This is a genomic window from Ralstonia nicotianae (assembly GCF_018243235.1).
GTDB lineage: Bacteria > Pseudomonadota > Gammaproteobacteria > Burkholderiales > Burkholderiaceae > Ralstonia > Ralstonia nicotianae.
This window is the reverse complement of sequence record NZ_CP046674.1, coordinates 2,786,653-2,898,219: the sequence shown is the minus strand read 5'-3', so window position 1 is coordinate 2,898,219 and position 111,567 is coordinate 2,786,653. Positions and strand designations below refer to the sequence as shown.

General features: G+C 67.1%; 108 protein-coding genes, 2 tRNA genes, 2 pseudogenes and 1 riboswitch (2 of these 113 cut by a window edge). Of the genes and pseudogenes, 57 read left to right on the top strand and 55 right to left on the bottom strand.

Features of this window, described 5'->3' with window-relative positions:
* Positions 1-762, top strand: partial view of a methyl-accepting chemotaxis protein gene (locus tag GO999_RS13230; protein ID WP_011000626.1) — the final stretch only. The gene continues 1,470 nt to the left of window position 1, outside the view; 762 of the gene's 2,232 nt are visible here — the last part of the coding sequence; its start codon lies beyond the left edge, outside the window; its stop codon occupies positions 760-762.
* Between the two features lie 79 nt (positions 763-841).
* The gene (locus GO999_RS13225) at positions 842-6,988 is read left to right on the top strand and encodes a hybrid sensor histidine kinase/response regulator (protein ID WP_211906299.1); all 6,147 of its coding nucleotides are present in this window, start codon (positions 842-844) and stop codon (positions 6,986-6,988) included.
* A gap of 50 nt (positions 6,989-7,038) precedes the next feature.
* Here GO999_RS13225 and GO999_RS13220 read toward each other — a convergent pair whose 3' ends face one another.
* Complete coding sequence (locus GO999_RS13220; RefSeq protein ID WP_043876547.1) at positions 7,039-7,323, bottom strand: hypothetical protein; 285 nt, start codon at positions 7,321-7,323, stop codon at positions 7,039-7,041.
* Positions 7,324-7,395: 72 nt separating this feature from the next.
* Here GO999_RS13220 and GO999_RS13215 point away from each other — a divergent pair, with 72 nt between their 5' ends.
* The 7 genes from GO999_RS13215 (at position 7,396) to GO999_RS13185 (ending at position 12,879) form a co-directional block, all read left to right on the top strand.
* Positions 7,396-8,154 carry a pseudouridine synthase gene (locus GO999_RS13215; RefSeq protein ID WP_211906298.1) on the top strand — a complete coding sequence of 253 codons (759 nt, stop codon included), beginning with the start codon at positions 7,396-7,398 and terminating at the stop codon, positions 8,152-8,154.
* Between the two features lie 83 nt (positions 8,155-8,237).
* Positions 8,238-8,810 (top strand): YqgE/AlgH family protein, encoded by a 573-nt coding sequence (locus tag GO999_RS13210; protein ID WP_011000630.1) that lies wholly within the window; start codon positions 8,238-8,240, stop codon positions 8,808-8,810.
* Positions 8,803-9,237, top strand: coding sequence for a Holliday junction resolvase RuvX (gene ruvX / locus GO999_RS13205; RefSeq protein ID WP_011000631.1), 435 nt, complete (start codon positions 8,803-8,805; stop codon positions 9,235-9,237). The genes GO999_RS13210 and ruvX overlap by 8 nt, the downstream gene beginning before the upstream one ends.
* The gene (gene pyrR / locus GO999_RS13200) at positions 9,234-9,758 is read left to right on the top strand and encodes a bifunctional pyr operon transcriptional regulator/uracil phosphoribosyltransferase PyrR (protein ID WP_019717636.1); all 525 of its coding nucleotides are present in this window, start codon (positions 9,234-9,236) and stop codon (positions 9,756-9,758) included. Before ruvX ends, pyrR begins: the two co-directional genes overlap by 4 nt.
* 76 nt (positions 9,759-9,834) lie before the next feature.
* A complete protein-coding gene (locus tag GO999_RS13195; RefSeq protein WP_011000633.1) occupies positions 9,835-10,806 on the top strand; it encodes an aspartate carbamoyltransferase catalytic subunit in 972 nt (323 codons plus the stop codon).
* 8 nt (positions 10,807-10,814) lie between these two features.
* On the top strand, positions 10,815-12,092 hold the full coding sequence (locus GO999_RS13190; protein ID WP_011000634.1) for a dihydroorotase: 1,278 nt from the start codon (positions 10,815-10,817) through the stop codon (positions 12,090-12,092).
* Complete coding sequence (locus tag GO999_RS13185; protein ID WP_211906297.1) at positions 12,079-12,879, top strand: lysophospholipid acyltransferase family protein; 801 nt, start codon at positions 12,079-12,081, stop codon at positions 12,877-12,879. Before GO999_RS13190 ends, GO999_RS13185 begins: the two co-directional genes overlap by 14 nt.
* Before the next feature lie 16 nt (positions 12,880-12,895).
* Here GO999_RS13185 and GO999_RS13180 read toward each other — a convergent pair whose 3' ends face one another.
* On the bottom strand, positions 12,896-13,747 hold the full coding sequence (locus GO999_RS13180; protein WP_028860261.1) for a symmetrical bis(5'-nucleosyl)-tetraphosphatase: 852 nt from the start codon (positions 13,745-13,747) through the stop codon (positions 12,896-12,898).
* 211 nt (positions 13,748-13,958) lie between these two features.
* Between GO999_RS13180 and rfbB the strand changes: the two genes are divergently transcribed.
* From rfbB to GO999_RS13115, 13 genes are all read left to right on the top strand, one after another.
* Positions 13,959-15,023: a dTDP-glucose 4,6-dehydratase gene (rfbB, locus tag GO999_RS13175; protein ID WP_016723438.1), complete on the top strand. Its 1,065-nt coding sequence runs from the start codon at positions 13,959-13,961 to the stop codon at positions 15,021-15,023.
* Positions 15,013-15,930, top strand: coding sequence for a dTDP-4-dehydrorhamnose reductase (gene rfbD, locus GO999_RS13170; protein ID WP_016727105.1), 918 nt, complete (start codon positions 15,013-15,015; stop codon positions 15,928-15,930). The genes rfbB and rfbD overlap by 11 nt, the downstream gene beginning before the upstream one ends.
* Positions 15,931-15,940: 10 nt before the next feature.
* Positions 15,941-16,819: a glucose-1-phosphate thymidylyltransferase RfbA gene (gene rfbA / locus GO999_RS13165; protein WP_011000639.1), complete on the top strand. Its 879-nt coding sequence runs from the start codon at positions 15,941-15,943 to the stop codon at positions 16,817-16,819.
* Entirely contained in the window at positions 16,816-17,367 is a 552-nt protein-coding gene (gene rfbC / locus GO999_RS13160; protein WP_011000640.1) for a dTDP-4-dehydrorhamnose 3,5-epimerase, read from the top strand. The genes rfbA and rfbC overlap by 4 nt, the downstream gene beginning before the upstream one ends.
* A 160-nt stretch (positions 17,368-17,527) precedes the next feature.
* Positions 17,528-18,796 (top strand): lipopolysaccharide biosynthesis protein, encoded by a 1,269-nt coding sequence (locus GO999_RS13155; protein WP_165591579.1) that lies wholly within the window; start codon positions 17,528-17,530, stop codon positions 18,794-18,796.
* Positions 18,797-18,834: 38 nt separating this feature from the next.
* Positions 18,835-19,764 carry a glycosyltransferase family 2 protein gene (locus GO999_RS13150; protein WP_197360571.1) on the top strand — a complete coding sequence of 310 codons (930 nt, stop codon included), beginning with the start codon at positions 18,835-18,837 and terminating at the stop codon, positions 19,762-19,764.
* A gap of 294 nt (positions 19,765-20,058) precedes the next feature.
* Complete coding sequence (locus GO999_RS13145; protein ID WP_016723434.1) at positions 20,059-20,886, top strand: glycosyltransferase family 2 protein; 828 nt, start codon at positions 20,059-20,061, stop codon at positions 20,884-20,886.
* Positions 20,887-20,908: 22 nt separating this feature from the next.
* On the top strand, positions 20,909-22,030 hold the full coding sequence (locus tag GO999_RS13140; RefSeq protein ID WP_011000644.1) for an MraY family glycosyltransferase: 1,122 nt from the start codon (positions 20,909-20,911) through the stop codon (positions 22,028-22,030).
* Positions 22,023-22,925, top strand: a complete 903-nt coding sequence (locus GO999_RS13135) for a chain-length determining protein (protein ID WP_016723433.1) — start codon at positions 22,023-22,025, stop codon at positions 22,923-22,925. Before GO999_RS13140 ends, GO999_RS13135 begins: the two co-directional genes overlap by 8 nt.
* 80 nt (positions 22,926-23,005) lie before the next feature.
* Positions 23,006-24,391, top strand: a complete 1,386-nt coding sequence (locus tag GO999_RS13130; RefSeq protein WP_019717643.1) for a phosphomannomutase/phosphoglucomutase — start codon at positions 23,006-23,008, stop codon at positions 24,389-24,391.
* Between the two features lie 41 nt (positions 24,392-24,432).
* Positions 24,433-25,431, top strand: coding sequence for a lipopolysaccharide heptosyltransferase I (gene waaC, locus GO999_RS13125; protein ID WP_016723431.1), 999 nt, complete (start codon positions 24,433-24,435; stop codon positions 25,429-25,431).
* Positions 25,431-26,747 (top strand): lipid IV(A) 3-deoxy-D-manno-octulosonic acid transferase, encoded by a 1,317-nt coding sequence (gene waaA / locus GO999_RS13120; protein ID WP_023470314.1) that lies wholly within the window; start codon positions 25,431-25,433, stop codon positions 26,745-26,747. Before waaC ends, waaA begins: the two co-directional genes overlap by 1 nt.
* A 126-nt stretch (positions 26,748-26,873) precedes the next feature.
* A complete protein-coding gene (locus GO999_RS13115; protein WP_011000649.1) occupies positions 26,874-27,614 on the top strand; it encodes an META domain-containing protein in 741 nt (246 codons plus the stop codon).
* 8 nt (positions 27,615-27,622) lie between these two features.
* On the opposite strand, the gene GO999_RS13110 is transcribed toward GO999_RS13115, so the two are convergent.
* From GO999_RS13110 to GO999_RS13095, 4 genes are all read right to left on the bottom strand, one after another.
* On the bottom strand, positions 27,623-29,077 hold the full coding sequence (locus GO999_RS13110) for a TolC family outer membrane protein (RefSeq protein ID WP_211906296.1): 1,455 nt from the start codon (positions 29,075-29,077) through the stop codon (positions 27,623-27,625).
* A 69-nt stretch (positions 29,078-29,146) separates the two neighbouring features.
* Entirely contained in the window at positions 29,147-29,479 is a 333-nt protein-coding gene (locus GO999_RS13105; protein ID WP_011000651.1) for a rhodanese-like domain-containing protein, read from the bottom strand.
* Positions 29,480-29,503: 24 nt separating this feature from the next.
* Entirely contained in the window at positions 29,504-30,154 is a 651-nt protein-coding gene (locus tag GO999_RS13100; RefSeq protein ID WP_197368199.1) for a protein-L-isoaspartate O-methyltransferase family protein, read from the bottom strand.
* Between the two features lie 86 nt (positions 30,155-30,240).
* Complete coding sequence (locus GO999_RS13095) at positions 30,241-31,035, bottom strand: TetR/AcrR family transcriptional regulator (protein WP_211906295.1); 795 nt, start codon at positions 31,033-31,035, stop codon at positions 30,241-30,243.
* A 141-nt stretch (positions 31,036-31,176) separates the two neighbouring features.
* Here GO999_RS13095 and GO999_RS13090 point away from each other — a divergent pair, with 141 nt between their 5' ends.
* From GO999_RS13090 to GO999_RS13075, 4 genes are all read left to right on the top strand, one after another.
* Positions 31,177-31,434 (top strand): YkgJ family cysteine cluster protein, encoded by a 258-nt coding sequence (locus GO999_RS13090; RefSeq protein WP_043876712.1) that lies wholly within the window; start codon positions 31,177-31,179, stop codon positions 31,432-31,434.
* Positions 31,435-31,448: 14 nt separating this feature from the next.
* On the top strand, positions 31,449-32,045 hold the full coding sequence (locus GO999_RS13085; RefSeq protein WP_118872504.1) for a DUF1439 domain-containing protein: 597 nt from the start codon (positions 31,449-31,451) through the stop codon (positions 32,043-32,045).
* A 58-nt stretch (positions 32,046-32,103) separates the two neighbouring features.
* Complete coding sequence (locus tag GO999_RS13080; RefSeq protein ID WP_016723423.1) at positions 32,104-32,985, top strand: undecaprenyl-diphosphate phosphatase; 882 nt, start codon at positions 32,104-32,106, stop codon at positions 32,983-32,985.
* A 111-nt stretch (positions 32,986-33,096) separates the two neighbouring features.
* A complete protein-coding gene (locus GO999_RS13075) occupies positions 33,097-34,209 on the top strand; it encodes an NADH:flavin oxidoreductase/NADH oxidase (RefSeq protein WP_020831403.1) in 1,113 nt (370 codons plus the stop codon).
* Positions 34,210-34,224: 15 nt separating this feature from the next.
* Here the strand turns inward: GO999_RS13075 and trmB are convergent, their stop codons facing one another.
* The 7 genes from trmB to ubiD form a co-directional block, all read right to left on the bottom strand.
* Positions 34,225-34,980: a tRNA (guanosine(46)-N7)-methyltransferase TrmB gene (gene trmB, locus GO999_RS13070; RefSeq protein WP_020371491.1), complete on the bottom strand. Its 756-nt coding sequence runs from the start codon at positions 34,978-34,980 to the stop codon at positions 34,225-34,227.
* A 77-nt stretch (positions 34,981-35,057) separates the two neighbouring features.
* Positions 35,058-35,131 (bottom strand) — tRNA-Gly (locus tag GO999_RS13065).
* A 356-nt stretch (positions 35,132-35,487) separates the two neighbouring features.
* Complete coding sequence (locus tag GO999_RS13060; protein WP_011000659.1) at positions 35,488-36,237, bottom strand: carbon-nitrogen hydrolase family protein; 750 nt, start codon at positions 36,235-36,237, stop codon at positions 35,488-35,490.
* Positions 36,238-36,295: 58 nt separating this feature from the next.
* Positions 36,296-36,868 carry a DUF4337 domain-containing protein gene (locus GO999_RS13055; RefSeq protein WP_011000660.1) on the bottom strand — a complete coding sequence of 191 codons (573 nt, stop codon included), beginning with the start codon at positions 36,866-36,868 and terminating at the stop codon, positions 36,296-36,298.
* Between the two features lie 42 nt (positions 36,869-36,910).
* Positions 36,911-37,507, bottom strand: coding sequence for a ParB-like protein (locus GO999_RS13050; RefSeq protein WP_016723420.1), 597 nt, complete (start codon positions 37,505-37,507; stop codon positions 36,911-36,913).
* 121 nt (positions 37,508-37,628) lie between these two features.
* Positions 37,629-38,453 (bottom strand): hypothetical protein, encoded by an 825-nt coding sequence (locus tag GO999_RS13045; RefSeq protein ID WP_211906294.1) that lies wholly within the window; start codon positions 38,451-38,453, stop codon positions 37,629-37,631.
* Between the two features lie 225 nt (positions 38,454-38,678).
* On the bottom strand, positions 38,679-40,190 hold the full coding sequence (gene ubiD / locus GO999_RS13040) for a 4-hydroxy-3-polyprenylbenzoate decarboxylase (protein ID WP_011000663.1): 1,512 nt from the start codon (positions 40,188-40,190) through the stop codon (positions 38,679-38,681).
* A gap of 536 nt (positions 40,191-40,726) precedes the next feature.
* On the opposite strand from ubiD, the gene GO999_RS13035 reads away from it, so the two are divergent.
* Together GO999_RS13035 and GO999_RS13030 are read left to right on the top strand one after the other, a co-directional pair.
* A complete protein-coding gene (locus GO999_RS13035; protein WP_028852697.1) occupies positions 40,727-41,935 on the top strand; it encodes a lytic transglycosylase domain-containing protein in 1,209 nt (402 codons plus the stop codon).
* Positions 41,936-42,026: 91 nt separating this feature from the next.
* A protein-coding gene (locus GO999_RS13030) for an IS3 family transposase (protein WP_089190850.1) occupies positions 42,027-43,393 on the top strand; the annotation gives its coding sequence in 2 pieces (ribosomal slippage) (positions 42,027-42,501 and positions 42,501-43,393; 1,368 coding nt in all).
* A 76-nt stretch (positions 43,394-43,469) separates the two neighbouring features.
* On the opposite strand, the gene GO999_RS13025 is transcribed toward GO999_RS13030, so the two are convergent.
* From GO999_RS13025 to glyA, 20 genes are all read right to left on the bottom strand, one after another.
* On the bottom strand, positions 43,470-44,654 hold the full coding sequence (locus tag GO999_RS13025; protein WP_019717656.1) for a pyridoxal phosphate-dependent aminotransferase: 1,185 nt from the start codon (positions 44,652-44,654) through the stop codon (positions 43,470-43,472).
* Between the two features lie 47 nt (positions 44,655-44,701).
* A complete protein-coding gene (nusB, locus tag GO999_RS13020; RefSeq protein WP_016727115.1) occupies positions 44,702-45,169 on the bottom strand; it encodes a transcription antitermination factor NusB in 468 nt (155 codons plus the stop codon).
* A gap of 24 nt (positions 45,170-45,193) precedes the next feature.
* On the bottom strand, positions 45,194-45,688 hold the full coding sequence (gene ribH / locus GO999_RS13015) for a 6,7-dimethyl-8-ribityllumazine synthase (protein ID WP_011000667.1): 495 nt from the start codon (positions 45,686-45,688) through the stop codon (positions 45,194-45,196).
* An 85-nt stretch (positions 45,689-45,773) separates the two neighbouring features.
* A complete protein-coding gene (ribBA, locus tag GO999_RS13010; RefSeq protein WP_011000668.1) occupies positions 45,774-46,904 on the bottom strand; it encodes a bifunctional 3,4-dihydroxy-2-butanone-4-phosphate synthase/GTP cyclohydrolase II in 1,131 nt (376 codons plus the stop codon).
* A 103-nt stretch (positions 46,905-47,007) separates the two neighbouring features.
* Positions 47,008-47,661, bottom strand: coding sequence for a riboflavin synthase (locus GO999_RS13005; protein WP_020371890.1), 654 nt, complete (start codon positions 47,659-47,661; stop codon positions 47,008-47,010).
* A gap of 8 nt (positions 47,662-47,669) precedes the next feature.
* Positions 47,670-48,782: a bifunctional diaminohydroxyphosphoribosylaminopyrimidine deaminase/5-amino-6-(5-phosphoribosylamino)uracil reductase RibD gene (gene ribD, locus GO999_RS13000; protein WP_011000670.1), complete on the bottom strand. Its 1,113-nt coding sequence runs from the start codon at positions 48,780-48,782 to the stop codon at positions 47,670-47,672.
* 28 nt (positions 48,783-48,810) lie between these two features.
* Positions 48,811-49,371 carry a GspH/FimT family pseudopilin gene (locus GO999_RS12995; protein ID WP_165591766.1) on the bottom strand — a complete coding sequence of 187 codons (561 nt, stop codon included), beginning with the start codon at positions 49,369-49,371 and terminating at the stop codon, positions 48,811-48,813.
* Complete coding sequence (locus tag GO999_RS12990; RefSeq protein WP_028852699.1) at positions 49,368-49,799, bottom strand: type IV pilin protein; 432 nt, start codon at positions 49,797-49,799, stop codon at positions 49,368-49,370. The genes GO999_RS12995 and GO999_RS12990 overlap by 4 nt, the downstream gene beginning before the upstream one ends.
* On the bottom strand, positions 49,799-51,640 hold the full coding sequence (locus GO999_RS12985; RefSeq protein ID WP_016723413.1) for a pilus assembly protein: 1,842 nt from the start codon (positions 51,638-51,640) through the stop codon (positions 49,799-49,801). The genes GO999_RS12990 and GO999_RS12985 overlap by 1 nt, the downstream gene beginning before the upstream one ends.
* Entirely contained in the window at positions 51,637-52,257 is a 621-nt protein-coding gene (locus GO999_RS12980) for a pilus assembly PilX family protein (RefSeq protein WP_211906293.1), read from the bottom strand. The genes GO999_RS12985 and GO999_RS12980 overlap by 4 nt, the downstream gene beginning before the upstream one ends.
* A complete protein-coding gene (locus GO999_RS12975) occupies positions 52,251-53,192 on the bottom strand; it encodes a PilW family protein (protein ID WP_019717663.1) in 942 nt (313 codons plus the stop codon). The genes GO999_RS12980 and GO999_RS12975 overlap by 7 nt, the downstream gene beginning before the upstream one ends.
* A gap of 1 nt (position 53,193) precedes the next feature.
* Positions 53,194-53,421 carry a hypothetical protein gene (locus tag GO999_RS12970; protein WP_016727117.1) on the bottom strand — a complete coding sequence of 76 codons (228 nt, stop codon included), beginning with the start codon at positions 53,419-53,421 and terminating at the stop codon, positions 53,194-53,196.
* Positions 53,422-53,544: 123 nt separating this feature from the next.
* Positions 53,545-54,156, bottom strand: coding sequence for a GspH/FimT family pseudopilin (locus GO999_RS12965; protein WP_011000677.1), 612 nt, complete (start codon positions 54,154-54,156; stop codon positions 53,545-53,547).
* Positions 54,157-54,161: 5 nt separating this feature from the next.
* Positions 54,162-54,647, bottom strand: a complete 486-nt coding sequence (locus GO999_RS12960; RefSeq protein ID WP_118872378.1) for a type IV pilin protein — start codon at positions 54,645-54,647, stop codon at positions 54,162-54,164.
* 13 nt (positions 54,648-54,660) lie between these two features.
* Positions 54,661-58,632: a pilus assembly protein gene (locus GO999_RS12955; RefSeq protein ID WP_016723408.1), complete on the bottom strand. Its 3,972-nt coding sequence runs from the start codon at positions 58,630-58,632 to the stop codon at positions 54,661-54,663.
* An 81-nt stretch (positions 58,633-58,713) separates the two neighbouring features.
* On the bottom strand, positions 58,714-59,376 hold the full coding sequence (locus GO999_RS12950) for a pilus assembly PilX family protein (RefSeq protein ID WP_011000680.1): 663 nt from the start codon (positions 59,374-59,376) through the stop codon (positions 58,714-58,716).
* A complete protein-coding gene (locus GO999_RS12945) occupies positions 59,367-60,353 on the bottom strand; it encodes a PilW family protein (RefSeq protein ID WP_011000681.1) in 987 nt (328 codons plus the stop codon). Before GO999_RS12945 ends, GO999_RS12950 begins: the two co-directional genes overlap by 10 nt.
* Complete coding sequence (pilV, locus tag GO999_RS12940; protein ID WP_011000682.1) at positions 60,353-60,970, bottom strand: type IV pilus modification protein PilV; 618 nt, start codon at positions 60,968-60,970, stop codon at positions 60,353-60,355. The genes GO999_RS12945 and pilV overlap by 1 nt, the downstream gene beginning before the upstream one ends.
* A gap of 169 nt (positions 60,971-61,139) precedes the next feature.
* A complete protein-coding gene (nrdR, locus tag GO999_RS12935) occupies positions 61,140-61,589 on the bottom strand; it encodes a transcriptional regulator NrdR (RefSeq protein WP_011000683.1) in 450 nt (149 codons plus the stop codon).
* Positions 61,590-61,707: 118 nt separating this feature from the next.
* Entirely contained in the window at positions 61,708-62,955 is a 1,248-nt protein-coding gene (glyA, locus tag GO999_RS12930; RefSeq protein WP_016723407.1) for a serine hydroxymethyltransferase, read from the bottom strand.
* Positions 62,956-63,080: 125 nt separating this feature from the next.
* A riboswitch (ZMP/ZTP riboswitch) is annotated at positions 63,081-63,210 on the bottom strand.
* A 140-nt stretch (positions 63,211-63,350) separates the two neighbouring features.
* On the opposite strand from glyA, the gene GO999_RS12925 reads away from it, so the two are divergent.
* From GO999_RS12925 to GO999_RS12870, 12 genes are all read left to right on the top strand, one after another.
* Positions 63,351-64,103 (top strand): SDR family NAD(P)-dependent oxidoreductase, encoded by a 753-nt coding sequence (locus GO999_RS12925; RefSeq protein WP_016723406.1) that lies wholly within the window; start codon positions 63,351-63,353, stop codon positions 64,101-64,103.
* Between the two features lie 68 nt (positions 64,104-64,171).
* Positions 64,172-64,576, top strand: a complete 405-nt coding sequence (gene ybgC / locus GO999_RS12920) for a tol-pal system-associated acyl-CoA thioesterase (RefSeq protein ID WP_011000686.1) — start codon at positions 64,172-64,174, stop codon at positions 64,574-64,576.
* Positions 64,573-65,265: a protein TolQ gene (gene tolQ / locus GO999_RS12915; RefSeq protein ID WP_011000687.1), complete on the top strand. Its 693-nt coding sequence runs from the start codon at positions 64,573-64,575 to the stop codon at positions 65,263-65,265. Before ybgC ends, tolQ begins: the two co-directional genes overlap by 4 nt.
* A gap of 12 nt (positions 65,266-65,277) precedes the next feature.
* Entirely contained in the window at positions 65,278-65,712 is a 435-nt protein-coding gene (gene tolR, locus GO999_RS12910; RefSeq protein ID WP_011000688.1) for a protein TolR, read from the top strand.
* 37 nt (positions 65,713-65,749) lie between these two features.
* Entirely contained in the window at positions 65,750-66,757 is a 1,008-nt protein-coding gene (gene tolA, locus GO999_RS12905; RefSeq protein WP_211906292.1) for a cell envelope integrity protein TolA, read from the top strand.
* Between the two features lie 44 nt (positions 66,758-66,801).
* The gene (gene tolB, locus GO999_RS12900; protein WP_020831416.1) at positions 66,802-68,103 is read left to right on the top strand and encodes a Tol-Pal system beta propeller repeat protein TolB; all 1,302 of its coding nucleotides are present in this window, start codon (positions 66,802-66,804) and stop codon (positions 68,101-68,103) included.
* A gap of 24 nt (positions 68,104-68,127) precedes the next feature.
* Entirely contained in the window at positions 68,128-68,646 is a 519-nt protein-coding gene (pal, locus tag GO999_RS12895; RefSeq protein WP_011000691.1) for a peptidoglycan-associated lipoprotein Pal, read from the top strand.
* Between the two features lie 69 nt (positions 68,647-68,715).
* Positions 68,716-69,489, top strand: coding sequence for a tol-pal system protein YbgF (gene ybgF, locus GO999_RS12890; RefSeq protein WP_016723403.1), 774 nt, complete (start codon positions 68,716-68,718; stop codon positions 69,487-69,489).
* A gap of 162 nt (positions 69,490-69,651) precedes the next feature.
* Positions 69,652-70,326 carry a 7-cyano-7-deazaguanine synthase QueC gene (gene queC, locus GO999_RS12885; RefSeq protein WP_071011569.1) on the top strand — a complete coding sequence of 225 codons (675 nt, stop codon included), beginning with the start codon at positions 69,652-69,654 and terminating at the stop codon, positions 70,324-70,326.
* An 18-nt stretch (positions 70,327-70,344) separates the two neighbouring features.
* Positions 70,345-71,460, top strand: coding sequence for a YeeE/YedE family protein (locus tag GO999_RS12880; RefSeq protein ID WP_011000694.1), 1,116 nt, complete (start codon positions 70,345-70,347; stop codon positions 71,458-71,460).
* 62 nt (positions 71,461-71,522) lie between these two features.
* Positions 71,523-71,598 (top strand) — tRNA-Lys (locus GO999_RS12875).
* A 284-nt stretch (positions 71,599-71,882) separates the two neighbouring features.
* Positions 71,883-73,249, top strand: a protein-coding gene (locus GO999_RS12870) for an IS3 family transposase (RefSeq protein ID WP_089190850.1) whose coding sequence is annotated in 2 segments (ribosomal slippage) — positions 71,883-72,357 and positions 72,357-73,249 — 1,368 coding nt in all. Because the reading frame shifts where the segments join, the coding sequence is not laid out codon by codon here.
* Between the two features lie 123 nt (positions 73,250-73,372).
* Here the strand turns inward: GO999_RS12870 and GO999_RS12865 are convergent.
* Positions 73,373-73,729, bottom strand: a complete 357-nt coding sequence (locus GO999_RS12865) for a hypothetical protein (protein ID WP_028852706.1) — start codon at positions 73,727-73,729, stop codon at positions 73,373-73,375.
* Between the two features lie 534 nt (positions 73,730-74,263).
* Between GO999_RS12865 and cheY the strand changes: the two genes are divergently transcribed.
* The 3 genes from cheY to GO999_RS12850 all read left to right on the top strand — a co-directional run bounded on the left by cheY (position 74,264) and on the right by GO999_RS12850 (position 76,617).
* Positions 74,264-74,668, top strand: a complete 405-nt coding sequence (gene cheY / locus GO999_RS12860) for a chemotaxis response regulator CheY (protein ID WP_011000696.1) — start codon at positions 74,264-74,266, stop codon at positions 74,666-74,668.
* Positions 74,668-75,330: a protein phosphatase CheZ gene (cheZ, locus tag GO999_RS12855; protein WP_011000697.1), complete on the top strand. Its 663-nt coding sequence runs from the start codon at positions 74,668-74,670 to the stop codon at positions 75,328-75,330. Before cheY ends, cheZ begins: the two co-directional genes overlap by 1 nt.
* A gap of 168 nt (positions 75,331-75,498) precedes the next feature.
* Positions 75,499-76,617, top strand: a complete 1,119-nt coding sequence (locus GO999_RS12850; protein ID WP_019717671.1) for a 3-deoxy-7-phosphoheptulonate synthase — start codon at positions 75,499-75,501, stop codon at positions 76,615-76,617.
* 173 nt (positions 76,618-76,790) lie between these two features.
* Here the strand turns inward: GO999_RS12850 and GO999_RS12845 are convergent, their stop codons facing one another.
* Positions 76,791-77,618 carry a DNA/RNA non-specific endonuclease gene (locus tag GO999_RS12845; RefSeq protein WP_016723399.1) on the bottom strand — a complete coding sequence of 276 codons (828 nt, stop codon included), beginning with the start codon at positions 77,616-77,618 and terminating at the stop codon, positions 76,791-76,793.
* 53 nt (positions 77,619-77,671) lie between these two features.
* On the opposite strand from GO999_RS12845, the gene GO999_RS12840 reads away from it, so the two are divergent.
* Together GO999_RS12840 and GO999_RS12835 are read left to right on the top strand one after the other, a co-directional pair.
* Positions 77,672-78,157 (top strand): nucleoside 2-deoxyribosyltransferase, encoded by a 486-nt coding sequence (locus GO999_RS12840; protein ID WP_011000700.1) that lies wholly within the window; start codon positions 77,672-77,674, stop codon positions 78,155-78,157.
* Positions 78,158-78,415: 258 nt separating this feature from the next.
* A pseudogene (locus tag GO999_RS12835) lies at positions 78,416-79,320 on the top strand (TauD/TfdA dioxygenase family protein).
* 3 nt (positions 79,321-79,323) lie between these two features.
* Here the strand turns inward: GO999_RS12835 and GO999_RS12830 are convergent.
* The 3 genes from GO999_RS12830 to GO999_RS12820 are packed head-to-tail and all read right to left on the bottom strand — an operon-like array spanning position 79,324 to position 81,309.
* Entirely contained in the window at positions 79,324-79,785 is a 462-nt protein-coding gene (locus tag GO999_RS12830) for an NUDIX domain-containing protein (protein ID WP_071012799.1), read from the bottom strand.
* Positions 79,786-79,787: 2 nt separating this feature from the next.
* A complete protein-coding gene (locus GO999_RS12825; protein ID WP_028860277.1) occupies positions 79,788-80,606 on the bottom strand; it encodes an ABC transporter permease in 819 nt (272 codons plus the stop codon).
* A gap of 10 nt (positions 80,607-80,616) precedes the next feature.
* A complete protein-coding gene (locus GO999_RS12820) occupies positions 80,617-81,309 on the bottom strand; it encodes an ABC transporter ATP-binding protein (protein WP_011000704.1) in 693 nt (230 codons plus the stop codon).
* Positions 81,310-81,623: 314 nt separating this feature from the next.
* Between GO999_RS12820 and GO999_RS12815 the strand changes: the two genes are divergently transcribed.
* On the top strand, positions 81,624-82,001 hold the full coding sequence (locus GO999_RS12815; RefSeq protein WP_058908230.1) for a hypothetical protein: 378 nt from the start codon (positions 81,624-81,626) through the stop codon (positions 81,999-82,001).
* 59 nt (positions 82,002-82,060) lie between these two features.
* Here GO999_RS12815 and GO999_RS12810 read toward each other — a convergent pair whose 3' ends face one another.
* From GO999_RS12810 to GO999_RS12800, 3 genes are all read right to left on the bottom strand, one after another.
* The gene (locus tag GO999_RS12810; protein WP_011000706.1) at positions 82,061-82,591 is read right to left on the bottom strand and encodes a DUF3318 domain-containing protein; all 531 of its coding nucleotides are present in this window, start codon (positions 82,589-82,591) and stop codon (positions 82,061-82,063) included.
* Entirely contained in the window at positions 82,588-82,965 is a 378-nt protein-coding gene (locus tag GO999_RS12805; protein ID WP_011000707.1) for a phage holin family protein, read from the bottom strand. Before GO999_RS12805 ends, GO999_RS12810 begins: the two co-directional genes overlap by 4 nt.
* A gap of 210 nt (positions 82,966-83,175) precedes the next feature.
* Positions 83,176-83,502 (bottom strand): ElaB/YgaM/YqjD family protein, encoded by a 327-nt coding sequence (locus GO999_RS12800; RefSeq protein WP_003265120.1) that lies wholly within the window; start codon positions 83,500-83,502, stop codon positions 83,176-83,178.
* Between the two features lie 271 nt (positions 83,503-83,773).
* Between GO999_RS12800 and GO999_RS12795 the strand changes: the two genes are divergently transcribed.
* A complete protein-coding gene (locus tag GO999_RS12795; protein ID WP_003265121.1) occupies positions 83,774-84,412 on the top strand; it encodes a peroxiredoxin in 639 nt (212 codons plus the stop codon).
* 151 nt (positions 84,413-84,563) lie between these two features.
* Here GO999_RS12795 and GO999_RS12790 read toward each other — a convergent pair.
* Together GO999_RS12790 and GO999_RS12785 are read right to left on the bottom strand one after the other, a co-directional pair.
* Positions 84,564-85,883, bottom strand: a pseudogene (locus GO999_RS12790) (NCS2 family permease); the annotation flags it as partial.
* Positions 85,884-86,364: 481 nt separating this feature from the next.
* Positions 86,365-87,558, bottom strand: coding sequence for an acyl-CoA dehydrogenase (locus GO999_RS12785; RefSeq protein ID WP_016723391.1), 1,194 nt, complete (start codon positions 87,556-87,558; stop codon positions 86,365-86,367).
* Between the two features lie 112 nt (positions 87,559-87,670).
* Here GO999_RS12785 and GO999_RS12780 point away from each other — a divergent pair, with 112 nt between their 5' ends.
* A complete protein-coding gene (locus GO999_RS12780; RefSeq protein WP_011000711.1) occupies positions 87,671-88,492 on the top strand; it encodes an IclR family transcriptional regulator in 822 nt (273 codons plus the stop codon).
* Positions 88,493-88,502: 10 nt separating this feature from the next.
* Here GO999_RS12780 and kynA read toward each other — a convergent pair whose 3' ends face one another.
* The 3 genes from kynA to kynB are packed head-to-tail and all read right to left on the bottom strand — an operon-like array spanning position 88,503 to position 91,306.
* Positions 88,503-89,387 carry a tryptophan 2,3-dioxygenase gene (gene kynA, locus GO999_RS12775; RefSeq protein WP_011000712.1) on the bottom strand — a complete coding sequence of 295 codons (885 nt, stop codon included), beginning with the start codon at positions 89,385-89,387 and terminating at the stop codon, positions 88,503-88,505.
* Between the two features lies 1 nt (position 89,388).
* Positions 89,389-90,642: a kynureninase gene (gene kynU / locus GO999_RS12770; protein WP_020831429.1), complete on the bottom strand. Its 1,254-nt coding sequence runs from the start codon at positions 90,640-90,642 to the stop codon at positions 89,389-89,391.
* Positions 90,643-90,676: 34 nt separating this feature from the next.
* On the bottom strand, positions 90,677-91,306 hold the full coding sequence (gene kynB / locus GO999_RS12765) for an arylformamidase (RefSeq protein ID WP_011000714.1): 630 nt from the start codon (positions 91,304-91,306) through the stop codon (positions 90,677-90,679).
* 159 nt (positions 91,307-91,465) lie between these two features.
* Here kynB and GO999_RS12760 point away from each other — a divergent pair, with 159 nt between their 5' ends.
* Together GO999_RS12760 and GO999_RS12755 are read left to right on the top strand one after the other, a co-directional pair.
* Positions 91,466-91,996: an Lrp/AsnC family transcriptional regulator gene (locus GO999_RS12760; RefSeq protein WP_011000715.1), complete on the top strand. Its 531-nt coding sequence runs from the start codon at positions 91,466-91,468 to the stop codon at positions 91,994-91,996.
* 67 nt (positions 91,997-92,063) lie between these two features.
* Positions 92,064-92,270: a DUF3079 domain-containing protein gene (locus GO999_RS12755; protein WP_011000716.1), complete on the top strand. Its 207-nt coding sequence runs from the start codon at positions 92,064-92,066 to the stop codon at positions 92,268-92,270.
* 16 nt (positions 92,271-92,286) lie between these two features.
* Here the strand turns inward: GO999_RS12755 and GO999_RS12750 are convergent, their stop codons facing one another.
* Positions 92,287-92,862 (bottom strand): flavin reductase family protein, encoded by a 576-nt coding sequence (locus GO999_RS12750; RefSeq protein WP_011000717.1) that lies wholly within the window; start codon positions 92,860-92,862, stop codon positions 92,287-92,289.
* Between the two features lie 219 nt (positions 92,863-93,081).
* Between GO999_RS12750 and msrA the strand changes: the two genes are divergently transcribed.
* Positions 93,082-93,642 carry a peptide-methionine (S)-S-oxide reductase MsrA gene (gene msrA, locus GO999_RS12745; protein ID WP_016723387.1) on the top strand — a complete coding sequence of 187 codons (561 nt, stop codon included), beginning with the start codon at positions 93,082-93,084 and terminating at the stop codon, positions 93,640-93,642.
* Between the two features lie 28 nt (positions 93,643-93,670).
* Here msrA and GO999_RS12740 read toward each other — a convergent pair whose 3' ends face one another.
* The 3 genes from GO999_RS12740 to pdxH form a co-directional block, all read right to left on the bottom strand.
* Complete coding sequence (locus GO999_RS12740; RefSeq protein WP_211906291.1) at positions 93,671-94,738, bottom strand: DUF72 domain-containing protein; 1,068 nt, start codon at positions 94,736-94,738, stop codon at positions 93,671-93,673.
* Between the two features lie 4 nt (positions 94,739-94,742).
* On the bottom strand, positions 94,743-95,963 hold the full coding sequence (locus GO999_RS12735) for a class I SAM-dependent methyltransferase (RefSeq protein ID WP_019717684.1): 1,221 nt from the start codon (positions 95,961-95,963) through the stop codon (positions 94,743-94,745).
* Positions 95,964-96,156: 193 nt separating this feature from the next.
* Entirely contained in the window at positions 96,157-96,795 is a 639-nt protein-coding gene (pdxH, locus tag GO999_RS12730) for a pyridoxamine 5'-phosphate oxidase (protein ID WP_011000721.1), read from the bottom strand.
* A gap of 583 nt (positions 96,796-97,378) precedes the next feature.
* Between pdxH and GO999_RS12725 the strand changes: the two genes are divergently transcribed.
* The 4 genes from GO999_RS12725 (at position 97,379) to GO999_RS12710 (ending at position 103,269) form a co-directional block, all read left to right on the top strand.
* A complete protein-coding gene (locus GO999_RS12725; RefSeq protein ID WP_249215070.1) occupies positions 97,379-99,442 on the top strand; it encodes a glycoside hydrolase family 3 protein in 2,064 nt (687 codons plus the stop codon).
* Positions 99,443-99,867: 425 nt separating this feature from the next.
* Positions 99,868-100,359 (top strand): sugar dehydrogenase complex small subunit, encoded by a 492-nt coding sequence (locus GO999_RS12720; RefSeq protein ID WP_011000724.1) that lies wholly within the window; start codon positions 99,868-99,870, stop codon positions 100,357-100,359.
* Entirely contained in the window at positions 100,359-101,978 is a 1,620-nt protein-coding gene (locus tag GO999_RS12715; protein WP_211906289.1) for a GMC family oxidoreductase, read from the top strand. Before GO999_RS12720 ends, GO999_RS12715 begins: the two co-directional genes overlap by 1 nt.
* 1 nt (position 101,979) lies before the next feature.
* Positions 101,980-103,269, top strand: coding sequence for a c-type cytochrome (locus GO999_RS12710; RefSeq protein WP_165591565.1), 1,290 nt, complete (start codon positions 101,980-101,982; stop codon positions 103,267-103,269).
* Positions 103,270-103,275: 6 nt separating this feature from the next.
* Here GO999_RS12710 and GO999_RS12705 read toward each other — a convergent pair whose 3' ends face one another.
* Positions 103,276-105,498, bottom strand: a complete 2,223-nt coding sequence (locus tag GO999_RS12705; protein ID WP_019717690.1) for an AsmA family protein — start codon at positions 105,496-105,498, stop codon at positions 103,276-103,278.
* 101 nt (positions 105,499-105,599) lie between these two features.
* Here GO999_RS12705 and tcdA point away from each other — a divergent pair, with 101 nt between their 5' ends.
* Complete coding sequence (gene tcdA, locus GO999_RS12700) at positions 105,600-106,502, top strand: tRNA cyclic N6-threonylcarbamoyladenosine(37) synthase TcdA (RefSeq protein ID WP_165591564.1); 903 nt, start codon at positions 105,600-105,602, stop codon at positions 106,500-106,502.
* A 104-nt stretch (positions 106,503-106,606) separates the two neighbouring features.
* Here tcdA and katG read toward each other — a convergent pair whose 3' ends face one another.
* The 4 genes from katG to trxA form a co-directional block, all read right to left on the bottom strand.
* The gene (gene katG / locus GO999_RS12695; protein ID WP_165591563.1) at positions 106,607-108,781 is read right to left on the bottom strand and encodes a catalase/peroxidase HPI; all 2,175 of its coding nucleotides are present in this window, start codon (positions 108,779-108,781) and stop codon (positions 106,607-106,609) included.
* A 253-nt stretch (positions 108,782-109,034) separates the two neighbouring features.
* The gene (locus GO999_RS12690) at positions 109,035-109,448 is read right to left on the bottom strand and encodes a bacteriohemerythrin (RefSeq protein ID WP_016723380.1); all 414 of its coding nucleotides are present in this window, start codon (positions 109,446-109,448) and stop codon (positions 109,035-109,037) included.
* 84 nt (positions 109,449-109,532) lie between these two features.
* Positions 109,533-110,198 (bottom strand): DsbA family protein, encoded by a 666-nt coding sequence (locus tag GO999_RS12685; protein ID WP_165591562.1) that lies wholly within the window; start codon positions 110,196-110,198, stop codon positions 109,533-109,535.
* An 8-nt stretch (positions 110,199-110,206) separates the two neighbouring features.
* On the bottom strand, positions 110,207-111,049 hold the full coding sequence (gene trxA, locus GO999_RS12680) for a thioredoxin (protein ID WP_020831441.1): 843 nt from the start codon (positions 111,047-111,049) through the stop codon (positions 110,207-110,209).
* A 186-nt stretch (positions 111,050-111,235) separates the two neighbouring features.
* Here trxA and GO999_RS12675 point away from each other — a divergent pair, with 186 nt between their 5' ends.
* On the top strand, positions 111,236-111,567 hold the beginning of the coding sequence (locus GO999_RS12675; RefSeq protein ID WP_016727141.1) for a long-chain fatty acid--CoA ligase. 1,375 nt of this gene lie beyond the right edge of the window; only the first 332 of its 1,707 coding nucleotides appear in the window; the start codon lies at positions 111,236-111,238; the stop codon falls past the right edge of the window.

Here is a 111,567-nt window from a genome sequence, read left to right as displayed (position 1 = left end):
GCCTCCGAAGAACAGTCCCGCCAGATCCGCCAGACCGGCCAGTCGGTGGTGGAGATGGCCGACCGCATTACGCAGGTCTCGCGCGGCGCCGCCGAATCCGCGAACGTGGCGCGCGCCTCGCTGGCTGCTGCCGAGCAGGGTCAGGTGGCCGTGCAGAACGCGATCACGGGCATGAACGACATCCGCGACCAGATTCAGGACACCTCCAAGCGGATCAAGCGCCTGGGCGAATCGTCGCAGGAGATCGGTGAAATCGTGGAACTGATCTCGGACATTACCGAGCAGACCAACGTGCTGGCACTGAACGCAGCCATCCAGGCCGCCTCCGCAGGTGAAGCCGGCCGCGGCTTCTCCGTGGTGGCCGAGGAAGTGCAGCGTCTGGCAGAACGTTCCGCCGAGGCAGCCAAGCAGATCGGTGCGCTGATCCGCACGATTCAGACCGACACCCAGGACGCGGTGCACGCAATGGAGCGCAGCACGGCCGGTGTGGTGGAAGGGGCCAAGCTGTCGGACAACGCTGGTACCGCTCTGGTGGAGATCGGCCGCGTGTCGCGCCAGCTCGCCGAACTGATTGAAAGCATCTCGCAAACGACTTCGCACGAAGCGACGCTGGCTTCCGACGTGGCGCAGAACATCGAGCAGATCCTGCAGATGACGGAGCAGACGTCGACGGGGTCCCGTCAGACCGCGCAATCGGTGCGCCAGCTCACGCAGCTTGCAGAAGAGCTGCGCGATTCGGTGGCCCGTTTCCGCATCGCCTGACGGGCGTCGCCCCCGGATTTCGGGCGGGCGCGGCGCGCAAGCGCCGCACGCAACCGCCACACGCTTTTTGGAAGCCCTCATGCATCATCCATCTTCCGCCCAGCCCGAATCCGCCTCCCTCGAGGCGGCCGGGGCCGTCGCTGCGGCGCGTCCTGTTCCTTCCGCGCCGGCGCGCGATCTGTCCGCGCTGGCCTGGGTTGCGCCCAACATGCGCGCCGCGCTGGACGACGCGGTCCGCGAATTCCGTGAATACGTTGCCGATGTGGTGGCCAACCCCGAGGTGCTCGGGGCACGCGACACCACCTCGCTGCGCCTGGCCGGCCAATATCTGCACCAGGCCGCCGGCGCGCTGCTGATCGTCGGCCTGCGCGGCATCGATGTGTACTGCCAGGCCGCCAAGCGCCTGCTGGAAGCCGTCGATGCGGGTACGCTGGTCGCCGATGCGCAGACCCTGGACATCTTCTCGCGCGCCGTGCAGGCGCTGCAGGAGTATGTCGCCGACCTGATGGCCGGCATGGCCGAAGAGCCGCTGCGCCTGTTCCAGCCCTATCAGGCCGTGCTCGCTCGCCTGGGCGAAGAGCGCATCCATCCCGCCGACCTGTGGGCCGACGAGCTGCGCCACCTGCCGGCGCTGCTGCTGCCTTCGCGCGATCTGGTGGGCCTGTCGCGCCTGCGCCGCAAATTCGAAATGGCGCTGCTGGCCGCGCTGCGCCTGCCGAACACGGCCGGCCCCGAACACGATCCCGCCGTCGCCGCTGCCGCCTATGCGCCGATGGAAAAGCTGCTGCACGGTATCCGCGCGCTCGAGCGCGAGCCGCGCCGCACCGGCGACGACCTGCTGCGCGACTTGTGGCTGGTGCTCGCGCTGACCTTCGGCGCGCTGCGCGCCGGACTGGTTCCGGCCGACATCACCGGCAAGCGCCTGGCCGCGCGCGTCAACCTGCTGCTGCGCCAGTATTCGCACAACAACGTTCACCTGCCGCAAGGGCTGCTGACCGACGCGCTCTACCTGCTGGCCGGCATGGCCTACGGCAACGCCCTCGGCGCGCCGGCCGGGGACGACACGCTGGGTTCGGACATCATCGCCTGCGTGCAGGCCTTCTCGATTCCCGCCACGCATGCGCCGGCCAACGCGCTGCACACCCATCACTATTACGCGCTGTTGTCGGCCGAGATGACCGACACGCTGCAGCGGATCGGCCGCACGCTCGAAACGCTGAGCCAGCAGCCCGCTCCCGTCGCCGACGAGCTCGATACCGCGCTGCGGACGCTGGCGCTGCACGCCGATGCGCTCGGCCAGCCGGCGCTGTCCGCTCTGACCCATCGCCTGGGCGAGCCGGCCGACGTGCCCAGCCAAGACGCGGCGCCGACGCTGCTGTTCCTCTCGCGCATGCTGGCGCGTCCCTGGGCGCTGCACGGCGAATCGGGCGATCTGCGCAGCGCCTGGTTTGCCGCCCGCTGCAACGAGCTGGCCGAACACGTGCGCGCGCAGCGCGCCGGCGAGCAGGCGCCGGCACCGGTCTGGCTGTCACGGCTGACCGATGAGATCACGCAGCGCCGCACGCGCGGCGAGCAGGTTCGCGCATTGCAGACGCGGCTCGCCTCTGCCGAGACGCACCTGGATGCGTTCGAGCGCGAAGGCGATGCAAGCGGCGGCCTGAAAGAAGCCAGCCGCCTGTTCGCCGAGATGCAGGCCACGTTCACCTCGCTGGGCGCTGGCGAAGCGGTGCGCGCCACCGAAGCCGCGCAAGCGACCATCGCCACGCTGGAGGCCCCCGGGCAGGCCGCCGCCGCCGACCGCGAGCACTACCTGGCCGCGCTGGCCGGCAACGTCAGCGGCCTGCAGGGCTTCCTCGACGCACTGTCGGCCGGTACCGAGCTGACCGGCGCGCAGATCGACCAGATCGTGGTCGAGGGCGCGCTGACGTCCGTGGAGCGCGAATCCGCCTGGCGCGACTTCGCGTTCGATGCCGAGACCGGCATGCTGGTCCGCCGCGAACCCCAGGTCGACCTCAACGCCGATGCCGCCGCCGCACAGGCGGATGCCGACGGCGAGCATCTGCAATCCCTGCTGGATCGCCTGCTTGCCAAGCAGCCGGTCGACCAGGCCGATCCGCTTGCCGCCGAACTGCGTACCGCCCTGCACGAAGCGCGCGATGCCGCCGCCATCGATGACGATCCGGCCCGCCGCCGCCGTCTGGAAGAGGCCCTGGCGCAGTTCGACGCCTGGCAGGCCGGCAGCCAGGCCGCGCTGGAGCGCATGCAGGCCGCACTGGCGGCGCCCGCGGCCGAAGCGGCCGTGGCGGCAGTCGCCGCGCCGGCCGCGAGCGATGCGCAGTCCATCGATGCAGAACTGCTGGAAATCTTCCTGTTCGAAGCCGACGAGGTGCTCACCGGCGTGCGGACCGACCTGCAGGCGCTGCACGTCACCGCGCAGGCGGGCTCGGGCGGTGCCGCCACCGGTAGCGATCTGGACCTGCTGACGCAGCTGCGCCGCGCCTTCCATACGCTCAAGGGCTCGGGCCGCATGGTGGGCCTGACGCGCTATGGCGAGGCCGCCTGGGCCATCGAACAGGTGATGAACGTGTGGCTGGCCGAAAGCCGCGTGCCCACGCCCGACCTGGCCGCGCTGCTGGCGCGAGCCGAGGCGGACCTGTCGGCGTGGACGGCCGCCATTGCGCAAGCGCCGCACGCCGATCATGCGATCGAGCCGCTGGTGGCGGCCGCCGACCGCGTGCGCCACGGCGGGCCATTCGTGTGGCTGGAGGCCGTGGCCGATGCGCCCGCGCCGCAATCGCTGGAGGCACCGGCCGAGCCGGCGGTTTCGCCCGAACCCGCCGCACCGGCACCGGAACCGTGGCTGCATGTCGTGGAGCCGGTGGACACGCCTGCCGATGCCCCTGTCGCGCCGGAAGCGCCGTTCGCGCCTGTCGAGCCTGTGCTCCAGGCCAACGACGCAGCTTCGCTGTCGTGGGACGATGTTCCCGTCCTCCCCGCGTCCGATGCGCTGGCAGCCGAGGCACCTGTCCTGGAGCCGGTTTCCGAGCCGGTCGCCGAAGCCGTGACCGGGCCCGAGCCGATCAGCGAGCCGATGGTGGAGCCGATTGCCGAGCCGGTCGTCGAGCCTGCTGCCATCGAGCCCGTGGCGGACGTCTTCGCCGCCGAGCCCACGCCGGCCGAAGCCGACGCCAAGGTGATCCCGTTCCCGTTCGAGCAGACCGGCACGCCGGAAGAGGCATCGCACGACGACGGCATCAAGATCATCGGCCCCGTGTACATCAGCGTGGCGCTGTACAACGTCTACCTCCAGGAAGCCGACGCGCTGATCCGCCGCCTGGGCGTGGATTTCTCCGAATGGCGGCACGAAGGCCGCGCCCAGCCGAGCGAGCTGGCGCTGCGCGCCGCGCATACGCTGCAGGGCAGCTCCGCCGTGGTGGAGCTCGAGCCGGTGCGCCTGATCGCCGATGGGCTGGAGCAGGTGCTGCTGAACCTGGACAGCCGTCCGGTGGCGATGCATCCGGGCGACTTCCGCCTGCTCGACCAGTCGGTCGAGCGCATGCGCGGCATGCTGCACCAGTTTGCCGCCAGCGTCTGGCCCGAGGCCGATGACGCGCTGTGCCGCGGCCTGGCCGAGCTGTGCGAGCGTGTGTTGGTGCGCCCGCGCCTGCAGTCCGAAATGGCTCCGCAGGCGCTTGCCGATGCGGAGACGGTCGAGAACGAGAACCCGGTCATCGGCGAAGACGACGTGCCGGCGATCGCGGCGCCGGAAAGCATCGCGCCGCTTGCGCCGGTCTACGAGTCGCCGGTGGCGGCCGGCCCGGCGGTTGCCGAGCTGGTGCGCCAGGCGCCGTCCGATGCGCTGGATTCGGCCCTGCTGGAAATCTTCCTGGAAGAGGCGCACGTCGCGCTGCCCGAACTGGGCCAGCAGCTGCGCGCGTGGGAAGCCGCGCCGCAGGACCGCACCGTCTCGGGCCTGCTGCTGCGTAACCTGCACACCGTCAAGGGCAGTGCGCGGATGGCCGGCGCGATGACGCTGGGCCAGGCCGCGCACGAAATGGAAAGCGCCGTCGACAACGGCCTGCGCCACAACCGCGTCGACGAGGCGCTGTTCCGCAAGCTGTACGTCTGGCTCGACCGCATCCAGGCCCACGTCGACGCGCTGGGCGCCGGCAAGCTGCTGCCGCTGGATGCCGGCTTGCGCGACGCGCCGGAAGCGCCGTCCGCGGCCGCCGGCGACCCGGCGTCCGCGGGTGCGATGCTGCCCGCTGTCGCCGGCGCCACGAGCGTCGACCAGACCGGCGCCCGCAGCCCCGAGGCCGAGGCGCTGGAAGTCGCCGAGCGCCAGCGCGCCATGGTGCGCGTGCAGGCACGCGCGCTCGATGCGCTGATCAACGACGCCGGCGAAGTCGGCGCGGCGCGTGCGCGTCTCGAGGCCGAGGTCCAGGCGCTCAAGAGCTATCTGGCCGAACTGAACGACAACGTGGCGCGTCTGCGCGCCCAGGTGCGCGAGATCGAAATCCAGGCCGAATCGCAGATGGAGTCGCGCATCGCGGATGCCGCCGCGCACTCCGAATCCTTCGACCCGCTGGAGTTCGACCGCTTCACCCGCCTGCAGGAACTGACGCGGATGATGGCCGAGTCCGTCAACGACGTGGCGACGGTGCAGCAGAACTTGTTCCGCGGCTTCGATCAGGCTTCGCTGGATCTGGAAACGCAGGCACGCCTGACGCGCGGTCTGCAGCGCAGCCTGATGCGCGCCCGCATGGTGCAGTTCGATACCGTCGCCGACCGTCTGTATCGGGTGGCGCGCCAGGCCGCCGCGGAAACCGGCAAGGAAGTCCGCCTGTTCATCAAGGGCGGTACGGTGGAACTGGACCGCAGCGTGCTGGACCGCATGGGCGGCCCGCTCGAGCACATGATCCGTAACGCCGTCGCGCACGGCATCGAGCTTGCAGAGGAGCGCCGCACCAAGGGAAAGTCTCCCGCTGGCGAGCTTACGCTAGAAGTGCAGCAGGAAGGCAACGAGGTCGTACTTCACTTCGTCGATGACGGCGCCGGCCTGAACCTCGAACGCATCCGCGCCCGCGCGCTGGAGCGCCAGCTGCTGGCACCCGACGAGGAAGCCAGCGAGGCGCGGCTGACCGAGATGATCTTCTCGCCCGGCTTCTCCACCGCCCAGCAGGTGTCGGAACTGGCCGGCCGCGGCGTTGGCATGGACGTGGTGCGCGCCGAGACGGTGGCGCTGGGTGGCCGCATCTCGCTGCAGACCACGCCGAATGTGGGCACGCGCTTCACCATCCACCTGCCGCTGACCACCGCCATCACGCAGGTGCTGCTGGTGCGTGTGGGCGAGCGCGTGTACGCGATCCCCTCGGGCATGATCGACCACGTGCAGCAGTTGCGCCCGCAGTTGCTGGCCGAGGCCTACAACGCCGGCGCGCTGGAATTGCCGGGCGGTCCGGTGCCATTCCACTACTTCGGTGCGCTGCTGGAAGAAGCCCGGCCCGTGATGGGCGGCCGCAAGTACTCGCCGGCGGTGGTGGTGCGCAGCGGCAACGATCGCGCGGCCGTGCACGTGGACGAAGTGATCGGCAACCGCGAAGTGGTGGTCAAGCACATCGGTCCGCACCTCGCGCGTCTGGAAGGCATCGCCGGGGCGACCACGCTGGGCGATGGCGAAATCGTGCTGATCTACAACCCGGTGGTGCTCACGCAGCGCTTCGAACGCGAGGCCGCCGCGCTGGGCCTGCTGCAGGCCGAGCAGGGAACCAAGGGCGCCGTGGCCGAGCTGTCGCGCAACGGCAGCACCGATGCCGTGCCCGGCCTGGCCACGCAGCCGATCGTGATGGTCGTCGACGACTCGCTCACGGTGCGCAAGGTCACGCAGCGCCTGCTGACGCGTTCCGGCTACCAGGCCGTGCTCGCGCGCGACGGCGTGGATGCCCTGCGGCAACTGCAGGAAGTCACGCCGGACGCCATGCTGGTCGACATCGAAATGCCGCACATGGATGGCTTCGACCTGACCCGCAACGTGCGCGCCGACGAGCGCATCGGCGCCATGCCGATCATCATGATCACCTCGCGTTCGGCGGACAAGCACCGCCGCTATGCCGCGGAGATCGGCGTCAACGTTTACCTGGGCAAGCCCTACAACGAAGACGAGCTGCTGCGCCACCTGCGCAACCTGATCGGTTCGCGGGCACCCGCCGCCGCCAACGCGGGCTGAACGGGCGACGCGCAGCAATGACAACGGGCCGGTTTGATACCGGCCCGTTGTCATTTGCGCGGACGTTCAATCCTCAGGGCGCGGGGCGTCCGCCCGATCCCGGCGGGCGCGTCGCGCGGCGGCTCACGTACCGGCAGCGGATCGATGAACTCACGTTCGAATATGAACGCATAGCGGACCTCGCGGCAATGACGCAAGGCATAATGCAGCGCTGCGTGGTCGATGTGCCGCAGATCGCGCCGGAACCCGACCCGCCCGCGCCGGAAATGCGCGCCGATGCGATCGGCGCGCGTTTGCGTGGCAGGTGAGGGCTTGGCGAGCGATGGACGCGGCATGACCGAACGCCTGGTGGCCGGCCGAGCGTATTGCACAATCCGCGCCGCATCCTATCTCCATCCGTTGTTGCCATGACCGCTTCTTCCGCCCGCCTGCCGCTCTACCGCATCTTGCAATCCCAGGGGTTCGGCACGCGCCGCTACTGCAAGGACCTGGTGTTCGCCGGCCTGGTCCACGTCAACGGCGTCGAGGCCGAGGACCCCGATGCCCAGGTCGACACCGCGGGCCTCGTGCTGGACGTCGACGGCGAACGCTGGGCCTACCACGCGCGTGCCTACCTGATGCTCCACAAGCCCACGGGTTTCGAGTGCTCGCAGAAGCCGCGCCACCATCCCAGCGTCTACACGCTGCTGCCGGTGCCTTTGCGCGAACGCGGCGTGCAGTGCGTCGGCCGTCTCGACCAGGACACCACGGGCCTGCTGCTGCTGACCGACGATGGCCAGTTCGTCCACACGCTGACCAGCCCTCGCCACCAGGTACCGAAGGTGTACGAGATCACCACCGCCGAGCCCGTGACGGACGCGCAGGTCACCCAACTGTGCCAGGGTGTGCTGCTGGAAGACGAAGATGTGCCGGTGGCGGCCGCCTGGGCCGAGCGGGCGGATGCCTGCCACCTGCGCATGGCGCTCACGCAGGGAAAATACCATCAGGTCAAGCGGATGGTGGCGGCCGCCGGCAACCATGTCGCCGCGCTGCATCGCAGTGCCATCGGCGGCCTGACGCTAGGTGCCGACCTGGCGCCGGGCCAATGGCGCTGGCTGGAGAGCGACGACCTGGTGGCCCTGGATAGCACGCCGGTTCATCCCGCCGGGGCGGCCATGGGTGCGTGAGCCTTCACAAAAAATTACATCCGGGGGCCGACTTCCACCAAATGAAAAGGCCACCCGCCGGGGGCTTTTGGTAAACTAGCCTCATGGCCTCGCCGGACGCACCCATCAATCTCACGAATCAGTTCCTGATCGCTATGCCCGGCATGGCGGATCCCACGTTTTCGGGTACGGTCGTGTACCTGTGCGAGCACAATGAGCGGGGTGCGCTCGGTCTCGTCATCAATCGGCCCATCGATATCGATCTGGCGACCCTGTTCGACAAGATCGACCTCAAGCTGGAAATCCATCCCCTTGCCGAACAGCCTGTCTACTACGGCGGCCCGGTGCAGACCGAGCGTGGCTTTGTGCTGCACGACGCCATGGGCTCGTATTCGTCGTCGCTGACGGTGCCGGGCGGGCTGGAGATGACCACCTCCAAGGATGTGCTGGAGGCCGTCGCCCGGGGTGGCGGACCACAACGCTTCATCCTGACCCTCGGCTATGCGGGCTGGAGCGCCGGCCAGCTGGAAGAGGAGATCGGCCGCAATGGCTGGCTGACCGTCCAGGCCGATCCCGAGATCATCTTCAATGTACCGGCCGAGGAGCGCTTTGCCGCCGCGCTGAGACTGCTCGGCATCAATCCCGCCATGCTCTCCGGTGAGGCCGGGCATGCCTGAGCCGGCGCGACCGGCCCCCGCCCCCGTGCCCGTTCACGGCACCCTGTTGGCATTCGATTACGGCGAAAAGCGCATCGGCGTGGCGCTGGGCAACTCCATCACGCGTTCGGCGCGGGCGCTGGAAGTCATCCCCAACCGTTCGGTCGAGTACCGTTTCACGCAGATCACGCGGCTGGTCAATGCATGGCAGCCGGTCGGCTTCGTGGTCGGCATGCCGGTTCATCCGGAAGGCGAGGACCAGCCGATGATCAAGCTGGCCAAGCGTTTCGGCAATCAGTTGCATGGTCGCTATGGCCTGCCGGTCACCTGGGTGGATGAACGCTACTCGTCGATTGCCGCACAGGATGCCGGCGCCACCGACGACGTGCTCGATGCCGAGGCCGCGCGCATCATCCTCCAACAATTCTTCGACGAATCACACGCATGACATCGCAACAGATCGATGCCGAGGCGCTCTACCAGAGCCTCGTCGCGCAGCTTCGTACGCGGATGGCCGGCACGCCCGCCGGCGATTGGTCGGTGGCCGGCATTGTCAGCGGGGGCGCCTGGATCGCGGCGCGCCTGGCGCTCGATCTGGGCCTGCGGGAGTATGGCATCGTCAATGTCGCCCTGCATCGCGATGACTACGCCAAGAAGGGCCTGCACGCCCAGGCCCAGCCGACCACGCTGCCGTTCGAGGTGGAAGAGCGCCGCATTCTGCTGGTGGACGATGTGCTCGCCACCGGCCGCACCATCCGTGCCGCCATCAACGAATTGTTCGACTACGGCCGTCCGGCCGCGGTGGAGCTGGCCGTGCTGGTCGACCGCGGCGAGCGTCAGTTGCCCATCGCGCCCGACTATATCGGCGAGCGCATCGCGTTGGCGGCCGACGAGTCGCTGGTGCTGCGCCAGGAGGGCGAGGGCGCATCGGCACGCTTCACCTTCACGCGCGAGCCCAAGGCCGCCTGATGCCGGGCATCGCGTACCGCTTCTGCTCTGACCGCTTTCGTTTGTCTTCGCCTTCCGTCCGCCTTTGTCCCCTGTCATGACCAAGACTTTCGCCAACCCGCAGCTCACAAAGAACGGCGAGCTCAAGCACCTGCTGTCGATCGAGGGGCTCTCGCGTGACATCCTCACGCACATCCTCGATACGGCCAAGCAGTTCGTCTCCGTGTCGGATGCCGACCGCGAGGTGAAGAAGGTGCCGCTGCTGCGCGGCAAGAGCGTGTTCAACCTGTTCTTCGAGAACTCCACGCGCACGCGCACCACGTTCGAGATCGCGGCCAAGCGGCTGTCGGCGGATGTGATCAACCTGAACATCAACGCCTCCTCCACCAGCAAGGGCGAGTCGCTGCTCGATACCATCAACAACCTGTCGGCAATGCAGGCCGACATGTTTGTCGTGCGCCACGCCAGCTCGGGCGCGCCGTACCTGATCGCCGAGCACGTCGCGCCGCATGTGCACGTGATCAACGCGGGCGACGGCCGCCACGCGCACCCCACGCAGGGGCTGCTCGACATGTTCACCATCCGCCACTACAAGAAGGATTTCTCCAACCTGACGGTGGCGATCGTCGGCGACATCCTGCACTCGCGGGTGGCGCGCTCCGACATCCATGCGCTGACCACGCTGGGCTGCGCCGAGGTGCGCGCCATCGGCCCGCGCACGCTGCTGCCCAGCGGTCTGGAGCACATGGGCGTGCGCGTCTTCCACAGCATGGAAGAGGGGCTCAAGGGCGTTGACGCGGTCATCATGCTGCGCCTGCAGAACGAACGGATGAGCGGCGCGCTGCTGCCGTCCGCGCAGGAGTATTTCAAGGCGTATGGCCTCACGCAGGAGCGGCTGGCGCTGGCCAAGCCGGATGCCATCGTGATGCACCCGGGCCCGATGAACCGTGGCGTGGAGATCGATTCCGCCGTGGCCGACGGCGTGCAATCGGTGATCTTGAACCAGGTGACGTTCGGCATTGCCGTGCGGATGGCGGTGATGGGCATCGTGGCGGGCAACAACGACTAAGAAGACCGATGAAACTGCATATCAAGGGCGGCCGCCTGATCGACCCGGCCAACGGCATCGACGCGCAACAGGATCTGTACCTCGCCGCGGGCAAGGTGGTCGGCGTCGGCCGCGCGCCAGCGGATTTCCACGCCAACAAGACCATCGACGCCACCGGGCTGGTCGTCTGTCCGGGGCTCATCGACCTGTCCGCCCGCCTGCGCGAGCCGGGCTACGAATACAAGGCGACGCTCGAATCGGAGATGGCCGCCGCCATGGCCGGTGGCGTGACCTCGCTGGTGTGTCCGCCGGATACCGACCCCGTGCTTGACGAGCCCGGCCTGGTCGAAATGCTCAAGTTCCGCGCCCGCAACCTGAACCAGGCGCATGTCTATCCGCTGGGCGCGCTGACGGTCGGCCTCAAGGGCCTGGTGCTGACCGAGATGGCCGAGCTGACCGAAGCCGGCTGCGTGGGCTTCTCGCAAGCCGATGCGCCGATGACCGACACGCTGGTGCTGATGCGTGCGCTGCAATACGCGCAGACCTTCGGCTTCACCGTCTGGCTGCGCCCGGAGGACCCGTTCCTGGGCAAGGGCGGCGTGGCGGCGAGCGGCCCGCTGGCCTCGCGCCTGGGCCTGGCCGGCGTGCCGGTGATGGCCGAGACCGTGCGCCTGCACACCATCTTCGAACTGATACGCAGCACCGGCGCGCGCGTGCACCTGTGCCGCCTGTCGTCGGCTGCCGGGCTGGAGCTGGTGCGCCGTGCCAAGGCCGAGGGCCTGCCGGTCACCTGCGACGTCAATGTCCACCATATCTCGCTCACCGATGTCGACATCGGCTACTTCAACTCGCAGATGCGCTTCATGCCGCCGCTGCGGGCCGGCCGCGATCGCGACGGCATCGTGCGCGCGCTGGCCGACGGCACCATCGACGCCATCTGCTCCGACCACACGCCGGTGGATGACGATGAAAAGCTGCTGCCCTTCGCCGAGGCCTCGCCCGGTGCGACCGGCCTCGAAACCCTGCTGCCGCTGACGCTGCGCTGGGCGGCGGAGCACAAGGTCGACCTGCCGCGCGCGCTGGCGCGCATCACCAGCGAACCGGCGCGCGTGCTGGGCCTGCAGGCCGGCTCGCTGGAAGAGGGGGCGATGGCCGACGTGTGCGTGTTCGATCCGGACGCCACCTGGAAGGTCGAGCCGCGCAGTCTGCGCAGCCAGGGCAAGAACTCGCCGTATCTCGGCTTTGAGCTGGCCGGCCGCGTGCGGGCCACGCTGGTTGCCGGTCATCTGGCCTATGACGGGCATTGATCAGCGCGCCGACGCGGCGCCCGCAGAGGCGGCCGCACCGGCGCAGCGCAGGCATGTGCTGCGCAAGCTGCGCCTGGCCATCCATCTGATCGAGGGCATTGCGACCTGCGCGCTGCTGTTCTGGTGGGTCGGTCCGGTGCGCAAGCGCGCGCTGATCCAGCGCTGGTCGCGCAGGCTGCTGGCGCTGTTCCGCGTGACGCTGGCCGTGGATGGCGAGGCGGTGGGGCAGGCCGATCTGGCGGGGGCCATGTTGGTGTCCAACCACGTGTCGTGGCTCGACGTCTACGCCATCAATGCCTGGCATTCGCCGCGCTTCGTCGCCAAATCGGAAATCCGCAGCTGGCCGGTGATCGGCTGGCTGTGCGCGCAGACCGGCGTGCTGTTCGTCGAGCGTGCCCGCAAGCGCGACGCGCACCGCATCATGCACGCCATCGCCGATGCGCTGCGTGGCGGCGAGAGCATCTGTGTGTTTCCCGAAGGCACGACGTCCAACGGGATGCAACTGCTGCCTTTCCACGCCAATCTGTTCCAGGCGCCGGTGACGGCCGCCGCGCCGATCCGTCCGGTGGCGCTGCGCTACCGCATCGCCGCGACCGGCGAACTGACGACGATTCCCGCCTATATCGGCGACATGTCGCTGCTGGATTCGGTCAATGCGATCCTGAACGGGCCGCCGCTGGTGGCAGAGGTGTTCGTCGGGTCCGCCGTGTCCCCGGAAATGGATCGCCGTGCGCTGGCCGAGCACAGCCGCCAGGCTGTCGCCATGCTGATGGAGCGGGCCGGGTAGCCCGCCGGATTCCGCCCTACTTCTTGTGGGCGAGCGGGTCCTGGGCCTGCTCGCAGGCGACCTGGATCACCTCGCGGCCGGCCGGGGCCAGCGTCATGCGCGCGGCGGTCAGCTTGCCGCCCCATACACAGCCGGTGTCCAGGCCCAGCAGGTCATCCCGCATCACTAGTCCGCGCGTCGACCAGTGGCCGAAGGCGATCGGCGTGCCGCGCGTGCGGCGGCCGGGGACGTCGAACCACGGCACGTGGCCGTCCGGCGCGCCGTCGGCATCGGTGGTCTCGAACTCCATGGCGCCGTCCGGCGTGCAGAAGCGCAGGCGGGTCAGGGCGTTGATCGTCAGTCGCAGGCGGTCGATGCCGATAAGATCGCTGCTCCACTTGGCGGGCTGATTGCCGAAGGCATCGGTCAGGAACGTCTTCCAGTGCGGGCTGCGCAGTTCGCGCTCGACCGCGCCGGCCAGCTCCAGCACATCGCCCGTCGTCCACTGAGGCAGCACGCCGGCATGGACCATCAGGAAACCGTTCTCGAAGATCGCCAGCGGCTGGTGCCGCAGCCAGTGGATCAGCGCATCGCAGTCGGGGGCGCCGAGGATGTCGTCGAGGGTGTCCCGCTTGCCCGGCTTGCGCACGCCGGCGGCGACCGCCAGCAGGTGGATGTCGTGGTTGCCCAACACCGCGCGGGCCCGTCCGCCCTCGCACAGCATGATGACCCGTCGCAGCGTGCCGAGCGAATCCGGCCCGCGGTTGACCAGGTCGCCGACGAAGCGCAGCGGGGCGTTGGCCGGCAGTGCGGTCAGCAGGGTCTGGAGGGGAGAGCAGCAGCCTTGGAGATCGCCGATGGCGTGAGGAGGGATCGACGCGACTGTCATGTGTGTTGTGGATCACTCATTGCAACGGGTTGGGACGGTGGCGTCTCAACTGTTACAACGCGCTACAAAAAGATCGACCGTATTGGCAGGGCTTACCCTGGGGTCGGATAGAATACGCCACTTCTCAACATACTCAACGATTCCGCCGCCCTCGCGGGCGTACCGAGCGGACCAGGCGCGTGCCAACGGCGCGCGACAAGGAGCAGAGCGTTTGTCCCATATCCTCGTAACCGGTGGCGCCGGCTTCATCGGCGGCAACTTTGTCCTGAACTGGCTGGCCAATCCTGGCGCGGACGGCGTTGTCAACGTCGATAAGCTGACCTACGCCGGCAATCGCAAGACGCTGGCCGCCATCGAGCATGACCCGCGCCACATCTTCTCCCAGACGGATATCTGCGACCGTGCGGCGCTCGACAGCCTGTTCGCCCAGCACAAGCCGCGCGCGGTGGTCCACTTCGCCGCGGAGAGCCACGTGGATCGCTCCATCCACGGCCCGGCCGAATTCATCCAGACCAACATCGTCGGCACCTTCACGCTGCTGGAAGCCGCGCGCGCCTACTGGGGCGGGCTCGATGCCGACGCCAAGGCCGCGTTCCGCTTCCTGCACGTCTCGACCGACGAGGTTTTCGGCTCGCTCAGCGCCACCGATCCGCAATTTTCGGAAACCACGCCGTACGCGCCCAACAGCCCGTACTCGGCATCCAAGGCCGCCTCGGATCACCTGGTGCGCGCTTATCACCACACCTACGGGCTGCCGGTCCTGACGACCAACTGCTCCAACAACTACGGCCCCTACCATTTCCCGGAAAAGCTGATTCCGCTGATGATCACCAATGCACTCAGCGGCAAGCCGCTGCCGGTGTACGGTGATGGGCAGAACGTGCGCGACTGGCTCTACGTGGGCGACCACTGCGCCGCCATCCGCGAGGTGCTTGCGCGTGGCCGTCTGGGCGAGACCTACAACGTCGGCGGCTGGAACGAGAAGACCAACCTCGAGGTCGTGTACACGCTGTGCGACCTGCTCGACGAACTGAAGCCGAAGGCAACGGGCTCCTACCGCGACCAGATCGCGTTCGTGAAAGACCGGCCGGGCCACGACCGCCGCTACGCCATCGACGCCCGCAAGCTCGAGCGCGAACTCGGCTGGAAGCCCGCCGAGACCTTCGAGACCGGCCTGCGCAAGACCGTCCAGTGGTACCTGGACAATCAGGTGTGGGTGCAGGACGTGGTCTCGGGCGAATACCGGAACTGGGTCGCGAAGCAGTATGCAGCATAAGGCGCACCCTGTTCCGAAGCTGCTGGTCACGGGAAGCAACGGCCAGGTCGGCTTTGAGCTGCGCCGCAGCCTGGCGCCCCTGGGCGAGGTGATCGCGCTGGACCGGGCCGCCTGCGACCTGACCCGGCCCGATGCGCTGCGCCGGCTGGTGCGCGAGCATCGCCCCGACGTGATCGTCAACCCGGCGGCCTACACTGCTGTCGACAAGGCCGAGACCGATGCCGAAACGGCATTCGCCGTCAACGGCATGGCGGCCGGTGTCCTGGCCGAGGAAGCCCGCGCGCTGGGCAGCCTGCTGGTGCACTACAGCACCGATTACGTTTTCGACGGCAGCAAGGCCGCCGCCTACGTCGAGACCGATGCGGTCAACCCGCAGTCCGTCTACGGCAAGAGCAAGCTCGCGGGCGAGCAGGCGATCGCTGCCTCGGGCGCGGCGGCGCTGGTGCTGCGTACCTGCTGGGTGGCCGGCGCGCACGGCGGCAATTTCGCCAAGACGATGCTCAAGCTGGGCCGCGAGCGGGACAGCCTGCGCGTGATCGCCGACCAGTTCGGCGCGCCCACCACGGCCGCGCTGATCGCCGACGTGACCGCGCAGATCGTCGCGCGCTTCTGGCTGTCGGGCGATCGCGCCGCCTTTCCGGGCGGCCTGTATCACCTGGCCGCGGCGGGCGAGACGACCTGGCACGGCTATGCCACGGCCGTGCTGCGCTATGCCAAGGCGCGCGGACTGGAGCTGAAGGTCGACCCCGAGCGCATCGAAGCCATTCCGGCGACGGCGTATCCGCTGCCCGCGCCGCGGCCCGCCAACTCCCGCATGGACACCGGCAAGCTCACTGAAACGTTCGGCATCCACCTGCCGGACTGGCAGCAGGGTGTCCATCTCCTGCTGGACCAGATCTTTTCCTGAACGAATCGCCATGCGTAAAGGCATTATCCTGGCCGGAGGCTCCGGCACGCGACTCTATCCGATCACCCGCTCGGTTTCGAAGCAGCTGCTGCCGGTGTACGACAAGCCGATGATCTACTATCCGCTGTCCACGCTGATGCTGGCGGGGATTCGCGACATCCTGATCATCTCCACGCCGGAAGACACGCCGCGCTTCACCGACATGCTCGGCGACGGCAGCAAGTGGGGGATCAACCTGCAGTACGCGGTGCAGCCTTCGCCGGATGGGCTGGCGCAGGCGTTCATCATCGGGCGTGACTTCGTCGGCAACGATCCGTCGACGCTGATCCTCGGCGACAACATCTTCCACGGCCACGACCTCGTGGCCCAGCTGACGCGTTCGGCCGAGCAGCAGGCGGGCGCCACCGTCTTCGCCTATCACGTCCACGATCCGGAGCGCTACGGCGTGGTCGAGTTCGACCAGAACTTCCGTGCGCTCTCCCTGGAGGAGAAGCCGGCCAAGCCGCGTTCGCACTACGCCGTCACCGGGCTGTACTTCTACGACAACCAGGTGTGCGACATCGCCGCCGACATCAAGCCGTCGGCTCGCGGCGAGCTCGAGATCACGGACGTCAACAAGCACTACCTGGCGCAGGGCCAGCTCGACGTCGAGATCATGGGCCGCGGCTATGCCTGGCTCGACACCGGCACGCACGATTCGCTGCTGGAAGCGGCGATGTTCATCGCGACACTGCAGAACCGGCAGGGGCTGATGGTGGCCTGCCCCGAAGAGATCGCGTACCGCAATCGCTGGATCAGCGCCGAGCAGGTTGCCGCGCTGGCCAAGCCGCTGAGCAAGAATGGCTACGGCCAGTATCTGCAGCACATCATTTCGGAAACCGTCAAATGAACCTGAACGTCGTTCCCACCGCCATTCCGGAGGTCCTGATCCTCGAGCCGAAAGTGTTTGGCGACGACCGGGGCTTCTTCTTCGAGAGCTTCAACGCGCGTGCCTTCGAGCAGGTCACGGGCGTCAAGCGGACCTTCGTTCAGGACAACCATTCGCGCTCGGCCCGCAATGTGCTGCGCGGCTTGCACTACCAGATCCAGCATCCGCAGGGAAAGCTGGTGCGCGTGACGGTCGGTGAAGTCTTCGATGTCGCGGTCGATCTGCGCAAGCGCTCGCCGACCTTCGGCAAGTGGGTCGGCGTGACGCTGTCGGCGGAGAACAAGCGCCAGCTGTGGGTGCCGGAAGGGTTTGCGCATGGCTTTGTCGTGACCTCCGACCACGCCGAGTTTCTGTACAAGACCACCGACTACTGGTACGCCGAACACGAGCGCAGCATCGTCTGGAACGACCCGGATCTCGGCATCGAGTGGCCGGTCCAGGGCACGCCGGTCCTGGCGGCGAAAGATGCCGCCGGCGCGCGGTTTGCCAGCGCGGACTTGTTCGACTGAGGAACGTCCGTCCGTCCCGGTCTCGAGCCGCTGCCTGCCTGCCGGCATGGCGCCGGATGGCGCGCGGGCTAAACATCGCGGGCGGTGTTTCCGGGAAGACCGGACCGGATCCGGGAACCGTCGTACAGGTGGGGGTTGCCTTGCCGTTGACACAGTGCACATGACAGGAACGCCCATTCAACGTACCGGTGTCGTCAGGACGCTCACCAATTCGAGCGTCGTCGTGCTCGAGCGGATCGCCCAGATCGGGGTGACGCTGGTCGCGACCCTGGTGATCGCGCGCACCTTCGGGCCGCAGACGTATGGCGTCTGGCAGGCCGCGCAGTCGATCTTCGCGGTGACGTCCGCGCTGTGCCTGATCGTGCCGGGCGAGGTCCTGCTGCCTCGCCTGAAGGCGACGAGCGATTGGGAGCGGCTGTCCGTCACGCTGTCGTCGGCGCTGGTCGCGCGCATCGCTTTCGGCGTGCTGATCCTGGTGGGCTACGGCGTCGCCCTGGTCGTCGCGCCGGCCGCGCTGCATGGCACGCTGGTCGTCGCGCTGATCCTGCAGGGCTCGATCGCCGTCACCGAGCCCGTGAACGGGCTGAGTTCGTGGTACCAGGCGCAGTTGAACAATGTGCCCGTGTCGCTGCGCCGCCTGGTGGGCCTGGCGCTGCGGCTCGGCATTTTTGTGCTGTGCATCGTGATGCTGGGCAGGCCGCCGCTGCCGCTGCTGGCGGCGGCCTGGCCGATCGAAGCGCTGGTCGCCGGCGTGCTCGTGACGGCGATGTTCCTGGCGTCCCACGGGGCATTCCGGTTCCGGTGGACCGCCACGGAGTTGTCGTCGCTGGTGCGCGCGGGGCTGCCGGTCTGGTGGGGGCTGCTGTTCTACGCCTTGTTCCTGAAGGCGGACCGGCTGCTGCTGCCCCATCGCATGGATCCGCAGGGTTTCGGTGTCTACGGGGCCGCGGCCCAACTGGTCGAAACCGCGGTCGGCATGGTGATTCTCGTCACCAACACGCTGATGCCGAGGCTGATCTATCACCGCGAGGACGGCCGGCTGGACCGCACGACCGCGGCGGGCCTGCTGGGCGCGATCGCGATCGCATGCGCGGTGACGTCGCTGCTGGCGCCGTTCATCATCCGCGTGCTGTTCGGTGCGGGTTTCACCGGCGCGGCGCCGATCCTGGCCATCGGCATCTGGCTGGCTGCCCTGGCAGCGATCGATACGCTGCTGACGGGTATCTTGATCCGGGAGCGGGCGTTCCGGGTGGTGCTGATCAAGTGGACGCTTGCCGCGGCCCTGCAGTACGCGATCATTGCCGAGCTGTTTCCGCATCTGGGGCTGGGCGCGGTGCTCATCGCCTATCTGTCGGGATATGGCGTGGCGCTGGGGCTCTCAGGGTATAGCCTGAATAGGTTGCACTCGCGTGCCGAGGCACGGGCGTAGCCGTGCGGGCCGCGGGCCAAAAGGAAGATGGATTTGAAATGCTGAAATCAGGTGCAATTTTCGTCACGTTCCGTCCGACGAACGAGCAGGTCGCTGCGATCGCCGCCACGGCGCGGCTGTTCGATGCCGTGATCGTGGTCGACAACTCGCCGGCGCCGGACGCGGCCCTGCGTCACCGCTTCAGTCTGCCGAACGTCCAGTTTCTGGAGAACGCAAACCGTGGCGGGATCGCGGGGGCGTTCAATCGCGGTGTCGAGGCGCTGCTGGCGAGCGGGATCGACCGGGTCTACTTCTTCGACCAGGATTCGGCGGTTCCGGCCGACTATCGCCAGCTCATGGACGAGGCGCTGGACGGCGCGCCCGAGGCCTGCATGATCGGGCCCAAGATCTATGACATCAACCTGCGCGCATTCTCGCCGCGCTACCTGGTGTCACGCTGGACGTATCGCGCGGATCCCATCCCCGAGTCGGCCAACGCGCTGATACCGTGCTCGTTCCTGATTTCGAGCGGCTCGGTGGCCACCAGGGCGGCGTTGACGGTGTGCGGTCCGTTCCGGGAAGACTATTTCATCGACGATGTCGATACGGAGTACTGCCTGCGCGCGGCCCAGCTGGGCGTCGGCGTGTTCATCAACCCGCGCGCCGTGCTGAACCACGCGATCGGCGAGCGCGAAGAGCACCGGTTCCTGGGCGTGCGGATCCGGCCGAGCCATCATGGCGCATTGCGCAGGTACTACCGTTGCCGGAACGGCATCAGCCTCAGCCTGCGGCATGCGCGGCATTCGCCCGCGTTTCTGATACATAACCAGAAGCGGCTGGCGCACGAGATCATCGGTGTGTTGCTCTATGAGCGGCGGAAGTGGAAGAAATTGACGGCGATCGGGGTCGGCATCATCCACGGCGTGATGAGCCGGCTGGGCGATCTCCGGGAAATCGCCCCGCGGTTCCATCAGTGGCTGGTGGGCTGAACGGGGCGGTTGGATTGGCGCGCCGCGCAGGCGGGTTGACGGGCGCCGCATTGCCGATCTCGCGTCGTATAGGGTGGTTTAGGCTTCGGTTGCGGGCCGGATCGGATGATCGGCCGCGGTGCATGGCATTTCGTCCTGCAGCCGATGTGCGTATTTCCTGTCTCTAAATGGATTTCCGTCTGGCGCCATCATTGATGTGAGTGCTTATTTATGACGTTTTCCGTGCGGACCGCCGGCGTGTGGCCTGGTGCCATTGCGGAGGCGAATGATGGTGGATCAGGCGGTTGGTAACTCATGACGAATATCACGGCATCGATTGTTCTGTATAACAATCCGATCGATCAGATCCGGCAGTGCATCGAGTCGATGCAGGCGGATACGCGCGTTCACGTGCTGCTGGTCGACAACTCCGAGAAAAAGGGCGGTTACGCCGGCCTGGCGGCAGACAACGTCGAAATCCTCGATGCGCCGGGCAATGTCGGCTTCGGCCGGGGGCACAATCTTGTCCTGGGCCGGCTGGCGGCGCTGCGCTCCGAGGTCCACCTGGTGGTGAACCCCGATATCGTGGTCAGTGCGGGTTGCGTGCGGGCGGTGGCGGACGTGCTGCTCCAGCGCAAGGACGTCACGCTGGTCGGGCCGCGCGTGGTGTCGCCGGACGGCGCGCTGTACCGGTCGTGCAAGCTCTTGCCGACGCCGTGGAACCTGTTTGCCAGGCGGTTCGCTCCGAGGCAGCTGTACGCCGCGGCCGATGCGCGCTATGAACTGGAGGCGTTCGGCTATGACCGCGAGTTGCGGCTCCATAACCTCTCGGGGGCCTTCCTGGCATTCCGGTCGGAGGCCTTCACCGCGTTGGGCGGGTTCGATCCCAGGTATTTCATGTATCTGGAGGATGTCGATATCTGTCGTCGGGCTGCGGGCCTGGGCGCGGTGATCTTCCTGCCGCAGGCCGAAGTCGTGCATGAGCATGGAAAGGGTTCCTACCGTTCGTGGCGACTGCTGCGCGAGCACATGCGCTCCGCGATTCTGTATTTCAACCGCTTCGGGTGGTTTGTCGATGCGGAGCGAAGGCTGTTGAACAGGGAAACTCTGGCGCGTGTGAACGATATGCGCTCGGTTGTTTGACGATAAAACTGCGCGCACTCCTATGCTTACATTGTCGGTGGCTTTTCTCGTATCGTTTGTCGTGACCCTGATGGTTATCCGGTATTCGAGCCTGCACGCCCACATTACAGCCGATTGGGATCTGCACGGCGTGCAGAAGTTCCATGCACGGCCCGTGCCCCGTATCGGCGGGCTCGGCATTGTGCTGGCGATGACCGCTGCCGCCGTGGCAGCCTGGGTACGCGATCCGCAGGTCGTGGGCCATCCGTTCCTGCTGCTGGTGGTCTGCGTCATGCCCGCCTTCATCGCCGGCTTCATCGAGGACATGACCAAGCGCGTCAGCCCCCGGGAGCGGCTGCTGGCGACCATGGCCGCCGCCCTGGTGGCGGTCTATCTGCTCAACGCCAAGATCGTGCGGATCGACATCCACCTGATCGACATGGCGTTGGCGATTCCCTTGATCTCCATTGCGATCACCACGGTTGCGGTGGCGGGCCTGGCCAATTCCATCAATATCATCGACGGCTTCAACGGGCTCGCTTCGATGGTGGCGATGATGATGTTCGTCTCGCTCGCCTATGTCGCGTTCCGCGTGGGCGATACCTTGATCCTGACGATCGCGTTCGCGATGATCGGGGCCATCCTCGGGTTCTTCATCTGGAATTTCCCGGCCGGGCACATTTTTCTCGGCGACGGCGGTGCCTATATGATCGGGTTCGTGCTGGCCGAGTGCAGCATTCTGCTGGTGCTGCGCAACGGCAGCGTTTCGGCGTGGTACCCGGTCCTGATGGTGATCTACCCGATTTTCGAGACGTTGTTCTCGATCTATCGGCGGCGCGTCCTGAAAGGGGTGCCGGCCGGATACCCGGATGGCGTGCATCTCCATACCCTGATCTACCAGCGTGTCATGCGCTGGGCCGTGGGCAGCAAGGACGAGCGGCATCGGCTGCGGCGCAATTCGATGACGTCACCGTACCTCTGGCTGCTGAGCCTGCTGGCGGTGCTGCCGGCGACGCTGTTTTGGAACAGCAAGATCGTCCTGCTGGTCTTTGTCGCGATTTTCATCTTCTTGTACGTGTGGCTGTACTGGCGCATCGTCCGGTTCCAGTCGCCGCGCTGGCTGATCATAAAAAAACACCATCACGTAAAGAAACACCATGAATAGTGATCCACGATTTGACGACGATCGTCCGGGCGATGCGGCGATTGTGATGCTGGCGCAGGGGGCGCAATTTGCCCAGCGCCATGCGAAGAAGCTGGTTGCGGGCGGGATGGCGGGAGCGGCGCTTGCCATTGGCTTGGCGCTTGTTTTGCCCAAGCAGTGGGAGGCCAGTGTTGTCATTCAGGTCGGGCAGATCACGAACGAGGCGATGCCCGGGACGCCGCTGCCCGCTCCCACTCCAGTGGAAACGGTGGGACGCGCCGTGGAGCGGTTGCAGCTGCCGCAATTCGAGGATCTCGTGCTGCGGAAATTGGGCCTGCCTCTCGAGGTCAACGAAAATGCCTCGACGGACCTGATCCGGCGCTCGCTCAAGGCGGTACAGCTGAAGAATGCCGACCTGATCGAAGTGACCGTGCGCGGGTTTTCCCAGGCAGATGCGCAACGCTATACGCAGGCGTTTTCCGACGCGCTGATCGGCGCGCACGCCGTGATCGCCAAGCCGTCGCTGGACAAGATCAACGCGAACATGGCTGAAGTGCGCCAGCAGATCTCGGCGGAGGAAGCCCGGAAGGGCGAGCTGTCGGCATTGATGCGTGCCCGTGACCAGGCGAAGAGCGAGGTGAAATTCTCGGAGAGCGTGCTGCTGGCGAGCATGGTCGCCGAGAACGACAAGCAACTCCAGGGGCTGCGGCAGCGCGAGATCAATATCCGGGAACAGCTCAATCCTGAGCGGACCTTCAATACGCGGCTGTTCGACGCCGTGCATGTCAGCCGGCGCCATGTGTTTCCGAGCGGCCTGCTGTTCGCGGCGGGCGGCCTGGTGCTGGGCTTGCTCGTGGCAATCGGCTGGGGCCTGACCGGGGACTTCCGCCGGGGCCGCCTCGGCAGCCGCAAGTGATGTGATGCGCCGTGCCCGACCCATGGTGGACGGGCACGCCTGCATTTTGATGATCGATGATTGAAACAGGGTGTGTGCCCATGCAAATTGACCCCTCCATCTTCAAGGCCTATGACATTCGCGGCATCGTCGGCAAGAACGTCGACCGTGAAACCGCGCGGCTGATCGGCCGGGCCTTCGGTTCGGCGGCCCGCGCCAAGGGCGAGGCCGCGGTGGTGATCGGCCGCGACGGCCGCCTGTCCGGTCCGGATCTCGTGGGCGGCCTGGCCGAAGGCCTGCGCCAGAGCGGCGTGGACGTGATCGACCTCGGGCTGGTGGCCACGCCGATGGTCTACTTCGGCACCAACATCGAGCTGGCCGGCCGTCGCGCCACGTCCGGCGTGATGGTCACCGGCAGCCACAACCCGCCCGACTACAACGGCTTCAAGATGGTGCTGGCAGGCCAGGCCATCTACGGCGAGCAGATCCAGGCGCTGCGCCAGCGCATCGAGCAGGGTGACTTCACCGAGGGCGCCGGTGCATATGTCCAGGTGGATGTGCGGCAGCAGTACATCGACCGCATCGTCTCCGACGTCAAGATGGCGCGGCCGATGAAGATCGCGGTGGACTGCGGCAACGGCGTGGCGGGCGCTTTCGCGCCGGCGCTGTTCCGCGCCATGGGCTGCGAGGTGACGGAGCTGTTCTGCGAGGTGGACGGCCATTTCCCGAACCACCACCCGGATCCGGCCCACGTCGAGAACCTGCAGGATCTCGTGCGCACGCTGCAGACGACCGACTGCGAGCTCGGCCTCGCCTTCGACGGCGACGGTGATCGCCTGGGCGTGGTCACCAAGGATGGCCAGGTGATCTTCCCGGACCGCCAACTGATGCTGTTCGCGCAGGAGGTGCTGTCGCGCAACCCGGGCGGCGAGATCATCTTCGACGTAAAGTGCACCGGCAAGCTGGCGCCGTTCATCCGCGAACATGGCGGCAAGGCCACGATGTGGAAGACGGGACACTCGCTGGTCAAGGCCAAGCTGAAGGAAACCGGCGCGCCGCTGGCCGGCGAGATGAGCGGCCATATCTTCTTCAAGGACCGCTGGTACGGCTTCGACGACGGTCTCTACACCGGCGCGCGCCTGCTGGAGATCGTGTCGCGCCACGCCGATCCGAGCGCCGTGCTGAACGCGCTGCCGAATTCGCACTGCACGCCCGAGCTGCAGCTCAAGTGCGCCGAGGGCGAGCCGTTCGCGCTGCTCGACAGGATCAAGGCGAACGCGACCTTCGATGGCGCGAAGGAAGTGAACCGCATCGACGGCGTGCGCGTGGAGTATGCCGATGGCTTCGGCCTGGCGCGTCCGTCCAACACCACGCCGGTGGTGGTGATGCGCTTCGAGGCTGACAACGATGCCGCCATGGCGCGCATCCAGGGCGAATTTCGCCGCGTGATCCTGGCCGAGAAGCCGGACGCGAAGCTGCCGTTCTGATCCGCATTGCCGATGCAGATTCGCGGGAAAGGGATGGCGGCATGCGGGTGCTGATCGTCAAGGTGTCGTCGCTTGGCGATGTGGTGCACTGCACGCCGGTGGTGGCGGACATCCTGCGCGCGCATCCTGGCGCCGAGATCGACTGGGTTGTCGAGGAAGGGTTCGCGGGCATCGTGCGCATCGTGCGCGGGGTGCAGGACGTGATCCCGTTTGCGCTGCGGCGCTGGCGCAAGTCGCTGGCGTCCGGCGCGACTTGGGGCGAGATGGCGGCATTCCGCCGGGCCCTGCGCGCCAAGCCGTACGACGTGGTGCTCGACACGCAGGGCCTGATCAAGACCGCGCTGGTCGCCGCGCAGGCCCGCCTGGCGCCGAACGGGTTTGTCGCCGGGCTGGGCAATCGCACCGACGGCGCAGGCTACGAGCCGCTGGCTCGGCTGTTCTACCAGCGCGAGGTCCACATGGAGCCGCGCGTGCACGTGGTCGAGCGCTCGCGCCGCATGGTGGCGGAGGCCCTCGGTTACGCCGTCCCCGAGACGATCGACTTCGGCCTGCAGCCGCCGGCCAGCCTGCCGTTCGCGCTGCCGCGCCCATATGTGGCGCTGGTGCATGCCACCTCGCGCGCCGACAAGGGCTGGCCGCAGGATGCCTGGGTCGATGTCGCCCGCGCGCTGCTGGCCCGCGATTACGCCCTGGCGCTGCCCTGGGGCAGCGAAACCGAGCGCCGCACCAGCGAGGCCATCCGCGAAGCCATCGTGGCCGCGGTACCGGGCACACTCGGGCGGATCGTGATCCCGCCGCGCATGTCGCTGCCCGACGTGACCGCCTTCCTCGACCAGTCGACCGCGGTGGTCGGGGTCGACACCGGCCTGGTGCACATCGCCGCGGCGATGTGCAAGCCGACCGTGGCGCTCTACAACTTTTCCACGTCGTGGCGCACCGGCGGCTACTGGACGCCCAAGGTCCACGACCTCGGCAGCGCCGAGGCCCATCCGACCAGCGCGCAGGCGCTCGAAGCGCTGCGCGCGCTGGGTGTGCTCTGATGCTGCGCATTGCCTATCGCCTGCTGTGGCGTGCGCTGCTGCCGTTTGCGCTGCTGCGCCTGTGGTGGCGCGGCCGCAAGGAACCCGGCTATCGCCAGCACGTGGGCGAGCGGCTGGGCTTCTATCGGCCGCGCGCCAATCCCGATCACCCGCTGCTGTGGGTGCACGCGGTGTCGGTCGGCGAGACGCGCGCGGCGCAGCCGCTGATCGATGCGCTGCTGGCGCGCTTCCCGCAGCACGACGTGCTGCTGACCCACATGACACCGACCGGCCGCCGCACGGGTGCCGAATTCGCGGCACAGCGCAACGGCCGCGTGATCCAGGCCTATCTGCCCTACGATCTGGCGGGTGCCGTCGACCGCTTCCTCCGTCATTTCCAGCCGCGCCTCGGCCTGCTGATGGAGACCGAGATCTGGCCGGTGCTGATCGAACGTGCCCACCATGCCGGCGTGCCGATGGTGCTGGTCAATGGGCGGCTGTCCGAGCGCAGTCATCGGCGCACCGCACGGCTGGGCCAGGCCGCGCGCGAGACCTATGCGCAGCTCGCCGCGGTGCTCGCCCAGACCCCGGACGACGCCGACCGCTATCGTTCGCTCGGCGTGCCGCGCGTGCGCGTGACCGGCAACCTGAAGTTCGATATCACGCCGCATGTCGACCAGATCATGATGGGCCGTGCGTTGCGCGATGCGCTGTGCGGGCGCGCCGTCTGGGTGGCCGCCAGCACGCGCGAAGGCGAGGAGCCCCTGCTGCTCGATGCGTGGCATGCGCATCGCGCGCAGCATGCGGGCCGCCGGCATCCGCTGCTGATCCTGGTGCCGCGCCATCCCCAGCGCTTTGACGAAGTGGCGCAGCTCGCGGGGCTCAAGGGCTTGCGCGTCGCGCGTCGCAGTGCCCTGTCGCTGTCGGCGGCCGAAGCGCCCGATGCGGCCGGTGTGCTGGATGCGGACATCCTGCTGGGCGATTCGATGGGCGAAATGGCGCTGTACTACGCCGCCGCGCAGGCCGCATTCATCGGCGGCAGCCTGCTGCCGATGGGCGGACAGAACCTGATCGAGGCCTGTGCGGTCGGGACCCCCGTCGTGATCGGTCCGCATACCTTCAATTTCGCGCAGGCCACGCGCGATGCCGTGGCGGCGGGCGCATGCGTGCAGGTGGAGGATGCCGCCTGCGCCGTGCGCGTGATCGACCAGTGGCTGTCCGATGCCGATGCGCGCGAGGCCGCATCGCGTGCCGCGCTGGCATTCGCCGCGACCCACGGCGGCGCCACGGCACGCACGGTGGAGGCGGTGGCGTCGCTGGTGCTGCCGTCGCTCTAGGCGGCGGGCGCAGGCGCGCGTGCCGCCGCGTGGCACGCGCGCCTGCGAACTCAACGCGCGCGCGGCAGACTAACCGGGTTTCGCGCAGTCCGCTTTCTGCTTTCCGCCTCTGTTTCCGACACGTTCATGTCTCGCCCCGATCGTTCCAAGCCCAGTCTGCTGCAGACGCCGCGCCGCGTGGTGCTGGCCGCGGCAGCCCTGGCCGCGCTGACGGCCGCCACCATCATCGGCGCCGGCTGCATGACGACACCCAAGGCAACCACGCCGGTTGCACCGGTCGCACGCAGCGATGCGGCATCGGTCCCCGTCGCCGTTGTCGCTGCTTCTGCTGTTTCTGGTGTTTCCGGTGCGGTCGTGCCGGCCTCGACGCCAACCCCGGCCCCGGCATCGGCCGCTCCCAATCCCGGACAGGCTTCGCTGACGCAGGCGCAGGGCGAGGGACGTTCGCGCTTCGTCCTGGTGCGCTGGCAGGAGCCCGGTGCCGCGCCGAAAGAGCTGCCTCCGGCCGAAGGCGATGGCGAGGATCCGTCGAACCCGCCCATCTCGATCGAATTCAGTGCCGGCCTGGAAGCCGCCAGCGGCGTGGCCTCGGGCTATTCCGGCTGCAACCGCTTCACCGGGCCGTACGAGAAACTCGTGTCGGGCATGCGCTTTGGCGCGCTGGTGTCGACGCGCGTGGCCTGCGATCCGGCGCGCATGCAGCTGGAGAACGATTTCCTGGAGGCGTTGAAGTCGCCGCTGGCGACGGTGGGCATGCAGCCTTCGTCCGCCGGCGCACAGGGCCGCCAGGTGATCTGGAAGACCGCCGGCGGTGCACTGCTGCAATTCGCCGAGCACCCGCTGCCGCCGCGCGGGCAGCCGCACTGACGCGCGGGTCAGCGCTTGGCGTTGGCGGCCGGGGCGGCGGGCTTGGCCCGTGCCGCCGGCCGGGGCAGGGCGGTCAGATCTTCCGAGGCGTTGGCGGTCAGCAGCGTGTTGACCTGCACCATGTCCGCCTCGCTCAGCGAGCCGGCGGCGGACTTCAGGCGCAGGCCATTGACGATGGTGTCGTAGCGCGCGCGTGCCAGATCGCGCCGGGCCGAGAACAGCTGTGCCTGCGCGTTGAGCACGTCGGTGCCGATGCGCACCCCCACGCCGTAGGCGAGCTGGTTCGAATCATAGGCCGTGCGCGCCGATACCTCGGCCGCTTCCAGCGCTTTCACCTGCGCGAGCCCCGCGATCACGCCGATATAGGCTTGCCGCGCGCCCTGCTCGACGGTACGGCGGGCGTACTCGAGGTCGCTCGCGGCCTTGGTTTCCAGCGCGATGCTCTCGCGCACGCGTGACTGGATCGCACCGCCCGCATAGAGGGGAATCGAGACCTGCACGCCGATCTGCGAGCTGTCGAAGCGTGCGCCGCCCGGCAGGGACGGCAGGTACTGGTTGCCGCTGGCGTTGGTGTGGCCGGTCTGCGCGACCAGGTCGACGGAGGGCAGGTGCCCGGCCGAGGCCTTCTTCACGTCGTGCTCGGCGTTCTGCAGGTTGTACTGGGCCAGCGCCACCTGCGGGTTGCTGCCGCGGGCCTGTTCCACCCAGCGTTCCGGCGCCGCGGGCTCGGGCTGCGGCAACGCGACCCCCGTGCGCACGCCCGCCAGCTTGCCGACCGGCTCGCCGGTGATCTGCCTGAGCGCGGACTGCTTGACCTCGAAGTCGCTGCGGGCGGCGATGACGGTGGCGTCGATCGCATCGCGCCGGGCCTGGGCATCGTTGGCGTCGGTGATGTTGGCGTTGCCGACATCGAAGTTGCGGCGTGCCTGCTCGTACTGCTGCTGGATGGCATCGCGCTGCGCAAGGACCAGTTGCAGCGTGTCCTGGGCGTTGAGCGCGTCGAAGTAAGTCTGCGCCGTGCGCGTGATCAGGTCCTGCTGCGCCTGCGCCAGGTTGGCTTCCGAGGCGGCGGCGGCGATCTCGCCCTGCTTGTAGGTTTCCCAGCGGTCCCAGCGGAACAGCGGCTGCGACAGCGATAGCGTCCAGCCTGTCGACGAGAAGGTCTTGTTGAATTCGGCAGGCGCGGTCTGATCGAAGATGATGCGCGTCGAACTCCAGGCGGCGCCGATCTGCGGCAGCAGGCCGGAGCGGCCCTGTGTCAGCTTCTCGTGCTGCGCGACGGATTGCGCGCGCGCGGCGGCAAATTGCGGATCATTGGCGAGCGCGGCGCGGTAGGCCGACAGCAGGTCGGTCGTCGGCGCATCGGCCTGGGCCCAGGCCAGCATCGGCGCCATCGACCAGCACAACACAATAAGCGAACCGCGCGCGGCCATCCGCGCACGGCTACTGCGAGCAACAGTCATAAAGCCCCCGGACGAGGAAACGTCGGAAGGCAGCGCAGGCAGAGCGGGCCGCCCGCGCGGCTTCCCCTGTCAGTACGTCGCCATCTGCGGATCGACCTGGCGAGCCCAGGCGTCGACGCCGCCTTGCAGGTTGTACACACGCGCCGGATCGAAGCCGGCACGCATGATCAGGAACTGCGCCACCTGCATGCTGCGGCCACCGTGGTGGCAGATACAGACGATGTCCTGCTCGGCATCCAGCTCGGCTGCGCGATGCGGAATCTCGCCCATCGGGATGTGCGTGATGCCGGGCAGGGCGCAAATCTGCACCTCGCCTGTCTCGCGTACGTCGAGCAGGACGGGCTGCGCGCGCGAGGCGTCGGCGAGCCATTGGGCGAGGGCGGTCGGAACGAGCTGTTGCATGATTGGGGAAGGCGCGATGGCGCGTTAGAAGCGGAACTGCGACGGCGCGGGCACACCCGTCAGCGGCGTCACATAGGTTTCGAACAGGTTGCGGGTCTGGAACTCGGTCTCGGATACGCGCGTGATCAGCTGCGCCTCCATGACCGGCGCGCTGCCCACGAAGATCGACAGGCGGCCGCCGACCTTCAGTTGCGCGAGCAGGGATTCCGGTACCGCCGGCACCGAACCCGACACGCAGATGACGTCGTACAGGCTGTTGCCCCAGCCCTGGCCGGCATCGCCCTGGACCACGTCGACGTTGGTCACGCCGTTGCGGGCGAGGTTGTCGCGCGCGAAGGCAACCAGCTCGGGTGCGATGTCCACGGTGGTGACGTGGCGGCCGCGGTGGGCCAGCAGCGCGGCCATGTAGCCCGAGCCCACGCCCACTTCGAGCACGTCTTCGTGCTTGCGCACGGCCAGTTCCTGCAGCACGCGGGCTTCCACGCGCGGGGGCAGCATGTTCTGGCCGCCGGGCAGCGGAATCTCCATGTCGACGAAGGCCAGCGTGCGGTAGGCCTCGGGCACGTACTGCTCGCGCTTGACGATGGCCAGCAGGTCGAGCACGTCGAGATCGAGCACATCCCATGGGCGGATCTGCTGCTCGATCATGTTGAACCGGGATTTTTCGATGTCCATGGGCATGCCTTCCAGGCGAAGCGAATGAGGGTTTGTCGACAAACCCGGCATTTTAGCAAGTCCGGAGGACATTCCGGCGCGGATCGTCATGGCGCGTTGCCTTCGCCGGTGCCCGTGCCGTCCGCGGGCGCCGGCCGCCATGGCTGGCAGGTCAGCGGCGGGGGCGGCGGGACCGTCGTGCCCGGCACCGGGTTGCGCAGCAGGCCGTGCAGCATCAGCGCGACCAAGTGCGCGACGAACGCCTTCGGATCCAGTTCCCGGTGCGAGCACGGGCCGAAGGAGTGCTTCCACATCGTCAGGAACAGCATCGGGGCGACCAGGGCCAGCGTGGTCATGTCGATATCGGTCTCGCGGAACTCGCCGCGAGCCATGCCGCGCTCCAGGATGCGCATGAACAGCCGGTCGCAGCGCTGGATGACCGCTTCGTGGTAGTACTGCGCGAGATCGGGAAAGTTGCCCGCTTCGGCCATCAGCAGCTTGGTCAGGCCCGAGACCGGTGACTCGCCGATCATCTCCCACCAGCCCATCAGGATCTCGTGCAGCAGCGCTTCGCTGCTGCCTTCGAAGGTATCGATCAGAGCCTCGCCCTCGGCCAGCACGGGCAGCAGGTTTTCCTGTACGACGGCCTTGAACAGCTCGACCTTGTTGGCGAAGTACAGATAGACCGTGCCCTTGGACACGCCGGCCGCGGCCGCCACATCTTCCAGCCGCGTGGCCGCGAAGCCGCGCGCCACGAACAGGGACATCGCTGCCGCCACCAGTTCCTGCGGGCGGGCTTCCTTGCGGCGGGTCCAGCGTTTGGTGGAGGACTCGGGATCTCGATCGGTCACGGCGGCAACTGCGGCAACGGAGCCGGTGGGCAGGCTTCGCCACTGACTCACGGATAACTTACTTTTCGGTCATTAATGTACGCACGCTGTGGGGGACGGGTCAAGCGGCATGCGACCCGCTCCGCAGCATGCGTCTCGAATGTGGTGGTGCACAATGGCGGCTTCGCCCCCAACCTCACCGAGCAGACGGTCATGGATTGCCGACCTCGATGCGGCGCCTGTTGCATCGCACCCTCCATCTCCAGCCCGATTCCCGGCATGCCGGGCGGCAAGCCGGCAGGCGCGCGCTGCGTGCAGCTCGATGCCGATGACCGGTGCCGCATCTTCGGCCGGCCGGAGCGGCCGGCGGTCTGCGCGAGCCTCCGGCCCGAACCCGACATGTGCGGAGCCTCGACCGCGCACGCGATGCAGTTCCTGACCCGTCTCGAAATCGCCACCGCGGCGCCATGATCCCGGATTCCGCCATGACCGATCGTTCCGTCCCGTCCACCGTCCGTTCGCCGCGCCTGCGCCGGTGGGCGGGCGCGGCCGCCGTTGCCTTGGCGCTTGCCGCCGTGCTGGCCGCCTGCATGCCCGCCGGCTGGACCGGCGACGGCTACACCTTCTCGCGCGGCCAACTGCAGGACGCGTTGGCGCGCAAGTTTCCGTTCCAGCGCCGCTATCTCGGCGTCTTCGACGTGACGCTCGCCAACCCGCAGCTCACGCTGGACGCCGCCCGCAACCGCATCGCGATCCAGGCCGATGCGCGCGTGGAGAGCGGCCTGTTCCGCCATCCCCTGACCGGTCCGCTCGCGGTGTCCAGCAGCGTGCACTACGATGCGCCGACGCGTTCCATCCGGCTGGACCAGCCCAGTGTCGACCGCTTCGACCTGCAGAACGTGCCGGGTGGTCTGGGGCCCCAGATCAGTGCGCTCGGCTCGCTCATGGCGGGCCAGTTGCTGGCCGACTACGCTGTCTATACCTTCAAGCCGGAGCAGCTGAAAGTGGCCGGCGTTGCCGTCGAGCCCGGTACAATCACGGTTTTGCCCGAGGGGGTGCATGTCCAGGCTAGGCGGCCGTGAGACATGCCGTCCGGCGCGATTCCGTTTCTCTCCATTCTTCCTGTTTCCTCCTGACCGCATGGACATCGCACTCGCCATCAAAGCGCTGATTCTCGGCATCGTCGAAGGGCTGACCGAGTTCCTGCCCATCTCCAGCACCGGCCACCTGATCCTGGCCGGGCAACTGCTCGACTTCAACGACGAGAAGGGCAAGATCTTCGAGATCGTGATCCAGTTCGGCGCCATCCTGGCGGTGTGCTGGGAGTTCCGCCACAAGATCATCGACGTGATCAAGGGCCTGCCCAACGACCCGCGCCAGCAGCGCTTCGCCCTCAACGTGATCGTGGCGACGATTCCGGCCATCACGCTTGCGCTGATCTTCGGCAAGGCGATCAAGGCGCATCTGTTCAATCCGATCGTGGTGGCGTCGGCCTTCATCATCGGCGGTCTGGTGATCCTGTGGGCGGAATGGCGCGAGCGCCATCGCGGCCAGACGCACGATCCGCGCGGCAACGCGCTGCTGGAGGCCGCCAAGGCCGGCGCGCCGCGCGTCGAGACGCTGGATGACCTGCGCATTTCCGATGCCTTCAAGGTGGGCCTCGCGCAGTGCTTCGCGCTGATTCCCGGCACCTCGCGCTCGGGCTCGACCATCATCGGCGGCCTGCTGTTCGGCCTGTCGCGCAAGGTGGCGACGGAGTTCTCGTTCTTCCTGGCGATTCCCGTGATCTTCGGCGCGACGGTCTACGAGCTGTACAAGGAGCGCGCGCTGCTGTCGACGGATGATCTGTCGATCTTCGGCATCGGTTTCGTGGCGGCATTCATTTCGGCGTTCTTCTGCGTGCGCTGGCTGCTGCGCTTCATCGCCTCGCACGATTTCCGCGGCTTTGCGTGGTACCGGATCGTGTTCGGCGTCATCGTGCTGGTGACGGCCTACACGCATCTCATCGCCTGGCAGGCCTAAGCCCCGCATCTCCCCACCGGGCGCGGGCGTTCCGCGCCGTCTGCACGATCGGGCGGATTCGGCCACACTGGCGTTCCCGTTCGCCAGCGACCGCCAGCCGGTCCCCCGATCATGAGCGCGCTCTTCCAGCCTTTTTCCCTGCGCGGGCTTCGGCTCGACAACCGCATCGTCATTTCGCCGATGTGCCAGTACTCGGCCGACCATGGCCAGGCCACGGCATGGCACCAGACGCATCTGGGCGCGCTGTCGCTGTCGGGGGCGGCGCTGCTGATGATCGAGGCGACGGCCGTGTCGCCGGAGGGGCGCATCACGCCCGGCTGTCTCGGGTTGTGGGACGACGCCACCGAAGCGGCGCTGGCTGGGGCGCTGGCCGCCATCCGCCCGCATGCGCAGACACCGATCGGCATCCAGATCGCGCACGCGGGGCGCAAGGCGTCGAGCGCGCGGCCGTGGGAGGGTGGGGCACTGCTGCCGCCGGAGTCGGGCGGCTGGGAGACCATCGGCCCTTCCGCGTTGCCGCAGCGCCCGGAGGAGCGGCCGCCGCGCACCATGACCGAGGCTGATCTCGCGCGCGTGCGCGAGGCCTTCGCCGCCACCGCGCGGCGAGCCGTCGGCCTGGGGCTGGCCGCGATCGAACTGCACGCCGCGCACGGCTATCTGCTGCACGAATTCCTGTCGCCCCTGGCCAACCAGCGCACCGACGCCTACGGCGGCTCGCGCGAGAACCGCATGCGCTATCCGCTGGAAGTGTTCGAGGCGGTGCGCGCGGCGGTGCCGGATGACATTCCGGTCGGCGTGCGCGTGTCGTGCACCGACTGGGTCGAGGGCGGCTGGACGCTGGAGGATTCCGTCGCCTTCGCGCAGGTGCTGCGCGCGCGTGGCTGCGATTGGGTGGATGCGTCGTCGGGCGGTGTGTCGCCGCTGCAGCAGATTCCGCTGTCCAGCGGGTACCAGGTGCCGTTTGCCGACACCATCCGGCACCAGGCCGGCATTCCCACTATCGCGGTCGGGCTGATCAGCGAGCCGCACGAGGCCGAGGCCATCCTTGCCGAAGGTCGCGCCGACCTCGTGGCGATGGGCCGCGCCTTCCTCTACAACCCGCACTGGGCCTGGACGGCCGCAGCCGACCTGGGTGCGACGATCAAGGCGCCGCCGCAGTACTGGCGCGCGTTTCCGCGCCACGCCAAGAACCTGTTCGGCGAGACGCATTTCGGCGCCCGATAGGGCGGGGCCGTCGGGTCAGGCGGCGCGCTTGCGGAACACCACGTCCCACACGCCGTGGCCCAGGCGCAGGCCGCGCTTCTCGAACTTGGTGACGGGGCGGTAGTCGGGGCGTGGGGCGAAGCCGTCGGCGGTATTCTCCAGCAGCGGCTCGGCGGACAGCACTTCCAGCATCTGGTGGGCGTATTCCTCCCAGTCCGTCGCGCAATGCAGATAGCCGCCCGGCCTGAGGTGTGCCGCCAGCCGGGCCACGAACGGTCCCTGGATCAGGCGCCGCTTGTTGTGGCGCTTCTTGTGCCACGGGTCGGGAAAGAACACGTGGATGCCATCCAGCGTGCCTTCGGGAATCATCTGCGCCAGCACCTCCACCGCATCGTGCGAGACGATGCGGACGTTGCCGATGCCGCGCTCGCCGATCAGCTTGAGCAGCGCGCCCACGCCCGGTTCGTGCACCTCCACGCCCAGGAAGTCGTCATCGGGGCGCAGCTGCGCGATGTGCGCGGAGGTCTCGCCCATGCCGAAGCCGATCTCGAAGATGCGCCGGGCGCCGGTGCGGCCGAAGGCCGCTTCCCAGTCGAGCGGCGCGGCGGCATAGGGCAGCAGGAAGCGTGGCCCGAGTTCATCGATGGCACGCTGCTGGCCGGTCGAGGTCCGCCCCGCGCGGCGCACGAAGGAGCGGATGCGGCGCGGATGGCCGACTTCGGCGGCGGCCGTGTCTTGCTGTTCCGGCGTGGTGTCGGCGGGGCCGGTGCCCGGCTGTTCGTTGGGCTGCATGAGGATGTTCGTGCCGCATGCCGCGCGACGGCGGCGGACAACAAAAAAGCCGCCGAGGGCGGCTTCAGACTGTTCGGTGGAGCGGGCGATGGGAATCGAACCCACGGCTCTAGCTTGGGAAGCTAGGGTATTACCATTATACGACGCCCGCGTAGTCCGCCATTCTATGCGGGGTTGTGCCGATTGAGCAAGCGAGAGGGGGCGACGACGGCGCAATAAGTGATACATAAGCCACTTGTATTGCTATGTCTGCTGACGTCGCTGCTCGTCGGTGGGGAGCGGACATTGTCGCGGCGTGCCAGGTTCCTATTGGCTAACAGGTTGTCCCCGGTGTTTCGGGTCTGCCAGTCTGGCACACGCGCCGTGCCGTAGTGCACACCAGAACGATGTCGCCGAGACAACTGCCCGGCGGCCAGTCGCTTCGACCTGAGTTTGCGAACTTGGGTCAGGGGCAGCGCGGATGGGGCGACCAGTTTGGCTCTCAGGCTTGGAGACCCCACGCCCGCATCACCCCAACAAAACAACCTCACCCCGCCAACCGACGCCAGTCCTGTTCGCGATCACCAGCGCCGGGCCGAGCCCATCGGCGGCAATGACACAGCGGCCGTTCTCGTCCCAAAACGCACTCCTGCCGATCGGCGACCAGCCGCCGGTGTTCGCGCCGTGGTTCGCCATCAGAACGCCGAAGCGGTGCTGCATCGCATATCGCTGCAGCAAGGCGGTATCCGTGGCGTAGCCCTTTGCTGTGATCAACGCGCTCGCCGTGTACAAGACCGCTCCGATACCGGACGCCTGTTCAGCGTGCTCGGGATGGGTGGTGTCCGCGCAGATCGCGAGAGCGATGGTTTGGCCGTCGACCGAAATGGGCGGCCCGCCTGCTCCGGCTGTGAAGACAGCGCCTTCTCCCGGATGCAGGTGCCGTTTCGTGTAGGTCACCACCTTGCCGTCCGGCATCAGCGTCAGTGCGCCGATCCGCACGCCATCGTCAAAGCGCAATGGCGCGCCGACGACGGCGGCCAGCCCGTTTCGGACGCATGCATCCTGCAGGGGAGCGAGGCGAGCATCGTTGGCGTGCATTGCGACTTCGTGTGCGATCGCGCTTTCGTATCCGGTGAGCGAGAGCTCGGGAAAGACGACAAGGCGCACATGCCTGGCCGCGGCTTCGTGCAAGAAGGCCAGATGCCGGCCGACGTTTCCTCGCACATCGCCGGCGGCGGAAACGGATTGGGCGGCGGCTATGGTGAAAGGCTGTGACATCGTGGTTCCGACTGGCAGCAGGCAGACGGTACATCCGCCTCCGCCGATGCCATGCCGTTCAGAGATGCAGCAACGCCATCACCGCCAGCATCCCACCCAGCGCACCGATCCCGTAGGAGAACCCCAGCAGCCACCGACGCCGCGTCAGCAGCGTGATAGCCGCCAGCGCGATGGAGACCTGGATGGCCACCAGGGCCTGCGCCCAGCGGTGGTGGTGGTGCACCGCCACCTCGCTCGCCTTGTCGGCCTCGCCGGCGGCGCGCTCGTGGGTTTCCGCGGTCTGGCGGATCTGTTCTTTCTCGGTGCCGTAGCGTTGCGCTTCGCGCTTGGCCGCCTCGTGATCGACGCCCGGCAATTGCCCGGCCAGCTCGGCGATCGCCTGCTTCTGCGACTTGGCCTGGTAGTAGGCCCACTGGTTGGAGGCCTCGGTCTTGTGGATGGCCGCCTCGTTCTTCAGCAGCAGCGCTTCGTTCTGGGTCGCGCCGCCCTGGTAGCCGAAGATGGCGCCGGCGGTGGACAGGATGGCCGTCATCACGGCGATGCGGCCGGCGAAGCTGTCGGGGCCTCCGTGTTCGGCGGCATGGTCCAGCACGTGTTCGTGGACGCCGCGCACTTCAAACTCTTCTGCCATGTTTCGGCTTGCTCCCTCTGTCGTGTCAGTCGTGTGTTGTCGTTACTTGCCGTTGTACCCCGGCAGGGCTTTGGCGAATTTGCTTTTTGCCAGCGGCAGCGCGGCGTGGACGGCTGCCTGGAAATCGGCCAGCAGGTCCTCGATGGGGATCGAGCGGCGGAAGAAATCGGCCCACACGAACTCCGCAAAGGCGGTCGGCGTCTTGTCGTAGCCGCCGGCGTCGCGCACATAGCCGGCCAGCGACCGGTAAGGATCGTCGACCAGCTTTTCCAGGTGCTTGGGGATGCTGGCGTAGTAGTGCCGCACGCCGTGCTCGTCGAGCGGATGGACCCACAGGTTCTGGTCCATCGCTTTCCAGAAGTCGTCCTGGCTGTGCTGCGACAGGTCGGCTTCGACCATGAAGTAGCCGGTGGTCACGCCGGCATCCAGCGCCGCGCGCCCGAGATGGTGGTGGTCCGTGATGTACAGCTGTCCGCCCGGGCCGAGCACCGCCGGGATCGGATGCGCCTGCATGAAGGCCTGCTGGTCGGCCGGTGCCATGGCGGCCAGATGCGTCTTCTTGGCCTGCACCTCGATCATGCCCACAGTCAGCTGGGTCGGGCGCAGATCGTGGATGCGGGATTCGTGGAGCTTGGGCATGGCGTTCCTCCGCCGGTTGTTGTGCTGCCCGCGCCGGCGCGGGTCCGGGCAGCATAGCAACTTCCGCCGGCACGCGCACCCGAGGGATGGGCTGCACCGCGGCGGGGCACGCCGGGCACCGCTAGCTTCGGCGGCGTGTCAGCGCCAGCATGGCGGCATCGACGAAGCGGGCGGCGGTATGCTCGCCGACCTTCGGCGTGGCGACTTGGCCGCTGGCGGCAATCGCCCGGCACAGCGACGTGGTGTCTTCCCGGCAGGCCCGCAGCAGCGGCATGACGGTGCCGGCCGCGTGGCCGAAATGCGCAATCGCCAGCCGCATCAATTCCACCTTGATGACGCTGGGCAGCACGTCGGCAAGCTCGGGAGGGATGGACGCTGCCCGATCGGCTGCGGGCGTCGGATCGGCCTCGGGCGGGCAGGCCAGCGGCTCGTTGGCGGCTTCGATGTTGCCGACCGGCGCGGCCAGGGTCTGCAGGCCGAGCGTCATGCCCTCCAGCGGCGGGACCGTGGGAACCTCCGTGTCGGCCGTGTCGGCCGTGTCGGCCGTGTCAGCCGGGTCAGCAGGATCGGCCGGATCGGCCGGATCGGCAGGATCGGCGGCCGGCGCCTCGGCCTCGGGCAGGTCGTTGAACAGCGGCTGCTCGAAATAGGCGACCGGATCGAATGACGCGTCCGGCCCGGTGTGCGCAGTCAGCGGATCGGCGGCGGCCTTCTCCGGTTCGCCGGCACCGCCGAGCACGTCGATCATGCCGGCGCGCTGCAATTCCACCAGCAGGGTGTCCAGGTCGGGCCAGTCGCTCAACATCTGTTGCAGTTGCTCGATCGTGCGGGCGCCGTTGATCAGGATCAGCAGATGGCGCTGGCGTACCTGCAGCGCATGGCTGCGCGCGGACAAGGCTTCGCGGCCGTCATCCGTCTTGATCAGGACGGTCGTCTTGGCAAGCATTGTGGCTCCCCGGTGGTTTTGCGGTATGCCCGGCGTCTCGGTGCGCACCGGTGCATGCAGTACGTTAGTCAGCCCGTCTGTGCGGCGCCATCCTACGATCGGTCGAGCGCCGGACGCAAGCAGGTGAACGATCGGTCCAGCTTCGCCGGGCCTTGGGCGCCGGCGCTATCCCGTTCGCGATCCGGCTGGCTGTTTGCCCGCAGGTCGGCGCGCCAGGTCGCGCCATTATTGAAAGAGGGTTTCCCACATGGCATCCACCCTGGATTTGACGGCAGCATCCATCACGATCGGCTGGCCCCATTCGCGGGTGGTCTCGCCGGGCCATTTGTTGGTGGCATCGATGCCCATTTTCGAGCCGAGGCCCGATACCGGCGAGGCGAAGTCCAGGTAGTCGATCGGCGTGTTCTCGACCATCACCGTGTCACGCGCCGGATCGACACGGGTGGTGATGGCCCAGATGACTTCCTTCCAGTCGCGCAGGTCCACGTCGTCGTCCACCACCACGATGAACTTCGTATACATGAACTGCCGCAGGAAGCTCCACACGCCGAACATCACGCGCTTGGCATGGCCGGCGTACTGCTTCTTCATGCTGACCAGCGCCATGCGGTAGCTGCAACCCTCGGGCGGCAGGTAGAAGTCGGCGATTTCCGGAAACTGCTTCTGCAGCAGCGGCACGAACACCTCGTTGAGCGCCACGCCCAGCACGGCGGGCTCGTCGGGCGGCTTGCCGGTGTAGGTGGAGTGGTAGATCGGGTCGCGCCGCATGGTGATGCGCTCGACCGTGAAGACGGGGAACCAGTCCTGCTCGTTGTAGTAGCCGGTGTGGTCGCCGAAGGGGCCCTCGAGCGCATGCTGGTAGCCGCTCGGATGTGCCGGGTCGGGCTGAATGTGGCCTTCGAGCACGATCTCGGCCCCCGCCGGCACCTGTAGTTGCGCCTGCGCGAGCGAGGGCGTCAGGCACTGCGCGAGTTCGGTCCGGCTGCCGCGCAGCAGGCCGGCGAACTGGTATTCGGACAGCGTGTCCGGCACCGGCGTCACCGCGCCCAGGATGGTGGCGGGATCCGCGCCCAGCGCCACCGCGATGGGGAAGGGCTGGCCGGGGTGCGCGATGGCGTGCTCGCGGAAATCCAGCGCGCCGCCGCGGTGCGCCAGCCAGCGCATGATGACCTGGTTGCGGTTGATCACCTGCTGGCGATAGATGCCCAGGTTCTGCCGTTTCTTGTGGGGGCCGCGCGTGACCACCAGGCCCCAGGTGACCAGTGGCGCCGCATCGCCCGGCCAGCAGGTCTGCACGGGAATGCGCGACAGGTCGACATCATCCCCCTCCAGCACGATCTCCTGGCACGCCGGCGACGACACCTTGCGCGGCGCCATGTCCCACACGGCCTTGGCCATCGTCCACAGCTTGCCGGCCTCGCGCAGGCCGCGTGGCGGTTCGGGCTCCTTGAGCGCCGAGAGCAGGCGGCCCACGTCGCGCAGCTCGTCGAGCGACTCCGCCCCCATGCCCAGCGCCACGCGGCGCGGCGTGCCGAACAGGTTGGCGAGCACGGGCATGTCGTATGTCTGCGCGCCGTCCGCGGGGCGCTCGAATACGACGGCCGGGCCTTCCGCGCGCAGCAGGCGGTCGCAGACTTCGGTCATTTCCAGCCGCGGCGACACTGGAACACGTATCCGGCGCAACTCGCCGATGCGTTCCAGCTGGGCGAGAAAATCACGTAAGTCCCTGTATTGCATGGAAGTTTTGTAACGAGAGGTAAGGAGGACGGACGATGTCGCGCCCGTTCGCGATCCCGCAAACAGGCGTCCGTACGCGAATTTTTTGGCGTAGGCCGGGTGGGCGGGATTGTACGGCCAAAAGTGCGCGGCACCCTGATGACAGAACGAACGGCAGGTCACCGGGTCACCGCCAGGCGGGTCTCTTCATAACTTTCTTGTATAGAAAAGTGTTCTTTTATGATTGACTTGGAATAACGCGCTTCCTACAATCCAATCCGATCTGGCAATTGTTGCAACGCAACACGTTTTCCGTTTATCGCTTTCGCCCATCTCTCATCCATATCGGGGCGACGCCAGAGCACTTCAGCATCGCTGCGGTCCGTGTCCTCCCCAGGGTACGCGCCGCTTTTGTCTGGGCACCAGGGGAGTGCCCCCAACAGATGCCGGCTGACTGCAACAGCGCGGCATCCTTACTAAAAACCGTTGCGATCGAAACGTACGGCGCTGAGCGAAGCAAAAGCGCCATCGGATCTGTGCAGCGGACGGAGGTAAGTATGAACGGTTGGAAAACCCTTCATTCTTCCGGGATCGGACTGGCGCTGCAACGCCGGCTCGTTGCCCCGGTAGGCCGCCGCCTAGCGCGTGCCGGTCAGTATGCGCTGCCGCGTAGGCTGCGCATGGAGTTGAACGCAGGGGGCGCGGTTGCGCCCCGTCATGAGTGGCATCCTGGCATCCAGCTGTTGTTCCGCGGCGGGCACGTCGCGCTCAACAGCATCGGCGTGGTGGCGGTGGCGGCCGCGGTCGCACTGTCGCTCAACAGCGAGTGGCGAGCGATGGTCGCGCAGCGCGTCTTGCATTTCACGCCCGGCATGGAGGTCAGCCTGGCCGCCAATACGCCATCGCCAGCCGTCGCGGCTAACGTGGAGCGGGTCGCCTTTGCACCCGCGGCACCGTCCGCCGATACCGGTGCGGCGCAGGCCGCCGCGCCCGCAGCCGAGGTGGCGCAGGCCGGTCCGGCTGCGGCTGCCGGCTGGGACACGTTGTCGCACGTGCCGTCCGTGGCCGATCTCGCGGCGCAGATCCCGAACACACAGGTCGTACGCGACGCGCGGGATTCGGCGACCGCCGGTACACCGCGCGAGCAGGCTGCCGTGGCGGAATACATTGCCCGCAAGTACCGTGTGGCGGCCACCGCCACCGGTCAGCTGGTGAAGGCGGCCTATCAGACCGGCAAGGAAGTCGGCCTGGATCCGCTGCTGATCCTCGGCGTGATGGCCATCGAGTCCAGCTTCAATCCGTTCGCGGAAAGCGGCATGGGCGCGCAGGGCCTGATGCAGGTGATGACCAAGGTCCACCAGGACAAATACGAAGTGATGGGCGGCGTCGGTGCCGCGCTCAACCCGTATGCCAACATCAAGGTCGGTGCGCTGGTGCTCAAGGATTGCATCGCCCGCGCCGGCTCGATCGAGGGTGGCCTCAAGCTGTATGTCGGCGCCGTCACGCAAGGTGACGGCGGCTACGGCGGCAAGGTGCTGCAGGAGCGTTCGCGTCTGCGTCTGGTGGCCACTGGCCGCAAGTCGCCGGTGACGATGGCGTCCGAACGCGAGTCCGCCAAGCCGGCCGCGGTGGCGACGCCGGTGGCACCGGCATCGCAGACGCAGGCTGCCAAGCCTGTCGCGAAGCAGCCCATGGCCGGCCAGCAGGAAGAAGCCAGCCTGGTCGACGACAAGGCGCACAGTCCGGAACGTCAGGGCCAGGCTTGATTCCGAGCCCCGGCGCCATGGAAAAAGAAAGGCCGTCGCTTGAACTGCACCCCAAAAGTTGGACATCTGTTCAACCTTTGGGGTGTTTTTCATGGCGAAGTATGAAGAGGCGTTCAAGCGCCAAGTAGTTCAGGAGTATTTGAGGGGGGCCGTTGGGACCGCAGGGCTGAGCCAGAAGTACGGGATAGGCCGTTCTGTGATCCGGCGCTGGATCAACGCGTGGCAGCGCCATGGGAAATCCGGACTACGCAAGAAGCATGAAGCGTATAGCGCCGAGTTCAAGCTGACGGTGCTGCAGCGCATGTGGCGCGACGAGTTGTCCTATCAGCAAGTCAGCGCTGTGTTCGATTTGCGTGAGGCTGGCGGCGTCAGCCGCTGGGACCGCCAGTATCATGAGGGCGGTTTCGACGCCCTACAGCCGCGCCGCAAAGGCGGGGCACCCATCATGTCCCAGTCCAAGCAAGATCCCCAACCCGCTGCGCAGCCGGCTCAAGACGAGCGCTCGCGCGAGGATTTGCTCAAAGAGAACGAGTGTTTGCGCGCGGAGGTGGCGTACCTAAAAAAGTTAGATGCCCTGCTGCGTGCCAAACAGCAGCAGGCACCAAAGAAAAAGCGCAAGTCGTGAGTGCGCTGCGTGAGCGGCATTCATTGTCGAGCTTGCTCAAGGCCGCGAATCTCGCACGCAGCACGTACTACTACCAGATGGCGACAAGCCAGGCAGAGGATCGTCACGGCGCGCTCAAGGAGCGCATTCAGCACATCTATGCCCAGCACAAGGGCCGATATGGCTACCGCCGGATCACGGCGACGCTCCGTCGGGCAGGGACGTTGGTGAATCACAAGACCGTACAGCGATTGATGTCGGCGCTACAGTTGAAGTCACTCGTGCGGCCGAAGAAATACCGCTCTTACCGCGGGCAAGTCGGGCGGGTTGCTCCCAATCTGCTACAGCGCGAGTTTGAGGCGAGCAAGCCGAACGAGAAGTGGGTAACGGACGTGACGGAGTTCAACGTCGGCGGCAAAAAGCTGTACCTGTCGCCCGTCCTGGACCTGTACAACGGAGAGATCGTCGCCTGGCAAACCAGTGAACGACCTGATTACACGCTGATCCGGGAGATGCTCGACAAGGCGTTGCGCAAGCTGCGCCCGTGCGAGACGCCGATGCTGCATTCGGATCAAGGCTGGCCGTATCAAATGGCAGCGTATCGTCGCAAACTGGCCGCGCGAGGCCTGCGCCAGAGCATGTCCCGCAAAGGCAACTGCCTAGACAATGCGGCAATGGAAAGCTTCTTCGGCACACTCAAGTCAGAGTGCTTCCGGTTAGAGCGCTTCGCGGACATCGACCAACTGCGACGCGCCATTGCCGAATACATCCGGTACTACAATCACGAGCGCATCAAGATCAAGCTAAAAGGGCTGAGCCCTGTGCAATACAGGACTCAGCCCTTGGCCGCCTAAATTACCCGTCCAACTTTACGGGGTCAGTTCAGCTACGACGGCCTTTTTCTTTGGGAGAAAGGGCGAGGGCGGAGGCTCAGCGGCTGAACAGCCTGGCGAGCCGCGCCACGGCTTCTTCCAGGTGATCCATCGCCGTGGCGTACGACAGGCGGATGTAGTGGTGCGCCGTGTACGGCCCGAAATCCAGCCCGGGCACCAGCACCACGCCGGCATCATTGAGCATCGATTGGGTCAACGCGTCGGCGTCGCCGGCGTGCGGGTGGTTGACGCCGCGGCAGTCGGCATAGACATAGAAGGCGCCGTCCGGTTTGACCGGCACCTGGAAGCCGAGCGACTCCAGCGCCGGCACGATGAAATCCCGCCGGCGGTGGAACTCCGCCTTGCGGCCTTCATAGATGGCCAGCGCCTCCGGCTCGAAGCAGGCGAGCGCCGCATGCTGTGCCACGGCCGAGGCACAGATGAACAGGTTCTGCGCGACCTTCTCGAATTGCGGCACCAGCTCGGTGGGGGCCACCAGCCAGCCGAGGCGCCAGCCGGTCATGTTGAAATACTTGGAAAAGCTGTTGATCGTGACGACATCGTCGCCGAACGACAGTGCCGAGACCGGTGCCTGGTCGTACGACAACCCCTGGTAGATCTCGTCCACGATGGAGAATCCGCCACGCCCACGCACCGTCTCGACGATGCGCCGCAACTCGTCCGGCAGGATCGACGTGCCGGTCGGGTTGGATGGCGAGGCCAGCAACACGCCCTGCGTGCGGTCGGTCCAGTTGGCCTCCACCTGTTCGGCGCTCAGCTGGAAGCGCGTCTGCGGGCCGGACGGCACCAGCCGCGCCACGCCGTCGAAGGCCGCCACAAAATGGCGGTTGCACGGATAGCTCGGATCGGGCATCAGCACCTCACCGCCGATCTCCACCAGCACCGCGCACGCCAGCAGTAGCGCCGCCGACGCTCCGGCCGTGACGATGATGCGCTCGGGCGCGATGTCGAGCCCGTAGACGGTGTGGTAATAGCGGGCGATGGCCTCGCGCAGCGGGCGGATGCCGAGTGCGCCCGTGTATTGGGTCACGCCGCGCCGCATCGCTGCCTCGGCGGCGCGCACGACCGGCTCGGCGGCGGTGAAGTCCGGTTCGCCGATGCCCATGTGGATGATGCTGCGGCCCGCCAGCTCCAGCTCACGGGCCTGCTTGGCCAGCTCCATCACGTGAAAGGCGCGGATATTGGCCAGCCGGGCGGCCGTGTGCAGGCGGTGGGCGTCCATCGGGAAGCGGAATGGGGCGGGTTGGAACGGGCAGCGGAGCGCCGGGCTTACCTGCGGGCAGCGACTTCCACGGCGCGGACCTGGGCGGCCAGCTTGTCCAGCACGCCGTTGACGTACTTGTAGCCTTCCACGCCACCGAAGGTCTTGGCCAGCTCAACGGCCTCGTTGATGACGACCTTGTACGGGATGTCGACGCAGTGCACCAGTTCGTACGCGCCCACCAGCAGGGCAGCGCGCTCGACCGGCGACAGCTCGGCGACCGGGCGGTCCAGGAACGGCGTGAAGCTCTCGGTCAGCGTCGCCTCTTCGCGGATGGCGCCGTGCAGCAGCGCATCGAAGTGGGCGCGGTCGGCCTTGTTGAAGCCCTGCGCGTCATGCAGGTGCGCCTCGACCACGCCCGGGTCGTTGCGGTTGAGCAGCCATTGGTACAGGCCTTGCAGCGCCAGTTCGCGGGCACGGCGGCGCGCGCTCTTGGGCGGCGCCTTGGGCTTGGCCGGGGAATTGTCTTGCGTCATGGTGATGCCTTTGCGCAAACGCGCTTATTCGTTCTCGTCGTCCTGGCCGTGGTCTTGCAGGCCGTCCAGGGCGGCGGTCAGGTTGGCCATTTCGATGGCGGTGCGGGCGCAGTCGCGGCCCTTCTCGCGCGTGCGGGCGTGGGCCTGCGCGTCGGTGTCGGTGGTCAGGATGCCGTTGGCGATGGCGATGTTGAAGTCCAGGCAGACGCGCGTGATGCCGGCGCCGGACTCGTTGGACACCAGCTCGAAATGATAGGTCTCGCCGCGGATCACGGCACCCAGCGCGATCAGCGCGTCGAACTGGCCCGATTCGGCCATCTTCTGCAGGGCGAGCGGCACTTCCAGCGCGCCCGGCACGGTAACCAGCAGCACGTCCTCGCCCGCCACGCCCAACTGCTCGAGCTCGGCGACGCACGCTTCGCGCAGCGCTTCGCACACGGGCTCGTTGAAACGCGCCTGAACGATGCCGATGCGCAGGCCTTCGCCTTCGAGGTTGGTCGGGTAGAAACCGTGATCCATGGTGTAGTCCGGTTGGTGTCGCCGTCAGGGCAACGTCAGGGAAGAAGAAAGACAGCAGCGGCGGCGCGCGGCCACCGCCGGAGCCTCAATGCGTGGCGGCCGTTGTTGCCTGCGGCGTATCGGCCATCGACTGGTAGGCCGTGACCTCCAGGTCATAGCCGGCCATGCTTGGCAGCTTGAGTGGTGAGGCAAGCACACGCATCTTGCCCACGCCCACGTCCTTGAGGATCTGCGCGCCGATGCCGTAGATGCGCGGATCGGGCTTGCTGCGCGGACGTTCCTGCGGAGCATCCAGGGCGCTGAACTGGGTGAACAGCCGCTCGGGCGAGTCGCCGCAGTTGAGCAGCACGACCACGCCGGTCGGTGCCGCTTGCACCGCGCGCAGGGCGGCGGGCACGCTCCACGAGTGTGTGGTGCGCTGACATTCCAGCAGGTCCAGCACCGACAGCGGCTCGTGCACGCGCACCAGCGTCTCGGTGGCGGGCGTCGGCGTGCCCTTGACCAGCGCCAGGTGCGCGCGGCCGGCGGCATGGTCACGGAAGGCCACGGCGCGGAAGGTGCCGAACTGGGTTTCCATGTTGCGCTCGCCGATGCGCTCGACGATGCTCTCGGTGCGGCTGCGGTATTGGATCAGGTCGGCGATGGTGCCGATCTTCAGGCCGTGCTCGCGGGCGAATTCCACCAGGTCCGGCAGGCGGGCCATGGTGCCATCGTCCTTCATGATCTCGCAGATGACCGAGGCGGGCGTCAGGCCGGCCAGCGAGGCCAGGTCGCAGCCGGCTTCGGTATGGCCTGCGCGCATCAGCACGCCGCCGGGCTGCGCCATCAGCGGGAAGATGTGGCCGGGCTGGACCAGATCGTCGGGGCTGGCACTGCGGGCCACGGCGACTTGCACGGTGCGCGCACGGTCGGCGGCCGAGATGCCGGTGGTGACGCCCTCGGCGGCCTCGATGGAAACGGTGAAATTGGTGCCGTGCGGCGTGCCGTTGCGGGTGACCATCAGCGGCAGGTCGAGCTGGCGGCAGCGCTCGGCGGTCAGCGTCAGGCAGATCAGGCCACGGCCGAACCTGGCCATGAAGTTGATGGCCTCGGGCGTGACGAAATCGGCTGCCAGGATCAGGTCACCTTCGTTTTCGCGGTCTTCCTCATCGACCAGGATGACCATCCGGCCGGCGCGGATTTCGGCAATGATTTCTTCGACTGTGGCGATGGACATGGCGGGTAACTGGAGCGGGCCGCCGGCCAGCGCGTTGGCGGCCGCGCGACGGCAAAAATGGGAACCCATTATTGTACGCGAAGGCGGCCCGGGGGCCGGGATGTCAAACGGCGGCCAGCGGACGGGCCGCGGCAGGCAGGCCGGTCGCCGTATGGGTCAGCATCCGCTCGACGTAGCGGGCGATCAGGTCGATTTCCAGATTGACCTGGCTGCCCACCGCCAGATGCTTGAGCGTGGTGACGGCCAGCGTGTGCGGGATCAGGTTGATCGAGAACTCGCAGCCGGTGGCATCGTCGCGCACGCTGTTGACCGTCAGCGACACGCCGTTGACCACCACCGAGCCCTTGTAGGCGAAGTAGCGGCCGAGTTCCGGCGAGGTGCGCACCCGCAGTTCGTATGACTCGCCCACCGGCGCGAAATGGCTGACGGTGCCCAGGCCGTCCACGTGGCCCGAGACCAGGTGCCCGCCGATGTGGTCGGCCAGGCGCAATGCCTTTTCCAGGTTGACTTCGCCCGGGCGGTCCAGGCCGACCGTCTTGGACAGCGATTCGCGCGAGACGTCCACGTCGAAGTGGGTGTCGTTCTTGGCGACGACCGTCATGCAGGCGCCCTGGATGGCGATCGAGTCGCCGAGCGCCACATCGGCCAGCGGCAGGCCGCCCGCATGGATGCCCAGGCGCACGCCGGCCTGTGCGTCGGCGGCGAGCGGCTCGACGGTTTCAATGCGGCCGATGGCGGCGACGATTCCGGTAAACATGCGTGCGATCAATCCGTCGGGTTGCGGCGCGCCAGGATGCGGAGATCGCCGCCGACGCGCGTGATGTCGTGAAAGAAGAATGCCGCCGCGCCTTCCAGCGATTGCAGCGGCCCCAGGTTGAACATGCCCTGGCCCGACCCCAGCACCTTGGGCGCCAGATAGACCAGGATCTCGTCGACCAGCCCTTCGCGCAGCAGCGAGCCGTTGAGCTTGTAGCCGGCCTCGACGTGCAGTTCGTTGATCTCGCGGCGGCCGAGCTCGCGCAGCATGGCGGGCAGGTCGACCTTGCCGTCGGCATTGGGCAGCAGGATCACCTCGGCGCCATGCTCGGCCAGCGCGCGCATGCGGCCGGCTTCGGGGCGGGCGGCGAAGATCAGCGTTGGCTCATGGTGGCCGTCGGCGGTCAGGATGTGCGCGTCGAGCGGCACGTCGAGTCCCGAATCGATCAGGATGCGGCGCGGCTGGCGCGGCGTGGGAATGGCGCGTACGGTCAGGCGCGGGTTGTCCTCGCGCACGGTGCCGATGCCGGTGAGGATGGCGCAGGCGCGCGCGCGCCAGCGATGGCCATCGGCGCGCGCCTCGGCCTCCGTGATCCACTGGCTGATGCCGTTGTCCAGCGCCGTGCGGCCGTCCAGCGACGCCCCCACCTTGACACGGACCCACGGCGTGCCGCGCGTCATGCGCGAGACGAAGCCGATGTTCAGTTCGCGCGCCTCGCGCTCCAGCAGGCCGCACCGGACGTCGATGCCGGCTTCGCGCAGTCTCTGCAGGCCGCGTCCCGAGACGGTCGGGTTCGGGTCCTCCATGGCCGCCACCACGCGCGCGATGCCGGCTTCGACCAGGCGATCCGCGCAGGGGGGGGTGCGACCGAAATGGCTGCACGGCTCCAGCGTCACATAGGCCGTGGCGCCGCGCACGTCGTGGCCGCGGGCCTGGGCATCCTTGATGGCCTGGATCTCGGCGTGGTCCTGGCCGGCCGGCTGGGTGAAGCCTTCGCCGATGACGGTGTCGTCCCGGACCAGTACGCAGCCGACGCGGGGATTGGGCGTGGTGGTGAAGAGCCCGTTTTCCGCCAGCGCCAGGGCGCGCTGCATCATGGCGTGATCGAAGTCGGAAAACATGGGTGCAACGCGGACAGGAAGAAGGGGTTCAGGAATCGTCGCCGGTACCGCAGCTGCGGTCGGTGGCCGGGTTGCACACGCGTACCCGGCCGGCGAAGTTGATGCGCACGCGGCGCACATGCGCTCCGGATGCGATGGTCAGCGTGCCGGACAGCGGCGCGCCGTTGCTTGTCCGTGAGTATCCCACAGGTGCGTAGGAAATGGTGTCGACGCCCTTTTGCGAGGAGATGAACGCAAAATCGACCGATGGCACAACGGGCGGGGACACGGCGATCAGCACGTCGTCCGTGTCCGGTGCGGTGCGCGCGGCCCACGTCCGAGGCGAGGCGGTCGTGTATAGCGCCCATCCGGCTGACCAGCCCGACGCGGCCTCGCGCGGCCCCAGATGAACCCAGATGCGCCGGTTGCGCGCCGTGGCTCGTGCCAGCGATGCCGCGCTGGCGAAGCGATCGGCCAATACGATCACTGTTTCGCGTCGCCACCAGTCCAGCCCGGCCGGCATGGCAAATACCGCGAGGATTGCCAGGATCGCGAGCACCATCGTCAGTTCCGCCAGCGTCACGCCGGCTCGCCAGGCAACGCGTGTCATGGCCAGCAGGATGCAGGGGCCCATCGCCGTGCGCCTGCGATCTCGGCGAAGCGTTCCCCGGTGCTGCGCAGGATCAGCGTGCCGCAATCCGCGTCGGGCCGGACGGGACTGGCCGCCATCTCCACGCAGTGGATCAGCGCGTGGCCCGCGCACCGGCGGGCGGACAACCGGTAGCCACGCGGGTGTTCCAGCGTGTGCGGCCAGCGGTCCAAGGGCGAAGTGTCGTCGCCGGGCAAGGCGTAGCTGCCGGTTTGCGCGTGGTGCTGTTCCAGTTCGGCCATGGTCGCGACCAGCGCCGCATGCGCTGCCATGCGTTCCGTCCGCAGGTAAGCGCCGGACCATGCCTGTGATGCCGCCAGCGCAAGCACACCGGCAATGGCCAGGGTGATCAGCAGTTCGATGAAGGTGAAGCCGGTCGGACGAAGCATCAGCGTATTCCCTCTTCGAGCACCTCGCGCCAGTTGAGTCGGCCCAATTGGCGACGCTGGCGGTGCGTTCCCATGGACTGCATGCGGCCCTCCACGATCTGCCAGAGCCGGGTCTGGACGACTTGCGTGCTGCTACCGTCGGCCTGGGTGGCCGCTTGCTCGGCATGCACGGTGACCAAGGGCTCGGACGCCAGCACGCGGCCCGTCAGGACGCTCCCGCCGGCCGGCAGGCCCGATCGGGGATCCAGCAGATAGGCACGGCTGCGGCCATCGGCGTCGCGCGCGATCAGCAGCAGGCTGTCCGGTCCGGCGCTGACGAGATCGCCGGGGGTGTGGCCGACGGGCAGGTCGATACGCCAGCCTGCGCCGATGGGGCCTCCACCATCGGCATGCAAGGCGACACCCTCGCTCGTTTCCGAGGCTGTGCGGCCGGCGAGGTGTTCGCGCGCCAGGTTGCGCTGGCCGCTGCTTGCATCCGACACGCCATACACGGTCGCGGCACCTGAGGCATCCATTGCGGCAAAGACCAGCAGGGGGCCGCCCGCCGTCGCCGCCAGCAGGATCGGCCCGACAAGGCGCTGGCGTAGGCCCGTGCGCGACGTGGCGACAAAGAGCGGCTGTCGCCGCTCGAGGTCATTGCGCCCCAGCGCTTGTGGCCATGGCGGTGCGCCGCGCAGGTCGAAGCGCCAGACCTGGCCGTGTCGATCTCCGGCATAAGCAAAGCTGGCACGGCCGTTCGGTCCCAGTGCGACAGCGGGGGCGCCAAGTCCGCCACGGCTGGCGACGGGGGGTACCGTGATGGCGAACGCAGTCCGCCCCGGTTGCCAAGGGGCCGCGCGGGGCTGGTCCAGCGCCAGCAACAGCAGTCGGCTCTCCACGCTGGGCGTACTGTCACCGTTGCCGCTGAGCGCAAACCAGCGCGATTGCACGCCGCTCTCATCGGCGAGCGGCACGACGGGAACCGGGTCTTCGACATGACCGATCGCCGGGTCGTCGTGCGTGTCATAGGCGAGCAGAGGCGGTGGCGTTTCGGCGTCGGGGTTGGTCACGTCGACCAGAAACAGCCCAGGGGCCATCGCACCGGTGGCGCAGGCGAGCACGGAGCGCCATTGCGCACCGGTCCACGCATCGGCAGCGAACGGGCGCTTGCACACGGGGGCTGGTGCTGCTTGGCCGGGGGCGATGTTGCGCACGACGGCGGGCAGGGCGGCATCCGGCATCACGGCAAAGCGCTCGTCGCCGGTCAGCGTATCGAAGGCATGCAGCATGCCATCGTTGGCGCCGAGGTAGACCATCCATCGCCGGCCGGCATGCTGCCGGCGGAATGCGCCATGCCGGGCATCGAGCACGAAGCCCGGTGGCCCGAGCAACTGCACATGCGCGCCACGTACGGCACCGAGGATCGACGTGCGGCGACGGAGTTGCGGTGGCTCGGTTTCATGGCGACGCACGCCGCGCAGGTAGCCAAGCCGGAGGATGCCGTGGCCATCCTGGCCATTGAGCAGCTCCTGTTGCGGGGGAGCGAGGCTTTCCCACCGCAGCGGCACGGCGGTGCGATCGAAGGCGTCGCCTTGCCGGAAAGTCCAGAGCCGGCGGGTGTCGGGTTGGCGTGCATCCAGCAGCTTCGCTGCTTCCCACATGGCCGGCGGCCGAGCGGTTTCCGGCATGTCAGGCGGAGGCCGGAACTGCAACGCGTGCAGGCGCCCGCTCCAGGCATCGTCCCCTGGGGCCACAAGGTAATGCGTCGGCAGTCGGCCGGCAGGGTGATCGTTCACGCCCGGATGGGCCGTGCCGGGTAGCATTGCGCAGAGCCATGCGCAGGCCGTCTGTCGTCGCATCATGGCTGCGGCATCCTGGGGCGGAAGACGGTCTGCAGCACGACCGCGATCGCCGGGTCGCTGCCGAAGCCCGCCGCGGTGATCCGGAACAGGTGAGGTACCGCAGTCGCGTCCGCGCGTATCCAGTGGCCCGGCAGTGCATCGGGGATGGGTTCGATGACGTAGCGGGGGCGGCGTCCGGCTTGCCGCTCGCCGTCTGCAGGAGGGATCTCGATCTCTACGCCATCGGTGGTCGTGTCCAGCAGGCGGCTGTCTGTCCACAGCGATTGGCCTGGCAATGGTCGGCACAGTCCGCGCGCGGGCCCGCTGCCGCAAGCGCCGGCAACGAAGCCGGCCAAGGTTTCCGGATCCAGCGCATCGATGCGTCCAGGGGATGGTGCAGTGGTACAGGCTGGGCTCGCGGGTGTAGCGGTGGCGGCCGACAGCTCGCATTCGGCCGCCGCCAGCGCGGCTTCGGCGGCACGCATGGCCAGCGCGTGATCGATGGACAGCGAGGTACGGCGCCGATGATCGAGCACCAGATGAAACGCCGCCATGGTCAGCAGGCCAAGCAGTACGGTCGCGGTCATCACGAAGACCAGCATGAAGCCGCGCGATGGGCGGAGCGGTCGCATCAGCATGCGTCGGCCTCGCAGATCAGCGGATTGCGCAGCCGCACGGTGGCGGTGAAGACGGTGCGGCGGCGGGGGATCCCGGTGGGCCGGAAATACAGGTCCGGCGGCACAGCGCCGATCGGTTCGCGCACATCGGGAAAGAGCGTCAGTTCCGCGGCGGACATGTCGCGTGCGGGCGCATGGATGCGTTCACCGCGCACCACGATGGCGATATGCACGGCCTGCACGCGCCGCCACTGGGCGGGCGTGAGCGTCCGGGCCGACAGCGTTGTCGACGGCGAGGTTGGCGTGGCGGCCAATGCGTACAGCAGCTGCAGCGTTTCCACGCCGGTCACCATGCTCCGCGACGTCCACTTGCCGGCCTGGAACCGGCCGTCGCGGCGTGACGGTGTACGGCACATCAGTTGGGGCTCACCGTTCTCCGCGCGCCCGATGTAAACCAGCATGAAGCCGGCGAGGGGGTGATCACCATCGCCTTTCGCGCGTTCGGGGACGCCATAGCCGGAACAGTCGACGACACTGCCATCGGCCTGTAATCCGTCGGGCTGGCGGCTGCGGCCGGCAAAGCGCACCAGCAGGGCATCGCTGTCCGAGATGCCGCCGCTTGTGCAATGCAGACCTTCGATGAGGGCGAGGCCGCCGCAGTCGTCCGCCCCCACCAGCGGGGGCAGCGCGTTCGTGTCGGGCCATCGGCGCACGGGCGACGAGGCCGGCGTGTCCGTCACCCAGCCTGTCTGTCGTAGAGCGCTCGCGATGAGTTCCAGCGCTTGCGCGCCGCGATCGTCGATCGATGCCTCGTCGGCCAGGCGCTGGTAGCGGGCGCGGACAACCCAGACAAGCTGCAGTGCGATGCCGAGCACGATCAGCCCGATCAGCATGCCGGCCATCAGCTCGACCAGTGAAGCGCCATGCGTGTTGCCGGGAGACAGGCGACGATGCATGTCACCGGACACCCGCAGATTCAGCTTGCCCGGCGTGAGTCCTGTCCCGTGCCGTGAGCCGATGGGCGGCGCGGTACGTGTCCTCCAGGCGATCGAGCGCAACGAGCGTGCCGGCCGCGCTCAGCGACAGCAGGGCAAGTGCGACAAGGGATTCGAGCAGGATGGCGCCGCGCGTGAAATGGGCGCGCAGGGCGCGGCACGGGCGGAAGGCGGGTCGCTGAAGTGGCATGGTCGGTCTGGAAGGGCGCGAATGTGCGCGGGCCTGACCGATCTACCTTAAGCGAGAACGGGGTGCGTGACTGTCACGTTTGATGGACACGGGTGGGCCTGGCGGCCGCACCCGGTGTCAGCGCTACTGCGACAAGGAGGTGAGGCAGGTGCCGCTTTTCTTGGTCGCCTCATCGTTCGGATCGCACGTCCTGGCACGGCCGAGGGCATTGACGATGATGATGCGTGCCGGGCCGGTGCCGTCCTGGTACGCAACGTTGAATGCGGCAGTGACCTGCGGCTGCTTGATCTTGCTGGCGGTATAGCCGTTGGGCGAATAGATCAGGTAGTTGCCCGAAGCGTTGCCGCTACCGCCGACGTAGGCGGTACTGTTGTATGTCACCTTCAGCCCGTTGGTGAGCGCGTCGTACTGGTTGAGCAGCGTGTCGGTCGAGGGGTTGTAGATCCCGTCCGGGTTTTGCCCTTCCGAGAACACCCGCCAGCCGTTCGCCCAGTCCCCATTGATCGGGGCGATCGTCACATACGCGCTCTGCGCCAGGGCACGCGTGCGCGCTTGGCCGATGGCGGAGGCGACGCTGTCCGCGGCGCTCAGCAGCCGCTGCTTGCGCAGGAAGTCGCTGAAGCTCGGCGCAACCAGCACCAGCATGATCGAGATGATGGCGATCGTCACCATCAGTTCGAGCAGCGTGAAACCCCGCGCGGACCGGCGGCGAAAAGAGAGGCTATCGCTTCGCATGATCGTTACCAGCATCCGGTCGTGGTGGGCGACTCGGGGACGGATTTCGCCAAAAGGATGTTTAGCTTTTCACCCGTGCTGCGATAGACCAGCGTGCCGCAAGTCGGATCGTCCTTGCCGTTGTTGGGCGGCTGTGCTTGCAGTTCGACGCACTGGTCCACGTTCGCGCTGCCGGAGCAGCCCACGGCCGAGATCTGGTAGCTGGTGCTGGTCTGCGCATCGCCCGAATATGTCCTGAACCCGTTCCACGCGTGGGTCAGGTCAGTGGAGCTGGCGGCATACGTGTTCGCTTGCGCGAAGTGCCGCTCGAACAGCTGCATGTTTTCCATCAGCGCGGCCTTGGCCTGCGTACGCCGGCTTTTCTGCACGAACTGCGTATAGGACGGATACGCGATCGTCGACAGGATGGCGACGACGATCACGACAATCATCAGCTCGATCAGCGTGAAGCCACGCTGATGGGGCAGGGGGGGCGAACGGTGTGTGCGCATGATCGCTCCTGTGTCAGTTCGTCTGCAGGACGAAGTTGCGGACTTCGCGCCAGCCGATGCGGGAATTCAACTGCTGCGAGGCGACTCCCGATTCGGTGGTCGAGGTCGAGCCCGGTGTCGACGATCCGCCCATCGAGCCGACCGTCAGGCCCTGTGCGCCCGGGGACAGAACGATCTTGGTTTTCGTCTCAACGCTGCCGCCCACGGTATCCCGGGTGGTACTCGTGACGGAAACAATGATCAGCGTAGGCGCACCCAGCACTCCCGTGGTGGATTGGTAACCGGAGAGGTTGCCGGACAGCGGCAGACCGGTCAAAGCCTTGAGGGCATAGCTGCGGCTGCTGCCGCTGGTGCCGCAGCCGTCCGTGCCGGTCAAGGAATTGAAGAACACCGCGCCATCGGAGACCGTGATCGCCGTGACCTGCTTTTCGGTCTGATCCGGGAAATCCAGCTTCCAGCCGGGTTTGCGGCCGACGGTATAGCCCAGCGCATAGGCTGGCGAACTGAAGGTGTACGACTTGCCGTCGCTGGAGGCGAGTGCCGTGACCGTATTGAGCTGATCGCGGCCCTTCGACACGTAGTTGGCGTTCGTGTCGTCGTCGTAGATACCGTAGAAGCTGTTGGTCTGGGTGGGGGTACTCGTGTCGGCAGACTCGTAGTACTTGCCCGTGCCGAACAGCACCATGTAACCGCCCGGCGCGTAGATGACGCGGGGTGCGATCGTGATGGGCTGCCTGCGGCCGGAGCTGTCGGTGGCCGTGAACAGCGGCTTGCCCGGCGTGCCGCCGTAGGCGGGCAGGGCGGAGGTGGCGTTCCAGGTCGTCGAGTCGCCGGACAGGATGAATTTCCAGAGGTTGCCCTGCAGGTCGCCCGCATAGGCCTGCGTGACGCTGCCGGCGGCGCCGACGATGGCTACCGGCGCAGACAGGCCGTTTGCCGTGTTGTAAGTCGGCGTTGCGCTGGGCACGGGCGTAACGATCTTGTAGTAGTTCGTGCCAAGTTGCCACGCTGCGCCGGCTGGCTTGTCGAGCGACAGCAGGAACAGTGCCGCGGGGGCATTTGCGTTGGCGTTGCCATCGTTCTGGTTCGAGTTCAGGCCATTGGCGACCATGACGAACCACTTGTAGATCGGCAGCTTGGTGGAGCTGTCCGTGCCGGTGCGGAGCTTGACCATGATCGGCGAGCCCATCACGTTGCCCATGTCCGCATCGTCCTTGTCCGTGAACTCCCACAGGATGTTCGACGCGGAAAATGCCGCTTCCTTGGTGCCGGTCGGGTCGGTGATGTCCAGCGCGTAGACGCCTTGTGCACCACCGCCGAAGCCGCCGGCAAGAACGGAACGCCACTTGCCGTTGATCTGCGCTTCGCCGATGCTCGGGGTGGCATCGACGTAGAGCTGGTGCGCATAGGAAACGGACGTCAGCTGGTTCAGGTTCGAGAACACCGCGTTCGGCACATAGGCGAAGACTTCCGCGCCGGTGTTGGCGTTGAAGGCATGGAGCATGCCGTCATTGGCGCCCACATAGACCATCGGCGTGCGTCCGCTATAGGTGTTGTAGAACGTGGAGTACCCGGTATCGGCAATCGACGCCGCCGGCGTACCGGCGTATGTCGGCGCCGAGCCGATGATGTCGCCCAGGATGCTGGAGCGGGCGCGGAACATGCCGGTATTGGCAACGGTATTCATCTCTTTGCTCCGGTCGCCACGCAGGTACGCCAAGCGCGCCTGGCCGTAGCTGTCCGCCGTGCCCCGGTCGGGGTTGGTGCTCAACAGCTTTTGCTGTGCCGGGGAAATGCCGGCCCAGGTGAACGGTGCCCCGGTGAGCGAGGTGGAGTTCAGCGTGTACACGGCGCGGTTGGCGGGACCGTTCTTCTGCTGCATTGCGGTGGTCAGCAGTGCACCGGCTTCCCAGGTCGGCGTCGACGAGGTGCTGACGGTCGTGCCGCTGAGCGTCAGCGCATAGGCAGCGAGGCGGCCGTTCCATTGCTGGTCGAAGCCGGGCGTATACACGAAGGTGCCGCCGCTGGTGCTGGACGTGGTGGTGATGCGCCCGTTGGACAGCGATACGCCCGCCAGGGTGCCGGCATACGAGGTGATCTGCGTAAAGATCTTCTTGATGGCAGCGATCATCGCTTCCGGCTGACCGCCCAGGAACCAGTTGTACGGGACGTTGGAGCCGGTCGGCGAGGCTTCCCACTCGCTATTGTTCGTGACCACGGTGGAGCCATCCTGACCGTAGGTCCGGAGCGGATTCCCGTCGTTGTTGGCATCAATGAAGCCGCCGTACTTGGCCGCCAGGAAGAACTGGCTGTTGCGCTGATTGTCACCCACCGTGCCATTGCCGTTTTCGTTCACGTCGATGACGAACGTGGTGACGCGCGCATTGGGCATGTCGGGGCGGAAGCCGTAGGTGTGTGCCCAGTAGGCAGTACCGGCCAGATAGTAGGACGCGAAATGGGCAGACCTGTGATCGACATCACCCAAGGTGCTGGTGATCGGGCTGGTGGCCCCGGCGAGGGGAGGGTTGTAGGTGGTTTCGAGCGCACCGACCTTGTTCGTCCAGTCGCGCACATTGAAGCCGCTGTAGCTGTCGGCGGGGCGGGCGGGATCACCTTCGCCGGTTTTCCTGTTGCCCGGGATGTAGTGATCTTCGTGGGTGTTGATATCCCCGATCAGGAACGCGTAGTTGCGTTGGCACTGGTTGAGAATGGGATCCGCGCTCCAGCTTGTGTAGACCGGGAAGTTGTCCGAATACGTGGTGTTCGGCAGCCCGCTGATCGCTTCGGGGGTCGGCCCGTTCGGGTGGAACTGCAGATAGCGGATGCTCTCGTAGAACATCTCGCTGACCGGGTCGAAGGTCTTGTAGTTGCCGGTCGGGTTGTCGGTCGGCCCCCCGAGATCGCCCATGGACCTGCCGGATAGCTGCACGCTGGTGCGGCCGAACTGGTTCAGATAGTTGATCACGCCGCTGACGCCTTCAGTGGCGTTCAGCGGGTTCTTCTTCAGAATGCCCGTAGAGGTATCGAACTCCGGTGTGGAGTTGGTGATCGCGTTCAGGTCTTTATCCACCGCCGTGGCACCGACGTATTTCATCGGCGCGCGCAGCACGCCGCCGTAGCGCTCGTTCTGCGCTGCCCACGTATTGTTGCTACTGTCGTTCAGGTAACCGAATGCCGCAAACCGCATGCGGTCGGCATTCAACTGCATCTGGCCGACCGGCTTGTAGTTGCCGTTGTAGTTGAAGCACAGGTCGGTGCGGGAGGTCGCTTCATTGCTGTCGCAAACCTGAACCTGCACGCGGAACGCACGGCGCTGGGTCAGTGCGCCGTTCCACCAGTTGAACTGATCACCGTAGCCGCCGGGATTGGCGCAGCTTGTGTTGTTTCCGTAATCCTGATCGGCAAAGAAAATGTGGTTCCCGCACGATGCGATATACAGCGTCGACCAATTGAACGGCGTCACCGCGCTTGGCGCGCTGCCGTTATTGTTGGCGTTGATCGTCTTGACCGGGAAGTACGAGCCGTTACGGAAGAAATCGCTTCGCAGCACCGCCCGCTGCAGCACGGTCTGGGTCGTGGTGTCGACGACACGGTCACCGCCGGTCATCGCCATGCGGAACTCGTCAATGGCTGACGAGGCCGCCCAGTTCATGAAGTTGCCCGAGAACTTTCCGGAGCATTCGTGTGTGTCCGACGTGGCGTCACCGGAAATGGCGAACCAGCCGTTTGTGTCGTCGTAGGTGTAGCACTTGGTCGCGTTGAAGTAGCCCAGGTAGGTTTTGGCGTTGTTGTACGCTCCCCGATAGGCTGTACCGGTGGTCGGGAATTCCACCGACAACGACAGCATCAGGTTGGGGTGGATGTTCTGGCTGCGCCCGTAGAGCGGCACAGTCGAGATTGCCACGGTCGGCACCGAACTGGCTGCTCCCAATACGGCAACCCAGCCCAAGGCCACCAGGGCCACCAAGCCACGAATGATTTTCATGATGTCAGCTGCTCCCCCGTAAGAGCGATTTTTTTGCGTTGTCAGTAGTGTCCGAGCCGTTTCGTGACGATGCTCCACCCGTCAATCCGGAGTGTCGCCTTTCCTGTAATAGGACTGAAGCATGACCGGTGCGCTGCCATATGGCCCCCAGCCTACGGCGGTGATGCGGAAAATGTAGGCAGGCGATAGATCGTTATCGTTTCCTCCGGTCTTGTCCGCCCGTTGTCCTGCTTCCTTGTCCACCAGCGCTTCGATGATGTAGCGGGGCCGCTGCGATGACAGCACGCCTTGGCCTACAGGGAACGTCGCGCCGGTGAAGTCGCCATAGCCGACGGTTTGCGCGTCGCTACCGCTGTCTTTCCAGCTGACGATATTCCAGATCGGATTGGTATCATCCGTCGTAGCGCACAGCCCCCGGAGCCGGGTGGGGAGGGCGTTTTCCGGTCCACCCGCGAGGCACCCGCTCGAGGGGAACGGCTGATAGCTTGTGCGGACAAAATTGTTCGAGCGTGATGTCGCGACGCTTCCTGCGTTCTGGATGTCGTGCTCGGCATCCCGCAGCGCCGCTTCGGCGGCTTGGAAGGCGATGCTGTTGTCGCGCTGATTGCGGCTGATGCGTTTCGAGTCCAGAGCCAGCCGGGCGCCGCCCAGGGCCAGAATCGTGATCACCAGCAACATGATGAGCGAGGTAATCAGCGCAAACCCCGCTGGGCGTCGTTGGAGACGAGCGTTGTTCAGGAGCATGATGTTTGGCAGACGAGGTAGTTGCGCACTTGTACGGTCGTGGTGAAGAGGCGCCGGGCTACGTTCAGCTTTTCCGTCGGCTTGAAGGTGCCGTCGGCATTGGTGTACTGGTTGCCGAAGAGCGTATAAGTGGGCGTGCCGCCGGTCGTGTCGGCGCTCGCATTGTCCGCGCGGACCACCATGGACACCTTGACGGCATAGACCTTGTTCCAGTCGTCGCTGGTCATGTCGCTGGCGCGTTTGTAGACATTCGGCACGGTGGAGTCGCCGGTGGTCGAGACGCCATAGAGCAACTGGAGAGCTTCGACACCGGGCACAAGTTGCTGCGTGGTGAAGTTGTCCTCATTGGTTGCATCGGTGGGCTCGTGGCCGTCGGCATCCCGTTTGCGGAATTTGCACGCCAAATATGAATTGCCATCTGCGCCGACCTGCACGTAGAAGATGGACAGGCCGCGCTGTTGGCCAGCCAGATCGACCGAGGTGTAGTCCGCAACGCCTTGGCCCGAGCAGTCGATCATGGTTCCGTCCGGCACGGTACGGTCAGCAGCCGTACCGACCCCAAAGAAACGGACCTCGATGGCATCGCTGCCGGTCGAAGTTTGAGGGGACAGGCAGCTCGATAGCGAATCCCCGGCGGCCGGCCCCGTCGTTTTGGCGGCGGCCTCTTTCCCTACACAGCCATCCAGCCCCGAAAGCATGGGCGCATCCGACGCCGACAGCCGCATGATGCCGCCGTTGTCGGTGCTCAGCTTGGTGAAACCCGCCTGCCGCAGCACGCGTGTCATCACGTTCAACGCGAACTGGCCACGTTCTTCCAGGCCGGAGGTGTCTTCGATGGTGGTGTAGGTGGAACGCGTCATCAGATAGAACGACACGGTCGCGGCCAGTACCAGCAGCGCGATGACCAGCGCCACCATCAGTTCCACGAGCGAGAAGCCGCGTGTGCGACGCGGCAGGATACGACGAATGGTGCGCATCAGGATCCCCCGGCATTGACGACGATCATGGCCTGCGGGGTCGCCGTCACGCCACTGGCGGTGTCGGCCAGCACTGCGCTGGCGGCCACGCCGTTGCCCTGGTCCGCCTTCGACAGGCGCGAGACCCAGCCCACTTTGACGACCAGTGGATCGTTTGCGGAGTTGGAGCAAGGCCAGGAGAAACCACTGTTGGAGGCGTACGCTGGATTGTCGTGGCAGATCACGCCACGACCACCGGGCAACGTCGCACGGACGGCACTCGTCCACTCGGCCAGATCAAAATTCACCGCCGCATTCGCGCACACGGCGCTGACGTCGGTGCATCCTGTGGAGCCGTTGCTCAGATAGAAGCTTGTGGAGACCGGTACTGTGCTGGCAGCACCGGTATCGAACACATAAGCGTCTGAGGCGAGTTGTCCAGAGTTCACGCGGATCCGGTCAGCCATGTTGGCCGCCAGCAGCTGACCCATGGCGTCATAGCTCGCCTGCTGCGTGAATCGATAAGACTTAAGTAATAGATTGGCAACACTCAGCACGCCGACGGCTACGATGAGCACGGCGATCAATGCTTCGAGCATAGTGAAGCCAAGCGCTTTCCCCGGCAAAGCCTGGCGCATGGTAACTCCCGCGTTTTATTCCGACCAGCTTTTTTAGAATGCTTCTTTCGTCACTTATCCCGAGATGTTACGACAGGATAGTGATGAAGTGTTACTTCTTTTTACGTTTGCGGAGATTTAAGAGTAATTTTGAAGATTGCGCCAGTGCGGGGAGTGCAGCGGGTCGACGTTACTGCCGGAACTCGTCCAGCATGTCGCGAAATTCCGACACATCCTCAAAACTCCGGTAAACGGAGGCAAAGCGGATGTATCCGATCTTGTCCAGGCGTTTGAGTTCGCGCATCACCAGCTCGCCGATGCGGTCGCTGCCGATCTCCTTCTCGCCGTGGGAGAGCAGCTTTTCTTCGATGCGGGCGATGGCCTCGTCGATGGCCTCGGCCGAGACGGGGCGCTTGCGCAGCGCCAGGCGCATCGAATCCTTGACCTTGTTGCGGTCGTAGTCGACGCGGCTGCCGTTCTTCTTGACGACGGCTGGGAAGAACAGCTCGATGCGCTCATAGGTCGTGAAGCGGCGGTCGCAGGATTCGCAGCGGCGGCGGCGGCGCACGGTGTCGCCTTCCTCCGACATGCGGGTGTCAATCACCTGGGTGGCCGCGTGGCCGCAGAACGGGCATTTCATGCCGGTCTCCTCCGAACCTCAAAGAACGCGCTACACAAAAAACAACGCCGCGACGGCCCGGGTGGGCGCATCGCGGCAGAGCAGGGTACTACAGCCTGGCCGGTCACCCGGCCAATGGTCAGGCGTAGACCGGGAACTGCTTGGTCAGCTCGGCCACCTTGGTGCGCACGGCCGCGATGTTGGCTTCGTCATGCGGATTATCAAGCACATCGGCGATCAGGTGGGCTACCTTCACGGCCTCACCCTCCTTGAAGCCTCGCGTGGTCATGGCCGGCGAGCCCAGGCGGATGCCCGAGGTCACGAAGGGCTTCTCCGGATCGTTCGGGATGGCGTTTTTGTTGACGGTGATATGCGCGTCGCCCAGCACCTTCTCGGCTTCCTTGCCGGTAATGCTCTTCGCGCGCAGGTCGACCAGCATCACGTGGCTTTCGGTGCGGCCGGAGACGATGCGCAGGCCGCGGGCCATCAGCGTTTCGGCCATGGCGCGGGCGTTTTTCACCACCTGTTCCTGGTAGGCCTTGAACGTGGGCGACTGGGCTTCCTTGAACGCCACCGCCTTGCCGGCGATCACGTGCATCAGCGGGCCGCCCTGGATGCCGGGGAAGATCGCCGAGTTGATGGCCTTCTCGTGCTCGGCCTTCATCAGGATCACGCCGCCGCGCGGGCCGCGCAGGCTCTTGTGGGTGGTGGTGGTCACGAAATCGGCGTGCGGCACCGGGTTCGGGTAGACGCCCGCGGCGATCAGGCCGGCGTAGTGGGCCATGTCAACCATGAAGTACGCGCCGACGGCCTTGGCCACCTTGGCGATGCGCTCGAAGTCGATGCGCAGCGCAAACGCGGAGGCGCCGGCGATGATCAGCTTGGGCTTCTTCTCTTGTGCCAGCGCTTCGAGGGCATCGTAGTCGATGTCTTCCTGCGCGTTCAGGCCGTAGCTGACGACGTTGAACCACTTGCCGCTCATGTTGAGCGCCATGCCGTGCGTCAGGTGGCCGCCTTCGGCCAGGCTCATGCCCATGATGGTGTCGCCCGGCTTGAGCATGGCGAAGAACACGCCCTGGTTGGCCTGCGAGCCGGAGTTCGGCTGCACGTTGGCGGCCTCGGCGCCGAACAGTTGCTTCACGCGGTCGATGGCGAGCTGCTCGACCACGTCCACGTATTCGCAGCCACCGTAGTAGCGCTTGCCGGGATAGCCCTCGGCATACTTGTTGGTCAGCTGCGAGCCCTGGGCGGCCATCACGGCCGGCGAGGTGTAGTTCTCGGAGGCGATCAGCTCGATGTGGTCTTCCTGGCGCTGGTTTTCCTGCTGGATGGCGGCGAAGACTTCTGGGTCGATCTGGTCGATCGTATAGCGGTTGCGTTCGAACATGGCGAGTGTCTGGTCTGAAACGAAACGGAAACGGCGGGGGATCGGGCGAGGCGGGGAAACGCGCGGCTCGGGCGGTTGCGCCGGCTTGTCCGGCGGCAGCGGGGACCCGAGTCACCCAGCTTCCCATTCGCTGCCCAGGCGAGCGGCAGGCGTCGTTGTGCATGACGCCAGAGACCTTGCGCTTCCTCGTGGTCAACGCCCACTGCCGGGTACTGCCGGCGGCAGCCCCAGGATTCGCCAGTTGCGCAAGGTGGAATGGTTGCCCGCGAGTGTACGACACCCGTATGACCGCCGCAAGGCGCCACGCGCGGTCCCGCGCACATGGCTGCGCAGCGGTCTGCAATGCTCGGTTAAACTCTTGCACTTCGCTTATCTCTGGCTCGGAGACACGTCCCATGATCGTATTCGTGACCGGCGCAACGGCCGGCTTCGGGGCAGCCGTTGCGCGGCGTTTCGTGCGGGAAGGGCACCGCGTGATCGCAGCGGGCCGCCGCCAAGATCGCCTTGATGCGCTCAAAGCCGAACTGGGCGATGCGCTGCTGCCGTTCCTGCTGGATGTGCAGGATGCCGCCGCCGTCGCCGCCCTGCCGGGGGCCCTGCCGGAGGGCTGGCGGGAGGTCGACGTGCTGGTCAACAATGCCGGCTTGGCGCTCGGCCTGGAGCCGGCGCATCGGGCCAGCCTGTCCGACTGGGATCTGATGATCGGTACCAATGTCACGGGGCTGGTGCATGTGACGCGTGCATTGCTGCCGGGCATGGTGGCGCGCAACCGCGGCCATGTCATCAACCTGGGCTCGATCGCCGGAACGTATCCGTACCCGGGCGGCAACGTGTACGGCGGCACCAAGGCTTTCGTGCGCCAGTTCTCGCTGAACCTGCGCGCTGACCTGACCGGCACCCGCGTGCGCGTGTCGAACGTCGAGCCGGGCCTGTGCTCGGGCACCGAGTTTTCGAACGTGCGCTTCAAGGGCGATGACGCCCGCGTGACCAAGGTCTACGAGGGAACCGAGGCGCTGACGGCCGACGACATCGCCGAGACCATCTACTGGATGGCGGCGCTGCCGGCGCATTTCAATGTCAACGCGATCGAGATCATGCCCGTTTGCCAGTCGTTCTCTGCGACCAGCGTGACGCGCGACATGGCTTGAGGCCCGGGCCTGCCATCGCCCGGTTGGTGGATGGCAGGCTGTTTGCTAAGGCTTGGTAAAATCTGGGGATGTCTTCTTTTGACTGGAACCTGCGGGTGTATTGGGAAGATACCGACGCAGGCGGCGTGGTGTTCTACGCCAACTATCTGAAATTCTTCGAGCGCGCTCGCACCGAGTGGCTGCGCGCACTGGGGGTCGACCAGCAGGCGCTGGCCGATACGACCGGAGCCATCTTCGTGGTGCGCAGCACCGCCGTGGACTATCGCGCGCCCGCCCGCCTGGATGACTTGCTGCAGGTCCGTTCACGTATGGAACGGGTGGGGCCGGCATCGGTCCAATTTGCCCAGGAAAGCTGGCGCGGCGACATTCTGCTCGTCTCAGGCACGATTCGTGTTGGATGTGTCGACCGGCTCACATTCCGGCCGACCCCGATTCCCGCTCCCATACTCGCAACCATCAAAGCCGCCGCATGAATCCTGTCGAGGTCACGCAAGATCTGTCGATCGTCTCGCTGGTGCTGCACGCCAGCCTCCTGGTCCAATTCGTCATGGGCCTCCTGCTGGTGATGTCGCTGTTCTCCTGGACGTACATCTTCCGCAAAGCCTTTGCGCTGCGCGCGGCCCGCGCGCAGACCGAATCCTTCGAGCGCGATTTCTGGGCGGGCGGCGACCTGCAGGCGATGTACCAGAGCGCCGCCAACAATCGCCACCACACCGGCGCGCTCGAGCGCATCTTCGAAGCCGGCATGCGCGAATACCTGAAGACGCGCGAGCAGCAGCGCGGCGTCGGTGATCCGAGCGCCATCCTGGATGCCGCGCGCCGCGCCATGCGTGCCGCCTACCAGCGCGAGATGGATTCGCTCGAATCGCACCTGCCGTTCCTGGCCTCGGTCGGCTCGGTCAGTCCGTATATCGGTCTGTTCGGTACGGTGTGGGGCATCATGAACGCGTTCCGTGGCCTGTCCAACGTGCAGCAGGCGACGCTGTCGGCGGTGGCGCCGGGCATTGCCGAAGCGCTGGTCGCCACGGCCATCGGCCTGTTCGCGGCCATTCCGGCGGTGATCGCCTACAACCGCTACGCCACCGAGATGGACCGCCTGGCCAACCGCTTCGAAAGCTTCATGGAAGAGTTCTCGAACATCCTGCAGCGCCAGACGCGCTAAGGACGGACCGCCATGGCTACCATCCAGCGAACGCGCCGCGCCCGACGGGCCAAGGCCGACATCAACGTGGTGCCCTACATCGACGTGATGCTGGTGCTGCTGGTCATCTTCATGGTCGCGGCGCCGGTGGTGAACCCGGGCGTGGTCAACCTGCCGTCGGTGGCCAACGCCACGCCGCAGCAGACCCAGCCGCCCATCGTCGTGACCATCAAGGGTGACGGCACGATCCTTGCTCGCGTCAAGAGCGGCTCCGGCGCCACCGAGCAGAAGCTGGCGAACAACCAGGAACTGCGCGCCTTCGTCAAGCAGCGCACGGGAGAGAATCCGGACCAGCCGGTGGTTATCGCCGCCGACAAGACGGTCCAGTACGACCGCGTGCTGACAGTGATGGGCGTGCTCAAAGGGGACGGCGTCAAGCGCGTCGGTCTGATGGTGAAGTCGCAATGAACGCGTTGACGAGCGCTCGCGGAGCAATCTGACAGGCATGGCTACGACGTCGCTGCATCGTTACGAGCCGGTCCGCGAGCGCGGGACGCTGCGAGCGTTCGCGCTGGCGGTGCTGACGCACTTGCTGTTGCTGACCTTCCTGTATTTCGGCGTGCAGTGGCAGAGCAGCACGCCGCGCGGGGAAGAGGCCGAGTTGTGGGACGAGGCGGCGCTGCAGCAGGCAGTGCAGTCTGCGCCGGCGCCCGAGCCGAAGCCGGAACCGGCCGTCCAGGCGCCGCCGGCCAAGGTGGAGGAAGAAGCGGACATTGCGCTGGAGCAGCAAAAGCGCAAGCGCGAGGAGGAAGCCGCTGCCGCACGCGAGGCCGAACTGGCGCGCCGCGCGACGGCGGAGCGCGAGGACGCCAAGCGCCAGGCCCTGCTCAAAGAGCAGAAGGCGCAGCAGGCCCGGCAAGCGGAACTCCAGAAGCGGGCCCTGGCCGAACAGCTGGCACAGCAGGCCAAGGAGCGGCAGGCCCACGAGAAAGCGGTCGCTGCCGAGGCCCAGGCGCGCAAGGACGCCCAGCTGAAGGCGCAAGCCGAGGCCAAGGCCAAGGCCGTAGCGGAAGCCAAGGCGAAGGCCGACGCAGAGCAACGGGCTGCGCAAGCCAGGTCCAACGCTCAGCGGCAGGCGCGCCTGCGGGATCTGCAAGCGTTGGCGGGCACTGCCGGTGCGACCGGCGCGGCGGCGGGCTCGGGCGGCGGCGTCGGCAGCGGGACGGGTGCGGGCGGCACCGCGTCGGCGGGGTATGCCGACCGCGTGCGCGCCAAGGTGCAGCCGAACATCAATTTCTATGACGACACCTCCGGCAACCCCATCGTGACGGTGCTGGTCCAGATGGCGCCCGATGGTACGGTGTTGTCTCGCAGGGTCACCAAACCGAGTGGATATCCGGTGCTGGACGAAGCCGTGCTGCGCGCGATCGACCTGTCCAGTCCGCTGCCCCGCGATACGAATGGCAAGGCGCCTGCGAGTGTGATCGTCGGCTTCAAGCCCAAGCGGGGCTGATCGCCCGCTACGCGGGTGAGGGATGCGTTCAACAAGTTGTGAGGATGATGATGCGGAATGTTTGGAAGTCTGGACTTCGACGATCGGCCTGGATCGGGCTGCTGATGGTGTTGTGCGTCGGGGTTGCGCGCGCCCAGCTGTATGTGGAAATCGCCGGGGCCGGTTCGAGCCAGTACCCCATCGCCATTGCCAATTTCCAGGGCGAATCGCAGATTCCGCAGGACATCACGGCCATCGTCCGGGCCGATCTGGTGCACAGCGGCCGCTTTTCCAATGTCGATGTGGCGGGCGCGGTGGTGCCGGACAGCCCGGCCCCCGACCTGGGCGCCTGGAAGAGCCGTGGCGCGGCTGCGTTCGTCGGCGGCACCGTGACGCGCAACGGCGATCGCTACGAGATCCGCTTCCGCCTGTACGACACGGCCAAGGGGGAAAGCCTGGGCGGCCTGGCGCTGACGCGCGGCGAAGGGCAACTGCGGCTGGCGGCGCATGAGATCGCCGACTACATCTACCAGAAGCTGATCGGCGATCGCGGTGTCTTTGCGACTCGCCTGTCGTATGTGTCCAAGGTGGGCCGCCGATACCAGCTGCAGATTTCCGATTCCGACGGGGCCAACCCGCAGGTGGCGCTGACCAGCAACGAGCCGATCATTTCGCCGGCGTGGTCGCCGGACGGCACCAAGGTCGCCTACGTGTCGTTCGAGAGCCGCAAGCCGGTGGTGTATGTGCATGACCTGATCTCGGGCCGCCGGGCGGTGATCTCGAACCAGAAGGGCAACAACTCGGCGCCGGCCTGGTCGCCGGACGGCCGCCGCGTGGCGGTGGCGCTGTCGCGCGACGGCAATACGCAGATCTACCAGGTCAACGCCGACGGCTCGGGCCTGCGCCGCCTGACCCGCAGCAGCGCGATCGATACCGAGCCGTCGTTCTCGCCGGACGGCCGCTCGATCTACTTCACCAGCGACCGCGGCGGCGCGCCCCAGATCTATCGCATGCCGACCGAAGGCGAAGACGCCGGCAGCGCGCAGCGCGTGACGTTCAAGGGCGGCTACAACACCAGCCCGCGCGTGTCGCCGGACGGCAAGCTGCTGGCCTACATCTCGCGGGTGGGCGGGGCCTTCAAGCTGTATGTGCAGGACCTGTCCAATGGTGACGTCACCGGGCTGACCGACACGTCCTATGACGAATCGCCGAGCTTTGCCGCCAACGGCAAGTTCATCCTCTATGCCACCCGCGTAGGCGGGCGATCGGTGCTGGCGGCGGTGTCAACCGACGGCCGCACGCGCCAGATTCTTTCCCTCCAGGCCGGCACGGTCCGCGAGCCGGCGTGGGGCCCTTTCATGCAATAACGATTCCTTCAGGAGAGATCGAACATGCCGAAGTCTCAAACCATGATCAAGCTGGCGGCGATTGCCGCGCTGCTGGCGCTGGGCGCTTGCAGCTCGGGTGTGAAGCTGGATGACACCTCGAAGAACGCCACGGGCGGTGCCGCCGCCGGTGCCGACACCCGCAACGTGACGCCCGTCGACGTGAGCCGCGATGAACTGACCGATCCGAACAGCCCGCTGGCCAAGCGCAGCGTGTACTTCGATTTCGACAGCTACACCGTCAAGCCGGAATACCAGGGCCTGCTGACCCAGCATGCGCGTTACCTGCAGTCGCACAACCAGCGCAAGGTGCTGATCCAGGGCAACACCGACGAGCGCGGCACCAGCGAGTACAACCTGGCGCTGGGCCAGAAGCGTGCCGAGGCCGTGCGCCGCGCGCTGTCCTCGCTGGGCGTGCCCGACAGCCAGATGGAATCCGTGAGCCTGGGCAAGGAAAAGCCGCAGGCCTCGGGCCACGACGAGGAGTCGTGGGCACAGAACCGCCGCTCCGATATCGTCTACTGATCGGCGCGGGGCAAGTGGATGCGCCGGCTGCGTTCGCGCGGCCGGCGTTCTTACGTTGGTAGCAAAGACATGAACACGATGACGAAACAGCGCGTCTTCCAGGCCATCCTGACAGCGACGCTTGTCGCGGGTGGAGCATTGACCATGGCCGGCCCGGCGGCAGCGGGGGTGTTTGACGACGATGAGGCGCGCCGCGCCATCATCGACATGCGCGACAAATTCAACAATTTCCAGTCGAGCGCCGCACAGCGCATCGACCAGAACAGCCGCAACCAGATCGACGCGCAGAACCAGATCGAGACACTGAAGTCCGAGGTCGCCCGGCTGCGCGGCCAGAACGAGCAGCTGCAGAACGAGGTCGATACGCTGGCCAGGCAGCAGAAGGACTACTACGCCGATCTCGATGCGCGGCTCAAGAAATTCGAGCCGCAGCAGGCCACGGTGGATGGCCGTGAAGGTATGGTGCAACCGGGCGAGAAGACAGAGTACGACGCCGCGCTGAAGACGTTCCAGAGCGGCGACTTCAAGGGCGCGGGCAACCAGTTCTCGGCGTTCGTGAAGAAGTATCCGCAGAGCCCGTACCTGCCGCTGGCGCAGTTCTGGCTGGGCAATGCGCTCTATGCCCAGCGCGACTACAAGGGCTCGACCTACGTGCTGGAGAACATGGCGCGCGCCAACCCGCAGCACCCGAAGGCGCCGGAGGCGCTGCTGCAGGTCGCGACCAACCAGGGCGAGTCGGGCCAGAAGGCCGCGGCGCGCAAGACGCTGGAGACGGTGATCGCGGAGTATCCCGGCACCGAGCAGGCCAAGACCGCAACAAGCCGGTTGAAGACGATGCGCTGACCGGACGTCTCCGGTTGCCGCGACGCCCGCCCGTGTCTGCACCGGCGGGCGTTTTTCATGGCGCGGCCGGAATGCCCGTCATGGCCGGCAGTCGGAGCCCGCGGCGTACCGGCGCGCTAAAATGCGGGCCTTCCACCGATTGTTTCCCCAGGGCTTTCCCCCATGAAAAAACGCGCCATCGTCCTGCTGTCCGGCGGGCTGGATTCCGCCACCGTGCTCGCCATGGCCAACACGCAGGGCTTCGAGACCTACGCGCTGTCGATGCGCTACGGTCAGCGTCATTCTTCCGAGCTGGAGGCGGCCAAGAAGGTGGCCGCCGCGCTGGGGGCCGTCCGCCATGAGATCGTCGATCTGGACCTGCGCCGCTTCGGTGGTTCCGCGCTCACCGATGATGCGCTCGAAGTGCCGACCACGGGCGTGCAGGAGGGGATCCCCATCACCTACGTGCCGGCGCGCAACACCATCATGCTGTCGCTGGCGCTGGGCTGGGCGGAGGCTGTCGGGGCACGCGACCTGTTCTTCGGCGCCAATGCCGTCGACTATTCCGGCTACCCCGACTGCCGCCCCGAGTACGTCGCCGCCTACGAGACGCTGGCGAACCTGGCCACGAAGGCCGGCGTGGAAGGCGATCACATCCGCGTCAATGCGCCGATCATCGCCATGACCAAGGCCGAGATCATCCAGGCCGGCGCACGGCTGGGCGTCGACTACAGCCTGACCGTGTCGTGCTACCAGGCCGACGATGAGGGCCGCGCGTGCGGCGTCTGCGATTCGTGCCGCATCCGCCGTGCCGGCTTCGAGGCGGCGGGGGTGCCGGACCCGACGCGCTATCGCTGATCCCGGGAGGGCTATCCGATGCCAGACATTGATCTTCACGCGCTGTCCCGCACCGTGCTGTGGGCGACGTTCGCCCTGACGTTTCTGTTCGGCGCGATCCTGCAGCGCACGCATTTCTGCACGATGGGCGCGGTGTCCGACGCGGTCAACATCGGCGATTGGAGCCGGCTGCGGATGTGGGCGCTGGCTATCGGCGTGGCGATGATCGGCACGGGCATCCTCGGCTGGGCGGGGTGGATCGATCCGGCCAAGACGATCTATGCGGCCGGCCGGCTGCAGTGGCTGTCGGCGCTGGTCGGCGGGCTGATGTTCGGCTTCGGCATGGTGCTGGGCTCGGGGTGCGGCAGCAAGACGCTGGTGCGCATCGGCGGGGGCAATCTGAAGTCGGTGGTGGTGTTCGTGTTCCTCGGGCTGTCGGCGTACATGACGCTCAAGGGCGTGTTCGGCGTGGTGCGCGTCGCGACCGTCGATGCCGTGGCGATCGCGCTGCCGACGACGCAGGATCTGCCGAGCGTGCTGGGGCATGCGCTGTCGGCGGACGTGCGCATGTTGCGCCTGGCGCTCGCACTGGCGATCGGCGGGGCGCTGGCGGTGTGGGCGCTCGCCGGCCGCGATTTCCGCACGCCGGACAATCTGCTGGGCGGCATCGGCGTCGGGCTCGTCATCGTGGCCATGTGGTATGTGTCCGGCCATCTCGGCTATGTCGCGGAAGATCCGGACACGCTGCAGGAGGCCTTCGTCGCGACCAACAGCGGTCGGATGGAGGCGCTGAGCTTCGTGGCGCCCGTGTCGTATACGCTGGAATGGCTGATGTTCTTCAGCGATACGTCCAAGGTGCTGACGGTCGGCATCGTCAGCGTGCTTGGCGTGATCGCCGGCTCGGCCGCGGTGGCGCTGGCCAGCGGCACGTTCCGCTGGGAGGGCTTCGCCAATGCGGAGGACACCGGCAACCATATCGTGGGCGGTATCCTGATGGGCGCGGGCGGCGTGACGGCGCTGGGCTGCACGATCGGGCAGGGGCTGTCGGGCGTGTCGACGCTGGCGATCGGCTCGTTCGTCGCGTTGGCGGGTATCCTGGCGGGCGCGGTGCTGGCGTTCCGCTACCAGATGTGGCGGCTGGAGCGTGGTGGTTAGGCCGGTTTCGCTGGCCTGAAATTTGACAGCCGAACGAAAGTGTTCTTATAATCGCAGGCTTCGGGTCGTTAGCTCAGTCGGTAGAGCAGCGGACTTTTAATCCGTTGGTCGCGTGTTCGAGTCACGCACGACCCACCAGAATGTGAAAGGGTTTGCAGGTTAGCGCCTGCAAACCCTTTTTCATTTTTGGGATGATGTCGTTGTGGCGTCGTCCGCTAGTTGGTTCGATTTTGCGCGCCACCTGGCATATGCAAAACGAGAAAAACCGCCCCTAGGGGCAAATGCCGTTCAGTTAAGCATGACTTGGCAGGCTCGCGGCAACGAGAGCTGAGTCAACAACAGGGAAAAAGGCCGCTCCGACATCAATCGTATGAACTGCACCCCAAAAGTTGGACATCTGTTCAACCTTTGGGGTGTTTTTCATGGCGAAGTATGAAGAGGCGTTCAAGCGCCAAGTAGTTCAGGAGTATTTGAGGGGGGCCGTTGGGACCGCAGGGCTGAGCCAGAAGTACGGGATAGGCCGTTCTGTGATCCGGCGCTGGATCAACGCGTGGCAGCGCCATGGGAAATCCGGACTACGCAAGAAGCATGAAGCGTATAGCGCCGAGTTCAAGCTGACGGTGCTGCAGCGCATGTGGCGCGACGAGTTGTCCTATCAGCAAGTCAGCGCTGTGTTCGATTTGCGTGAGGCTGGCGGCGTCAGCCGCTGGGACCGCCAGTATCATGAGGGCGGTTTCGACGCCCTACAGCCGCGCCGCAAAGGCGGGGCACCCATCATGTCCCAGTCCAAGCAAGATCCCCAACCCGCTGCGCAGCCGGCTCAAGACGAGCGCTCGCGCGAGGATTTGCTCAAAGAGAACGAGTGTTTGCGCGCGGAGGTGGCGTACCTAAAAAAGTTAGATGCCCTGCTGCGTGCCAAACAGCAGCAGGCACCAAAGAAAAAGCGCAAGTCGTGAGTGCGCTGCGTGAGCGGCATTCATTGTCGAGCTTGCTCAAGGCCGCGAATCTCGCACGCAGCACGTACTACTACCAGATGGCGACAAGCCAGGCAGAGGATCGTCACGGCGCGCTCAAGGAGCGCATTCAGCACATCTATGCCCAGCACAAGGGCCGATATGGCTACCGCCGGATCACGGCGACGCTCCGTCGGGCAGGGACGTTGGTGAATCACAAGACCGTACAGCGATTGATGTCGGCGCTACAGTTGAAGTCACTCGTGCGGCCGAAGAAATACCGCTCTTACCGCGGGCAAGTCGGGCGGGTTGCTCCCAATCTGCTACAGCGCGAGTTTGAGGCGAGCAAGCCGAACGAGAAGTGGGTAACGGACGTGACGGAGTTCAACGTCGGCGGCAAAAAGCTGTACCTGTCGCCCGTCCTGGACCTGTACAACGGAGAGATCGTCGCCTGGCAAACCAGTGAACGACCTGATTACACGCTGATCCGGGAGATGCTCGACAAGGCGTTGCGCAAGCTGCGCCCGTGCGAGACGCCGATGCTGCATTCGGATCAAGGCTGGCCGTATCAAATGGCAGCGTATCGTCGCAAACTGGCCGCGCGAGGCCTGCGCCAGAGCATGTCCCGCAAAGGCAACTGCCTAGACAATGCGGCAATGGAAAGCTTCTTCGGCACACTCAAGTCAGAGTGCTTCCGGTTAGAGCGCTTCGCGGACATCGACCAACTGCGACGCGCCATTGCCGAATACATCCGGTACTACAATCACGAGCGCATCAAGATCAAGCTAAAAGGGCTGAGCCCTGTGCAATACAGGACTCAGCCCTTGGCCGCCTAAATTACCCGTCCAACTTTACGGGGTCAGTTCAGGAGCGGCCTTTTTTGCCTTAACTGAACGGCATTAGCCCCTAGGGGCGGTTTTCGTTTGGGCGCTCGGTGGGAGCGCAACTGAGGGCCCGCGCTACCCAGCCGGGGCGAGCGCGGTGGATTGCCTGGGCGGCAGCTTGCTTTCGGTGTACATCTCCGTCACGGCAATGCTGGCAACGAACAGAGCCAGGCCCAGCATCATGGTCGCCATGACCCGCAGCCGACGGCCTGGCCGCCGCACGAGAACAAACAGGACCAGCGGCAGCTCCAGCAGGACCAGCAACGCCCCCAGGATAATGACCGCCCCGCCTATGGCCACAATCGGCCCTGTCCGCACGGCCGCCAGATCAATGTGGGCAAAGTACCGCACGTAGACGGTAAAGGCCGCGCTCATGGCCACCAGCAGGCCGGTCAGTACGTCAACCCAGCGGACGATGCGTGTGCGGGTCATGGTGCAAGATCGCCCCACAGGGCGAGAGGGCTGCCATCGATCGTCATGAACAGGCCGGCACCGCTCGTCAAGATCGCGCCGCCAGTTGTGGTTTTGTCACCCAGTACAGCACAAGCCCGAAGCCCCACGACATCCTCCCTTGCGTTGAATCCGTTGCGCCATGCAAACGGCGGGTGACACTTTGGGATCGTGCTTAGTGCTCCGGCAATTGAGAAATATTGAAAACTGCCATGAGTGCAATCTGTGAGGCGCCAATCTCCACGCCGTAGGTGGGCCGTGCCAGCGCTGCTCCTCGACGGCGCCATCGCGCAGATAGCCGCTGGCGCCAGCCGCCGCCCCGCAGGCGTGACCGTCATGCGCTAGCACGCCATCGTTGCCGGTGGTGCCTGTGTTTGCACGGTGCGTACCAGGTCCGTAGTTGGCTTCACGCAAACCTTTGCGTATAAGTGACTTATCGTGCTCAAGAAATGTTGCGGGCGGCCGATGTCACTGCTTTCCTATTTCCAATTCGGACAGTTTGCGGAGAGTGCATCCATGGACAAGAGCCAATACCGATTCCTGGTTGTCGATGATTTCCCGACGATGCGTCGGATCATCCGTGGGCAGCTCAAGGAACTCGGGTTCGCCAACATCGATGAGGCCGAAGACGGTACTGCTGGCCTGAGCAAGATCAAGGAGAGCCGGTTCGATTTCGTGATTTCGGACTGGAACATGCCCAAGATGGATGGCCTGCAGATGCTGCAGGCCATTCGCGCCGACCCCAACCCGGGCATCAGCAAGCTGCCCGTGCTGATCGTGACGGCCGAGGCCAAGAAGGAAAACGTCATTGCCGCCGCCCAGGCCGGTGCCAGCGGCTACGTGGTCAAGCCGTTCACCGCGGCCACGCTGGGCGAAAAACTGAACAAGATTTTCGAGAAGTTCGAAAGAGCGGAGGCCTGATGAGCGAAATGCACGATGGCAGCCCCGTCCAGGCTGACAGGGCTGCCGCGGATGCCGAACCCTTGCCCGACATGCTGCAGCGGATCGGGTATCTGACCCGCATGCTGCGCGAAAGCCTGCGTGAACTGGGCCTGGACAAAGGCATCGAACGCGCTGCGTCCGCCATTCCCGACGCGCGCGATCGGCTGAACTACGTCGCGAACATGACGGAGCAGGCGGCCATGCGCGCCCTGAATGCCATCGATGCGGCTCGCCCGGTGCAGGACGCCTTGGCGGGCGAGGCGGAGGCGCTGGTCAGGCGCTGGCAGGCCTGGATGGACCGCCGGTTGAGCGACGAGGAGATTCGCGACCTGGTGGGCGAGACCCGCGGCTTCCTGCGCGACGTGCCGCAGAAGACCCGCGACACCAACCAGCAGTTGATGGAGATTCTGATGGCGCAGGATTTCCAGGACCTGACCGGCCAGGTGATCAAGAAGGTGCTGGATTTGATCCAGTTCATTGAGACCGAGCTGATCGGCATCCTGACGGACAACGCGCCCGCGCATCGGAGCGCGGAGGTCGCGCCGACGCTGCTCAACGGTCCGCAGGTCAATCCCGATCCCCCCGACGTGGTCGCCGGCCAGGAACAGGTGGACGATCTGCTGGAAAGCCTGGGTTTCTGAGCCGGCTCAAGTCCGCCTTCAGTCTGCGCATCCGAAACCCGAGCTCGACTCACTACAATACCCGCCTGCGCTGCCATCCGCCGCTCGCCCCGCCGATTTCCGCCGTCAGTGGGCAATCGGCGGACTGCCCCGGTTTCGGCGCACCGCTCGTGTTTCCAGGAGTTTTCCGTGATTCGCATCGACAATCCCCAAAGCGACCAAGAAGTCGGCGTGGCCGACGCTACCCAGGACACCACCCGCATCGATGACGTGCGCATCGGTGCGGTCCGTCCGCTCATTTCCCCGGCACTCCTGCTCGACGAGTTGCCCGTGTCGCCCGCCGTGCAGGCGCACGTCGAAGCGAGCCGGGCCGCGGTGACGGACATCCTGCACGGACGGGACGATCGCCTGCTTGCCGTGGTGGGCCCGTGCTCGATCCACGATCACGACCAGGCGCTCGACTACGCCCATCGGCTCGGGGCGGCCGCGAATCGCCTGCGCGACGATCTGCTGATCGTCATGCGCGTGTATTTCGAAAAGCCGCGCACGACCGTCGGCTGGAAGGGCTACATCAACGATCCGCGGCTCGACGGCAGCTTCCGCATCAACGAAGGGCTGCGCCGTGCGCGCCAGTTGCTCCTGGAAGTCAACGCGATGGGATTGCCGGCGGCCACCGAGTTTCTCGATCTGCTGAGTCCGCAGTACATCGCGGACCTGATTGCCTGGGGCGCGATCGGCGCCAGGACGACGGAAAGCCAGAGCCATCGGCAGCTCGCCTCGGGACTGAGCTGTCCCATCGGCTTCAAGAACGGCACGGATGGCGGTGTCCAGATCGCGGCGGACGCGATTCTGGCGGCGCGGTCGAGCCACTCGTTCATGGGCATGACGAAGATGGGGATGGCCGCGATTTTCGAGACGCGCGGCAACGGTGATGCGCACGTCATTCTTCGCGGCGGCAAGAAGGGACCGAACTATGACGCGGCGGCCATCGAAGACAGCTGCGCGATTCTCCGGGCGGCCGGGCTGCGCGAGCAGGTGATGGTCGACTGTTCGCACGCGAACTCGGGCAAGTCCCATGCCCGTCAAGCCGACGTTGCGCGGGATCTGGCGCAGCAGCTGTCGTCCGGCGAGCGGCGCATCAGCGGCGTGATGATCGAGAGCCATCTGGAAGAGGGGCGCCAGGATCTGAAACCCGGCGTGCCGTTGCAGCGCGGCGTGTCCATTACCGATGCCTGCCTTGGGTGGTCCCAGACGGAACCGTTGCTGGAAACCCTCGCAACGGCTGTGCGTGCGCGGCGGCGCGGCTAGCGGGGACTCGCGTCGAGGGGGATCACCATGCTGGTTTGGCGCCTAGCATGTGTCGCTGGCGATGAGATGTCCGGCGATCTGAAGTGCGCCGATTGGCATCGAAGCCGCCCGCATGACGAAGGCATCGCAGGCCCGGACCTGGAGCGGGGCCGGGCCGATCGAGGTGGCCGGTTTCAGTTGGCGACCGGCACCCCGGGCAAGAAATCGACCCCCGTCCGCTTGACCAGTTCGCGGTAGGAAATCGGCCGGCTCACCCGCGCCGTGTCTGTGTTCTGAATCCAGTGCGCCCACGCGCGATGGGTGGTCGCATCGTAGACGAGCTTGTACAGGTAGTGCGGCACCCATACCCGATGGGGGCCGATGGTCGACGAGGGCGGGACGAACACCGGGCCGGTGATGACGTACACGTCGCCGTGCGCGCGCAGGACGTACTTGCGCGTGGCCTTTTCGATGCCGGCCCACGCCTTGCGGTTGTTCTCGGGCGCCTGGGGCACCATGTTGGACAGCGAGAAGCTTTGCGCCATGCTGGTGTCGTTCGGCATGTCGCCCGCGGGGGCCATGTGGCCGCGGTCGAAACCGGAGCCCCTGTAGTCGGCCAGCTCGGCGCGCTCGACGCTGGGCAGCCGGGCGTCGGCGAAGAAGCGGTTGGTGCGGCGCTCCTCCCGGGCCCGCGCGACCTGGGCCGCGTTCAGACGTTCGGCCACGTAGAGGGGCGTCTTGGTGAGCCCCGAGTACATCACCGCGAACGAGGAGAAGCACAGCGCGCGCGGCCGGACGCTCTCCAATCGGTGGACCTTCGGCACCTGGCCATGCACGAAAAACTGCGGGCACCGCTCAAAGCCGGTGGTCGCGGCAATGGCGGGTGCGGCTGCGAGCGCGCAGGCCGCCAGCGCTGCGCGAATGATCCTTGCGAAGCGCAGCGGCTTCATGTTCTTGCCTTCCAATTCGGTCTGCCGGACGAAAAGCGGGCAAGGATAGCATCCGCGCGGGATCAGGCGCACGGCGCGGGCCGGGCGTTATCCTGTGCGGCCATGTTTTCATTGCGCCTACGTCCATGTCCCTGCGCCTCTATCTCGCCGGTCCCGATGTCTTCCGTCCGCAGCCCGTTGCCCATGGCGATGCCTTGAAGGCCCTGTGCGCGGCGTACGGCTTCATCGGCCTCTACCCGTTCGACAATGCCGTCGCCCCGCAGGCCGACGGTCCCGCGACGGCGGCGGAAATCTATCGCCAGAACATCGCGCTGCTCGACTCGGCCGATGCGGTGCTGGCCAACGTGGCGGACTTCCGCGGCCACGAGCCCGATTCGGGCACCTGCTTTGAGATCGGCTACGCCATCGCGCGCGGCAAGGCGGTGTGGTGCTACAACGTGCCCGCCGTGCCGCTCGTGGCGCAGGTGCCGAACGTGGACGGCAGCGATGCCGACGGCTGGGCCGTGGAGGATTTCGGCCTGCCGCGCAACCTGATGCTTGCCTGCAGCAGCCGGCTCGTGGCCGGGGATGCGCGCGCCTGCCTGGAGCGCATGCGGGCGCATTACGCATAGCCGCGCATGGGCGTGCGCCCGATGAGCGCATGCGCGCGCCCTCCGCGGCTCGATCGCTTCCGGCACAACGCGCGCGCCCACACGCTGCACGATCCGCTGGACAGACAAGCTGCGCGCCTTCAGCCGCTACGCCCGGGGGGCCGCCTGCCCGAGGCGACGGGCTACAACTGAGTGCGTATCGATCTGCGCTTTCCTTCGTTGGTGCGAGGTGGCGGGCGCGGTCTAATGGGGCATCCGCCGGCTTTTTCCCCATCCACCATGTCCGACGCCGTTGCTGTCGCCCCCGAGGCTCCCGCTGTCCACACCCGCCGCTTCCAGGTGCGCCGCCTGCCCGGCGCGCCGCTCGGTGCCGAGATCCTCGGCCTGAACGATGCAGCCGGCCTGTCCGATGCCGACGTCGCCGCCATCCGGCAGGCCTGGCTGGCCCACGATGGCCTGCTGGTGTTCCGCGACGTGCGGCTCGCACCGCGGGCCCAGGTCGATTTCAGCCGGCGCTTCGGGCCGCTGCAGGTGCACGTGCTGAACCAGTTTCACCTGCCGGCGCATCCGGAGATCCTCGTGGTGTCCAATGTGGTCGAGAACGGCAAGCCGATCGGCCTGGGTGATGCGGGCCGGGACTGGCACTCGGACCTGTCCTACAGGCCGCGGCCGAGCCTCGGTTCGCTGCTGCTGGCCCGCGAGCTGCCGCAGGCGGGCGGCGATACGCTGTTCGCCAACATGGTCCGCGCCTACGAGACCCTGCCGGCCAAACTCAAGCACAGCATCGAAGGCCGGCGTGCCGTGCATTCCTACGTGTATCGCTAGAGCGGCTGCGCGCGTTGTCGGCGTGGCGGCCGCCACTGACGCAGGCGCAGCGCGATGCGGTGCCGCCGGTCGATCATCCGGTCGTGCGCACGCATCCCGAGACGGGCAGGCGTGCCCTGTTCGTCAACGAGGGGTTCACGTCCCGCATCCTGGGCCTGCCGGAAGACGAGAGCGCCGCCGTGCTCACGCAACTCTTCGCCCACAGCATCCGGTCGGACAACATCTACACCCATCGCTGGCAGCCCGGCGACATGCTGTTCTGGGACAACCGCTCCACCCTCCATTTCGCGCCCGGCTGCCCGGACACGCACCGGCGCACGCTGCATCGCACGACCATCGAGGGCGACGTGCCCGTCTAGGGTCTAGCGTCCGGCGGCCTGGAGGCGCGCGTGGATCTCCGCCAGCGGCAGCGCCACCGCGAACAGCCGTGCCAGGGACTGGCTCGCGTAGTGCGGCACGTCATCGGCGCTGGCCCAGCGGTAGGCGTCCATCTCGGGGATCAGCCTGCCCGAGTGGTAGCTCGCGAACATCGACGTGCAGATCAGCGTATCGAGCGAGATGTCGGCGCGGCGCAGGCGCGTGGCGAACAGGTGCACGTCCTTGCCGCGCCGCAGTGCGAAGCGCCCCAGTTCGATCAGCGTGTGGGGGGCGAGGACGAGGCCGGTTTCCTCGCGGGTCTCGCGCAGCGCGGCCTCGCGGTCGGATTCGCCGGGTTCGGGTGCGCCCTTGGGGATGTCCCAGTGGCGCGTCTCGGTGGCGTGCGCGAGCAGGATCTCGGCATCTTCATTGAGCAGCACGAGGCCGCAGGAGAGCGCGATGGCCATTGTCAGTGCACGCCGGGCGCGCGCTGGACGATGCGCGCGGATAGCAGCTGGTGCTCGCGGCTGAACAGGCGCCGGTATGCCAGCAGCACCGCCGCCACCGTGCCCAGCCCCGACGATGCGGCCAGCAGGAACATGATCACGATCTGGTAGCGCACCGCCTCCAGCGGCGATTGTCCCGCCAGCACCTGGCCGGTCATCATGCCCGGCAGGCTGACCACGCCCACGACCGACATCTGGTTGATGATCGGTGTCATGCCAGCGCGCACCGCCGCGCGGGCCGCGTTGCGCGCCGCCTCCCAGCGCGTGCCACCGAGCGCCAGCAGGGTCTCGACCTGGTCTCGCGTGGCGATCAGTTCGCCGGTCATCCGTTCCAGCGCCAGGCCGACGCCCGTGAGCGTGTTGCCGAGGATCATGCCCATGATCGGGATCGCATATTGCGGCGTGTACCACGGCCGCGCCTGCAGCACGGCCACCAGCCCGATGGCCCCGATCAGCCAGGTGCTGCCAAATACCGACAGCGTGCCGTCCAGCCGCAGCCCGGCATAGCCGCGGGCGCCGCGGCTGCCGGTGGCGTGTCCGGCAATCAGCGTCATCAGCGCAATCACCGCGAGCACCACGGCCCAGTGTGCGCTGGCAAACACCCACTGCAGCACGAAGCCGATCAGCAGCAATTGCACGACCGTGCGCACCGCCGCCCATGCCAGCCGGCGTTCCAGCCCCAGGCCCAGGCCGATGGACAGCGCGCCGTTGACGAGGATCAGCAGGGCCGCAATGCCGACCTGCCAGGCGGAGAGCATCTGTTCGGGGGCGGGTGTGCTCATGGTTCGGGCCTCAGGTTTCAGGCTGCTGCGGCACAGGCGCCCGGGTGTCGAGGCACCCGGCCGCGACGCGCCAGTAGCGGTGGGCGATCCGCGTCGCCTGCGCCGGGTCATGCGTGATCCAGACCCAAGCCCGGCGCTCGGGCGCCTGTGCGAACCAGTGCAGCAGCATCGCCTCGATGGCGCGGGCCGATGCGGGGTCGAGCGCGGCGGTCGGCTCGTCCAGCAGCAGGATGGCCGGCCCGGTCTGCAGGGTGCGCACCAGCGCGGCGATCTGCGCTTCGCCGCCCGACAGGTCGGTCGCGCGCTTGTCGAGGAAGCGCGCGTCGCGGTCGGCGCGCGCGAGCAGGGCGATGGCGGCGTCGCGGTCGAAGCCGGGGCCTGTCCTGCGGGCGTGCAGGCGGTAGGGCAATTGCAGGTTGTCTTCCACCGAGCCGGGCAGCAGGGCGGGGCGCTGCCTCACGTAGGCCACCTCGCACCGGAACGCCGGGACGCCGGCAGCGGACACCGTTTCACCCCGCCATGTCACATGACCGTCATCCAGCGGGTCGAGCAGCGCCAGCGCCCGCAGCAGCACGCTCTTGCCGGCACCGGACGGCCCGGTCAGCGCAATGCGGTCGCCCGGGTGGACGGCGAGCGAGGCCGGGTGCAGCAGCGGTGCACCGGTCTGCGCGTCCCGGCGCTGGATGGCGGTGGCGGTCAGCATGATCTGGTGTGAAGTGTTGTCTAAAGTAACGCATCAATGCGAGGCATTGATGCATTGTGCGTATGAGCGCGCGGGGCATGCTTCATCGGAAACGCGCGGGTTGCGGGCGTGACCCCGGGGGCGGCATCGCATGGCGACTGGATCCGCCGAGGTGCTCGGGACGTCCCCTACCCCGAATGGGTGGGGTCCGTGCGGCCTAGGCGGGAGTGATGTCAGACGAATCTCACACAGAGTTCAGTTTTGTGCGGGTCGCCAACTTCATGGGCCGGGCATAGCATCGGAAGCATCACGATAAGAGCAGGAGGAGGATCGCCATGGAAACCGCGAAGCCAGGGATGACGCACCCGTGGTGGCAGCCGGGCGTATTCGCTTCGGCGCCGGCGATCTTCCTGTGGGTCTGTGCCCAGCTCCCCGCCGACATGCTTGGAAACCTCTTCCACGCCGGGACTTCGCCTGAGTCGCTGACGCATGTGGGCGACACGCTGTTCGTGGTCGGCTGGACCGCCAGCGGCGTGCTGCTGTGGCATGGCCGGCGCCACGTCGAGCCCCAGGGTACGGAGACGGCCCTGCCGGGCGCGGTGGTCGATGCCGCGCCGGGAGTCGGACCCGCTGACGCGCATGGCCTTGCGGCCTTGCGGCGCAATGTGGCGCGCCGGCTGGAGCGGCTGCGCCATCCGATTCCGCTGCACTGATCGCAGCATGGAACAGGCCGGATCGCTCCGGCCTTTGTTTTGTCCGCGGATGTCCGCGCTCAGGATGTGCTGCCCGGGATGATTTCCGCCGAGGGTTCCGGCGCTGGGCTGTCCGCCGTGGCCGTCGGTTCCGCGGCGCGGTCAGCCTGCGCTTCCTGCCATTTGCGATAGCCCCACCAGGCCGTGCCCGCGACCAGCCCGATCTTGCCCAGCCGCCGCGTCACCCGTCCGATGACGGTGCGGCGCAGGCCGGCGTAGGCGAGGGACACGGCCGCGCCGACCAGCGGATATTCGCGCGCGATGCCCAGGGTGCGCATCAGGCTGTTGGGACGCGCCAGCGGCCGGATCAGGCTCGGCAGCAGTGCGCCCAGGCCGCCCAGGCTGAAGGCGCGGCCGGCGGCGTGCCGCACGTCGTTGCGCGTCTGGGCGTAGTCATAGCGCTCAAGCGCGGCGCGCGTGAGCAGCAGTTCCTTGCGTACGGCCAGCGGCAACCGCGCTTCGCCGCGTCGGCGGGACGGGCGGACATGGTGGCGCGCGGTGTGCGCGGCTTCGTGGTCGGGCACGTCGCCCGTTCGGTTCGGCGCGGTCATCGGCGCAGGATCTCCCGGTCTTTATCGAGTTCGGCCAGCGTCGCCTCGAACAGGGGCGGCGCGCTGCGCAGCGACATGCGGACTTTCCACAGGCAGGCCGCGGCGCCGAGCGCGTACAGCGCCGCCATGACGGCCAGCGATTGCCAGCGGTAGGTGTCCCAGAACAGGATGGCGATGAGCGCGGTGAGCGTCATGATGGCCAGCCCAATCAGGCTGACCGCCAGCATGCCGAGAAAGGCGGCACCGAGCAGGCGCTCTTTTTCCTCGGCCAGTTCGACGCTGGCGAGTTCGAGGCGCGTCTGCGCCATCGAGACGACCGTACCGGCCAGTTTTTTCAGCGAAGCAAGCAGCTTGGGGCTGTGATCGTCGGTCATGAAGTTTCCGGGATGACGGGGGCCCGGGGCAAACCTGCCCCGTCCGGAGCGCCGGCACGGGGCTGGCGATCGCGCTGCGGCCGCGTCCGTCGTTTCGGCCATGCCGTGGCGGGCACACCGCGCCCGCGACGGAATATCCAACCAAAATGCAACTGGCCGATGGCGCGGCCCGCGAGCGGTGCGCCATCGGCCAGGAACGGGGTTGCCGGCTTACTTGCGGTTGAGCAGCAGGCCGATCAGCAGGCCCACGCCGGCAGCGACGCCGACCGCCTGCCACGGATGATCGTGGACGTAGTCGTCCGTGGCGCGGGCGGCTGCCTTGCTCTTGGTGACCACGGCGTCCTGCAGGTCCTGGGCCTTTTCCTTGGCCTGCCGCAGCAGTCCCATGCCGCGCTCGCGCAGCTCAGCAGCTTTTTCGCCGCTCGTGGAAGCGGCTTGCTTGAGCAGCGCTTCGGCGTCGGACAGAACGGTCTTCACGTCGGTCATCAGTTTCTCCTTATTGACGGATTCGGCCAGGTTGGGGGATGTGTTCGTCATGGTCGGCACCTGTGGTGTGTCGGTGGATCAATCGTCAATATGTTGGCACGCATATTCGCTAGCATATGTGTGGGTGTCTTGAAACTTCAAGCGCCTGAAGCATGCATGCTGCGCGCGGACAACCTTTGCCGGGTCGGCGGGCATGCACACATCCCTTCGCCAGCAAATCGCGCGCCAAATGACAAAAAGTGATGTTGTTGTGAATTTATAGTCGTTTTGGTTGGATGGCAATCTGGCTATAGTGGTTCCCAACATGGGTATGGAGGACACAATGTCTCTACGTCTGGGCGATATCGCCCCCGATTTCGAGCAGGATTCCAGCGAAGGCCGCATCCAGTTCCACGCGTGGCTGGGGAACAGCTGGGGCGTGCTTTTCTCGCATCCGGCGGACTTTACGCCGGTGTGCACCACCGAGCTGGGGCTGACCGCCAAGCTCAAGGACGCGTTTGCCAAGCGCAACGTCAAGGTCATTGCCCTGTCGGTGGATCCGGTCGATTCGCACAAGAAATGGATCGACGACATCAATGAGACACAGAACACCCGCGTCAACTTCCCGATCATCGCCGATGCCGACCGCAAGGTCTCGCAGCTCTACGACATGATCCACCCGAACGCGAGCGAGACGTTCACCGTGCGTTCGCTATTCGTGATCGACCCGAACAAGAAGGTGCGGCTGACCATCACGTATCCCGCGTCCACGGGGCGCAACTTCGACGAGGTGCTGCGCGTGATCGATTCGCTGCAGCTGACGGACCACCACAGCGTGGCTACGCCGGGCAACTGGAAGGACGGCGACGACGTCGTCATCGTGCCGTCGCTGAAGGACGAAGAGGTCATCAAGCAGAAATTCCCGAAGGGCTACAAGGCCGTGCGGCCGTATCTGCGCCTGACGCCGCAGCCCAACAAGTGACCGTCTCCTTGGTAGTGTGATTGCCGCCCGGTGCGTTGCGCCGGGTGCTTTTTTCGTGCGCGCAAACGGTTGGAATGCGTGCTGCAGGCACAGCCGGCCAGCCCTCGCGGGTCTGGCCGGTTTGTCTTTCGCCGGAGCGGATCGGGGGCGATCAGATCGCCCAGCCGCCCGCGTAGAACGTTGCCAGCACGACGGCGATGGCCACGGTGCCCACATTGAGCTTGCGCCATTCGCCCGCCACGATGCGGCCGACCACCAGCGTGCAGAAGCCGAGCATGATGCCGGTGACGATGTTGCAGGTCAGGACGATGAACACGGCACACACCAGGCCGGCCAGCGCATCGACCATGTCGTCCATGTGCAGCCTGCTGACGCTGGAGAGCATCAGCAGACCCACGTACATCAGCGCGGGCGCGGTCGCGTACGACGGCACCAGGCCCGCCAGCGGCGAGACGAACATCACCGCCAGGAACAGCACGCCGACCACCACGGCGGTCAGGCCGGTCCTGCCGCCGGCCGCCACGCCCACGGTGGATTCGATGTAGGCCGCCGCCGGCGCGCTGCCGAAGAAAGCCGAGACCATTGAGCTGATCGAATCGGCCGTCAGCGCGCGGCCGCCGTTCCGGATATGGCCTTTGCCGTCGAGCAGGCCGGCCTGGCCGGCGACCGCGCGGATGGTGCCGGTGGCGTCGAACACGGCGGTCATCACCAGGGCGAGCACGCTCGGCAGCACGGCCGCGCTCAGTGCGCCGCGGATGTCCATCGCGCCGATCAGCGGAGCGTGGCCCGGCGCGCTGAGCGAGGGCAGCGCGAACACGCCGGTGAACTTCACGGCCGGGTCGAGCAGCAGCCCCAGCGCCGAGATGGCGACGATGACGATCAGGATGCCGCCCGGCACGCGCCGGCGTTCCAGCCCGAAGATCGCCGCCAGGCCCAGCACCGACATCACCGCCGGGAAGGCCGTGATGTGGCCCAGCGATACGGGCAGGCCCGGGCCCGGGTTCTTCACCACGAGACCGACATCGTTCGAGGCGATCAGCAGCAGGAACAGTCCGATGCCGATGCCCGCGCCGTGCGCCACGCCGGCCGGCAGGTTGCGCAGGATCCAGGACCGCACACCGGTGATCGAGATGGCCGTGAAGACCATGCCCATCAGGAACACCGCGCCCAGCGCCACGCCGGGCGTGAGGTGCTGGCCCAGCACCAGCCCGAAGCCCATGAAGGCGGTCAGCGAGATCGCGCAGCCGATGGCGATCGGCAGGCGGGCCCACAAGCCCATCAGCAGTGAGCCGAAGGCCGTGGTCAGGCACACCGCCACGAAGACCGCGCTGGTGTCGAAGCCCGCTTTGCCCAGCATGCCCGGCACGACGAAGACGGCATAGACCATCGCCATGAAGGTGGTGATGCCGGCCACCGCCTCGCGACGATGCGTGCTGCCGCGCGCGGTGATCTGGAAGTAGCGATCGACGGCGCGCGCATCGGCGAAGCCGGCGGCGTCGCGTGCCGTCGCCGGCGCAATGGACTGTTCAGCCATGGTGGTTGTCTCCTGGCAGGGCTCCGCGGGCCGGCCCGAGCGGGATCCTCGGCATGCGCCGGTGTGAGGGGGCCTGTTCTGGTTTGTGGTGCGGACGGGGCGCCTGCGTACGCGCGCGGGCGTTCTCCCGGCCGTTGTCTCGCGATGGTTCTTGTGCGCGTGGCGTCGCGGTCTGCGTGTGGACTGCGCGCGTCTTATCGGCGTGAGGGCGGTGCGGGCGTTTGCTGTTCCACAGTCCGCCGGCACTTGGAGCGAAGCATAGTCGCCCGCAAATGGCCGTTTCATGCGGCAAACCGTATCCCGGTCATTTGCGAACGGATATACCGCGAAAGGGAGGTGACCCCGATGCCCAGGACAGGCGGGGGATGCGGCGGGCGATGTACGGGCGTGCCCGACCCGCCGCGGATGTGGCGCCGTCTCAGAAGAACGCCTGGATGCCCGTCTGCGCGCGGCCCAGGATCAGGGCGTGGATATCGTGCGTGCCCTCGTAGGTGTTGACCACCTCCAGGTTCACGACGTGACGGATCACGCCGAACTCGTCGGAGATGCCGTTGCCGCCCAGCATGTCGCGCGCCATGCGGGCGATGTCGAGCGCCTTGCCGCACGAGTTGCGTTTCATGATCGAGGTGATTTCCACCGCGGCGGTGCCTTCGTCCTTCATGCGGCCCAGGCGCAGGCAGCCCTGCAGGCCGAGCGTGATCTCGGTCTGCATGTCGGCGAGCTTCTTCTGGATCAGCTGGTTGGCGGCGAGCGGGCGGCCGAACTGCGTGCGGTCCAGCACGTACTGGCGCGCGGTGTGCCAGCAGGACTCGGCCGCGCCGAGCGCGCCCCAGGCGATGCCGTAGCGCGCGGAGTTCAGGCAGGTGAACGGGCCCTTGAGGCCGTGCACGCCGGGCATCAGGTTCTCTTCGGGCACGAACACCTCGTCGAGCACGATCTCGCCGGTGATCGAGGTGCGCAGGCCGACCTTGCCGTGGATGGCGGGGGCGGACAGGCCCTTCCAGCCCTTCTCCAGGATGAAGCCGCGGATCTGGTCTTCACCGTTGTCGTCCGGCAGCTTGGCCCACACCACGAAGACGTCGGCGATGGGCGAGTTGGTGATCCACATCTTGGCGCCGCTCAGCGAGTAGCCGCCATCCACCTTTTTCGCGCGCGTGACCATCGAGGCCGGGTCGGAGCCGTGGTTGGGCTCGGTCAGGCCGAAGCAGCCGATCCATTCGCCGGTCGCCAGCCTGGGCAGGTATTTCTGCTTCTGTGCCTCGCTGCCGAACGCGTGGATGGGCACCATCACCAGCGACGACTGCACGCTCATCATCGAGCGGTAGCCCGAGTCGACACGCTCCACCTCGCGCGCGATCAGGCCATAGCTGACGTAGTTCAGGCCCGGGCCGCCGTACTGCTCGGGGATCGTGGGGCCGAGCATGCCCAGCGCGCCCATCTCGCGGAAGATCGCCGTGTCGGTCTTCTCGTGCCGGAACGATTCCAGCACGCGCGGCATCAGCTTGTCCTGCGCGTAGGCGGCGGCGGCATCGCGCACCATGCGCTCGTCGTCGGTGAGCTGCGCGTCGAGCAGCAAGGGATCGGCCCAGTGGAAGGCGTTGCGAGCGGTCATGGCGGTGGTCTCCGGATCGGATCTTTGCACTGTGTTCCGTAATGCGGAACAGTGTTTCGAAATTTAGGTTTATCATAACGCAGCCGACGGCAATTTCTACTCTTTCCTTGCAATGCGTACCGAGAGTCTCCCCGATACCGAATCCGGCGCCGGACGCGAAGGCGATCCGAACTTCGTCACGGCCCTGGCGCGCGGGCTGGAACTGCTGCGCGCGTTCCGCCCCGGCGACACGCTGCTCGGCAACCAGGAGTTCGTGCGCCGCACCGGCTTTCCCAAGGCCACCGTCAGCCGGCTGGCCGGTACGCTGGTCGCGCTCGGCTACCTGCGCTATGACGATGCGCTCGGCAAGTACGGGCTCGACGCGGGCGTGCTGGCGCTGGGGTTCGCCTACCTGGCTTCGAGCGACGTGGTGCAGCTGGCGCGTCCGCACATGAGCGCGTTCGCGCAGCGGCACGGCGTGTCGATTTCGCTCGGCCGACGCGAGCGGCTGGACATGGTCTACCTGGAAACGATCCGCCACGACAGCCCGGCAATGGGCGGCTCGTCGGGGCTGGGTGTGGGCTCGCGGCTGTCGATGCTGTCGAGCTCGATGGGGCGGGCCTATCTGGCCGCGCTGCCGGCGGCGCGGCGCGAGCGGCGATACGACGCGCTGCGCACGCAGCAGCCCGCGCAATGGGCCGCCGAGGGCGCGGCTGCCACGGATGCGGTCAAGGCCGGCGTCCGCGAGGGCTACGCGGTGTCGCTGCGCGAGTGGCATCCTGCCATCCACGCCTGCGCGGTGGCGTTTTTCGTGCCGGGCCAGCGCGAGCCTTATGTGGTCAGCTGCAGCGCGCCGCATACGGCGGCCGATGCCGGGCGCATCCGCGCCGAACTGGTGCCCGCCTTGCGGGAACTGGCGGCGCGGCTGGGGCAGTTGGCCCAACCGACCGGATAAGACGCAGCGATCAGAGATCGGTGCGCAGCTTCCACAGTTCCGGAAACAGCACCACGTCCAGCATCTTGCGCAGGTAGTTGACGCCTTCGGTGCCGCCGGTGCCGCGCTTGAAGCCGATCACGCGCTCCACCGTGGTCACATGGCGGAAGCGCCATTGGCGGAAGGCGTCTTCCAGGTCGACGAACTTCTCGGCCAGTTCATAGAGTTCCCAGTGGTGGGTCGGGTCGCGATAGACCTCCAGCCAGGCGGCCTCGACCGACGCGTTGTACGTGACCGGGCGCGACCAGTCGCGCTCGATGCAATCGGCATCGAAAGCGAAGCCGTGGCGCGCCATGTAGCGGATGGCCTCGTCGTAGAGCGACGGCGTTTCCAGCGCGGCCTTCACCTGCGCGTAGTGTTCGGGCTGGTGCGCGTGCGGCTGGAGCATGGCCGCGTTCTTGTTGCCGAGGATGAACTCGATCTCGCGGTACTGGTAAGACTGGAAGCCCGACGATTGCCCGAGGTGCGGGCGCATCGCGGAGTATTCCGGCGGCGTCATGGTGGCGAGCACGTTCCACGCCTGCACCAGCTGGTCCATGATGCGCGAGACGCGCGCGAGCATCTTGAAGGCGGGTGGCAGGTCGTCGTTGCGCACGCAGTCGCGGGCGGCGCGCAGCTCGTGCAGCATCAGCTTCATCCACAGCTCGGTGGTCTGGTGCTGGACGATGAACAGCATCTCGTTGTGGTCCGGCGAGCGCGGATGCTGCGCGTTCAGGATCTGGTCGAGGGCGAGGTAGTCCCCATAGCTCATCGACTTCGAGAAATCCATCTGGGCGTCGTGCCAGCTTTCGGCCTGCGCGCCGTGCATGGGGCAGCCCGATGCCGCGGGCCGGGTCGGTTGAATCGGTTCGGACATCTCAGGTCACCAGCGTACGTTCGTTGAATTGGGCTGATTGCCACGCGCCGGTTTCCAGCACCTCGCGCAGCACGTCGACCGCATCCCACACATCGACGAAGCGCGTGTACAGCGGCGTGAAGCCGAAGCGCATGATGCTCGGTTCGCGGTAGTCGCCGATCACGCCGCGCGCGATCAGCGCCTGCATCACGGCAAAGCCGTCCGGGTGCGCATAGCTGACGTGGCTGCCGCGCACCGCGTGGTCGCGCGGGGTGGCGAGCGTCAGCGGGTAGCCGGCGCAGCGGGCCTCGACCAGTTCGATGAAGAGATCGGTCAGCGCGAGCGACTTGGCGCGCAGCACGGTCATCGAGGTCTGGGCGAAGATGTCCAGCCCGCATTCGACCATCGCCATCGATGTGATCGGCTGGGTGCCGCACAGGAAGCGCCCGATGCCGGCGCCGGCATCGTAGTGTGACGCCATCGCGAACGGCCGCGCGTGGCCCCACCAGCCCGACAGCGGCTGCCAGAAGCGCTCGCGCAGCGCGGGCGAGGCCCACACGAAGGCCGGCGAGCCCGGGCCGCCGTTCAGGTATTTGTAGGTGCAGCCGATGGCGTAGTCGGCGCCGCCGGCGTGAAGGTCCACGGGCACGGCGCCGGCCGAGTGCGCGAGGTCCCAGACGGCCAGCGCGCCGTGCCTGTGCGCCAATGCCGAGACGGCTGCCATGTCGTACATGTGGCCGCTCTTGTAGTTGACGTGCGTGAGCATGGTGACGGCCACGTCGTCGCCCAGCGCGGTTTCCAGCGCGTCCGGCGCATCGATCAGGCGCAGCTTGTAGCCGTCGCGCAGCAGGTCGGCCAGGCCCTCGGCGATGTAGAGGTCGGTCGGGAAGTTGTGCGCTTCCGAGACGATGATCCTGCGTTCCGGCGCATCCTCGCGCTGCACGCGCAGGGCGGCGGCCAGCACCTTGAACAGGTTGATCGAGGTGGTGTCGGTGATGACCACCTCGTCCGCGCGCGCGCCGATCAGCGGGGCGAGCTTGTTGCCCAGGCGTCGCGGCAGCTCGAACCAGCCAGCCTGGTTCCAGCTGCGGATCAGGCCCTCGCCCCATTCGTCGGCGATGACCTGTTGGGCACGGGCGAGCGCGGCATGGGGACGGGCGCCGAGCGAGTTGCCGTCCAGGTAGATCACGCCGTCGGGCAGGGCGAAGGCATCGCGCAGCGGAGCGATCGGGTCGGCCGCGTCGCGTTCGAGGCAGGTGTTGCGGGTGAGAGGCATGGCGACTGTGGGGCAGTGAAAGCGGTGGAGCCGGTCAGGGCAGGCGGCGCAGTACGGCGCGCACCGGGCTGGCGTCGAGCGTGGCGAACTTGAGCGGCAGGGCGATCAGTTCGTAGTCGCCGGCGGGCACGTCGTCGAGCACCAGGCCCTCGAGGATGGCCAGGCCGTGGCGGCCGACGGCGTGATGCGCGTCCATGGTCTTGGAGGTCTGCGGATCGAGCGAGGCGGTGTCGGTGCCGATCAGGCGCACGCCGTGCGCGGCCAGCAGTCCGATGGTCTCGGGCGCGACGGCGGCGAAGTGGTCATCCCAGGCGTTCTGGGGCATGCGCGCATAGGTGCGCAGCAGCACGCGCGGCGGCGCGCCGTCCAGCGCATCGCGCACGTGCTCCGGCTCGACGCGCGCCACGCCCACGCAGTGGATGACGCGGCATGGGCCGAGATAGGCGTCCAGCGGCACCGCGCCGATCGGGGCGCCGTCCGCGTGGTAGTGCAGCGGCGCGTCGGCGTGCGCACCGGTGTGCGGCGACAGCGTGATGCGCCCGACGTTGACCGGGCAGTCGCCTTCCAGCTTCCACGCAATTTCCTGCGAAAACGGCGTGTCGCCGGGCCAGGTGGGCGTGGCGGTCGAGAGGGCGGGGCTGATGTCCCACAAAGTACGTTCCAAGGCGGCTCCGGTGGCAAGAACGCGGGGCGGAAAGCGGGCGTCCGTGCCGGAATGATAGGGAAAACCGTGCGAAATGGGTTTGCATATTCGTGCGTGCGATTTTGCTGAATCCGCATAAAATTCAACATAATTGACAGATCGCACCATTTTCTTCGACCTATGCAACTCGATACCACCGATCTGCGCATTCTCCAGGTCCTGCAGGAGGATGGCCGCATCAGCAACCAGGACCTGGCCGAGCGCGTGGCGCTGTCGCCGTCGGCCTGCCTGCGGCGGGTGCGGATGCTGGAGGAGGGGGGCGCCATCACCGGCTATCGCGCGCGGCTCGGGCGGGCGGCGCTCGGGCTGGAGCTGGAGGCCATCGTGCAGGTGTCGATGCGGCAGGATGTGTCCGGCTGGCACGAGACCTTCATGGAGGCGGTGCAGCAGTGGCCGGAGATCGTCGCGGCGTACATCATCACCGGGGACTGCAACTACATCCTGCGCGTGCAGGCGCCCAACCTGCAGCACTATTCCGAGTTCATCATCGAGCGGCTGTACAAGACGCCGGGCGTGATGGACATTCGCTCGAACATCGTGCTGCGCACGCTCAAGGAGCGCGAGGGCGGGCTGGCCCTGCTGATGGAGGCGCGCGGCGTGCGGCCGCTGGAGGCGGGGGCCGGCAAGCGCGGCAAGGCGGGCAGTTCCTGACGCGGATCAATCCCCTACTGGCCGTGTGCGCGGATAGTCGGTCTGTGTTGTCGACCGGAGCCGGGCCATGGCCAAGAAATTTCCACTGCATCCCGTGCACCCCGAGCGCATCTGCTGGGGCTGCGACAAGTATTGCTCGTCCGACGCGCTGGGCTGCGGCAACGGCTCGGGCCGTACCCAGCATCCTGCCGAGCTGCTGGGTGACGACTGGTACGAATGGGGCGATTGGGGGATCGACACGCCGGCTCCCGGCAAGCCGGCCGGCCCTGCGTGACGCGGCAGGCGCCAGGCTAGCCGGGCTGGTCGCCGATGGGCGCGAGCGACGAGAACGCGCCGCGATGGAACACCAGCGGCGCGCCGCGCGCGTCCAGCACGCCGCAGCGCTCCACTTCGCCGACGAAGATGACGTGGTCGCCCTCGTCGTAGCGGCTGCGGTTGTGGCATTCGAACCAGGCCAGCGATTGCGCGAGGATCGGCAAACCGGTCGGGCTCAGGCGGTAGTCGACGTTGGCGAAGCGGTCGCCCTTGAGCGTGGCGAAGCGCTTGCACAGGTCCAGCTGTGAGGCCGACAGCACGTTGATCACGTAGTGCGAGCCGCGGTGGAACAGCGGGAAGGAATTGGCCTGGGTGCCCAGGCTCCACAGCACCAGCGGTGGCTCCAGCGACACGGAATTGAACGAGCTGGCCGTCACGCCCACGAAGGGCGGCTGGTCCGGCGCGCCGCCCGAGCGCGTGGTGACGACTGTCACGCCGGTGGCAAACTGGGACAGCGCGCGCCGGAAGTGGGCGGCGTCGAAATCGGGCGGGGTGGCGCGGCCATGCGCAGACGGCTCGCGCGCGGGCGAGTCGCTGTCGTGCGCATCCATGTGAACGGCTCCGTGGTGATCCATGCAAACAATCGGAAGTGATGCTCCGATTGTAACGGACGCGCGTGGCACGCCGCGCGGGCCGGGGTGGGCGTGTTCCGAATGACCGGTCTGCCCATGGGGTGATTGGGCTTTGCGTGATGCGGCGTCGACATGTCAGGATAGGGGGCCGGCCACGACCAATGGCGTTCCCTTTCGCAAGACATGCAGGAGAGCACGATGACCGAACGACAAGCCCTTGAAACCGCCGTCCTGGGCGGGGGATGTTTCTGGTGCACGGAAGCAGTGTTTCAGCAGGTGCAGGGCGTGCACAGTGTGGTGTCCGGCTATGCGGGCGGCCACCTCGAGCGGCCCACCTACCGCGCCGTCTGCGGCGGCGACACCGGCCATGCCGAGGTGGTCAGGGTGGAATTCGACCCCGCGGTGATCCCGTACCGCGAGATTCTCGACATCTTCTTCGCCACCCACGATCCGACCACGCTGGAGCGCCAGGGCAACGACATCGGTCCGCAGTACCGCTCGGCCGTCTTCGCGCAGTCTCCCGAGCAGCTCGCGGAAGCCGGCGCCACCATCCGGGCACTGTCGGCCGCCAACGTCTTCGATGCGCCCATCGTGACCGAGGTGGTGGACGCGAGCGGCGGCAAGGTGCCGTTCTGGCAAGCGGAAGACGAGCACCAGAATTACTTCCGCGACCACCCGGCGCAGGGCTATTGCGCATTCGTCATCTCGCCCAAGGTGGCGAAGTTCCGCGAACGGTTCGCACACCGCTTGCAGGCGTGAGCCGCAGGGCGGACCGCCAGCGTCGGGGTTAGGGCGTGTCGGCGGGCAGCCGCGCGGTGATGGCCTCGGCCAGCCGGATGCACGACAGCGGCGAGCAGCCCTCGGCCTTGTTGCTGACCAGGATCGTGACCTGGCGGCCGGCCGCCAGCGCGGCGACCGCCATGTCGGCCAGGGTCTCGCGCGAGAACGGGTCTTCGTCGACCAGCTTGTCGAACGGCTTGTAGGCGGCTTCGGCCTGCGCGTAGCGGTAGCGGCTGTTGAGGTTCCAGCGCACCACCAGCGGGCCCGGCGCGCCCGCGTCGAGCAGGGCGACGGCGGCGGCCTGGCGATCGGCTGCCGGCATCCGCTCGTGCAGGCCGACGCAGTAGCGCACGCCCACCGCGCGCAGCATCTTGATGAAGCGCGGCGTCAGCAGCGTGGCGTCGCGCAGTTCCACCGCGTAGACCGCGTCCGGTGTGCGCTGCCGGTCGAGCGGCGGCAGCGCGGCCAGGAACGCTTCGAGCCGTTCCAGGAAGCCGATCGCATCTTCGGCCAGCGCGCCCAGCGGCGAGAGCTGGAACACCAGCGGCCCGCAGCGCGTGTCGAGCCCGCGCGTGGCCGGCTCGACAAAGTCGCGCACGGCGAATTCGGCGTTGAGGAAGGCCGGATTCGGCTGGCGCCCGCGGCCGTCCGATTCGCGGATCCACGCATCGCACACAGCCGCGGGCGCCTTGACGGCAAAGCGGAAATCGTCCGGCACGCTGGCCGCGTAGGCGACATAGTCGGCCAGGGGAATCGGCGCATAGAAGCCGCGGTCGATGCTGACCGTGCGCAACAGCGGATGCTGCCCGTAGGCAGCCAGCCCCTTGCGCGCCAGCTGCGACTCCGAATAGCCGCCGCCGTAGACCAGCCCCTCCCATCCCGGATACGACCACGACGACGTGCCGATGCGCAGCCCGTGCGGCAGCCGCTGCGCGAGCGCCTGCAGTTCGGGCGTGGCGGCGGCCGGCTGCACGCCCTGGCGAGCGGAGGGGCGCCGGGGTCTGGCGGGTTCGGCGGCCGGCGGCGGCGCGCCGAACAGGTCGTCGATGTGGGGCGGAGCGGCGTCGGTGGTCAAGCGTTCAGCGATAGATATAGCGCCGCGACCACGGAATCGATGCCGCCGGCTTGCCGGATTTCTGGCACAGGATCTGGAAGATCGAAACCTCGTCGGCGTCGAAGGCGTGGGCGCAGCCGGCCAGGTAGACGCGCCAGATGCGGTAGGTTTTTTCGCCGACGATCTTGCGGATGGTCTCGCCGTTGGTTTCGAAGCGGTCTGCCCAGTGCTCGAGCGTGCGCGCATAGTGGCGGCGCAGGCTTTCCACGTCAAGCGCCTCCAGTCCGCCTTCCTGCGCGGCCCTGAGCGCCAGCGAGATGTGCGGCAGCTCGCCCTGCGGGAAGACGTAGCGGTCGATGAAATCGCCGCCGCCCAGCGAGCTTTCGCCGCCTTCCGGGTCGGACGAGGTGATGCCGTGGTTCATGGCGATGCCGTTGTCGGCCAGCAGGCTGTGGACGCGGCGGAAATAGCCGGGCAGGTTCTTGCGCCCGACGTGCTCGAACATGCCGACGCTGGTGATGCGGTCGAAGGCGCCGGTCAGGTCGCGGTAGTCCTGCAGGCGGATCTCGATGCGGTCTTCCAGGCCGGCGGCGCGCACGCGCTCGCGGGCCAGATCGAACTGGTTCTGCGACAGCGTCACGCCCAGGCATCGCGCGCCGAACTGCTGCGCCGCGCGCAGCACCAGCGCGCCCCAGCCGCAGCCGATGTCGAGCAGGGTCTGGTCGGGCTGCAGGCGGATCTTGGTGAGGATGTGGTCGATCTTCTTGATCTGCGCGTCGTCCAGCGTCTCGTCGCCGTGCTCGAAGTAGGCGCAGGAGTAGACCATGTTCCGGTCGAGCCACAGCTTGTAGAAGTCGTTGGAGACGTCGTAGTGGTATCGGATCGATGCCTTGTCGCCTTCCTTGGTATGGGCGAAGTGGCGCACCACGCGGGCCAGCGCGTTGCTGCCGGTGGCGGCGGCCGAGGCGGCCAGCTGGTAGCCGACGCTGATGATGTCGGGCAGCCGGCCGTCCAGGTCGATCTTCTCCTGGACGTAGGCTTCGCCGAGGTTGTTGAGCGTGGGCGACAGCAGCAGCGGCAGCGCGCTGGCTTCGCGCACCGTCAGCGTGACAGTGGGGCGCTCGAAGCGGCCCAGTGGGTACTGGTGACCGTTCCACAGGCGCAGCAGCACGGGGAGGTTGGCAGACGCGCGGATGTCCGAAATCCAGTGCTCGAGCTTGCGGTCAATCGCCTGTTGGAAAAACATGTCGATGCCTCCCGGTGCCAAAACGGTCTGGGGCGGCCATCGGATTGCCGCCCAACGGATCGAACTAGCTTACGACAAACTTTCCCATTGTGCTGTGCGGGTCATGCGCCCGCGCGGGATGGTCTCGTTCCATGTAGCAGGCGCCGTTCCCGGATGATGCAGTGCGCAATACGGCACTGCGCGGAGCGGGGCGTCAGGGGGCGAGACGGACGATGTGCCAGCCGCCGTCCGGCTGGCGGCGGTATTCCAGCCGATCGTGCAGCCGCGAGGGCCGGCCCTGCCAGAACTCGATGCGTTCCGGCAGCAGCCGGTAGCCGCCCCAGTGCGGCGGACGCGGCGGCGCGTCGCCGAAGCGTTCGCGGTATTCGGCCTCGCGCGCTTCCAGCACGGCGCGGTCGGGCACCTCGCTGCTCTGCTCCGAGGCCCAGGCGCCCAGGCGCGAGCCGAGCGGGCGCGAGTGGTAGTAGGCATCGCTCTCGGCTTCGCTCACTTTTTCCACCACGCCCTGGACGCGCACCTGGCGCTCCAGCCCGATCCAGTGGAACAGCAGCGCCGCGTGCGGGTTGGCGGCCAGTTCCTCGCCCTTGTGGCTGCAGTAGTTGGTGAAGAAGGTGAAGCCGCGCTCGTCCAGGTTCTTCAGCAGGACGATGCGGGCGGACGGCTGGCCTTGCGGGTCCACGGTGGCCAGCGTCATGGCGTTGACCTCAGCCACTTCGGCCCGGATGGCTTCGTCGAACCAGCGGCGGAACTGCCGCAGCGGGTTGGGATCGACGTCGGCGATGTCGAGGGAGGCGCGGGCGTAGTCGGTGCGGATGTCGGCGATGGAAGTCATGGTGCGGGAAACGGGGTGCGGCGTAGTACGTACAACGGGCCGAGTATAGACAAAGGCGGCGGCCGCCATTTGCGCGGGCGCAAGCCGGCTGGCGCGTCCGGCACGACGCGCGCACGGTCTGGCGAACCGTCGCGAGCCGCCTACTATGTGTATTTATCTTGGCACGAAGCATGCCATGCACGCGTGCAGCAGCAGTCGACGCCGCACGAAAAAGGCGCCGTCTCGACCCGGGCACGCGACACGCGCACTGCCCAATGCCGATGAAGCCAACCGTGCGGCAACGCTGCCGCCATGGGAAGCGGTGTCCCTGCAAATGCGGTGACGGCGCGCGATCCGCGCCGAGGCACCTTCGCTTGCCGTCGACGCGCGCAGTGGCCCGTGTCCGGCGTACCCCGGCTATCCGCCGTTCCTTTCTATAACTCCGACCCAACCAAGCGAGGCAATGCCAATCGACGAACTCAAACTTGCCAAGATGCCGGGGCATCCCCCGGATGTGCGCGGCGATCGGGCTGACGGCGGTCCAATCCGTTCTGGCCGCAGCCCCGGATGGCTGGCCCGGCGCTCCATCCGGCCGAGACTGGCGATGAAGGTGTTGCGCGTTCTTCGCCAGTGCGTGCTGGGTCTTGCGGTGCTCTCGTTGGCCGCGTGCTCGTCTGATGATGAAACCGCAAATGACGCGCAGTTGAAGGCGCAGGCACTGCAGATCGTCGGGCAGATGTCGACGCGCGACAAGATCGGGCAAAAGATCATGATGGCGTTCCGCTACTGGTGCGAGCCGCCTGCCGATCCCAACTGCACGGATCGCATGACGGTGCTGCCCGACGCTGCCGCCAGCGCGTTGCGCGATCACCGCATCGGCGGCGTGGTCCTGTTCGCGAACAACCTCGTATCGGTCGATCAGATTAGCCGCCTGACAGCGCAGATCGCTGCGGCGGCGCCGGTCGGCATGCTGATCGGCGTCGACGAGGAAGGCGGCAACGTGTTCCGGTTGCCGCGTGGCATCGCGACGTCGTTTCCCGGGAACATGGCGCTCGGAGCGGCATACCTGGGCGCCGCCGATGCGGCACTTGCCCACGATGAGGGACGCGTGCTCGCTTCCGAACTGGCGGCGGTCGGCATGAATGTCAACTTTGCGCCGGTGGTCGACGTCAACAGCAATCCGCTGAATCCCGTCATCAATGTGCGCGCCTACGGCGATGATCCGGCCATGGTCGGCTTGCTCGGCCGCCACATGGCGCGCGGCATGGCTCACGCGGGCGTCATCAGCGCATTCAAGCACTTCCCGGGCCACGGGGATGCGGCAACCGATTCGCACTATGGGCTGCCGCGCGTGGACAAGTCGCGTGCCGACGCGTACGCGACCGACCTGGCGCCGTATCGCGCATCGATTGACCTGGGCGAAGCGCCGGAGATGATCATGACCGCGCATATCCAGTATCCGTCGCTTGACGAAACCCGGGTCGCGACGCGCACCGGCGAGAGCATCCTGGTGCCGGCCACCATGTCACGCAAGATCCAGCACGACCTGCTGCGCGGCGAGTTCGGCTACCGCGGCGTGACGGTCTCCGATGCGCTCGACATGGATGCGATCGCAAACCACTTCGATCCCGATCCGGCGGTGATCAACCTGTTTCGCGCCGACGTCGACATCGCGCTGATGCCCGTCGAGTTCCGCACGGCCGGTCAGGCCGATCGGCTCCGTGCGGTGATCGACCGCGTCGTGGCCGCGTTGGATGCCGGCACGCTGAGTCGCGCCGAGCTGGATGCATCGGTCGAGCGCATCACACTGATGAAGCTGCGCCACGGGATCGCACCGAACGCATCGCGCCCGCAGACATCTGCGGTAACGGTGATCGGCAGCCCCGGCCATCGGGCGGCCGAGCAGCGCATTGCGCAGGCATCGATCACGCTCTTGCGCAATCGCGGCGCGACGCTGCCGCTGAACGCGCCGCAACGGCCGATCTTCATCATGACGCCCTGGGGCGAGCAGGCCCAGGGGATGCGCCAGCGCTTCGCCGAACTCGGCTACGCTTCGGTGACCGGCGCGAAGCTGGCGGAGACGCCCTGGGCCGAGCAGCAACGGTTGATCGATGCCGCCGATATCGTGATTCTCGGGACCCTGTCGAGCGCCCCCTCTCCGGTCGAGCGCAATGGCGATCCGCGCGCCGCCGACACGCGGACGAATACCGCCTCGGTGCAAGAGGGTGCTGCGCAGCCCGTCGGCGACAAGCGCCCCGAGGCCGTTGCGCACGGGCAACGCTCCCTGGTCTTCGATGTCGAGGGGGACGCGCCGACCGTGCCCGGGGTGCTGCGCGCGCAACAGGTCTCCGCGCCAAGCGAAGCGCAGCGGGTCCGCTATGCGATGGAGTACGCCAAGGCGAAGGGCAAGACCGTCATCCACGTATCACTGCGCGCGCCGTATGACGTGCCTTCGTTCGACGATGTCGCTGACGCGACGGTTGCCACCTATTCGTACTACGGCTACGACAACGGCGCCTGGCGCGGTCCGTCGATGCCGGCACTGGTCGATGCGCTGGCCGGTGTGCGCTCGCCGCTTGGCCGCCTGCCGGTGTCGGTGTATGAGGTGAGCATGGACGGCAAGCTGGGTTCACTGCGTTACGCGCGCGGCTTCGGGATGCGCTACTGAGCGCGGCCGGAAGCACCGTTTCAGTTCGCGGTGGGGCGAGCGCGGGGCCGGTTGCCTGACGGAAAGACGATCGGCCGCGCAGTGCGGCAGGCATTGCGATGGCTGCCGCCGGTTGTGGTGCCCTCGGCCAGGGGGCGTCCACGCGAGCATCATGATCGACTTGGCAAATATCGCTGGGTTGTCTAACGTACTCGTGCATGGCTTGCTGCCCCTTCGCAAGTCGCGCGTCCCGGCCGGGCGCCGGCCGGATCGCCATGGGGCGTGCCTGCTGGGCTGTCGCGCTGCATGCGCGGTTCGCTCGTGCCGCTCCAGAGTGCCTGCATGCCGTTCCGGTCAGGCAACGTGCATCACCCGCGTAGCGCGAGGCGCAAGGCGAACAGCGAACGGCGCGCCCGCTGCTGCAACGATTCCAATAAGGTGTCGACATGCACACCCGTCCCCCCTCCAGTGACGGCGACGACCCGGCTGGCCTGACACGCCGCCAGTGGTTGCAGAGCGCGCTGGCTGCCACTGCCGCAAGCCTGGTGGGTTCGGTGACCTTGTACGCGGTCGCCCAGGCGCCCGGCGAGCCGCTCGATGCGTTCATGGGATTGTCACAGGCGCTGACCGCCCGCTCCGCGCTGGACCGGGCCGTCGGCGCGCGGCTGCTGGCGGCGTTGCAGCAGGCGTCGGCCGGCTTCGCCGCGCAGCTCCGCCCGCTCGCGCAGTCGCTGGCGGCCGGCACGCTCTCCGGGCTGCAGCAGGAGACCGCGCTGCGCATCCTGCAGGCGTGGTACACCGGCGTGGTCGACGGCACGGTCGTCACCTATGAGCAGGCGCTGATGTACGGCGTGGTGTCCGACATCCTGGTGATCCGCACGTATTGCCCCAACCGCCCCGGCTTCTGGGCCGAGCCCCCCGTGGAGAAGCAGAGCTGATGGCCGAGACCCGACAGGCCGAGCAGGCCGATATCGTGGTGGTGGGTTCCGGCGTGGCCGGCGCGCTGGTGGCGTACGAGCTGGCGCGCGCGGGCAAGTCGGTGCTGATGCTGGAGGCCGGGCCCCGTTTGCCGCGCTGGGAGATCGTCGAGCGCTTCCGCAACCAGGCCGACAAGATGGATTTCATGGCGCCGTATCCGTCCACGTCCTGGGCGCCGCACCCGGAGTACGGGCCGGACAACAACTACCTGATCCTCAAGGGCGAGCACAAGTTCGACTCGCAGTACATCCGCGCGGTGGGCGGCACGACGTGGCATTGGGCGGCCTCCACGTGGCGCTTCCTGCCGAACGATTTCAAGCTGCGCAGCGTCTACGGCATCGCGCGCGACTGGCCGATCCAGTACGACGACCTGGAGCGCTACTACGGCCGAGCGGAAGCGGCGCTGGGCGTGTGGGGGCCGAACGACGAGGAACTCGGCTCGCCGCGCAGCCAGCCGTATCCGATGGCGCCGCTGCCGCTGTCGTTCAACGAGCGCACCGTCAAGGACGCGCTCAACGCGCACGATCCGGCCCTGCGCGTGGTCACCGAGCCGGTGGCGCGCAACAGCCGCCCGTACGACGGCCGACCGACCTGCTGCGGCAACAACAACTGCATGCCGATCTGTCCGATCGGGGCGATGTACAACGGCATCGTCCACGTGGAGAAGGCCGAGCAGGCCGGCGCGCGCCTGATCGAGAACGCGGTGGTCTACAAGCTGGAGGTGGGCGCGGGCAAGCGCATCGTCGCCGCGCACTACAAGGACCCGAAGGGCGTCGACCACCGGGTCGAGGGCAAGTGGTTCGTGCTGGCCGCCAACGGCATCGAGACCCCCAAGCTGATGCTGATGTCGACCGGCGCGGATTTTCCGAAGGGTGTGGGCAACCGTTCGGACATGGTCGGCCGCAACCTGATGGACCACCCCGGCACCGGCGTGAGTTTCTACGCCGACCGCAAGCTGTGGCCGGGCCGCGGCCCGCAGGAGATGACCTCGCTGATCGGCTTCCGCGACGGACCGTTCCGCGCCACGCAGGCGGGCAAGAAGCTGCACCTGTCGAACATCTCGCGCATCGAGCAGGAGACCACGCGCATCTTCAAGGCAGGCAAGCTGCTCAAGCCTGCCGAACTGGACGCGCGCATTCGCGACCAGGCCGCGCGCTACGTGCAGTTCGACAGCTTCCACGAGATCCTGCCGCTGCCCGAGAACCGCATCGTGCCGAGCGCGACCGGGACCGATGCGCTGGGCATTCCGCGTCCCGAGATCACCTACCGTATCGACGACTACGTCAAGCGCAGCGCCGTCCACACGCGCGAGGTCTATGCGACGGCGGCCAGGGTGCTGGGCGGCACCGACGTGCAGTTCCACGACGACTTCGCGCCCAACAACCACATCACCGGCGCGACCATCATGGGGTCGGACCCGAAGGACTCCGTGGTCGACAAGGACTGCCGCACCTTCGACCATCCCAACCTGTTCATCAGCAGCAGCGCGACGATGCCGACGGTCGGCACCGTCAACGTGACGCTGACCATCGCGGCGCTGGCCCTGCGCATTGCCGATCAGCTCAAGAAGGAGGCGTGACATGCGCCGTGCCAAGGCCGCCTCGTTCCTGCTGCTGTCCGTGCTCGGCGCGGCCGCCGCGGCGCGGGATGCCGACACGCCCGCCGACGCCGCGCAGATCAAACGCGGCGAATACCTCGCCATCGCCGGCGACTGCGTGGCCTGCCACACCGCGCCCGGCGGCAAGCCGTTCGCCGGCGGGCTGCCGCTGCAGATCCCGATGCTCGGCACGATCTATTCGAGCAACATCACGCCGGACCCGAAGACCGGCATCGGCAAGTGGCGCTACGAGGATTTCGAGCGCGCGGTGCGCCAGGGCGTGTCGGACGACGGCGAGAACCTGTACCCGGCCATGCCGTATCCGTCGTACGCGAAGATCAACGACGCGGACATGCGCGACCTCTACGCGTATTTCCGCTACGGCGTGGCGGCCGTCCAGTACGCGCCGCCGCCCGGCACGATCCGCTGGCCGCTGAACATGCGCTGGCCGCTCAAGCTGTGGAACCTGGCCTTCCTCAAGCGCGCGCCTTACCTTCCCAAGGGCGACATGACGCCGACGTGGAATCGCGGAGCCTACCTGGCGCAAGGGCTGGCGCATTGCGGCACCTGCCACACGCCACGCGGTCTCGGCATGCAGGAAAAGGCGATGGACGAGCGCGGCAAGGGCTATCTGGCCGGCTCCACGCTGGCCGGCTGGTCGGCGTACAACATCACCTCGGACCCGGTCAGCGGCATCGGCGGCTGGAAGCCGGAGCAGATCGTGCAATACCTGCGCACCGGCAGCGTGCCGGGCGTCGGCCAGGCGGCCGGGCCGATGGGCGAGGCGGTCCAGCACAGCTTCTCGCGCATGACCGAGCGCGACGTGCGCGCCATCGCCGAATACCTGCGCACCGTGCCCGCCGTCAGCACCGGCGCGCAGCGGGCGCGCCACGGCTGGGGCACGCCCGCCACCGATGTGATCGCGCTGCGCGGCAAGCCGATCGAGACCACCATCGATGCGGCGCGCCTCTATCTCGGCAACTGCGCCACCTGCCACCAGGCGGACGGGCGCGGCACGCCGGACGGCTACTATCCGCCGCTGCTGCACAACTCCGCTGTCGGGGCGCGCGACACGCGCAATCTTGTGCAGGTGATGCTGCACGGCATCGAGCGCCGCGCCGGCGACCGGCACATCGGCATGCCGGCGTTCGGGCGCCAGCTGTCGGACGCGCAGCTCGCGGCATTGGCCAACTATGTGACGAGGCAGTTCGGCGATCCGGCGACGCCGGCGCTGACGGCGGATGAGATCGCCAAGCGGCGGATGCCGCAGTAGCGGGGGCTAGCCTCCCGCCGTGGTCGGGTCGCGCAAAGGCAGTGCAGGCTGCCGTGCAGGCGCGGCAGCCGGGTCCTTCGGCGAGCCGTCCGCCGCGCGGCCGGTCTGGCCGCTGCGGTACACCTTGCCCGGCGGCGGCGCGGTGGGCCGCTGGCGCACGTCGGCCAGCAGCTTGCCGCACGGGCTGTCGGGCGCGGGCTGGAGCTCGAGCACTGGCAGCACCGCCGCCACCGGCGCGGCAAACGCCAGCGCCACCGCGCCGCCGGCGCGCAGGGCCACCACCGCCGGATTGACGGACACGTCCGGATGCTTGTACGTGCCCTTCACATACAGCGGCGTGCGCAGCGAGAACACCCGCAGCCCCTTCGAATCCGGGTGGATGGTGAAGTCCAGCGACTCGTGCTTGAAACTGGTGGCGCCGGTCACGTCGATCACCGCGTCCTGCGTGTCGACCACGAAGGTGCGCGCCTGCGCCAGGCCGTCGCTGACCGCGAAGTCGCCGGCCGCGCAGTTGATGCTGACCTGCTTGTCGCCGAACAGCTTGGTCAGGATCACGTTGCCGACGTTCAGGCCCATCGCTTCCAGGATGAACTTGCTGACGGTGCCTTGCTCGACCAGGATCTTCAGCTCGCCGTTGGACGCGCCCAGCAGCGCGGCGACCGAGTTGCCGGTGGCCGACAGCCGTGCGTCGCCGTTGATCTCGCCGATGCTGGCGTGCATCGACTCGATGTTCGGGAACAGCTGCCGGATCTTGAAGTGCCGCGCTGCCAGCGCCGCGCTCGCCTGCATCGGCGCGGACTGGCCGTCGAGCCGCAGGTTGGAGGTGAGCGTGCCGCCCGCGACGCCGAAGTTCAGCGGGTCCAGTGTCAGCACCGCGTCCTGCAGCTTGATGTGGGTGACGAGATGGTCGATCGGCAGGTCGGCGGTGCGCACGATGCGCTCGCCGGTGAACTTCACGTCGGCGTCGATGGCGTTCCAGCGGTCGGTGCGGAACGGCTCGACCGGCAGCACCTTGTCGGCCGGCTGGCGCACCGGGGCGTCGCGGCGCTGCTTGCTGGCGTTGGAGTCGGCGCCGATGATCGGGGCCAGGTCGGCGAACAACAACTGGTGCGAGACCAGCTCGCCGGTCAGTTGCGGGCGCTGTCCCGGCTCCGGGCGCATGGCGAAGGTCAGCGTGCCGCCCAGGTCGGAGCCGCCCACGCGGCCGGTGAATTGCTCGTAGCGCCAGCTCGAGCCCTGCCGGCGCAGCTCGCCGATCAGCCGCCCGCGCGTGTCGAACGGCGGCGTGTCGGGCAGCACCACGCCGGTCAGCGGATACAGGTGGGCCATGCTCGCGCCCGACAGGTGCAGGCGCAGGTCCAGCGCGGTCAGGCTGGATGGGTTGGTGAGGGTGCCGGCCAGGTCGATGCGGGTCTTGCCGACCGTCACGTCGGCCTGCAGCGGGTAGGGCCGGCGCGCATCCTGCAGCCGCAGCACGCCGCCGGCCTTGCCGCTGCCGCGGATGGCGGCGTTGTTGTAGGTGCCCTTGACGGTCCAGGCGATGCCGTAGGGCTGCTGCGGGTCGGGCGCGGCGGGGGCCGTGGAGGCGGCCGCGCCGGACGCGGTCGGCGTCGCCGGCTCGCTGCCGCGGATGGCGGTGCCGCTGGCGGCGGTGTACAGCGCCTGGTTGTCGACCGTGTCGAGGGTGGCGGCCAGGTGGATGCGCTTGACCTCGTCATCCAGCTGGACCGAGCCCTTGCTGAAGGCGATCTCGCGCAGCTCCAGCTTCCAGTCCGAGGGCTGGCTGTCCTGTGCGCCGAAGTGGAAGGTCCAGTTGTTGCGGTTCTGGCTGTCGCGTTCGAGCGCGATCATCGGCGTGTCGAGCGTCACGCTCGGGATGACGATGCGGTGCGCCAGCAGCGGCAGCGCCTCCAGCACGAAGGTGAGCCGCTGCACGGTGGCCACGTGCGGCTGGCGTGCCCAGTCGGGGTTGCCGATGGCGATGTCGCTGGCGATCAGCCGCGGCCACGGCACGTAGGCGCGCCAGCCGGATTCGCCTTCGGGCTTTTTCCACGTCAGCGCCAGGTCGCCGTTGATGGCGAAGGGGCGGCCGACGGCCTGCGACACGTGGTCGTTGAGATAGGGCTTGGCGCGGTTCCAGTCGAACGTCAGCACGAAGACGATCGCCGCCGCCACGATGACGATGGGGGTGATGCCCAGTCCGAGGATGACTCTGGCGGAAGTGCGCATGGCGTTCTTGTCGGCGAGGCTTCTTATTGGCGGCGTGGCACGGGGTTTCGGACCGGGCCCGTTGTTATATAGTTCGGCGCAGTCCCGAAATCCATTGTGTCATGAGTCACGTAGCAATCAGCGCGCCCGCGCATCCGCCCGCCCTGGATGACGAATACGCCCGCCGCTTCGGCGGTGTCGCACGGCTGTATGGCCCGCAAGCGCTGGAGCGCTTCGCCGCGGCGCACGTCTGCGTGATCGGTGTCGGCGGCGTCGGCTCATGGGTGGCCGAAGCACTCGCGCGGTGCGGCGTCGGCAGGCTGACGCTGATCGACCTCGATCACATCGCGGTCTCCAACACCAACCGCCAGATCCACGCGCTGGGTGACGCCTACGGCAAGGCCAAGGTCGATGCGATGGCCGAGCGCATCGCCGAGATCAACCCGCGCGCCGAGATCAGCCGCATCGACGATTTCGTCACCGTGGAGAACGTCGATGCGCTGCTCGGCCATCCGTTCGACTACGTGGTCGATGCCATCGACGCGGTCAAGGTCAAGACCGCCATCGTGGCCTTCTGCCAGCGCACCGGCACGCGCGTGGTGACTTGCGGCGCGGCCGGCGGGCAACTGGATCCGACGCGCATCCGCGTGGCCGATCTCGCGCGCACCATCCAGGACCCGCTGCTTGCCAAGGTGCGCGGCAACCTGCGCCGCCAGCACGGCTTCCCGCGCGATCCGAAGGCGCGCTTCGGCATCGATGCGGTGTATTCGGACGAGCCGCTGCGCTATCCGGAGCCGGAGCAGCAGGCCTGCGCGGTGGAGGTGCCGGCCGAATCGAGCCACGCGGGCATCGATGACCTGGCGGCGGCGGGGGCGATCGAGGTGGTCAACGCACCGCCGGCGCCGCAGCCCTCGCGCGGGCCGCAGGGGCTGGCTTGCGCGGGCTTCGGTTCGTCCGTCTGCGTGACGGCGGTGTTCGGCATGGTGGCGGCGTCGACGGCCCTGCGCGCGATCGCGGCCGTGTGATGCCTGCTGTCGGTGTCGGCCGGAAAATGGGAGCGGCCGATCCTGCGACCGGCCGTTCCCGTGGCTGCCCGCGGCCTCAAGACCTTGAGGCCGCCCTTTCGTGATTACGCGAGATCGAAGCGGTCGAGGTTCATCACCTTGTCCCAGGCCGCGACGAAGTCACGGACAAACTTCACCTGCGCGTCGGCGCTGCCGTAGACCTCGGCCAGGGCCCGCAGCTGCGAGTGCGAGCCGAAGACGAGATCGACCCGGGTGCCGGTCCACTTGAGTGCGCCGGTTGCGCGGTCGCGCCCTTCGAACACGTCCCGTCCGTCCGTCGCCTTCCACTCCGTGCCCATGTCGAGCAGGTTCACGAAGAAGTCGTTGGTCAGCGATTCCGGCCGCTGGGTGAAGACACCGTGGCGGGTCTGCCCGATGTTCGTGTCGAGCACGCGCAGGCCGCCCACGAGCACCGTCATCTCCGGCGCGGTCAGCGTCAGCAATTGCGCCTTGTCGACCAGCAGGGCCTCGGCCGGCAGGGTGTACTTGCCCTTCTGGTAGTTGCGGAAGCCGTCCGCGATCGGCTCGAGCACGGCGAAGGATTCCACATCGGTCTGCGCCTGCGCGGCATCCATGCGCCCCGGCGTGAAGGGCACCTCCACCGCATGGCCGGCGTTCTTCGCTGCCTGTTCGACGCCGGCACAACCGGCCAGCACGATCAGGTCGGCGAGCGAGACCTTCTTGCCACCAGACTGCGCGCCGTTGAACGCGCCCTGGATGTTCTCGAGCGTCTCCAGCACCTTGGCCAGCTGGGCCGGCTGGTTGGCTTCCCAATCCTTCTGCGGCGCGAGACGGATGCGCGCGCCGTTGGCACCGCCGCGCATGTCCGAGCCGCGGAAGGTGGACGCCGATGCCCAGGCGGTCGAGACCAGCTGCGAGACCGACAGCCCCGAAGCCAGGATCCTGGCCTTGAGGGCGGCAATGTCCTGCGTGTCGATCAGCTTGTGATCCACGGCCGGGATCGGGTCTTGCCAGATGAGCGCTTCGGCCGGTACTTCCGGGCCGAGATAGCGCGCGCGCGGGCCCATGTCGCGGTGGGTCAGCTTGAACCACGCCCGCGCGAACGCGTCGGCGAACTGCTCCGGATGCTCGTAGAAGCGCCGCGAGATCTTCTCGTAGGCGGGATCGAAGCGCAGCGAGAGGTCGGTGGTCAGCATCGTCGGCAGATGCTTCGCCGACGGGTCGTGCGCATCCGGAATGGTCTCGGCGGCGCCCTTGGCGACCCACTGGTGCGCGCCGGCCGGGCTCTTGGTCAGTTCCCACTCGTAGCCGAACAGGTTCTGGAAGAAGTTGTTGCTCCACTGCGTGGGCGTGGTGGTCCAGGTCACTTCCAGGCCGCTGGTGATGGCGTCGGTGCCCTTGCCGGTGCCGAAGCGGCTGCTCCAGCCCAGGCCCTGTTCTTCGATGCCGGCCGCTTCCGGCTCCGGCCCCACGTTGGAGGCCGGACCGGCCCCGTGGGTCTTGCCGAAGGAGTGGCCGCCCGCGATCAGCGCGACCGTCTCTTCATCGTTCATCGCCATGCGGGCGAACGTCTCGCGGATGTCCCTGGCCGCCGCGATCGGATCGGGGTTGCCGTTCGGGCCTTCCGGATTGACGTAGATCAGGCCCATCTGGACCGCGGCGAGCGGGTTCTCCAGATCGCGATCGCCGGTGTAGCGCTGGTCGCCCAGCCAGGTGGTTTCGGAACCCCAGTAGACATCCTCTTCCGGCTCCCACACATCCTTGCGCCCGCCGGCGAAGCCGAAGGTCTTGAAGCCCATCGACTCCAGCGCGACGTTGCCCGTGAGGATCATGAGGTCGGCCCACGAAATGTTGCGGCCGTACTTCTGCTTGATCGGCCACAGCAGCCGGCGCGCCTTGTCGAGGTTGGCGTTGTCGGGCCAGCTGTTGAGCGGCGCGAAGCGCTGCTGGCCGGCACCGGCGCCGCCGCGGCCGTCGCCGGTGCGGTACGTGCCGGCGCTGTGCCATGCCATGCGGATGAACAGCGGGCCGTAGTGGCCGAAGTCGGCCGGCCACCAGTCTTGCGAGGTGGTCATCAGCGCGAGCAGGTCTTGCTTCACGGCCGCCAGGTCCAGGCGCTTGAAGGCTTGCGCATAGTCGAAGTCCGTGTCCATCGGATCGGACTTGGACGAGTGCTGGTGCAGGACCTTCAGGTTCAGCTGGTTGGGCCACCAGTCACGGTTGGATACGCCGCCGCCGGCAGCGGCATGCTTGAAAGGACACTTGGATTCCGTCGTCATGTGCGTTCTCCTGTGGGCATCTGCGCTTGATCGCCAGCGCAGTTCGAGGTTTAAGGATCGTCCAGCGCAGAGTACTGCCTTTCATATTGCGCAGGGAAATTGGTTTATTTGATGACCGCGCATTAAAAAAGCTAAGGCCCGTGTCCTTGGCGGTACACGGTTTCGGCAAGACCTGCTGCGCCTGCCGCAAGCACAGGCAGCGGCGCATCTTGTGTGGACGCGCGTCGGTGGCGCGATCCGACGCGACGCCGGCCTAGGCCGCCGCTTCTTCGCGCGCGTCGGGGCCGCGCTGCGCGAGCCAGGTGGTCATCATCCGGTCCATCACGTCCACATGCTGGGCGAACCATTCGGGCAGTTCCGTGACCAGCCGCCGGCCCAGCGCCATGTCGCCGTCGGCGGCGCGCCTGCGGACTTCGCGGCACAGCGCGAGCACGTTGTCGTGCTCGTTGCGATGGCAGTGGAGCGGGGGAAAGTCCGCCGCCTCCATCCAGGCGTTTTCTTCGGCGAAGTGCACTTCGGTATGGGCGATGAACGCATCGAGCGCGGGCACGAAGTCGGCCTCCGATGCGTCGGCGACGGCGTTGAGCAGGGTGCAGAACGCCGCATGGTTGGCGTCGGTGGCGGCGTCTCCGAGATGGAGCGCCTCGGACCATTGGATCACGGGCATGACGGGTGATAAGCAAACAGCGTGGACAAGGCCGTCAGATTAGCGGACACCCCCCGCCATGCCGTTTGACGCGAGGCAAATCCGTTAGCCGGCGTCGGGGGCCGGGTGCTGCGCCAGCACTTCCACGGCGCGTGCGTACAGCGCCACCGATGGCGCGTAGCCGCGTCCAATCTGGTACAGCGTGCCGGCCTGTTCGGCCAGCAGGCTGGGGAAGCCCGTGATTCCCCAGCGGCGCGCCAGGCGGAAGTCTTCCCGCGTTTCGTTGCGCAGCGCTTCGGAGTCGAACACCGTGTCGACGTGATCCGCCGCCAGGCCGCCGGCGATGGCGATCTCGCGCAGCACCTCGGTGCGCGTGGTGTCGCGGCCTTCGGCATAGAAGGCATGCTGGATCGCATGGAAGCAGGCGAGCACGCGCTCGTCTGTTTCGTCCCAGTATTCGCGCGCCATCACCACGACGCGGCAGGCGGGCTCGGTGTCGTAGACGAAGCCCTCCCGGCGCATGGCCGCGTCGGGCGCGTGGCTGAACGGCACGCCGCTGCGCTCGGCCACGGCGTGCCAGTGGTGCAGGATCTCCTCGCGCTTGGCCGCGGGCAGCGGCTCGCGCTGGCCCGGACGCAGGCCGCCGGTGACGAGGGTGACGGGCACCGGCGTGCCCAGCGTGTCGGCCAGCCGCGCGCGCAGGTCCGCCAGCTGCGGGCCGAAGCCGTAGCACCACGAGCACATCGGATCGGCAACGTAGATCAGTCGCATCGGCAGCCTCAGTTCAACCTGGACGCCAACTGACGGCGCCAGAGCGAGACCGCCTGTGGGTCGCGCATCAGATCGAATACCGAGACCATGGTCTTGCGGCCGATGTCATCGCGGAACGCGCGGTCGCGCTCGACGATGGCGAGCAGCTGTTCGAGCGCGGCCTCGTAGTCCTGAAGTGCGATGTACTGCTGCGCCAGGTCCAGGCGGGCCTGCAGGTCGTCCGGCGCGGCGGCGATGCGCTGGTGCAGCGCATCGGCATCGGGCAGGGCGCCGGCGTGCTCGGCGGCCTCGAGGCGGGTCTGCAGCGGCGCATGGCGCTCGTCCTGCGGGGCCCTGGATGACAGCAGTGCGAATTCATTCTGCGCGGCACGGACATCGCCGGTGTCGAGCAGCAGGTCGATCAGCGCGAACCGGGCCGCATCGAAGCCGGGGTCGTAGGCGAGCGCATTCTGGAAGGCTTCGCGCGCGTGCGCGAGCGCGTTCGCCTGGCGCGCGGCCAGGCCCTCGCGGTAGGCCACTTCGGCCGGCTGCGGGATCACGCGGTCGAGGAACCCGCGCAGCTGCGATTCCGGCAGCACGCCGACGAACTGGTCGACCGGCTTGCCGTCCACGAAGGCCACCACGTGGGGAATGCTGCGCACGTTGAAGTGCGCCGACAGTTCGGGGCTCTCGTCCGAATTGACCTTGGCGAGCTTCCACTTGCCGACGTATTCGTGCTCCAGCTTTTCCAGCATCGGGCCGAGGGTCCGGCAGGGGCCGCACCATGGCGCCCAGAAATCGACCAGCACCGGGACTTGGCGAGATGTTTCGATCACTTCCTGTGCGAAATTCTGTGAGGTGACGTCGCTCATCGGCGGGGTTCTCCAGGAAAAAAGCGGCCGGCACGACGCATGCCGGCGGGGGTGTCCTGCATTCTACTTGGGGCCTGCCGGCGCGTTTTCCGAGGCATGCACATCCATGTCGCGACAACGGTTGAAAATAGAACGATCGTTCAGATACCATCCGGTAAAACAAAAGACACACCCCGGAGACATGGCATGACACGACCGCACTTCCGATTCTGGCCCCGGCGCCTGCCGACCCATATCACCGCGCCGCAGACGAGCCTGTGGTTCAACCTGGAAGTGTCGGCGCGGCGCTATCCGGACAAGGATGCGATCGTGTTCTACGGCCGCCATGTCCGCTATCGCGAGCTGCATGACGATGCGCTGGCCGTGGCCGGCTGGCTGCAGCAGGTGGCGGGCGTCGGCAAGGGCGACCGCGTGCTGCTCTACATGCAGAACTGCCCGCAGTTCGTCGCCGCGTACTACGGCATCCTGCGCGCCGACGCGGTGGTGGTGCCGGTCAACCCGATGAACCGGCCCGAGGA

Coding starts and splice junctions, on each gene's coding strand:
- queC (WP_071011569.1), top strand. CDS start 69,652: ATGAAAAAACGCGCCATCGTCCTGCTGTCCGGCGGGCTGGATTCCGCC.
- GO999_RS13190 (WP_011000634.1), top strand. CDS start 10,815: ATGAAACTGCATATCAAGGGCGGCCGCCTGATCGACCCGGCCAACGGC.
- GO999_RS12725 (WP_249215070.1), top strand. CDS start 97,379: ATGAAGGTGTTGCGCGTTCTTCGCCAGTGCGTGCTGGGTCTTGCGGTG.
- kynA (WP_011000712.1), bottom strand. CDS start 89,387: ATGTCCGAACCGATTCAACCGACCCGGCCCGCGGCATCGGGCTGCCCC.
- GO999_RS12995 (WP_165591766.1), bottom strand. CDS start 49,371: ATGACACGCGTTGCCTGGCGAGCCGGCGTGACGCTGGCGGAACTGACG.
- GO999_RS13090 (WP_043876712.1), top strand. CDS start 31,177: ATGGATTGCCGACCTCGATGCGGCGCCTGTTGCATCGCACCCTCCATC.
- GO999_RS12825 (WP_028860277.1), bottom strand. CDS start 80,606: ATGAGCACACCCGCCCCCGAACAGATGCTCTCCGCCTGGCAGGTCGGC.
- GO999_RS12840 (WP_011000700.1), top strand. CDS start 77,672: ATGTCCCTGCGCCTCTATCTCGCCGGTCCCGATGTCTTCCGTCCGCAG.
- GO999_RS12965 (WP_011000677.1), bottom strand. CDS start 54,156: ATGCGAAGCGATAGCCTCTCTTTTCGCCGCCGGTCCGCGCGGGGTTTC.
- GO999_RS13195 (WP_011000633.1), top strand. CDS start 9,835: ATGACCAAGACTTTCGCCAACCCGCAGCTCACAAAGAACGGCGAGCTC.
- GO999_RS13155 (WP_165591579.1), top strand. CDS start 17,528: ATGACAGGAACGCCCATTCAACGTACCGGTGTCGTCAGGACGCTCACC.
- GO999_RS12795 (WP_003265121.1), top strand. CDS start 83,774: ATGTCTCTACGTCTGGGCGATATCGCCCCCGATTTCGAGCAGGATTCC.
- GO999_RS12960 (WP_118872378.1), bottom strand. CDS start 54,647: ATGCGCACACACCGTTCGCCCCCCCTGCCCCATCAGCGTGGCTTCACG.
- rfbC (WP_011000640.1), top strand. CDS start 16,816: ATGAACCTGAACGTCGTTCCCACCGCCATTCCGGAGGTCCTGATCCTC.
- GO999_RS12685 (WP_165591562.1), bottom strand. CDS start 110,198: ATGCGACTGATCTACGTTGCCGATCCGATGTGCTCGTGGTGCTACGGC.
- waaC (WP_016723431.1), top strand. CDS start 24,433: ATGCGGGTGCTGATCGTCAAGGTGTCGTCGCTTGGCGATGTGGTGCAC.
- GO999_RS13150 (WP_197360571.1), top strand. CDS start 18,835: ATGCTGAAATCAGGTGCAATTTTCGTCACGTTCCGTCCGACGAACGAG.
- pilV (WP_011000682.1), bottom strand. CDS start 60,970: ATGCGCCAGGCTTTGCCGGGGAAAGCGCTTGGCTTCACTATGCTCGAA.
- GO999_RS12720 (WP_011000724.1), top strand. CDS start 99,868: ATGCACACCCGTCCCCCCTCCAGTGACGGCGACGACCCGGCTGGCCTG.
- GO999_RS12805 (WP_011000707.1), bottom strand. CDS start 82,965: ATGACCGACGATCACAGCCCCAAGCTGCTTGCTTCGCTGAAAAAACTG.
- nrdR (WP_011000683.1), bottom strand. CDS start 61,589: ATGAAATGCCCGTTCTGCGGCCACGCGGCCACCCAGGTGATTGACACC.
- GO999_RS12925 (WP_016723406.1), top strand. CDS start 63,351: ATGATCGTATTCGTGACCGGCGCAACGGCCGGCTTCGGGGCAGCCGTT.
- tolQ (WP_011000687.1), top strand. CDS start 64,573: ATGAATCCTGTCGAGGTCACGCAAGATCTGTCGATCGTCTCGCTGGTG.
- GO999_RS13035 (WP_028852697.1), top strand. CDS start 40,727: ATGAACGGTTGGAAAACCCTTCATTCTTCCGGGATCGGACTGGCGCTG.
- msrA (WP_016723387.1), top strand. CDS start 93,082: ATGACCGAACGACAAGCCCTTGAAACCGCCGTCCTGGGCGGGGGATGT.
- ruvX (WP_011000631.1), top strand. CDS start 8,803: ATGCCTGAGCCGGCGCGACCGGCCCCCGCCCCCGTGCCCGTTCACGGC.
- GO999_RS13075 (WP_020831403.1), top strand. CDS start 33,097: ATGAGCGCGCTCTTCCAGCCTTTTTCCCTGCGCGGGCTTCGGCTCGAC.
- GO999_RS13055 (WP_011000660.1), bottom strand. CDS start 36,868: ATGGCAGAAGAGTTTGAAGTGCGCGGCGTCCACGAACACGTGCTGGAC.
- GO999_RS13210 (WP_011000630.1), top strand. CDS start 8,238: ATGGCCTCGCCGGACGCACCCATCAATCTCACGAATCAGTTCCTGATC.
- GO999_RS12980 (WP_211906293.1), bottom strand. CDS start 52,257: ATGCTGATGCGACCGCTCCGCCCATCGCGCGGCTTCATGCTGGTCTTC.
- cheY (WP_011000696.1), top strand. CDS start 74,264: ATGGACAAGAGCCAATACCGATTCCTGGTTGTCGATGATTTCCCGACG.
- rfbA (WP_011000639.1), top strand. CDS start 15,941: ATGCGTAAAGGCATTATCCTGGCCGGAGGCTCCGGCACGCGACTCTAT.
- GO999_RS12820 (WP_011000704.1), bottom strand. CDS start 81,309: ATGCTGACCGCCACCGCCATCCAGCGCCGGGACGCGCAGACCGGTGCA.
- GO999_RS12760 (WP_011000715.1), top strand. CDS start 91,466: ATGCAACTCGATACCACCGATCTGCGCATTCTCCAGGTCCTGCAGGAG.
- glyA (WP_016723407.1), bottom strand. CDS start 62,955: ATGTTCGAACGCAACCGCTATACGATCGACCAGATCGACCCAGAAGTC.
- trxA (WP_020831441.1), bottom strand. CDS start 111,049: ATGAGCGACGTCACCTCACAGAATTTCGCACAGGAAGTGATCGAAACA.
- GO999_RS12880 (WP_011000694.1), top strand. CDS start 70,345: ATGCCAGACATTGATCTTCACGCGCTGTCCCGCACCGTGCTGTGGGCG.
- GO999_RS12990 (WP_028852699.1), bottom strand. CDS start 49,799: ATGCTTCGTCCGACCGGCTTCACCTTCATCGAACTGCTGATCACCCTG.
- kynU (WP_020831429.1), bottom strand. CDS start 90,642: ATGCCTCTCACCCGCAACACCTGCCTCGAACGCGACGCGGCCGACCCG.
- pyrR (WP_019717636.1), top strand. CDS start 9,234: ATGACATCGCAACAGATCGATGCCGAGGCGCTCTACCAGAGCCTCGTC.
- GO999_RS13045 (WP_211906294.1), bottom strand. CDS start 38,453: ATGCTTGCCAAGACGACCGTCCTGATCAAGACGGATGACGGCCGCGAA.
- GO999_RS13080 (WP_016723423.1), top strand. CDS start 32,104: ATGGACATCGCACTCGCCATCAAAGCGCTGATTCTCGGCATCGTCGAA.
- ribH (WP_011000667.1), bottom strand. CDS start 45,688: ATGGATCACGGTTTCTACCCGACCAACCTCGAAGGCGAAGGCCTGCGC.
- GO999_RS12705 (WP_019717690.1), bottom strand. CDS start 105,498: ATGCGCACTTCCGCCAGAGTCATCCTCGGACTGGGCATCACCCCCATC.
- ubiD (WP_011000663.1), bottom strand. CDS start 40,190: ATGCAATACAGGGACTTACGTGATTTTCTCGCCCAGCTGGAACGCATC.
- tolA (WP_211906292.1), top strand. CDS start 65,750: ATGGCTACGACGTCGCTGCATCGTTACGAGCCGGTCCGCGAGCGCGGG.
- GO999_RS13185 (WP_211906297.1), top strand. CDS start 12,079: ATGACGGGCATTGATCAGCGCGCCGACGCGGCGCCCGCAGAGGCGGCC.
- GO999_RS12750 (WP_011000717.1), bottom strand. CDS start 92,862: ATGGATGCGCACGACAGCGACTCGCCCGCGCGCGAGCCGTCTGCGCAT.
- GO999_RS12830 (WP_071012799.1), bottom strand. CDS start 79,785: ATGGCCATCGCGCTCTCCTGCGGCCTCGTGCTGCTCAATGAAGATGCC.
- nusB (WP_016727115.1), bottom strand. CDS start 45,169: ATGACGCAAGACAATTCCCCGGCCAAGCCCAAGGCGCCGCCCAAGAGC.
- tcdA (WP_165591564.1), top strand. CDS start 105,600: ATGAGTCACGTAGCAATCAGCGCGCCCGCGCATCCGCCCGCCCTGGAT.
- tolB (WP_020831416.1), top strand. CDS start 66,802: ATGATGATGCGGAATGTTTGGAAGTCTGGACTTCGACGATCGGCCTGG.
- GO999_RS12985 (WP_016723413.1), bottom strand. CDS start 51,640: ATGATGCGACGACAGACGGCCTGCGCATGGCTCTGCGCAATGCTACCC.
- rfbD (WP_016727105.1), top strand. CDS start 15,013: ATGCAGCATAAGGCGCACCCTGTTCCGAAGCTGCTGGTCACGGGAAGC.
- GO999_RS12715 (WP_211906289.1), top strand. CDS start 100,359: ATGGCCGAGACCCGACAGGCCGAGCAGGCCGATATCGTGGTGGTGGGT.
- waaA (WP_023470314.1), top strand. CDS start 25,431: ATGCTGCGCATTGCCTATCGCCTGCTGTGGCGTGCGCTGCTGCCGTTT.
- katG (WP_165591563.1), bottom strand. CDS start 108,781: ATGACGACGGAATCCAAGTGTCCTTTCAAGCATGCCGCTGCCGGCGGC.
- pal (WP_011000691.1), top strand. CDS start 68,128: ATGCCGAAGTCTCAAACCATGATCAAGCTGGCGGCGATTGCCGCGCTG.
- GO999_RS12975 (WP_019717663.1), bottom strand. CDS start 53,192: ATGCATCGTCGCCTGTCTCCCGGCAACACGCATGGCGCTTCACTGGTC.
- GO999_RS12755 (WP_011000716.1), top strand. CDS start 92,064: ATGGCCAAGAAATTTCCACTGCATCCCGTGCACCCCGAGCGCATCTGC.
- GO999_RS13050 (WP_016723420.1), bottom strand. CDS start 37,507: ATGCCCAAGCTCCACGAATCCCGCATCCACGATCTGCGCCCGACCCAG.
- GO999_RS13180 (WP_028860261.1), bottom strand. CDS start 13,747: ATGACAGTCGCGTCGATCCCTCCTCACGCCATCGGCGATCTCCAAGGC.
- tolR (WP_011000688.1), top strand. CDS start 65,278: ATGGCTACCATCCAGCGAACGCGCCGCGCCCGACGGGCCAAGGCCGAC.
- GO999_RS12865 (WP_028852706.1), bottom strand. CDS start 73,729: ATGACCCGCACACGCATCGTCCGCTGGGTTGACGTACTGACCGGCCTG.
- GO999_RS13135 (WP_016723433.1), top strand. CDS start 22,023: ATGAATAGTGATCCACGATTTGACGACGATCGTCCGGGCGATGCGGCG.
- GO999_RS12950 (WP_011000680.1), bottom strand. CDS start 59,376: ATGCTCCTGAACAACGCTCGTCTCCAACGACGCCCAGCGGGGTTTGCG.
- ribD (WP_011000670.1), bottom strand. CDS start 48,782: ATGTTTTCCGACTTCGATCACGCCATGATGCAGCGCGCCCTGGCGCTG.
- GO999_RS13215 (WP_211906298.1), top strand. CDS start 7,396: ATGACCGCTTCTTCCGCCCGCCTGCCGCTCTACCGCATCTTGCAATCC.
- GO999_RS13005 (WP_020371890.1), bottom strand. CDS start 47,661: ATGTTTACCGGAATCGTCGCCGCCATCGGCCGCATTGAAACCGTCGAG.
- GO999_RS12810 (WP_011000706.1), bottom strand. CDS start 82,591: ATGACCGCGCCGAACCGAACGGGCGACGTGCCCGACCACGAAGCCGCG.
- GO999_RS13130 (WP_019717643.1), top strand. CDS start 23,006: ATGCAAATTGACCCCTCCATCTTCAAGGCCTATGACATTCGCGGCATC.
- GO999_RS12710 (WP_165591565.1), top strand. CDS start 101,980: ATGCGCCGTGCCAAGGCCGCCTCGTTCCTGCTGCTGTCCGTGCTCGGC.
- trmB (WP_020371491.1), bottom strand. CDS start 34,980: ATGCAGCCCAACGAACAGCCGGGCACCGGCCCCGCCGACACCACGCCG.
- GO999_RS13115 (WP_011000649.1), top strand. CDS start 26,874: ATGTCTCGCCCCGATCGTTCCAAGCCCAGTCTGCTGCAGACGCCGCGC.
- ybgF (WP_016723403.1), top strand. CDS start 68,716: ATGAACACGATGACGAAACAGCGCGTCTTCCAGGCCATCCTGACAGCG.
- GO999_RS12815 (WP_058908230.1), top strand. CDS start 81,624: ATGGAAACCGCGAAGCCAGGGATGACGCACCCGTGGTGGCAGCCGGGC.
- GO999_RS12955 (WP_016723408.1), bottom strand. CDS start 58,632: ATGAAAATCATTCGTGGCTTGGTGGCCCTGGTGGCCTTGGGCTGGGTT.
- ybgC (WP_011000686.1), top strand. CDS start 64,172: ATGTCTTCTTTTGACTGGAACCTGCGGGTGTATTGGGAAGATACCGAC.
- GO999_RS12970 (WP_016727117.1), bottom strand. CDS start 53,421: ATGCCACTTCAGCGACCCGCCTTCCGCCCGTGCCGCGCCCTGCGCGCC.
- GO999_RS13145 (WP_016723434.1), top strand. CDS start 20,059: ATGACGAATATCACGGCATCGATTGTTCTGTATAACAATCCGATCGAT.
- GO999_RS13100 (WP_197368199.1), bottom strand. CDS start 30,154: ATGGACATCGAAAAATCCCGGTTCAACATGATCGAGCAGCAGATCCGC.
- GO999_RS12735 (WP_019717684.1), bottom strand. CDS start 95,963: ATGTTTTTCCAACAGGCGATTGACCGCAAGCTCGAGCACTGGATTTCG.
- GO999_RS13025 (WP_019717656.1), bottom strand. CDS start 44,654: ATGGACGCCCACCGCCTGCACACGGCCGCCCGGCTGGCCAATATCCGC.
- pdxH (WP_011000721.1), bottom strand. CDS start 96,795: ATGACTTCCATCGCCGACATCCGCACCGACTACGCCCGCGCCTCCCTC.
- GO999_RS12800 (WP_003265120.1), bottom strand. CDS start 83,502: ATGACGAACACATCCCCCAACCTGGCCGAATCCGTCAATAAGGAGAAA.
- GO999_RS13105 (WP_011000651.1), bottom strand. CDS start 29,479: ATGCAACAGCTCGTTCCGACCGCCCTCGCCCAATGGCTCGCCGACGCC.
- GO999_RS12945 (WP_011000681.1), bottom strand. CDS start 60,353: ATGCGCACCATTCGTCGTATCCTGCCGCGTCGCACACGCGGCTTCTCG.
- ribBA (WP_011000668.1), bottom strand. CDS start 46,904: ATGTCCATCGCCACAGTCGAAGAAATCATTGCCGAAATCCGCGCCGGC.
- GO999_RS13140 (WP_011000644.1), top strand. CDS start 20,909: ATGCTTACATTGTCGGTGGCTTTTCTCGTATCGTTTGTCGTGACCCTG.
- GO999_RS12785 (WP_016723391.1), bottom strand. CDS start 87,558: ATGACCGCTCGCAACGCCTTCCACTGGGCCGATCCCTTGCTGCTCGAC.
- GO999_RS13085 (WP_118872504.1), top strand. CDS start 31,449: ATGACCGATCGTTCCGTCCCGTCCACCGTCCGTTCGCCGCGCCTGCGC.
- GO999_RS12780 (WP_011000711.1), top strand. CDS start 87,671: ATGCGTACCGAGAGTCTCCCCGATACCGAATCCGGCGCCGGACGCGAA.
- GO999_RS13060 (WP_011000659.1), bottom strand. CDS start 36,237: ATGTCACAGCCTTTCACCATAGCCGCCGCCCAATCCGTTTCCGCCGCC.
- GO999_RS12690 (WP_016723380.1), bottom strand. CDS start 109,448: ATGCCCGTGATCCAATGGTCCGAGGCGCTCCATCTCGGAGACGCCGCC.
- GO999_RS13225 (WP_211906299.1), top strand. CDS start 842: ATGCATCATCCATCTTCCGCCCAGCCCGAATCCGCCTCCCTCGAGGCG.
- GO999_RS13220 (WP_043876547.1), bottom strand. CDS start 7,323: ATGCCGCGTCCATCGCTCGCCAAGCCCTCACCTGCCACGCAAACGCGC.
- cheZ (WP_011000697.1), top strand. CDS start 74,668: ATGAGCGAAATGCACGATGGCAGCCCCGTCCAGGCTGACAGGGCTGCC.
- GO999_RS13110 (WP_211906296.1), bottom strand. CDS start 29,077: ATGACTGTTGCTCGCAGTAGCCGTGCGCGGATGGCCGCGCGCGGTTCG.